At 48.2% G+C, this 96576-nt stretch carries 87 protein-coding genes, 2 tRNA genes and 1 pseudogene; 52 read left to right on the plus strand and 38 right to left on the minus strand.

What is annotated here, in order from left to right; all coding sequences use genetic code 11:
* Nucleotides 1-65: 65 nt before the first annotated feature.
* The 5 genes from ihfA to P0Y67_RS07525 all read left to right on the plus strand — a co-directional run bounded on the left by ihfA (nt 66) and on the right by P0Y67_RS07525 (nt 3790).
* Nucleotides 66-341, plus strand: a complete 276-nt coding sequence (ihfA, locus tag P0Y67_RS07505; RefSeq protein WP_342391391.1) for an integration host factor subunit alpha — start codon at nt 66-68, stop codon at nt 339-341.
* A 261-nt stretch (nt 342-602) separates the two neighbouring features.
* On the plus strand, nt 603-1649 hold the full coding sequence (locus P0Y67_RS07510) for a succinylglutamate desuccinylase (protein WP_342391392.1): 1047 nt from the start codon (nt 603-605) through the stop codon (nt 1647-1649).
* Between the two features lie 163 nt (nt 1650-1812).
* On the plus strand, nt 1813-2805 hold the full coding sequence (gene btuC, locus P0Y67_RS07515) for a vitamin B12 ABC transporter permease BtuC (protein ID WP_342391393.1): 993 nt from the start codon (nt 1813-1815) through the stop codon (nt 2803-2805).
* Nucleotides 2806-2809: 4 nt separating this feature from the next.
* On the plus strand, nt 2810-3592 hold the full coding sequence (gene btuD / locus P0Y67_RS07520) for a vitamin B12 ABC transporter ATP-binding protein BtuD (protein ID WP_342391394.1): 783 nt from the start codon (nt 2810-2812) through the stop codon (nt 3590-3592).
* 124 nt (nt 3593-3716) lie between these two features.
* Nucleotides 3717-3790, plus strand: a tRNA-Cys gene (locus P0Y67_RS07525).
* 88 nt (nt 3791-3878) lie between these two features.
* Here the strand turns inward: P0Y67_RS07525 and P0Y67_RS07530 are convergent.
* On the minus strand, nt 3879-4190 hold the full coding sequence (locus P0Y67_RS07530) for a high-potential iron-sulfur protein (protein ID WP_027252121.1): 312 nt from the start codon (nt 4188-4190) through the stop codon (nt 3879-3881).
* Between the two features lie 307 nt (nt 4191-4497).
* Between P0Y67_RS07530 and P0Y67_RS07535 the strand changes: the two genes are divergently transcribed.
* From P0Y67_RS07535 to P0Y67_RS07570, 8 genes are all read left to right on the plus strand, one after another.
* A complete protein-coding gene (locus P0Y67_RS07535; RefSeq protein WP_342391395.1) occupies nt 4498-5154 on the plus strand; it encodes a haloacid dehalogenase-like hydrolase in 657 nt (218 codons plus the stop codon).
* Nucleotides 5155-5313: 159 nt separating this feature from the next.
* Complete coding sequence (locus P0Y67_RS07540; protein ID WP_342391396.1) at nt 5314-5679, plus strand: hypothetical protein; 366 nt, start codon at nt 5314-5316, stop codon at nt 5677-5679.
* A 232-nt stretch (nt 5680-5911) separates the two neighbouring features.
* Nucleotides 5912-6322, plus strand: a complete 411-nt coding sequence (locus P0Y67_RS07545) for an ester cyclase (protein ID WP_342391397.1) — start codon at nt 5912-5914, stop codon at nt 6320-6322.
* A gap of 474 nt (nt 6323-6796) precedes the next feature.
* A complete protein-coding gene (locus P0Y67_RS07550; protein WP_337113620.1) occupies nt 6797-7507 on the plus strand; it encodes a helix-turn-helix transcriptional regulator in 711 nt (236 codons plus the stop codon).
* Nucleotides 7508-7786: 279 nt separating this feature from the next.
* A complete protein-coding gene (locus P0Y67_RS07555; protein WP_342391398.1) occupies nt 7787-8584 on the plus strand; it encodes a transporter substrate-binding domain-containing protein in 798 nt (265 codons plus the stop codon).
* An 88-nt stretch (nt 8585-8672) separates the two neighbouring features.
* Nucleotides 8673-9284 carry an HAD family hydrolase gene (locus P0Y67_RS07560; protein WP_342391455.1) on the plus strand — a complete coding sequence of 204 codons (612 nt, stop codon included), beginning with the start codon at nt 8673-8675 and terminating at the stop codon, nt 9282-9284.
* 127 nt (nt 9285-9411) lie between these two features.
* Nucleotides 9412-9747 carry a hypothetical protein gene (locus tag P0Y67_RS07565; protein WP_051288043.1) on the plus strand — a complete coding sequence of 112 codons (336 nt, stop codon included), beginning with the start codon at nt 9412-9414 and terminating at the stop codon, nt 9745-9747.
* A 169-nt stretch (nt 9748-9916) separates the two neighbouring features.
* Nucleotides 9917-11539, plus strand: coding sequence for a peptide ABC transporter substrate-binding protein (locus P0Y67_RS07570; protein WP_446728811.1), 1623 nt, complete (start codon nt 9917-9919; stop codon nt 11537-11539).
* Between the two features lie 237 nt (nt 11540-11776).
* Here the strand turns inward: P0Y67_RS07570 and P0Y67_RS07575 are convergent, their stop codons facing one another.
* From P0Y67_RS07575 to P0Y67_RS07585, 3 genes are all read right to left on the minus strand, one after another.
* Nucleotides 11777-14311: a glycosyl hydrolase family 18 protein gene (locus P0Y67_RS07575; RefSeq protein ID WP_446728812.1), complete on the minus strand. Its 2535-nt coding sequence runs from the start codon at nt 14309-14311 to the stop codon at nt 11777-11779.
* 521 nt (nt 14312-14832) lie between these two features.
* A complete protein-coding gene (locus P0Y67_RS07580; RefSeq protein ID WP_342391399.1) occupies nt 14833-16314 on the minus strand; it encodes an alanine/glycine:cation symporter family protein in 1482 nt (493 codons plus the stop codon).
* 742 nt (nt 16315-17056) lie between these two features.
* A tRNA-Pro gene (locus P0Y67_RS07585) sits at nt 17057-17133 on the minus strand.
* A gap of 568 nt (nt 17134-17701) precedes the next feature.
* On the opposite strand from P0Y67_RS07585, the gene P0Y67_RS07590 reads away from it, so the two are divergent.
* Nucleotides 17702-18007: a hypothetical protein gene (locus P0Y67_RS07590; protein ID WP_192016694.1), complete on the plus strand. Its 306-nt coding sequence runs from the start codon at nt 17702-17704 to the stop codon at nt 18005-18007.
* A gap of 60 nt (nt 18008-18067) precedes the next feature.
* On the opposite strand, the gene P0Y67_RS07595 is transcribed toward P0Y67_RS07590, so the two are convergent.
* The 5 genes from P0Y67_RS07595 to P0Y67_RS07615 all read right to left on the minus strand — a co-directional run bounded on the left by P0Y67_RS07595 (nt 18068) and on the right by P0Y67_RS07615 (nt 24475).
* Nucleotides 18068-18271 carry a helix-turn-helix domain-containing protein gene (locus P0Y67_RS07595; protein ID WP_027252139.1) on the minus strand — a complete coding sequence of 68 codons (204 nt, stop codon included), beginning with the start codon at nt 18269-18271 and terminating at the stop codon, nt 18068-18070.
* 116 nt (nt 18272-18387) lie between these two features.
* Entirely contained in the window at nt 18388-21210 is a 2823-nt protein-coding gene (locus P0Y67_RS07600) for an Hsp70 family protein (RefSeq protein WP_342391400.1), read from the minus strand.
* A gap of 123 nt (nt 21211-21333) precedes the next feature.
* On the minus strand, nt 21334-23169 hold the full coding sequence (locus P0Y67_RS07605) for an Hsp70 family protein (protein ID WP_342391401.1): 1836 nt from the start codon (nt 23167-23169) through the stop codon (nt 21334-21336).
* Nucleotides 23169-23783 (minus strand): DUF2760 domain-containing protein, encoded by a 615-nt coding sequence (locus P0Y67_RS07610; protein ID WP_027252142.1) that lies wholly within the window; start codon nt 23781-23783, stop codon nt 23169-23171. Before P0Y67_RS07610 ends, P0Y67_RS07605 begins: the two co-directional genes overlap by 1 nt.
* A 398-nt stretch (nt 23784-24181) precedes the next feature.
* Complete coding sequence (locus P0Y67_RS07615; protein WP_027252143.1) at nt 24182-24475, minus strand: winged helix-turn-helix domain-containing protein; 294 nt, start codon at nt 24473-24475, stop codon at nt 24182-24184.
* A 570-nt stretch (nt 24476-25045) separates the two neighbouring features.
* Between P0Y67_RS07615 and lpxL the strand changes: the two genes are divergently transcribed.
* A complete protein-coding gene (gene lpxL, locus P0Y67_RS07620) occupies nt 25046-25975 on the plus strand; it encodes an LpxL/LpxP family Kdo(2)-lipid IV(A) lauroyl/palmitoleoyl acyltransferase (protein WP_342391402.1) in 930 nt (309 codons plus the stop codon).
* Between the two features lie 63 nt (nt 25976-26038).
* Here lpxL and P0Y67_RS07625 read toward each other — a convergent pair whose 3' ends face one another.
* The 5 genes from P0Y67_RS07625 to P0Y67_RS07645 all read right to left on the minus strand — a co-directional run bounded on the left by P0Y67_RS07625 (nt 26039) and on the right by P0Y67_RS07645 (nt 31380).
* Nucleotides 26039-26881, minus strand: a complete 843-nt coding sequence (locus P0Y67_RS07625) for a pirin family protein (protein WP_342391403.1) — start codon at nt 26879-26881, stop codon at nt 26039-26041.
* A gap of 123 nt (nt 26882-27004) precedes the next feature.
* A complete protein-coding gene (locus P0Y67_RS07630) occupies nt 27005-27622 on the minus strand; it encodes a DNA-J related domain-containing protein (RefSeq protein WP_342391404.1) in 618 nt (205 codons plus the stop codon).
* 239 nt (nt 27623-27861) lie between these two features.
* A complete protein-coding gene (locus tag P0Y67_RS07635) occupies nt 27862-29484 on the minus strand; it encodes a glycoside hydrolase family 19 protein (protein ID WP_342391405.1) in 1623 nt (540 codons plus the stop codon).
* 272 nt (nt 29485-29756) lie between these two features.
* The gene (locus tag P0Y67_RS07640; RefSeq protein ID WP_027252148.1) at nt 29757-30242 is read right to left on the minus strand and encodes a YajQ family cyclic di-GMP-binding protein; all 486 of its coding nucleotides are present in this window, start codon (nt 30240-30242) and stop codon (nt 29757-29759) included.
* 85 nt (nt 30243-30327) lie between these two features.
* Nucleotides 30328-31380, minus strand: coding sequence for a 3-deoxy-7-phosphoheptulonate synthase (locus P0Y67_RS07645; RefSeq protein ID WP_027252149.1), 1053 nt, complete (start codon nt 31378-31380; stop codon nt 30328-30330).
* Nucleotides 31381-31650: 270 nt separating this feature from the next.
* On the opposite strand from P0Y67_RS07645, the gene P0Y67_RS07650 reads away from it, so the two are divergent.
* On the plus strand, nt 31651-32574 hold the full coding sequence (locus tag P0Y67_RS07650; protein ID WP_342391406.1) for a putative PEP-binding protein: 924 nt from the start codon (nt 31651-31653) through the stop codon (nt 32572-32574).
* Nucleotides 32575-32659: 85 nt separating this feature from the next.
* Here P0Y67_RS07650 and P0Y67_RS07655 read toward each other — a convergent pair whose 3' ends face one another.
* The gene (locus P0Y67_RS07655) at nt 32660-34129 is read right to left on the minus strand and encodes a protein adenylyltransferase SelO (RefSeq protein WP_342391407.1); all 1470 of its coding nucleotides are present in this window, start codon (nt 34127-34129) and stop codon (nt 32660-32662) included.
* A 153-nt stretch (nt 34130-34282) separates the two neighbouring features.
* Nucleotides 34283-35626 carry a hypothetical protein gene (locus tag P0Y67_RS07660; RefSeq protein ID WP_342391408.1) on the minus strand — a complete coding sequence of 448 codons (1344 nt, stop codon included), beginning with the start codon at nt 35624-35626 and terminating at the stop codon, nt 34283-34285.
* Between the two features lie 301 nt (nt 35627-35927).
* Between P0Y67_RS07660 and P0Y67_RS07665 the strand changes: the two genes are divergently transcribed.
* The gene (locus tag P0Y67_RS07665) at nt 35928-36767 is read left to right on the plus strand and encodes a CvfB family protein (protein WP_342391409.1); all 840 of its coding nucleotides are present in this window, start codon (nt 35928-35930) and stop codon (nt 36765-36767) included.
* A gap of 212 nt (nt 36768-36979) precedes the next feature.
* Nucleotides 36980-38596, plus strand: a complete 1617-nt coding sequence (locus P0Y67_RS07670) for a peptide ABC transporter substrate-binding protein (protein ID WP_342391410.1) — start codon at nt 36980-36982, stop codon at nt 38594-38596.
* Between the two features lie 85 nt (nt 38597-38681).
* Here the strand turns inward: P0Y67_RS07670 and P0Y67_RS07675 are convergent, their stop codons facing one another.
* Nucleotides 38682-39587 (minus strand): HARLDQ motif MBL-fold protein, encoded by a 906-nt coding sequence (locus P0Y67_RS07675; RefSeq protein WP_342391411.1) that lies wholly within the window; start codon nt 39585-39587, stop codon nt 38682-38684.
* An 81-nt stretch (nt 39588-39668) separates the two neighbouring features.
* Here P0Y67_RS07675 and P0Y67_RS07680 point away from each other — a divergent pair, with 81 nt between their 5' ends.
* Nucleotides 39669-40571 carry a LysR family transcriptional regulator gene (locus tag P0Y67_RS07680; protein ID WP_342391412.1) on the plus strand — a complete coding sequence of 301 codons (903 nt, stop codon included), beginning with the start codon at nt 39669-39671 and terminating at the stop codon, nt 40569-40571.
* Between the two features lie 68 nt (nt 40572-40639).
* Here the strand turns inward: P0Y67_RS07680 and moeB are convergent, their stop codons facing one another.
* Both moeB and moeA read right to left on the minus strand, forming a co-directional pair.
* Nucleotides 40640-41386, minus strand: coding sequence for a molybdopterin-synthase adenylyltransferase MoeB (moeB, locus tag P0Y67_RS07685; RefSeq protein WP_342391413.1), 747 nt, complete (start codon nt 41384-41386; stop codon nt 40640-40642).
* 24 nt (nt 41387-41410) lie between these two features.
* Nucleotides 41411-42646 (minus strand): molybdopterin molybdotransferase MoeA, encoded by a 1236-nt coding sequence (gene moeA / locus P0Y67_RS07690; RefSeq protein ID WP_337113600.1) that lies wholly within the window; start codon nt 42644-42646, stop codon nt 41411-41413.
* Nucleotides 42647-42827: 181 nt separating this feature from the next.
* On the opposite strand from moeA, the gene folE reads away from it, so the two are divergent.
* From folE to P0Y67_RS07735, 9 genes are all read left to right on the plus strand, one after another.
* A complete protein-coding gene (gene folE, locus P0Y67_RS07695) occupies nt 42828-43481 on the plus strand; it encodes a GTP cyclohydrolase I FolE (RefSeq protein ID WP_046221259.1) in 654 nt (217 codons plus the stop codon).
* Nucleotides 43482-43802: 321 nt separating this feature from the next.
* Entirely contained in the window at nt 43803-45569 is a 1767-nt protein-coding gene (locus tag P0Y67_RS07700; protein ID WP_342391414.1) for a L,D-transpeptidase family protein, read from the plus strand.
* 235 nt (nt 45570-45804) lie between these two features.
* Nucleotides 45805-47214, plus strand: a complete 1410-nt coding sequence (locus tag P0Y67_RS07705; protein WP_342391415.1) for an FAD-dependent oxidoreductase — start codon at nt 45805-45807, stop codon at nt 47212-47214.
* Nucleotides 47215-47631: 417 nt separating this feature from the next.
* Entirely contained in the window at nt 47632-49032 is a 1401-nt protein-coding gene (locus tag P0Y67_RS07710; protein ID WP_342391416.1) for a peptide MFS transporter, read from the plus strand.
* Nucleotides 49033-49256: 224 nt separating this feature from the next.
* Complete coding sequence (locus tag P0Y67_RS07715) at nt 49257-50627, plus strand: hypothetical protein (RefSeq protein WP_342391417.1); 1371 nt, start codon at nt 49257-49259, stop codon at nt 50625-50627.
* Between the two features lie 95 nt (nt 50628-50722).
* The gene (locus P0Y67_RS07720; RefSeq protein ID WP_342391418.1) at nt 50723-51166 is read left to right on the plus strand and encodes a GNAT family N-acetyltransferase; all 444 of its coding nucleotides are present in this window, start codon (nt 50723-50725) and stop codon (nt 51164-51166) included.
* 62 nt (nt 51167-51228) lie between these two features.
* Nucleotides 51229-51603: a GFA family protein gene (locus P0Y67_RS07725; RefSeq protein ID WP_337113594.1), complete on the plus strand. Its 375-nt coding sequence runs from the start codon at nt 51229-51231 to the stop codon at nt 51601-51603.
* Nucleotides 51604-52209: 606 nt separating this feature from the next.
* Nucleotides 52210-52479 carry a hypothetical protein gene (locus tag P0Y67_RS07730; RefSeq protein ID WP_342391419.1) on the plus strand — a complete coding sequence of 90 codons (270 nt, stop codon included), beginning with the start codon at nt 52210-52212 and terminating at the stop codon, nt 52477-52479.
* A gap of 94 nt (nt 52480-52573) precedes the next feature.
* On the plus strand, nt 52574-55330 hold the full coding sequence (locus P0Y67_RS07735) for an immune inhibitor A domain-containing protein (protein ID WP_342391420.1): 2757 nt from the start codon (nt 52574-52576) through the stop codon (nt 55328-55330).
* Nucleotides 55331-55401: 71 nt separating this feature from the next.
* Here P0Y67_RS07735 and P0Y67_RS07740 read toward each other — a convergent pair whose 3' ends face one another.
* Nucleotides 55402-56709: an oligosaccharide flippase family protein gene (locus P0Y67_RS07740; RefSeq protein ID WP_342391421.1), complete on the minus strand. Its 1308-nt coding sequence runs from the start codon at nt 56707-56709 to the stop codon at nt 55402-55404.
* Nucleotides 56710-57306: 597 nt separating this feature from the next.
* Here P0Y67_RS07740 and P0Y67_RS07745 point away from each other — a divergent pair.
* The 4 genes from P0Y67_RS07745 to P0Y67_RS07760 all read left to right on the plus strand — a co-directional run bounded on the left by P0Y67_RS07745 (nt 57307) and on the right by P0Y67_RS07760 (nt 61621).
* Nucleotides 57307-58356, plus strand: coding sequence for an amino acid ABC transporter substrate-binding protein (locus tag P0Y67_RS07745; RefSeq protein ID WP_342391422.1), 1050 nt, complete (start codon nt 57307-57309; stop codon nt 58354-58356).
* Between the two features lie 108 nt (nt 58357-58464).
* Nucleotides 58465-59724, plus strand: coding sequence for an amino acid ABC transporter permease (locus tag P0Y67_RS07750; RefSeq protein WP_342391423.1), 1260 nt, complete (start codon nt 58465-58467; stop codon nt 59722-59724).
* A gap of 14 nt (nt 59725-59738) precedes the next feature.
* Complete coding sequence (locus P0Y67_RS07755) at nt 59739-60830, plus strand: amino acid ABC transporter permease (protein WP_342391424.1); 1092 nt, start codon at nt 59739-59741, stop codon at nt 60828-60830.
* Between the two features lie 26 nt (nt 60831-60856).
* Entirely contained in the window at nt 60857-61621 is a 765-nt protein-coding gene (locus P0Y67_RS07760) for an amino acid ABC transporter ATP-binding protein (RefSeq protein WP_337114517.1), read from the plus strand.
* Between the two features lie 102 nt (nt 61622-61723).
* Here P0Y67_RS07760 and phnR read toward each other — a convergent pair whose 3' ends face one another.
* The 4 genes from phnR to P0Y67_RS07780 all read right to left on the minus strand — a co-directional run bounded on the left by phnR (nt 61724) and on the right by P0Y67_RS07780 (nt 66492).
* Complete coding sequence (gene phnR / locus P0Y67_RS07765; RefSeq protein ID WP_337113588.1) at nt 61724-62422, minus strand: phosphonate utilization transcriptional regulator PhnR; 699 nt, start codon at nt 62420-62422, stop codon at nt 61724-61726.
* 69 nt (nt 62423-62491) lie between these two features.
* Nucleotides 62492-64222: a putative 2-aminoethylphosphonate ABC transporter permease subunit gene (locus tag P0Y67_RS07770; protein WP_446728813.1), complete on the minus strand. Its 1731-nt coding sequence runs from the start codon at nt 64220-64222 to the stop codon at nt 62492-62494.
* Between the two features lie 13 nt (nt 64223-64235).
* On the minus strand, nt 64236-65312 hold the full coding sequence (locus tag P0Y67_RS07775; protein WP_161443599.1) for a putative 2-aminoethylphosphonate ABC transporter ATP-binding protein: 1077 nt from the start codon (nt 65310-65312) through the stop codon (nt 64236-64238).
* Nucleotides 65313-65478: 166 nt separating this feature from the next.
* A complete protein-coding gene (locus tag P0Y67_RS07780) occupies nt 65479-66492 on the minus strand; it encodes a putative 2-aminoethylphosphonate ABC transporter substrate-binding protein (RefSeq protein ID WP_342391425.1) in 1014 nt (337 codons plus the stop codon).
* Nucleotides 66493-66758: 266 nt separating this feature from the next.
* Between P0Y67_RS07780 and phnW the strand changes: the two genes are divergently transcribed.
* The 4 genes from phnW (at nt 66759) to P0Y67_RS07800 (ending at nt 71201) form a co-directional block, all read left to right on the plus strand.
* Nucleotides 66759-67895 (plus strand): 2-aminoethylphosphonate--pyruvate transaminase, encoded by a 1137-nt coding sequence (phnW, locus tag P0Y67_RS07785; protein ID WP_342391426.1) that lies wholly within the window; start codon nt 66759-66761, stop codon nt 67893-67895.
* Nucleotides 67892-69274, plus strand: coding sequence for an aspartate aminotransferase family protein (locus tag P0Y67_RS07790; RefSeq protein ID WP_342391427.1), 1383 nt, complete (start codon nt 67892-67894; stop codon nt 69272-69274). The genes phnW and P0Y67_RS07790 overlap by 4 nt, the downstream gene beginning before the upstream one ends.
* Nucleotides 69275-69326: 52 nt before the next feature.
* Entirely contained in the window at nt 69327-70139 is an 813-nt protein-coding gene (phnX, locus tag P0Y67_RS07795) for a phosphonoacetaldehyde hydrolase (RefSeq protein ID WP_342391428.1), read from the plus strand.
* 657 nt (nt 70140-70796) lie between these two features.
* Nucleotides 70797-71201 carry a hypothetical protein gene (locus tag P0Y67_RS07800; protein ID WP_027252171.1) on the plus strand — a complete coding sequence of 135 codons (405 nt, stop codon included), beginning with the start codon at nt 70797-70799 and terminating at the stop codon, nt 71199-71201.
* Nucleotides 71202-71340: 139 nt separating this feature from the next.
* On the opposite strand, the gene P0Y67_RS07805 is transcribed toward P0Y67_RS07800, so the two are convergent.
* Nucleotides 71341-71811, minus strand: a complete 471-nt coding sequence (locus tag P0Y67_RS07805) for a SulA-like leucine-rich domain-containing protein (protein WP_342391429.1) — start codon at nt 71809-71811, stop codon at nt 71341-71343.
* A 333-nt stretch (nt 71812-72144) separates the two neighbouring features.
* Between P0Y67_RS07805 and P0Y67_RS07810 the strand changes: the two genes are divergently transcribed.
* The 5 genes from P0Y67_RS07810 (at nt 72145) to P0Y67_RS07830 (ending at nt 77284) form a co-directional block, all read left to right on the plus strand.
* Nucleotides 72145-72531 carry a hypothetical protein gene (locus P0Y67_RS07810; RefSeq protein WP_051288055.1) on the plus strand — a complete coding sequence of 129 codons (387 nt, stop codon included), beginning with the start codon at nt 72145-72147 and terminating at the stop codon, nt 72529-72531.
* A 206-nt stretch (nt 72532-72737) separates the two neighbouring features.
* The gene (locus tag P0Y67_RS07815) at nt 72738-73031 is read left to right on the plus strand and encodes a hypothetical protein (protein WP_027252174.1); all 294 of its coding nucleotides are present in this window, start codon (nt 72738-72740) and stop codon (nt 73029-73031) included.
* Nucleotides 73032-73254: 223 nt separating this feature from the next.
* Entirely contained in the window at nt 73255-73902 is a 648-nt protein-coding gene (locus P0Y67_RS07820; protein ID WP_342391430.1) for a thiopurine S-methyltransferase, read from the plus strand.
* A 116-nt stretch (nt 73903-74018) separates the two neighbouring features.
* Nucleotides 74019-76706: an aconitate hydratase AcnA gene (gene acnA / locus P0Y67_RS07825; protein WP_342391431.1), complete on the plus strand. Its 2688-nt coding sequence runs from the start codon at nt 74019-74021 to the stop codon at nt 76704-76706.
* Between the two features lie 176 nt (nt 76707-76882).
* Nucleotides 76883-77284, plus strand: a complete 402-nt coding sequence (locus tag P0Y67_RS07830) for a hypothetical protein (RefSeq protein ID WP_342391432.1) — start codon at nt 76883-76885, stop codon at nt 77282-77284.
* A gap of 200 nt (nt 77285-77484) precedes the next feature.
* On the opposite strand, the gene P0Y67_RS07835 is transcribed toward P0Y67_RS07830, so the two are convergent.
* The 6 genes from P0Y67_RS07835 to sbcB form a co-directional block, all read right to left on the minus strand.
* On the minus strand, nt 77485-78393 hold the full coding sequence (locus P0Y67_RS07835; protein WP_342391433.1) for a DMT family transporter: 909 nt from the start codon (nt 78391-78393) through the stop codon (nt 77485-77487).
* A gap of 127 nt (nt 78394-78520) precedes the next feature.
* Nucleotides 78521-79408: a cytidine deaminase gene (gene cdd, locus P0Y67_RS07840; protein WP_342391434.1), complete on the minus strand. Its 888-nt coding sequence runs from the start codon at nt 79406-79408 to the stop codon at nt 78521-78523.
* Between the two features lie 238 nt (nt 79409-79646).
* Nucleotides 79647-80324 carry a CidB/LrgB family autolysis modulator gene (locus P0Y67_RS07845; RefSeq protein ID WP_342391435.1) on the minus strand — a complete coding sequence of 226 codons (678 nt, stop codon included), beginning with the start codon at nt 80322-80324 and terminating at the stop codon, nt 79647-79649.
* Nucleotides 80324-80665 carry a CidA/LrgA family protein gene (locus P0Y67_RS07850; protein ID WP_027252181.1) on the minus strand — a complete coding sequence of 114 codons (342 nt, stop codon included), beginning with the start codon at nt 80663-80665 and terminating at the stop codon, nt 80324-80326. The genes P0Y67_RS07845 and P0Y67_RS07850 overlap by 1 nt, the downstream gene beginning before the upstream one ends.
* 97 nt (nt 80666-80762) lie before the next feature.
* Entirely contained in the window at nt 80763-81305 is a 543-nt protein-coding gene (locus P0Y67_RS07855; protein ID WP_342391436.1) for a winged helix-turn-helix domain-containing protein, read from the minus strand.
* 286 nt (nt 81306-81591) lie between these two features.
* Nucleotides 81592-83013: an exodeoxyribonuclease I gene (sbcB, locus tag P0Y67_RS07860; protein ID WP_342391437.1), complete on the minus strand. Its 1422-nt coding sequence runs from the start codon at nt 83011-83013 to the stop codon at nt 81592-81594.
* Nucleotides 83014-83226: 213 nt separating this feature from the next.
* Here sbcB and P0Y67_RS07865 point away from each other — a divergent pair, with 213 nt between their 5' ends.
* From P0Y67_RS07865 to P0Y67_RS07875, 3 genes are all read left to right on the plus strand, one after another.
* Nucleotides 83227-84393, plus strand: coding sequence for a tyrosine-type recombinase/integrase (locus tag P0Y67_RS07865; protein WP_342391438.1), 1167 nt, complete (start codon nt 83227-83229; stop codon nt 84391-84393).
* 195 nt (nt 84394-84588) lie between these two features.
* A complete protein-coding gene (locus P0Y67_RS07870) occupies nt 84589-85575 on the plus strand; it encodes an AAA family ATPase (protein WP_342391439.1) in 987 nt (328 codons plus the stop codon).
* 8 nt (nt 85576-85583) lie between these two features.
* The gene (locus P0Y67_RS07875) at nt 85584-88028 is read left to right on the plus strand and encodes a S8 family peptidase (RefSeq protein WP_342391440.1); all 2445 of its coding nucleotides are present in this window, start codon (nt 85584-85586) and stop codon (nt 88026-88028) included.
* Nucleotides 88029-88070: 42 nt separating this feature from the next.
* Here the strand turns inward: P0Y67_RS07875 and P0Y67_RS07880 are convergent, their stop codons facing one another.
* The 6 genes from P0Y67_RS07880 to P0Y67_RS07905 all read right to left on the minus strand — a co-directional run bounded on the left by P0Y67_RS07880 (nt 88071) and on the right by P0Y67_RS07905 (nt 90098).
* Entirely contained in the window at nt 88071-88391 is a 321-nt protein-coding gene (locus tag P0Y67_RS07880) for a helix-turn-helix transcriptional regulator (RefSeq protein WP_342391441.1), read from the minus strand.
* Nucleotides 88384-88587 (minus strand): hypothetical protein, encoded by a 204-nt coding sequence (locus P0Y67_RS07885; protein ID WP_342391442.1) that lies wholly within the window; start codon nt 88585-88587, stop codon nt 88384-88386. The genes P0Y67_RS07880 and P0Y67_RS07885 overlap by 8 nt, the downstream gene beginning before the upstream one ends.
* 111 nt (nt 88588-88698) lie before the next feature.
* Complete coding sequence (locus P0Y67_RS07890) at nt 88699-89079, minus strand: hypothetical protein (RefSeq protein WP_342391443.1); 381 nt, start codon at nt 89077-89079, stop codon at nt 88699-88701.
* Nucleotides 89076-89318, minus strand: a complete 243-nt coding sequence (locus tag P0Y67_RS07895; RefSeq protein WP_342391444.1) for a hypothetical protein — start codon at nt 89316-89318, stop codon at nt 89076-89078. The genes P0Y67_RS07890 and P0Y67_RS07895 overlap by 4 nt, the downstream gene beginning before the upstream one ends.
* 147 nt (nt 89319-89465) lie before the next feature.
* Complete coding sequence (locus tag P0Y67_RS07900) at nt 89466-89738, minus strand: hypothetical protein (protein ID WP_342391445.1); 273 nt, start codon at nt 89736-89738, stop codon at nt 89466-89468.
* Between the two features lie 69 nt (nt 89739-89807).
* Nucleotides 89808-90098: a hypothetical protein gene (locus tag P0Y67_RS07905; RefSeq protein ID WP_342391446.1), complete on the minus strand. Its 291-nt coding sequence runs from the start codon at nt 90096-90098 to the stop codon at nt 89808-89810.
* A gap of 449 nt (nt 90099-90547) precedes the next feature.
* Here P0Y67_RS07905 and P0Y67_RS07910 point away from each other — a divergent pair, with 449 nt between their 5' ends.
* Entirely contained in the window at nt 90548-91138 is a 591-nt protein-coding gene (locus tag P0Y67_RS07910; protein WP_342391447.1) for a hypothetical protein, read from the plus strand.
* A 2-nt stretch (nt 91139-91140) separates the two neighbouring features.
* On the opposite strand, the gene P0Y67_RS07915 is transcribed toward P0Y67_RS07910, so the two are convergent.
* The gene (locus P0Y67_RS07915; RefSeq protein ID WP_342391448.1) at nt 91141-91800 is read right to left on the minus strand and encodes a LexA family protein; all 660 of its coding nucleotides are present in this window, start codon (nt 91798-91800) and stop codon (nt 91141-91143) included.
* Between the two features lie 375 nt (nt 91801-92175).
* Between P0Y67_RS07915 and P0Y67_RS07920 the strand changes: the two genes are divergently transcribed.
* The 7 genes and pseudogenes from P0Y67_RS07920 to P0Y67_RS07950 all read left to right on the plus strand — a co-directional run.
* Nucleotides 92176-92721 carry a toxin YdaT family protein gene (locus tag P0Y67_RS07920; RefSeq protein ID WP_342391449.1) on the plus strand — a complete coding sequence of 182 codons (546 nt, stop codon included), beginning with the start codon at nt 92176-92178 and terminating at the stop codon, nt 92719-92721.
* Between the two features lie 17 nt (nt 92722-92738).
* A complete protein-coding gene (locus P0Y67_RS07925; RefSeq protein WP_342391450.1) occupies nt 92739-92882 on the plus strand; it encodes a hypothetical protein in 144 nt (47 codons plus the stop codon).
* Nucleotides 92872-93639, plus strand: coding sequence for a helix-turn-helix domain-containing protein (locus P0Y67_RS07930; protein ID WP_342391451.1), 768 nt, complete (start codon nt 92872-92874; stop codon nt 93637-93639). The genes P0Y67_RS07925 and P0Y67_RS07930 overlap by 11 nt, the downstream gene beginning before the upstream one ends.
* Nucleotides 93636-94361, plus strand: coding sequence for an ATP-binding protein (locus P0Y67_RS07935; protein ID WP_342391452.1), 726 nt, complete (start codon nt 93636-93638; stop codon nt 94359-94361). Before P0Y67_RS07930 ends, P0Y67_RS07935 begins: the two co-directional genes overlap by 4 nt.
* A complete protein-coding gene (locus P0Y67_RS07940; RefSeq protein ID WP_342391453.1) occupies nt 94358-94675 on the plus strand; it encodes a hypothetical protein in 318 nt (105 codons plus the stop codon). Before P0Y67_RS07935 ends, P0Y67_RS07940 begins: the two co-directional genes overlap by 4 nt.
* The gene (locus P0Y67_RS07945) at nt 94675-96357 is read left to right on the plus strand and encodes a phosphoadenosine phosphosulfate reductase domain-containing protein (protein ID WP_342391454.1); all 1683 of its coding nucleotides are present in this window, start codon (nt 94675-94677) and stop codon (nt 96355-96357) included. The genes P0Y67_RS07940 and P0Y67_RS07945 overlap by 1 nt, the downstream gene beginning before the upstream one ends.
* A gap of 9 nt (nt 96358-96366) precedes the next feature.
* A pseudogene (locus tag P0Y67_RS07950) lies at nt 96367-96576 on the plus strand (hypothetical protein); the annotation flags it as partial.

A 96576-nucleotide genomic window follows, 5' to 3' on the forward strand; every position in this document is an offset into this window, starting at 1 on the left:
TAATCACACTGAGTCGTTTTGTAGTAAGAAAACGAATATTTCTGTGAGCTGACACAAAAGCCGAGTTGGCTGAGAACCTGTTTGAGAATGTCGGACTAAGCAAACGGGACGCCAAGGATACGGTGGAAGTCTTCTTCGAGGAGATCAGAAAGGCACTTGAGTGTGGTGAACAGGTTAAGTTATCCGGTTTTGGTAATTTTGATCTGCGCGACAAAAACGAGCGACCTGGACGAAATCCTAAAACCGGTGAAGATATTCCAATCTCGGCACGGCGAGTGGTGACCTTTCGCCCTGGTCAGAAGCTTAAAGCACGCGTTGAGAATATCAAAATCGAAAAATAAGTGGTTTGAGCCGACAAGAAACCCAAGTAAACGAATTGTTTACTTGGGTTTTTCTTTATCAGCAGTAAAAAGTGTATACCCTGGTCTCATTCTTGCCTGCAGTCATCAATATAGTGTTGAAACTATGTAGCCAGGATGTATAGTAAAAGCAGTTTATTTCACTGATTTTCTTTCATCTTTTAGTGTTCTTTATTGGTTGTTATTCGTGCAATCATGAAATCGCCTGTAAGAACATGCCTGTTACAAGGACGAGGAGGTATAATGGCTTTGTTAAAGGCAGTGCAAAACGGGGAATTTCTTTCTGCGACCCTGGATTTATCTTTTCCGTTTGAGGCGGGGGAGTGGCAGTTAGAAAATGGTGTATTGTGTCAGTTGACGGCGCGTGGTGTTTTAACCGTTATTCCACCTGGCTTGTCCGCTACCAGTAAAGACATCGTCATTTCATCCGGGGTACACGGTGATGAAACCGGCCCGATTGAACTGCTGCAGCAGTTAGTGAAAAAAATCCTGCTTGGCGATTTGATGCCTGAACATCGTTTACTGCTGATCATTGGTCACCCTGAAGCCATTAATGCTCATACCCGCTTTATTGATGAGAATATGAATCGGCTATTTGGCGGTATCAATGATGAAAAGAATGCTGATTGTATTCGCGCCAACTTACTTCAGCGCTCAGTGGATGCATTCTTCCAGAACTCACCATTAAAGAATACCGAACGCTGGCATTTGGATCTGCATAGTGCCATCCGTGATTCACAGCACTACACCTTTGCGGTCAGCCCTTTTAGTGAACATAAAACCCGGGGTTTAGCGCTGTTTAATTTTCTGCATCACGGTGAGATCGAGGCGATGATGCTCTCTGGTTCTGCGGCACCAACATTCAGCTGGTACAGTGCTCAGAACTATGGCGCGCAGGCACTGACGATGGAGCTGGGTAAGGTGGCACGGCTGGGTGAGAACGATTTAGAACGGCTAGAAGCCTTTAACCAGGCGATGCTCGCACTCGTTTCACAACAATCTCTGCCAGACTATCAGGGCGATAAGCAAGTGTGTGTGTATCGGGTGACCCGTACTTTGACTAAGCAAACAGATCAGTTCGCTTTCACCTTTCCGGCGAATCAGGCTAACTTTACCTACTTTGAAGAAGGTGCGGTGCTGGGGAGCGATAACGGTGAAGAATACGTGGCTGCCAAAGGGGGAGAGTCTGTCGTTTTCCCTAACCCCAATGTAGCGCTGGGACAACGGGCTTGTTTGCTGGTCAAGCAATCAGACGTTGATCTTACTGATCAGGTCGTTGCTAAATTCTAAGCGCAGAGTGCTTAGGCTCTGAAGGACTGAAAACAGCTAGATAATCAGCAGCCGCAGTATAAATACTTTTGAAAGCAAGCCAATTTAACTGGCTTGCTTTTCATTTTTTCAAAGACCCTGTATGTTTCCCCTTTAGTTCTCACTGACGAAAACACACGACATCATGCACTTAGACCGTATCCTTCATCAGCGTCGCCATAAATGGAAAGTGAGCTTTTGGCTTGTTGCGATTTTGCTTATCAGCTGCGGTCTGTTTTCATTGTCGGTGGGCGAGATCTGGCTGAAACCCTGGCAGCCATTTGGCGAGCTTGAGAAGCAATTGTTATGGCAGCTCAGAATGCCAAGGTTAGTGGCCGCCATGGCAATTGGGGCTGCGCTGGCAGCCTCTGGTGCTGTGTTGCAGGTGTTACTGGGCAATCCGCTGGCGGAGCCAGGTGTGCTGGGTATTTCGGGGGGAGCCAGCCTGGCGCTTGTTCTCTTACTTTTTTTGCTTCCCTCGGTGCCGAGTCCCTGGCTGACAATGCTGGTTGCCATGGCGGGCGCGCTGATCTTTACTTTACTGCTCGTTGGTCTTGCCCGTATCCGACGGGTGTCTACCGCGCGTTTGCTGCTCATAGGCGTTGCGCTGGGTATTTTGTCCGGGGCGGTTGTGACCTGGGCGTTTTATTTCAGTGACGATCTGAACCTCAGACAGCTGATGTACTGGCTGATGGGAAGTGTTGCCGGTGTTTCCTGGGCGCAGCTTAGCGTGCTGATCATTCTGCTTCCCGCATTGATCTGGCTATGCTCCCGTGGCCGGCAACTGGACATCCTGATGCTGGGTGAAACCCATGCACGACAGTTGGGGCTGGATGTGGCTGCACTGCGCTGGCGATTGATATTGATTATCGCCCTGTTAGTGGGAACATCAGTCGCTATGGCAGGTGTGATTGGCTTTATTGGTCTGGTGATTCCTCACTTGTTGCGTTTGGCGTTGGGGGCAGAAAACCGATACCTGCTACCGCTTTCAGCCTGCTTCGGGGCTTTACTGCTGGCAGTTGCGGATGTCTTGGCGCGGGTACTGCTGCCTGCTGCAGAATTGCCTGTGGGCGTTGTGACCACGACATTGGGCGCCCCTGTGTTTATCTGGATGCTGTTGCGTTCGCAAGTGGAGTAAGCTGATGGTAACCCGTTCAGATCTGGATTGTGTATTACAAGCTGAAAATATAGCGCTAGCCCGGCGATTGCTGCCGGTCAGTTTCTCGGTAAAGCGCGGTGAAGTGGTTCACCTGATTGGCCCTAACGGTAGCGGGAAAAGCACGGCTATTCAGTGCCTGTCCGGGCTGTTTCAAGGTGCCGGCAAGGTAACACTGGCAGGGCAGTGCTTGTCAGAGATGGATCTTCGCGACATGGCCCGGTACCGCAGTTATTTGTCGCAACAGGATAAACCGGGTTTTGCCGTTGGTGTTTATCATTACTTGCAGTTAGCGGTATCCGCGATTCCGGAAGCAAACGTCGAGAAGGTTAATCAGGCTATTCAGGATGTCAGTCAGTGGCTTTCGATTGATGACAAACTGGATCGCCATATTCAGCAATTGTCCGGAGGCGAGTGGCAGCGGGTCAGATTAGCGGCTGCCTGTTTGCAGGTCTGGCCGGGACTGAACCCGGATGGCTGCCTGCTATTGCTGGATGAACCGGCAACAGCGCTTGATATCGGACAGGAAGTCTCTTTATACCGACTGCTGAATTTTATGGCCGGACAAGGTATTGCTGTCGTGATGGCGAACCATGATCTGAACCGGACGCTGCAATTTGCAGACAGTGTCATCCTGCTGAAAGGGGGAAGCTGTGTTGCGAAGGGAAAACCTGAAGAGGTGATGTCGAATGAACGGCTTGAGCAGACGTTTGCCACTCAGGTTGAGCGCGTGAATCATAACGGAAGAATTGGGCTGTTTTTTAGCTGATTTCTCGCTGACAATTGCCGTTGGCCGGAAAAGTAATCAGTTAAGGGGTTTCAGTCAGAAAAGGCTTGTACTTCTCATCAGGATTTGGATAATGCGCTTCGTCTTCTGAGACAAGCTTCATTAAGGCGCGTTGGCAGAGTGGCTATGCAGCGGATTGCAAATCCGTGGACCTCGGTTCGACTCCGGGACGCGCCTCCATTCTTATCGAACTTCATCACCTGCAAGCAATGTTTCCGTGTTTTTCTGAGGGTAAAAAGCCCGCAGTGACTACGGGCTATGTCATCCATTAAGCCGGTTTGGCCGTCCAGGCAGAGCACCAGCCATTTACGTTCACCGCTTTACCGGGGAAGATTGAGCAGGGTCTCCATTCATCACCTTCATTACCTTGTATCAACATACAGTTACCGCAATGATTCTCTTCATGAGGCGACTTATGCGTGTATTGCAAGGCAGTTGCCTGAGCATCATCTTCTGCCAGATGTGGCAGTTCTTCACTGGCCAGCGCTTTACGCTGCAGGATCTGATCACCCAGTGTGATGCCTATGATGCCTGCCATAGTCAGGCGCAGAAAGCGCCGACGGTCAGTTGAGGTTTTCATCACATTTTCCTTTTATAGTCATTTATGCTCACATGCTGTTCACCGGATTTACTCAGCGAACTGAGTAATTGTGGGAAAGAATCGGCAAATCCGCTAAAAAATCACAGTGTTAAGTTTTTGAGGTCAGTTGCGCTTTGTTATCAATTTCTGAACAGCAAAAGATTTTGATGCATAGGAATGAGTGCTAAGAGTTTGAGATTACGCAAAAAATGATGATTTTTAACAAATCATGTATTGAAACATTTTGTTTACATCTCCATTCTGTACGGCATTATCACCGATGATAAAAATCAATGAAGGTATAGGGATGAATCTGTTGTTAGTGGATGTGGATGGTGCTTTGGTGAATGCCAGGGAAATGGATATGATGTGTTTTCAGCAAGCCGTCGAAGCCGTTCTCCACATCACTTTGGACAAATCGCGTTATCAAGAGCGAGCGGTGACGGATTCGGCAATGTTAGATGAGATCCTCCATCAGTATCCTGTGCTGTCAAGCCGCTCTATTGTTCACCGTCAGGTGGAACAAAAGTATCTGGAAAATCTCACTGCCAGGCTGCATGCGGTCCCTCAAGAGTTTGTGCTGAGCAAAGGCGCCAGAGAGTTTCTTGAGCAAATGGCTGTCCGGGATGATACGCATGTTGCGATCACCAGTGGCGGATGGGCGGCGGTAAGTCGTCTGAAATTGAAAGCGGCGGGAATAGATGCAAGTAAAATGACCTTTGCCTCGTCATCAGACGCTGCCAGCAGAACGGAAATTATGGCACTTGCTGCATTCAGAGCGAAGCAGGATACGGGGATAACGTTTAAGCGACGGATAGTGTTTGCGGAAGGTGAGTGGAATCAAAGAGCTTCTCAGGAGCTGGGTTATGAATTTGTCGCTGTCGGTAAAAAGTTAAGTCACCATACTTATATTCCCAGTCTGTCGTTTTATCAGGCTGTTCTTCCCAAGTTCGATATCAATTAATGACTGAAGAATGTTACCAGACAGACAAAATGTCTGGTAACACGGTGAAGCCATTACGCAATCATGAGAGTGTATTACCATGTTTGGACGTAAGTCTTCGTATGGCGTGAGAACACATGATAATGATGGCTCTGATTCAGCATAGGGAGCCAAGTGGTTATGATGTCTTTCATCCGTCAGTCTGTGTTTATTGTGGCTATGCTGTGTGGTTCCGGCACTGTGCTTGCAGCCAGCAGCAATACATTCTGCGCAACACCTCCACACACAATAAGGCCTGATTTATCCCAGATCATGGCGTCGAATACGCCAGAAACAAGCATAGTGATTTTTCAGTCTATGTTGCGGCAGGCCAGTAAATATCATGATAAAACAGCCCTGATTGAGTTGCTGGGCGCAATAGCGCATAACTATTATCTGGTTGGGAACAACGAGCAAGCACGCTTCTATCTCAAGCAGGCCGAACCATTTGTATCCGATGCTGCCGATACCACGAAAACAAACACCAGCCTGGTTAATACCATGTAGAACGCAAGAAATGACAGGCTTGATATTCATGATTATTCATATGATGCATGGCAATTAATAAATTTGACATTGAGCGAAGTTATTTGTTTGTTTTACATTCCGGTATAGGATTTGATGAGGGCCTGGGATAAATTGGCGTTAAGTGAATGTTGCTGCATCTTTGCAATGAAGATGGACCTGTTTTCTTGTGGCAGAGGGTGTTTGTGTCTGAAGTAGTAAGGTGGGATCTGTAATGGCAAGGGAGGATTGGATTGATGCCTGGTTCCTGGATATCTGGGCTAATGCGAGTAGATCCAGACTCGCTGAGTATGTCTCTGATCCTTTTGTTTTTCACTTGCCGGGCGGTCGTCGGCACCCACTTTCTCATGAAAGCTACCTTTCTTATCTGTTGTTATGGCGGCAAAAATTTAAGTCTGTCGCATTCTCGATCTCAGATGTCATTAGCCAGCCGCCACTGACAGTGGTCAGATATCGTTGTCAGGCTCAATATCATGGCGGGTGGTTCAATTTGCCGGGTAAAAAACAGACGATACAAATGACAGGTATGATCCAGTTCCGGCTGGAAGATGGCGTGATCGTTGAGTGCTGGCTGGAAGATAGCAGCTTTGAGCTCTATAAACAGTTATCGGGCGCCGTGAAGTAATTTATGTCACTCATACTATAAAAGTGAAGAACATACAGCTGAAATAACAGTATTTTAGATGTCAAAAGGCCATGTTTATACACCTTTGTGTCAGACATTTTTGTCATAGAGACTTTTTTTGCGACAAAGATGGAATGTCAAAAAGTTAGATTTCTTTGTGATAAAAAATGCACCTATATAATCCTAAGTAATAATAAACCGCACAAAATCGCCATTGGAACTTGTTCAACTTATTGAAGTCTTATAGGTAGCAGAGTTTTTATTCATTGTTGCTTATATTTGAAACAAACACGAGCGGCTGGATTTATTTAGTTTATTGATCGTTAATTATTATAAGTAAATACATTTTTGCCCTGATATTCATACGAATTCTTATCAGTACATTTTTATTCATCGACAAGGAGTGTCAACCGCCATCCATGCACTTGATCATAAGAGCATGGGAATATGACACTAGCAGTTTAAGGTGAATATGTGATTTGGGTTAGCAGTAGTCATCATGACAAGCAGGTTGAAGCGAAAGAAAATTTAAAGCTTTCGCACAAGGTCATTGAGATTTCTCCTTACGAGTTATTGTCATCAATGACGGGGCAAGAGCTGATTTTTCTTGAAGTGATTGATTCGACATCGGAAGGATTTGAGCTGCTGCGTGCAGTGAAAAATCGTTTCCCGGCCGCAAAGGTTGTTGTCGTATACCATAACCTGGATGGGAGTCTGGCACTTAATGTTTTAAGGGCCGGTGGTGAAGATGTGCTGGCGGCCAATGCCAGCAGGCAAGAGCTGGAGGAGTGTTTTAGCAGACTGCATACACATAATATTGAAAATGAAGCTGAGCCTGGTTTCGAAAACCGTGAGCTTTCAATCCGGCCTGCACTGAAAATTATTGATGAAAACCTGAGCTCACCACTGCGCGAGGAAGAGCTGGCGAGTGCTTGCCATTACTCACCGACCTACTTCTCTCGTTTATTCCATAGCATTATGGGCGTCACGCTGAAACAGTACATCATAAAGAAACGGCTGGATCTGGCGTGTGGATTATTAAGCTCTGATCGCGAGAAAATTTCTCAGATCGCTAATTCTTCAGGCTTCAAGGATGTTTCCTATTTCTCCCGTGTTTTTAAAAAGCACATGGGGTGCTCACCGGGTGAGTTCAGAATGAGGAAGCACAATTTAAATCATAATTAACCTATTATTGGCGTGTTTATTTTTGTGTATGGATATATAAACACTTCTGTATGAATTCCTTCATTGTGTTTACTGCATTGCGAAACAATGCAGTTTTTTTACGCACAATTTCTCATAAATAAGACAACATATTTCCAATAATGGAAATCACAAAAAAATACAGAAACTTTCAATTTTGACACACAATTATTCTGTCCTCAGATGAAAATGATCACACAGACACTGCTATCTTTATTTCAATGCTGAGTAAGCGTGTTCTGTTGTTTCCGGAGGTGTCCGATGCGATTCACCTTATCTTTTAGGTTGCTGCTGTCTTTAGCACTGTTTCTGGTGTGTGTCAGTCAGGTTCATGCGGCGTCGAGCCGATTACAGAAAGTCATGGACAGGGGAGTGCTCCGGGTGGGTACTACCGGCGACTGGGGGCCAATGACCATGAGAGATCCTGCGACAAATTTCTACAAAGGATACGACATTGATATAACGACTGAGCTGGCCAAGGATCTCGGTGTGACTGTTGAATACGTAGCCACGGACTGGAAAGCCTTGGTCAGCGGGATTGTCACGGAAAAATATGACCTGACCGGCAGTGCGGCGCTCAATATCAGCCGGGCTAAGATAGTCGGCTACAGCCAGCCTTATTATTACCTTGCTTTTGTGCCGGTGACGCAGAAAACGAACCAGAATCGCTTTCGCTATTGGGCCGATTTTAACTCTTCATCGGTAACGGTGGCTTCCCGCCGGGGAGCCGTTGAGGAAACTATGGTAAAAGAATTCTTTCCCAGAGCCAGGCAGCAGGTCATTGAGAGCGGAAAATCTTATCAGGAATTACTGGCAAACCGTGCCAATGTCATTGTGACGTCCAATATTGAGGCCGCAATGCTAATCAGCCGGTTTCCACAGTTGACCATTCCCAAGGTGCAGGGAATGCGACGGGCGACACCTTTGGCGATGTTGATGCCAAGAGATGATCAAGTCTGGATTAATTTCATTAACCAATGGATAGAATTAAAGAAAACGCAGGGATTTTTTGACCGGATAGCCGAAAAATGGGGACTGGCCGTCATGGATATTGAGTAACCAGTCTGTGCTGTGTCGGAATCTAAGTCATTCACTCTGGATCTGTACAGGCCACTACGTCATTATGGTGAAACGTACTGATTTGGAGGTGAATATGGATTTGTCACGGTATCAGGGATTAATTTTCGACATGGACGGCACACTGATTGACTCAATGCCAGCCCATATAGCAGCCTGGCGATATGCCTGCGAGCAATTCAACATTCCTTTTGATCCGCAGTGGCTGATGAGTCTGGGAGGCTCGCCCACGATCAAAACCGCGCAAATGATGAATGAAAAATATCAGACCGATCATGATATCCAGGAAGTCGCTGATACCAAATGGCGTTTTTTTGAAGCGCTGGAACAAAAGGGAGAGACCATTCCGGCCACTGTTAATCTTTTATTGCAGTATAAAGGCCAGAAGAAAGTGGCCGTCGGTACCGGATGCCGCAAGGTTAATGCAGAAAATTTGCTGACTATAACCGACATTTTGCCTTTACTTGATGCCTTAGTCACTGCCGACGATGTCCGGAACCATAAACCTCACCCTGATACTTTCCTTGAAGCGGCTAACCGTATTGGGCTGGCACCTCATCAGTGTGTGGTTTTTGAAGATACCGATTTAGGACGGCGGGCGGCATTGGCTGCAGGGATGGACTGCTTTCTTGTTGTCGATGGCGCAATCGCAGAATTCACCTCAGCAACGCCAGTGCAATAGCGCTACATTAGGATTGACTAAATTTATGATTCTATGTGATTTATTTTTTATTTAGTGGCAGGATTTTAATGCGTTTTTATGCTGGTCGCACTACAATCAAAATATAATATTAAGTAAGGAGGTGATTGTGAAAGCCTTAACAACAATAGTAGTGGGATTATCTGGTCTGGCTTTAGCAGGATGCAGTGCATCAATCGATGAGCGTGCCAATGATTTCGTCGATGTCAGCTATTCCTTATGCGGTGCAAAAGTGAAAGCCTTTTCTCAGAGTGATGACGGAAAAATCCGCGTGGTGTGTGAAAACGACAGCTATTTTTCTGTCAATAATCAGCAAACGCTGACAGTCATGAATGAGATTAACGGCGCATATTGCCATGGACGAGGATTCAGCCATTTTAATGAGCGCTCAGATTTTTATACATTTACCTGCATGAATGACAAAAACTTTAACATTCCCAAGTAACTGATTTTCTTTTATTTGCCCAGATCGTTAATTCGAGACCCGCATACACTGCGGGTCTTTCCATAAATTGTTACTGAGTTTGTCTTCTTGACGCTGCTCATAGCGTTTACTGATTTCCTTGTTAGTATAGATTTGGTTCCAGATAGTAATGCCACAAAAGGATTTCGCATTGAATCAGAAATTTATCACTGTCAGCATCGGGCTGGCCATCTCCGCATTTTCACTACATTCCGTTGCCGCCAATGTGCCTGAAGGAGTTGTTTTAGCCAAAGAGCAGCATCTGGTACGAGCCAACGGCGCAGAGCCGAGTACATTAGATCCTGGCTTTGTTGGTTCAGGCAGCCCGGGCGATGTCATCGTGAATGACTTGTTCGAAGGGTTGCTGATTGAAAATCTGCAGGGCGAAATCACGGCAGGGCAAGCTGAAAGCTGGGCTGTGTCAGACAACGGCAAAACCTACACTTTCAATCTGCGTAAGGGCCTGAAATGGTCTGATGGTCAGCCATTGACCGCCATGGATTTTGTGTTTGCGTGGCGTCGGGCGGTTGATAAATCGACAGGCAACAATTCCGGATTCAATTTGGTTACCGCCAACATTACCCATGCCCAGGAAATACTGAATGGTGAAAAACCGGCATCCGAACTGGGAGTGAAAGCGCTCAACCTGCATCAGTTGCAGGTGACATTAAGCCGCCCGACGCCGTATTTCCTTAGTCTGATGAGCATCAAAACCTTCTTTCCTGTACCGGCTCACGTGGTGAGTCAATACGGTGATTTATGGACTCGTGCCGATCATTTTGTCTCAAATGGTGCCTATGTACTGAAAGAATGGGTGCCGAACGAAAGGGTCGAAGTAACACGTAACCAGCATTACAGGGATGATGCATCCACGGTCATTAACAATGTGACCTATTTAGCGCTGTCGTCACAAAGCGCAGAGCTGATGCGTTATCAGGCTGGTGAAGTGCATATGACGAACCGTGTTCAGCTTGAGTATTATCAGAAATTACTGAAGGACAGCCCGGAAGAGATTAAATCTCTGCGCTTATTGGGCTCTTATGTGTATGCCTTTAATACCCAGCAGCCTCCATTTGATAATGCTGACGTACGCCGTGCGCTGAGTATGGCGATAGACCGCGATGTGTTGGTGCAAAAAGTCACGGGGCAGGGCGAGCCAGAGGCTTTCTCCATCGTGCCGGATATCATTCCAAACTATCAGAATTTCACCCCGGCATTTAAGTCTCAGGCTCATGACGAGCGCATTGGTGAAGCGAAAGTGCTGCTGGCAAAAGCGGGCTATAGCAAGAGCCATCCGTTGAATGTCACTCTGACCTACAACACCAGTGAAAATCATAAAAAGCTGGCACTGGCGATCGCCTCTATGTGGAAGTCTCTGGATGTGAGTGTAAAGCTGGAAAACATGGAATGGAATGCTTATCTGGCGGCAAAAGCGGCGGGTGATTATGCCGTTGCGCGCTCGTATGCATTTGGTGATTATGCAGAACCCTCCTCTGTTCTCAGCAGCTTCACTTGCGGGCATGTCAGTAACGAAACCGGGTTCTGTAACAAGGAATTCGACGCGTTGCTTAAGCAGGCCGCTGATATTTCGGATGAGCAAGAACGATATGGTATTTACCGCGAGGCAGAACATATTCTCGACCAATATTCGCCTGTCATGCCAATCTACCATTACAACCACACCAGGCTGGTCAAAAGTCATCTGAAAGGGTTTCCGGACAACAATCCGAAGGGCAACATTTATGCTAAGGATCTTTACTTCGTAGCTAAATAATCTCAAAGCCTGTTTTTACAGGCTTTTTCATATCGCAGATAGACACGTTCTCTTGTTAAGTAAGAATGGCAGCCAGACAGGTATGTTGTTCATATATTAGTGCGGTTGCTTATATTCAGAACCGGATGACGAAGCATTGTGAAAACACATGAAAAAGCCACTCGTTCTATCACGAGTGGCTTTACTTTAGATGAACCGTTTAATGATTAATGCGTGTTCAGGCGTGACAATGAATCATTAAAGTTGAGTCCATGCATCCTGCCAGTATACGCCCACTCCAGGTTCGTAGGCCCAGGCTGCACCTGAACACCAACCAGAATAAGGGTATGGTTTACATTCAAAGTTCACGCCGCCGTTGGAAACTTGATCACCGGCCTGGTACGCAGTGCCTTCCACATAGGCTGGGAAATCACCCTCACCACCGGTTCCGCTATCGTCTTTTGCAACGGTCACTGTCAGCGAGGCCGCATCGCTAGCCGTTCCGTCAGAGACACTCACACTGAAAGACAATGCGGTGTCAGTCGTATAGCTACCGGCCGTAAAGCTCAGGCTTGAACCATTAATAACGGCATTCACACCTGCAGGTACGGTCCAGTCGTACGTCAGGGTATCGCCATCGGCATCAGTGGACTGTGACGCATCCAGGGTGATGAGATCATCTGCATTGGCTGTACCTGGGCCCGTCAGTGATGCAACTGGTGCGGTGTTTTGTGCACCAGGCGCTTTCGCAGTCACTGTGATGCTGTCGGTGGCTGTCGCCCCTTCATTATCCGTAACCGTCAGAGTAAAGACATATTGAGTATCAGCCGTGACATCTGGCACTGAAATGGTTGCGGAAGCCGTATTCGCACCGTTCAGTGTCAATGCCGGTCCACTGGTCTGTACCCACTGATAGCCGGCAATCTGACCATCGCTGTCTGTTGATGAAGACCCGTTCAGAGTCACTGTGGCCGCAGTATTCACTTGCTGATCAGCGCCTGCACGTGCAACAGGTGCACGGTTTCCTGCAGGTGCGCCAGCCAGGGATTCTTGCATCGCATTCAGGATGTCACCATTGTCTGCATCAATTTCCCATGCGAACAGACCGGCAAGACCCAGGTCACGCACATACTGGCCTTTGGCCATAATAGAGCGTGGGCTATCGTAGGTCACCAAATCGCCGTTACTCGGGTCATAAGCCCAGGGTGCTTCCGCCTGTTCGTCATAACCCAGTACGACGCCGGCTTTATTTTCATAGCGGGTAGCGACATCTTTATAGTCGATCACACCTGCTTCCCAGGAACCGGCGACAGGGCCATTACCCACACCTGTCATCGGGTTGCTTGGATCTGTCATGCTGGCTTGGGTCACACCCGTCCAGCCGCGACCGTACATGGCTGCACCCACAACCAGTTTGTTGGCAGGCACACCCTGAGCAAGAAGACGCTCGACGCCATGTGCAGTGGTGTAAGCCGGGCCTTGGCGAGGCTCACCGTTTTCATCAACACCTGTACCGTTACATTGGTCAGCAGTCAGATGGCTGCCACAGTTCAGCGCCGTCTGGTGACCGACTACGTTGCTCCAACCGCCGTAGAAGTCGTAACTCATGTTGAAGATGTAATCCATGTACTGAGACGCCTCAGCGTAGTTAACGACATCAATTTTGTCGTAACCAACACCAATTGCAGATGTGAGTTCGAACTGACGACCTGTCTCGGCTTCCAGCCCATCCAGCATGGTGCGCAGCTCACGCATCAGCGCGACGTATGCTGGTCCGTCATTCACCGGATCGCCCAGCGTGGTATTGGCACCTTTTCCGCCCGGGAACTCCCAGTCAATATCGACACCATCAAAGAATTTCCAGGTTTGCAGGAACTTCTTCACACTGGCAACAAAGACATCACGTTTGGCTTTATCGGTAAACGAGAAGAAAGGATCAGACAGTGTCCAGCCACCAATCGAAGGGATAACCTTCAAATCCGGGTAGCGTTGTTTCAGCGCCATCAATTGACCGTAGTTACCTTTATAAGGGGTGCTATAGGTATGGCCAGCTTGTGGCTGTGGCATTTGAACCGCAGCCCAAGGGTCGTGAATCGCGACCTCAAAGTCTGGTGTGCCAACACAAGCGCGATTAAGTGCCGCTAAACTATTACCGCCCTCAATCTCACCCAGCGAGGCATTCGGACCACAAACAGGAATAAAGCCATAAAGGATGTGCGTCAGATTTTGGGCTGGGATCTTGTCGACGGTGAATTTACGGCCAAAGACGCCCCACTCAACAAAGTAGGCACCAACAACAGTATCTGCAGGGGTAGAATAGGTGCCGTTGTTCGGATCGACATTCATGGGGAGTGGATCGAAATGGCTGCCGTCTGTATCTGCCACCACTATGTTGGTTGCAGGACTGCTGCTACACGCTTCCTCCGCGCCCGAACCACTACATAATTCGACGGTTAAGGTATATTGGCCACCCTGAGTGATGGACAATGTCGTGGAGCCCTCACCACTGGATGCCGGATCAATACTTTCCTCAAATGCCACGTTGCCATTGAGCTTTACTTTCCAATGGTCAGCCGTTTCGCCTGAATAACGTTGCCAGGCGACTGGCACATCTGCTGCAGTTTTTACTGTGACAAGATCTTTGTAGGCTGTTGCAGCCTGATCGACTTCCACGATGGCATAGTCTGTTTCCATCCATGCGAGTTGAGGGGTACCCGGTGCGGCGAGCACGCTGCAGGACATAGTCGCAGCGGCAACAGAGAGTGCAACCAAGCTAAACTTGTTTAATAACATTGCTTTCTTCCTTGAGTCGAAATAATCAAAAAGAGCAAATGACAGGTCGTCATAGCTAATAAATAAATAGAACAGTTTCTTTTTTTCTCAAAGCAAGAAAGTTAAATAAATGATAAAAATGTTAATTAATGTGATCTTTTTTGCATTTGCGGTGTATTTTTAACCGAAATAAGTCTGTGGTAATGATGTTAAAACGAGAAATCCTTTGTTTTTAATTTAGTTTATAAAGAACTTAAAATAAGTTCACTGCAATATGATGGTTATGAATAGGGGGGGCCATAAAAGCAATACTTATTAATTATCAAAGAGATGTAATTGCTCTACTCCAGCAGGAGCAGGAGCAGGAGCAGGAGCAAACGGGTGGACTGGGTTTACGTGCTGACGAGAAAAGCACATCAGTGGATCAGGCGGGCTTGCAACCTTCTTATCAATTCGAAACGTCTGAACAAGAAGATAAGCGCCAGTTAAAAAACAAGCCAGCATTAATGCTGGCTTGTTTTCATTAAAATGACCTGTCTGATTTAGCGTGATTCTTTCGCCGTATCAGGTTTAGGATGCCAGGCACCGTCTAGCTTGCTAAGTTCCGGGAACTTACTGCGGTCAAACGTTGGCACTTGACCGTTTTTCACTTGCAGTTCGTAATCTTTGATCACCTTGATAGCCAGATTAGACAACAGCACCAGCGCGGCAATGTTAATCAGCGCCATCATACCCATGGAAGCATCAGCCATGTTCCATACGACAGGCAGTGAGGCAATTGAGCCAAACAACACCATAGCCAGCACGATGATTCTGAATGTGAACAGGCCTTTCTTCGTATTGCCGTTCAGGAACATGATATTTGTTTCTGCATAACTGTAATTAGCAATAATGGAAGTAAAGCAGAACAGAATGATAGCGGCTGCCATAAAATAGGTTGTCCAGCTACCTAACTCGTTCGTCAGTGCTTGTTGCAACAGACCGATACCAGAAGCAGCATCAGGCTGATCCATCACACCTGACAGCATGATCATCGCGGCTGAGGCAGTACAAATGACAATGGTGTCTGCAAACACGCCGAGCATCTGTACAAAGCCTTGCGATGCAGGGTGGTTAGGGTTGGGGGTTGCGCTGGCAGCAACATTGGCTGCTGAGCCCATACCGGCTTCATTGGAGAACAGACCACGAGCGATACCGCTTTGCATTGCCTGCGCAATGGTATAAGCCACGCCGCCGGCTGCAGCTTCCTGCCAGCCGAAAGCACTTTTAACAATCAGCGAGATTGCGGCAGGCAGTTCAGACATGTTCATGATGACAATCAGACAGGCGATAGCCAGATAGCCGACCGCCATAACCGGCACGATACGAGCAGAAGCTTGCGCGATGGATTTTAATCCGCCCATGATGAAGAAGGCAGAACACGCCACAATAACCAGCCCTACATACTTACGGTCGATCTCAAAAGAATGGTTGAGCGCAGCGGTAATGGTGTTTGCCTGAACGGCATTGAAGACTAATCCGAAAGCAATAATCAGACAGACAGAGAACAGGGTTCCCATCCAGCGGGCACCAAGTCCCTGCTCCATGTAATAGGCTGGACCGCCGCGGTATTGTCCGTCTACGTCTTTGACTTTATAGACTTGCGCAAGTGTGGATTCCACAAAAGCGGTCGCCATTCCCAGCAGGGCCATCACCCACATCCAGAAAATGGCACCCGGTCCGCCGACTGTCAGTGCGACAGCGACACCAGCCATATTACCGGTACCCACACGTGCCGCCATCGAAGTGCAAAATACCTGATAAGAGCTGATACCAGATTCTACATCTTTGCCTTTTTTCAAGACGCTGATGGCATGACGAAACTGTCGAACCTGAATGAAACCGAGGCGAAAAGTAAAATAGATACCTACAGCAACCAGCAGATATACAAGAAGGTGGCCCCATAGCAGTCCGTTAATGTCGCCAATGATGAGCATTAATTGTTCGTTGAGAATGGCGAGCCAATTGTTAATCGTTGCATCCATAGAATGATCCTGTGATGTCATATTGACTAAGAAGCAGGACAACAAGCATTGTCCTAAATGAAGGGAATGATTCAGCTCACTGGCTTATGCAGCGAGATGAAAAGATGTTCCCGAATGTGTAATAGTGACTTAATTTTCGTGCGAGAAGGTAGCACAAAATCCCGTAAATGGCTCAGGATATAGATCACGTTTTTAATGGATTTATACTGCTTTACATGAGGTTTACTACATTGAAATTATTTTTTTATACATTAAAAACAGTTGCTTATTGAGTTTTTGTTATCTGTGTTGTAGGCGAAAAACCAAAGTGGGATTAATTTGCTGTTAACGGAATTTTAAACTAAATTTAACGATATTTGTCAAATTATAACACTGTGATGTTGCGATTGAGATTGTGCTTTTACCTGGTTGAGGGCCATTGTTTTCACTGGTGGTGCCGTCTGTTTAATGGACTTGATAATCGAAAGGTGGAGAGGGGGAGGGAGACGTCATAGTGCTTTTCTTCACGCTAATTGAGATACAGCTGAATTGGTAGCCACATATGCAAACGAACAGATGTTCATCGATGACAATGAACTCTTCGTGTTGTCCGCATTCTTTGCAATATGGTGCCTGTTCCATATCATGCTCCTTGGGGAATCGAGCCAATGATAGACTGAAGCAGCAGTTGCTAAAAAAAGTTTTGAAAAAAATTCGAGGGGAAACAAATAAAGAAGAGAAGAATGAAACAAAAAAAGCCTTTTGGTCGGACATACTGGATTTGAACCAGCGACCCCTACTCCCCCAGAGTAGTGCGCTACCAAACTGCGCTAATGTCCGCCAAAAGGCTTGCTAACTGACGAGCATAGTACCAATACTGACTGCTTTTGGCAAAGCTAAATTGCTGAGAAACAGGCTATTATTTCATCGATTGATTAGCTGTTGGCGGATTTTGAGGATGATTTGAGGATGAAAGGGTAGTTTGTGGTAGCAGCAACCGCGCAGAGGGTATCCGGCAGATTCGCTAAAATAAACCTGCTGTAGCGGCAACAGAGAAACATAGCCCGATAATCGCTGAAATCATTTTTTGGTCAGAGAATTGTCAAGGACACAAAAATTATGTTCACAATAACGAAGACTGAGAGTATTATTTAATTACTGCTGCTACTCTTACATCCTCGTTAGAGTTCTCTATTATAATTAAGTGAGCGTACTACTCTTCTCACATACGCGCAGCAGAAGTCATAGCGTTAGTTTTTCGGCAGAATACGGATCTTATGAGATATCTAGGGATCTTGGTTTAATTTTATTAATTTTGCTCTATTTCAAATAGCACAACAAGTGTCATGAATCTGTTAGTCGATGGCAAGAAAGTGCTCTTTATAAGAATAGTGTTTAGAGGTAATTCATGGCTAACTTTTCGGATGCGGAAAAAGCACTCAGTGCGATGCTAAAGAATGTTGAAAACGGGAAACATCTGCAAGAGACCAGAGCTGACTACCGTCAGGCACTGATTGACTTTGCAGACGAAGTACCAGGCAGGCAGCGTGCCGTCATTAAGCGAATTCCGCTACAGAAAATAAATGATTTGATAGCTGTATTGAACGAATTTAAAGAAGAAGCTCGTCAGGTAAGAATGATTGAGATTCTGGCGTTGATGGAAAAAGACGGTGTTCACCCTGAAGAGTTGATGGACTCTCAGACTGAGGAATAACCGAACGTCTATCTGATTGCTACTTATAATAAAAAAGGAGAGTAATACTCTCCTTTTTTATTATGCTTCAGTGACTGTTGTGATGTAGTCGACTTCATTTTTATATTTGCGGACATTCCGTGAGAGAGTCCCTTTCGGTACGCCATATCGCTTCTCGGCTTCATAGCTTGATAACCCTTCGAAGACGACAGCCTCAACAGCAGTACGTTGATTTTGGGACTTGAAAATGCGCTCTGAGATTACTTTAAATTGTTCACGTGTCATAGCCAAAACTACTCGCTTGTTATTCCTTTATAGGCCTGCTGGGTATGACTGACCGGCAGTTCTGATTCCCGGTATAGTAGCAGTCATACCCTAACGTAAGCTTAATAAGCGAATATTTACTCCAGGAGTATAAGGCCGGTGGGAAGCGAATCGCCGTAAACACGCTGGTTTTCTTCCTGGGTCAACACTTTCTGCTCTGCGACCATGTCGATCCAGCGCTCTGGCACCTTGCTTGCCTGCAGTTTACTGATGACTTTTTGGCGTAACTCGTCATCAATATCAAGCGTTCGGTCGCCAGTTTTGCGGCACATCATTACAGCGGCAAGGGCGATATCAGGTTCCTCTTTCCAGTCTGAATCTAATAATTCTGGCAGACAGTAGCTGATATGCTGAGCCGTTAACAGATTATGCCGACTTCCATAGAGCGGGAAGCGACTGCCAATCCTGCCAATTGCCCACCAATGCGCCTGTGCAAATTGTGGTTTTTGCAATCGTGAGAATAACCACTCGATCAGTTGCAGTTTCTTTTCAAATGCGATGTGCTCAAGAGAAGCCGCTAAACACACCATTTGCTCATAGCCCCGCTCTTGCATCTCTTTCGCTAATTTAGGGCTGCGGGTCGCGCTCGGATTAATGTATTTGGCGATGTCTTTGTAAATGATTTCTTGCTGCGCCTGATTGAGACCACCTGCCACACGGCGCCAGAATATCCACCAGTCATTCCAGCTCTGAGCAGACTGGTGAAACTGCAGATTGTGCTGATACAGCGCCCAGACTTGATTCATGCGCCAGTCATCGACCGGATCACCAAAACCGGGTCTTAAGGTATAACCTGTCAGTTTCAGCCAGTTTCGCTCATGCACAGCGGAACGGCGTCGCCGCTTTTTGCTGTCAAGCAAGGTGTCGGCCAAGGATCGTAATGCTGGCATTTCCCAGTCTTCACGCTTACCGAGGTACTTTTCCAGATCGCTTCTGAGTGTTTTGACGGGTTTTTCATCGGCGTGTTTTTTGCTGCCGCCATACGCTTTCTGAATGGCAATTCGGGCTGATTGCAAAGCGCTTGGATGGGGCATGTCTTCACTTGCATCAGGGGCATTATCGACAGCGGCTGTTTTCCGTACTGAAAACTCGACCTGCCAACGTTTGCCTGGTCTGTCTGCGCTGACGCATTCCAATTGCAATGTGCCCACTTCAGTGAGCTGACAGGCTAGGGTAACATCAACTCTGTCCTTCTGGTTTGCTGCCAGTGATTCTCTGTCAGTCTCGCTGTCCAGGGTAATAACAAAAGGGGGCAGCGAGGTCATGTGGGGTTTATCCAGAGGAAGGATATCCCCGGCCGAGATCGGCGTATCATCTGAAGAGGCATACAGATCAAAACGAACCGGTTCGCCTAATGTCAGCGCGAATTTTCTGTCTGACAATGCCACTTCAACACCTTCTTCAGTGCCTCGCGGTAACAGGCAAATACCAGAATGAGCGGCTTGAGTGTGCAGGTCGAGGAAAAATGAGCGCGCCGATCCTCCTCCAATCTTCAGCTGCGCGCCGTGTCTGGCTTTTGCATACGCGACGGCGCCGTATGCGACAGCAAGGTCGGGGTGCGGATTGTCCAGGCAGGTGACGCTTGCTCCTTTCCAATGGGCAAAAATAGCCTGAATACGTTCGGACAAAACAGGGCTGTTGAAAACGCCACCATTGAGCAATATGGCTGGAGGAATTGCCTTAATGGATTCGTCGTTGTTGGCTTCGCCTAACCCTAAAGCCTCACGGCAGGCGGCATGATGTTCACTGATGAAATGTGCCAGATGTCTGGAGATGGCCGGATCTGAAGCGTAGGGTAAACCGAATTCCACAACGGCACTTTGACGTTGGCTGGGATGTTCATCAAACGCACTGACAGGGAAAAATCCGTCGAGTGCGATGTGGTTGACCTGCGCTTGAGTGAGTACCGCAGAGCGGCTGCCGCCAATCAGTTTCGAGCCACTGCCAAGCAGCGTCACGTTCACCTGATCAGGTGCATGTTCTGCCAGCAGTTGCTCCTTCGCACGACGTGTTTGCTGAATGAGCTTCGACAGGCCAGCAGCGCTTAGCCGTTTGCCGCCGGAGTGCAGGTTATTCTCGGCCTGATGGGCGAGCGCCAAATCCAGGTTATCCCCACCCAGCATCAGGTGGTCACCTACGCCGATGCGATCAAGCTTAAGCCTTTCATTCTGGTAGCTGACTTTAATCAGGCTGAGGTCTGTGGTACCGCCGCCAATGTCGCACACCATCAAAAGCGGTATATCTTTCAACAGGGTTTCCGCTTCATTGTGGTGACGGGAATACCAGTCGTAACACACAGCCTGTGGTTCTTCGAGCAACACCATATGACTCAGACCGGCCAGTCTGGCCGCTTCTATCGTTAGCGCTCTGGCGCTTTCATCGAAAGAAGCGGGTATGGTAATAACAACATCCTGGTGGGCAAGTTTGTCTTGCGGATGGTGGTAGTCCCAGCACTGACGGACATGGTTCAGGTAACTGGCACTGGCAATAACCGGCGATACTTTTTGCACACCGCTGCTGGCTGCCCATGGCAGAATCGGTTGATTGCGATCTACGCCCGTATGAGATAACCAGCTTTTTGCGCTCGTGACTTGCCGGCCTTCAACTTTGGCCCCTAATTCGCGGGCATATTCACCTATGAGCGCCTCTGGAAAGTCGCCATTGACGGGGTTGTTATCCCAGGGCAGAACACACAGCTCAGGTGCTATTTCACCGCTTGTCGGATGGTATCTGAACGAGGGTAAAAGGGGTTTGCGCGCCACTTCACCAGGGGCGATGAGCTGGTCGATGTCAAAAATCTTTACAGCTTCATGTTGAAGATCTGAAGTAATAGGGCAGTAGGCGACAACGGTATGTGTTGTACCTAAATCTATACCCACTAAATATCGGGGAGAAGACATGTAAGACTCCGTGCCTGTTTTTACTCAGAGGTTACCGCGTAACCAGCATGTGACTGAGACTGGGTAAGCTGGGTAAAATAACGGCGCAATGAATGCGCCGTCGAAATTTCATCTGAGAAAGCATTAACTTTCCCGAACGTCAAACTCTACTTGCCACTTCTGTCCGCCGTCGGTCGGAATGGCTTCCAGACATAGTGTACCCAGTTCTGTCACCCGTGCCGCCAGTGAAACAGGAACGACTTGCCCAGCAGTACGGCCATCGGATACCGGTAGGGTCACTTGAATCGCTGGCAGTTCTTCCAGCTCTTCCGGTTGCCACCAGTCAAGCAGGACACCCGGTGCATCTTCCCGGCGAACCGTTGAACCGAAGAATCGGAAAGTCACGGGCTGGCCAATGATCAAGCCGAATTCTCTGCCTGACACTTCTGCATGACTGCCTTCTTCCATACCAAAGGGCGCCACGCAAAGTGCTTCTACAGGCGGCTCCATACCTGGAATGGCCGGCATGGCACTTTCAATGCCAACATAGTAACTGCTGGCAATACCACCGCGAATGCGAACGCCTTTGCCCTGGCGCACGGAGCCGTAATAGGAAGCGCCGTGGGCAACAGCCAAATCCAGATCCAGTCCCTGCAGGCGTTTGGCTTCCGGGCTGCCAGCCTGAGTCAGCCATTGATTAATGGTGGAGGTCAGGCGTTGAGAAAGCAGATCGGATTTCAGTACGCCGCCGTTGAACAAAATTGCAGTCGGACGAATGAAGCCGTCATGAATTTGCTCAAAGCTATCAAAAAGTTCATCCACGGCGGAGGATTGACGACTCAGAAAACCGGCAATATGACGGGTAATAGCGGCATCTTGTGCGTAAGGCAGGCCCATTTGTGTCAGGGCACCGCGCTGCATTTCAACCGGATGCTCTTCAATACTTGTCTGCGGGAAGAAGCCTTCTACCAGTGTTTGCTGTACTTCCTCTTGGGTCAGTTCAGTCTGCAGTGTGCCACCGAGCAGTTTTGAACCCCGGCTTGGCACTACAATGGGAACAGCCTGCAGAGTATTGTCTGTCAGCAGGGCTTCTTTAGCATCACGGCAAGCGTGGGTAATGGCTTGGATTTGCCAGGGCTGTAGCGGCTTGCCTTCCTGCGCCAGTTTGGCTTTCAGGCGGTAAGCCAGCGCAAGGTCCATGTTATCGCCGCCCAGCAAAATATGATCACCGACAGCAACGCGATTGAGCGTCAGGTTGCCGTCTTCTTCTGTCACGGCGACCAGAGAAAGGTCGGTGGTGCCCCCACCGATATCGACAACCAGAACGACATCGCCCACACTGACCTGATCACGCCAGGTGTCATCGTTATTTTTGATCCAGCTGTATACCGCTGCCTGTGGCTCTTCTAACAGCGTCAGGTGTTTGAAGCCAACTTCACGCGCTGCTTCTGCCGTTAAATCGCGTGCCGCCGGGTCGAAAGAGGCCGGTACGGTAATGGTGACATCCTGATCGAACAGTGATGCATCAGGGTGTTTGTGACCCCAGGCTTTCGCCAGGTGGGACAAATAAGCGCGGGTCGCTTCCAGCGGTGAAACCTTTGTCACTTCTTCTGGCGCATTCAGCGGCAGAAAAGCATCACGACGGTTAATACCACCATGGCACAACCAGCTTTTGGCGCTGGCGATTAAACGGATAGGGGTTTTACTCCCTAAATGACGCGCCATTGCACCGACAATCGCATTCGGTTGGGCATCCCACGGCAGGGTGGTATCCCCGGGTGCCAGTTCAGATTCGTGTGCCTGATACATGAAAGAAGGCAATTGCGATTTTTCTTCTACATTGCCCGGGGTGGTTAGCTGGGCGATTGGCATCACAGTGACCGGTGCATCGTCCTGTTGTAAATCAACATAAGACAGAACGCAGTGGGTGGTGCCAAGGTCGATACCCACACTGTATTTATGTTCTTGATGTGCTTGCATTATAGCTCAACCTCAGCAGCCGACAGGATACGCGGGTCGTGTCCGTCCGACATTTTAGGTAAATGAATTTCTGTAACTTTCCAGCCGCGGTGAATGAGGGTGCCAGTGAAAGGCGCATTACCCACCACATTGCCTGTCAGGCGGACTTCAGAGGCATTAAAGCCTTCTGGTAAGGTAATGCGGGTTTCTTCTTCTTCACTGCGCACTGGCGCGAACCGGAAATATTCATCCAGTACTTTTTTACCGCCTTCGTGAATAACCCGGGCAGCCGCGCCAATTTCGGCATCGGCAAAGCCTTTCAGATCTTCTTGCATAAAGTCGATGAAACGCGCTTCTTTTTGCAGCAGAGACAAGAGCTGAAGTGCAGCGTCAGGCGTTGCGGTTTTGAGTTTAGATTCCACCTCAACAATTTTCTCTACTTCAACAATCTTTTCGACCGGTTTTTCGACTTCGACAATTTTTTCAACCTGGACTTCTTTCTCGACGACTTTCTCAACTTCTACCGGTTTGCCTTTCTTTGTCACGTATAGCAGTAAAAGAATAACAACCAGAGCGGCCAGTACGCCATGTGCCATATCAATAGTGGTTGGCATTGCGGATAAATCCACCGTCATTTTTGAAAAGTCTAAAGCCATATTTATCTTCTCTTTTGTCCGTGACAAGCTGAAAAATTTTGGCCCGAATATTAACACAACATATTGCTAATATAGCCAGTAAACACGCCATTTTTAGCGCTAGTTTCGCGAGAAACTGTCTCTTAGGTTACTTTGCAACCAAGTCAATATGACATTTTTCTGTCACAGGTTACAGACTCTTATGATAAGAGCGGCAGTGGTAAGGCTCAAAATCGCTGAATGAGGCTGGAGTTTACCGCCCTTCATTACTTTGTAGCCTATTTTTTGAGCCCGTGTGGAATTCGCGTTCACTTTACCGGGGTGTCTGAAAATCAGACAGGCAAAATGCAACGCAATATGAGTTGCAGGCTGCGATAATTTGCCCAGCCGATAGTTTATCAGGGGTAATCAAGCACCGCTTTTATGTCTGTGAGGTTGTCGGCAATCCATTGTTTGTTGATTGCGCCCCATTCCTGAATTTCATACCGTCCGCTTCGGTGGCGTTCTCCCTCTGCCTGTTTAAATTCACACACAATATCGAGGTCGGAGAGGCTTTTAATGGTGTCTTGTGCTGTGCGCCTCGGCATCCCCGTATACTCAAGCAAAGCGGGCACTGTCGCGATGCCCTGGTCGATCAGGTGGGCGACGTATAAGCGACGATAAAAGCTGGATTTGGTTTTACTGATGGACATAGCTGCCGTGTTAACTCCGTTTAAACATCTTAACTGACGATGCCAGAGTATCACCAATTTCAGCCAGGATGAACGGCGTTTTAGGTCGCCTGGCAGCCGTTGTTACTGTCAGAGAGTTTTACAGCTCTCTGAAGCCCTCAGCTTTGTAAAACCGTAACACACTGAAATTAATGTATGGATAAAGTTGGCCCGAATAGTGCAAACAAAGGATGAAACCAGACACAGCAGAAACAAAGCGCGTATAGCGACCAAGTTAATGTAGTGATGTGGAAGAAGAGGGAGTATCTGAGATCACTGCTTCAGGGCTTAGGGGAAGCGCTGATACTGTGCAGGGATTCAGAATTATAATAACAACAGACTAAAACTATAATTTTCAACTGGCCACCTGCGGGTGGCTTTTCTTTTTTTCTTTGTTTGGCACTGCAGGGATAGTTGCCAGGTGAACAGACCAGGTGCTGTGGTTCTTGCAAGCTTGCCATGCTGGTATACAATACATTGTTCTTTTCCTGTCTGCCCACGACGATGACAGTGCAGGCTTCGCTTCAAACAATAAGGAAAATCGTCTCTGTTATGAGCAAATTGACGGCACCGGAATTTAAGGCCGAACTTCTTCACCCCCGATACTGGCCGACCTTGTTGATGATTGGCACTATGAAACTCATCAGTTTACTCCCTTACCGTATTCAATTTCTGATGGGTAAAGGTGTCGGCAGGCTGGCAATCAAGCTGCTCAAAAAGCGCCGCTATACCATTGAGCGTAATCTGGAACTCTGCTTTCCAGACATGCCAAAGGATGAGCGCGATGCGTTGATTAAGAAAAATATCGACAATGCCGGACTGGCTTTGTTTGAAACCGGTATGGCCTGGTTCTGGCCTGAATGGCGGGTGAAACGACACATTCGGTTTGAAGGTGTTGAGTATCTGGATGAGCTGGATAAGCAAGGGAAAGGTGTACTGCTGGTGGCCGTTCATTCCATGAACCTGGAAGTCGGAGCCCGCGCATTCGGCCTTAGAGCGCCGGGTGTGGGTGTCTACCGCCCGAACAATAACCCTTGTTTTGACTATTTCCAGTTTAAAGGCCGGGTGCGTTCCAACCGTTATATGCTGGATCGCAAAGATGTCAAAGGGATGTTCCGTGCCTTGCGTGAAGGGGAGCGGGTCTGGTATGCCCCTGATCATGATTATGGTCGTCGCCGTTCAACCTTTGCCCCCCTGTTTGCCGTTGATAAGGCGTGTACGACGGTAGGAACCAGTTTATTGGTTGATGCCACTGATTGTGCCATTGTACCTATTGCCCTGGTCCGCGACACCGATGACGGTATGTATACACTCAGAGTGTTTAAACCGTTGGAAGACTTCCCGCATAATGATCCGGATGCGGCAGCAGCTTATATCAACAAACACGCGGTAGAACCTATGATCATGCAGGCACCAGAGCAGTATATGTGGCTGCACCGGCGGTTTAAGACCCGTCCCGAAGGCGAGGCCAGTTTATACTGATTGGTGAAAGATAAAAAAACAGCCCGCATTGCGGGCTGTTTTTTTAGAGCGAGTGGATATCCGTCAGTCGGTCAGCTGGCCGGTCTGATAATCACGAATCGCTTGCTCGATCTCTTCCATGGTATTCATGACGAAAGGGCCGTAATGTGCCACTGGCTCATTTATCGGGGTGCCCGATAGCAATAGCAGCCCGGTATCTTCTGTGGCTGTTATTGCCAGACCTTCACCGGCGGTTAACATCACCAGTTCACCGGCTTTGGCATGTCGTCCCTCGATGCTGACTGCTCCCTGGTAAACATACAACATGGCCTGGAAATCCGGGTTCAGGCAGCTGTTCAATTGCTCACCGGCTGCTGCACGCCAGTCTGCAATAGTGGTGGGTACACCTGTTTCTTGTAGCGGACCTGTCAGAGTGTCACCGTCAATGGTGAGATCGCCGGCAATAACACGAATCAGGTTCTGCTCACTTAGCTGTTTCTCAGTAATAACGTCAGACTGGAAGTCATGGTACTGAGCGGGCAGCATTTTTTTGCTGGCGGGCAGGTTTATCCAAATTTGAAAACCATGCAATTGCCCGTCGGACATGATGGGCATCTCACTGTGAATAACCCCTTTACCTGCTGACATCCACTGGGCGCCACTGTCTTTCAGCTCACCTTTGTTGCCCATGTGGTCTTGATGCTGAAAGTGACCGCGTAACATATAAGTCAGTGTTTCTATGCCTCGGTGCGGATGGGGTGGAAACCCGCCAATATAGTCAGCGGCCTGATCAGATTTGAGCTCATCAACCATCAGAAAAGGCGAGAATGCCGCATTGTCGAAACCATGCACGCGTTGAATTTTGACACCATCACCATCTGACGATGGGTGAGAGCGCAGGATATGTTGAATGTGTCTGATTGCCATGATTGCCTCCGAATATCAGCTTCCGGCGTATTTTGAAAAAGTGTACGCCGGGCAGAGGCAACAGAACAGTTCAGGCTGACGAACAGCTTATTAGAAAAATTTGAATGAGTTGGCGTTTGGGGGTTAGTTGTGGAGGCGGCTTTGAATGCGCTGCCAGGCTTCACAGGCCTGCCGGAATTTGTCTGTATTTCCTTCCGGGCGATCAGGGTGCCAGCGCAATGCCAGCCTTCGCCATTGTTTGCGTATCTGTGCCGGACTGGCATCAGCGGGAAGCTCAAGCACGGCCAGATCCTGCTGCCATGAGGCGTTTGTTGTGACACTCAGATTGCCAATGTGCTGCTGATACTTTTGCCAGAACGCCGACAGCAGATCGCGGATAGTATTGGTATCCGAGTGATAATTCTGCCAGTCCAGATAATACTCCCTGAGCGGGTCTTGTTCGTCGATTTGCTGATCACCCTGATTTTGCATCAGTTTGATGTTCATAGCCTGAGCCTGCAGCCACTGCCGGGGCAACAGCATTTGCTGCAGTTGGTATAACGCATTCATCAGCAGAAAATTTCGTTTGAAAAGATCTTGCTCAGCAACCTCGTCTAAGGTGTTCAGTAAACCTTGTTGCTTCAACGATTCTGCCAGGGTGTGCACCATCCATCCATCGGGTTGCTTTTCCAGCAGGCCGAGAATGGGCCAGATAAGCGGATTTTCAGGTTGTTCGTCAGATGGACGCTCTGGCAGGGTCATTCAGTGTTTCCGTCAGTTGTGAAAAAGGTGTCGCCTGATCACCGTCTGCGACGATAGGCAGTGGCACTCTAACAAACTCGGGTGTGAGACAAAAAGAAATCAGGGTACAGAAAGCGGATAGGGGAATCGGTGTCACAGCTTGCACATTTTCAGGCTATTGCATGAAAAAATCCGGGATAAGTGCATGACGCTGTTCATTATCCCGGAATCTTTATCTGCTGTTGCCGGAGTGAGTGGTGTTACTCAATCGTCACGCCGTAATATTTCTGGATACACTTGGCATAATCGCCTTTTTTCAGCGTGGTGTGCGCGGTTTGATAACCGGATTCAATCCGGCAGGCAAAGCTGCTGCCGCCCGGGTTATCCGGGTAATAGCTCCAGTCATTTTCCCAGTACAGGCCAAAGGTGCTTTCGCCTGTTTTCTTGAACGCTTTCATACCCGCACAGCCCAGCTGTTCGTCTGCGGGAATGGCAACACCCAGAGCGGCAGCGTGACCACGGTAGTATTTAATACGGTTGACTGACTGAGGTTTCTCAGTGTCAAGCGTACACTCAATACCGCCATTGATGATCATGGTGGTGACACCAAAACCGGGCACCCGCTTCTCAGCAATATCTGTTGCTGTTGGCTGCCATGTACCGTCAATGACATGAAGCATGGAAGGTTTCGGTGGCTGCGGATACACAAAGAAGAACACGGCAGACGCCAGGTTCAGCCAGCTGTCAGCAACACGATCCGGATCCTGCAGCAGCACGTTAACGTCGTTAAAGATAAAATCAGAGAAGGGTCCGTAGTTGTAGTGGTAAGACAACTGTTTGGCACCACGACCGAAATATTTCACATAACTGCCGTCGGGATTGGTCCCGCACGGCCACTGCTCAGTCTGCCAGTTACTGGCGGCACATTCACTGTTGTAGCCGCAGGAAGAGGCCTCTTCCGAACACCCGGCTTCACGTACAAAGAACAGGCCCTGCCGCCATTCTTCGTAAGGAGAGTGAGGGTTATGGGCGCCGGTTTCCTGAGTGAAATGCGCAAACATGACGGCCAGCGATTTGGCACAGATGGCATCTGATTGCGCTGCACGCTCATCGGTATAGGTGGCACAAAAACCTTTGAATTTCGCGACCGCTTTCAGAAAGTTAGAGTAGGTATAGGCGGCGTTGCGCTCCGGGAACAGTGCATCCCATTTTTGCTCGCTGATTAAAGCTTCAACCCGTTTGACGTTATCCGGATTGGTAGACAAGCCAGGAACAACGGCTTCTACAATGGCGTTGTCGCGTGTGCTGATTGAAGCCAGCACTGCAGCGAATTCCGGTGAGCTGGTCAGTTCGGCTTCACGGGCATCCAGATAGGTTTTGCTCATGATATAGCTGCCGTCCGGGTTCTGACCAATGATACCGTTGGCCGGTGTCGGTTCCGGCGTTGGATCAGGATCAGGACCGGGGCCGGGATCAGGGTTGTTGTCTGCACTGACCCATTCCCAAACGCCTGTGCCGGGTGTGGCGTCTGGTGCTTCTCCCTGTGTCCACCATTTTGCTTTATAAATCTGACTGTTGTAAGAAACGTGGTCGCCCCCTACATAGACAGCACTGCTTTGGTAGGCCGGGTAGGTTGTTGTGGTTGCTGAAGCTACGTTCAGCGTGTTGACCTGCTGCCAGGCATCCCCCAGATACGTATCGGGTGCCTCGTTTTCTGTGCTGCGCAGCGCCTGATAGGTGGCTCCCTGATAGATGACTTGTTCACCCGCGCTGTAAACGCCATCGGGGTTGTAATTCGCCGTGGCCATGACACTGGCAGAGAGTAGAGCACTGCTGATCAGGACTGTCTTCAGCGTCCTTTGCAGTAAGTGTCTGTTATTCATTGTTGGTTCCTTAAGTGCAGTAAAAGCCGGTCAGTTGACCGAAAAAATGTACTGCAAATTAAGGTATCGCTTATGGCGGTTTTGTCGTGAGGCGAAATGACAAACTGTGATAGCAAGCAATAGGAATCAGTGTAGGAGTCAGAGACTTGCGGAGAAGTTGTGATTACGCACTACAACTTAATTGGAGTGGTGTAAAAAGTGTTGATGCTGACATTGTGATTGATCAGGAAGGCATGCATCGCCTTCCTGAAATCAATGGATAAAGCGGTGAATCAGTCGCGGAAATTTTCGAACTGGAAAGGCTTATCCAGCTCTTCTGAGCTTCGTACCAGCGCCATTGCCGCTTGCAGGTCATCGCGCTTTTTACCAGTTACCCGGACTTTGTCGCCCTGAATGGAAGCTTGCACTTTGATCTTGGAATCTTTAAGCATTTTGACTATTTGCTTAGCAACAGGGGTATCAATCCCTTGTTTAAACATGGCTTCCTGTGAATAGGTTTTCCCAGTGTGAACCATGTCTTTGGTTTCCATTGCGCGGGCATCAACGCCGCGTTTGGCTAAGTTTCCGCGAAGGATATCGCGCATTTGCAGCAGCTGAAACTCAGCTTCAGCAGACATTTTCACGATTTCTTTATTCAGACTGAAAGTGGCTTCTACATTGCGGAAATCAAAGCGGGTGTCCAGCTCGCGGTTACTGTTATCTACCGCATTTTTCAGCTCAACGGTATCGACTTCAGAAATAATATCAAAAGAAGGCATGGTGTATTCCTGCTCATCATTGTTAATGGGCGCTTTTATATCATAAAACGCCAGATTATTGTAACTAGTGGCTTTAGGGCTTGGCTTATTGTTTTTGGACTGCAGCAGCGAGCATGGCAAGCATCTCTTCCGTATCTTCCCAGCTTATGCAAGGGTCTGTGATGGATTGCCCATAGGTCAGGCCTTTTTCCTGACCGCTTTCCAGTGACTGATTCCCTTCGACAATAAAGCTTTCTGCCATAATGCCGGCAATGTAACGGCTGCCATCTGTCAGTTGTTTGCAGATGTCGGCAGCCACATCAAGCTGGCGTTTATGCTGCTTCTGACAGTTTCCATGGCTGAAATCGACCACCAGCTTAGTCGGCAGCGCGAATTCTTCCAGCGCATCGCAGGCTGCCTGAATATCTTCTGCGTGATAATTTGGCATTTTTCCGCCACGCAAAATAATGTGACCATGCGGATTACCAGCCGTTTTGTAGATCGTCATCTCGCCATTTTTTGCCGGGGAGCAAAAAACGTGCGGTGCGCGGGTGGCACGAATCGCATCGATTGCAATTTTCACATTACCATCGGTGCCGTTTTTAAATCCTACCGGGCAGGAAAGTGCAGAGGCCATTTCACGGTGTATCTGAGATTCTGTGGTCCGTGCGCCAATCGCTCCCCAACTGATTAAATCCGCAATGTACTGACCTGTGATCATATCCAGGAATTCGGTCGCTGTTGGCATACCCAACTGGTTAATGTCGAGCAGCAGTTTTCTGGCTTTGTACAAGCCAGCAACGAGATCCAGACTACCATCAAGATGGGGATCGGAAACCAGGCCTTTCCAGCCGACAACAGTGCGCGGCTTTTCGAAATAGGTGCGCATGACAATGCACAGTTTTTCCTGGTATTTGTCTTTCAGTGTCAGCAGGCGACGCGCATAGTCCAGGGCAGCTTCTGTATCATGGACTGAACATGGACCCACGATAACCAGAAGGCGGTTATCTTTGCCGGTCAGAATGTTTTCGATCTCACGGCGGGAATGAGCGATGTGTTCGGCGATAGGATCTGTCATCGGGTGGGCGGCTTCCACCTCGTCTGGAGAAGGCATACGTCCGAGACTGACGGTACGAAGTTCATCGGTTTTTTGGGGCATTTGGGCGCCTGCTTTTCAGGTGTAACATTGATGACGGATAAAGATAGCCTAAAAGGCCGCAGGAATAAACCAAACGATTAATATCCATCACCTTTATGGCCTGATTTTACTGGGATCTGCAGAAAACCTGAATAATGGTTGCGTCGAACAAAAGTGAATTGTTATGTTTCCTTTGAGCATAAAAATGGTGCTTACCTTTGAGAGTAACTCGGATGCTGAGCTACTTTGGTTGAATAACAGATAATAAACAGCAGTGTAAGGGAGATGGCTATGATGTCCGCAGAGGAGTGGGCGACCAATGTTGTCGCGGGTAAAGCAATCGCATTGACGCGCTCGCAATTGGTATCAAGGTCAACAGATGAAGTCAGCAATACAGCCTTGATAGGGTTGGATGCGTTAATAGCTGAAACCGGGATTCATCTCAGCGCTGTGTGTCAGCCGGATGCGCTCAATGACGATGAGAAAGCGGCGTTGTCAGCGATAACAGGCGGCAAAGATACTGAGAGCTATCTGGTTGACAGGCTGGTCAGTGATTTGTCTGAATTTGCTCAGAAACGTATTGCGGCAGGACAGACCAAACCGGTACTTAAGCTGAGACTCAGCGGAGCGGAGATTGCCAGCGACAGTACTCAGATTGGCGGTCATTTAATGCCGAGAGAAGAAAATCCTGTGATGGGACTGCGCGGTGTGGCTCGCTACCTGCACCCGCAGTGGGCCAGGATGTTTGCACTGCAGTGTAAAATTATAAAGCAGCTGCGCCATGTGACCGGTGATCTGCCGATAGCCATAGTGATTCCTTTTGTCCGGACATACAGCGATGCGGCATCCGTTCATGACTTGCTGGCAGAACAAGGTTTGTTTCGCGGGAAGTCAGGTTTGCAGGTGCACCTGATGTGTGATTTACCGGCCAATGCTGTGATGGCGGATAAATTTCTGCATTACTTTGATGGCGTGGTGATCGATCTGGATCATCTGGCACAACTGACGCTGGCGATAGACCCGGCAAATGACGCGCTGGATTACGACGAACCTTATAATGACGCTGTGTTGTTTCTGGCGGAACGTACGCTGAAAAAGAGCCGGGAAGTGAATAAGCCCTGTGAGTTACTGTCACGCTCTGTCACCGTTCAGCCAAAACTTCAGCGCTGGCTATCGGAACACGCAGTGACGAGTCTTATCTGCAGCCCGCAATAACTACGAAGAGCCTGAGTATTCAGGCTCTTTTTTTACTTGCCGCTCTTTTCTATCGTGTCGGAATCGTGCCGGAAAAGCGTGCTTGCTAAGACGAGCAACTGATTTCCAGCTCTTTTCCCCATTGCGGTGGTTTCTCTGCCAGATGCCCATAGCCAGGGTGATCATCATAAGGGTTGGCCAGAACGTTTAGCAGGGTTTCAACCATGGCATAGTCGCCCCTTTCCGCCTGCTCAATGGCTTGCTGGGCTAAATAGTTCCGCAATATGTATTTAGGATTATGCAGCCGCATGAACGCGAGTCGTTCGGCATCATTGCTTTGCTCGCGTGCCAGGCGTTTTGCGTAAGTGTTCAGCCAGGCTTGCAGCGGAACAGGATCGTTCACCAGATCCGAAAACAGGTGACTGCTGTCCGTCAGTTTATCGGCTGGTATGCCCGTCAGTGTTCTGAAGAACAGGGTGTAATCTATCGCCTGATTGGCGAGCAGCTCAAACATCTCGCTGAACAGGTCGCTATCTTCTTCATGGCGTTCCACGATCCCCAGCTTATTGCGCATCCGGATACTGTATTCCTGTTGAAGGCGAGACTGATAGCTGTGTAATGCGGTATCAATCTCTTCTTTGTCGAGTAATGGGGTGAAGGCGTAGCCAAGCGCAGACAGATTCCAGAGCGCGATAGACGGTTGCTGGTTGAACGCGTAGCGGCCTGAATAGTCTGAATGGTTACAGATATAACCCGGCTGATAGTCGTCCAGGAATCCGTAAGGGCCGTAGTCGAAGGTCAGTCCGAGCACGGACATGTTGTCGGTATTCATCACACCATGAGCAAACCCCACGGCTTGCCAGTCGGCAATTAAGGTGGCGGTCAGATCGACGATACGCTGGAACATGGCAGCATACGGTGTGGCATGGGAAAGCAGATCGGAAAAATGATGCCTGATCAGGTAATCCGCCAGCAGCTTCAGCTCCGCGTGCTGCTGGGTATAGAACAGGTATTCAAAGTGGCCGAAACGCAGGTGGCTTTCGGCGACCCGGATCAGTGTGGCGCCAGGCTCCACTTTTTCCCGGTAAACGGGGGTGTCGCTGGCTAATACGGCCAGGGCATGCGTGGTTCGGATCCCCAGACCTTTCATGGCCGCACTGGCCAGATATTCACGAATGCTGGAGCGTAATACCGCACGGCCATCCCCCATGCGGGAATAAGGCGTCTGCCCGGAGCCTTTCAGGTGGATGTCCCATTTTTTGCCTTTTGTGGTGATCACTTCCCCCATCAGCAGGCCGCGTCCATCGCCTAAATCCGGATTGTACTGACCGAACTGATGGCCTGTGTATTTCATGGCCAGTGGGTCAAGTCCGTTCAGTGCTTCGTTGCCGGTAAACAGTTCGGCAAAGAAAGGGGTCTGCGCTTCGGCAGGATCCAGTTCCAGCATGTCACAGACGGCAGGATTGACACTGACCAGGTAAGGATTATCCAAAGGCTGAGGGATCACCCGCGTCCCGAACACACTGGGTAATTCACTGTAAGTATTATTGAAAATCAATTCGGTCAGTTTGCGCATAATAGCCGCCAGGCAGATGAAAGTGAGGGGTAGCGTATCAAGTTACGGCCTGTAAACAAGGCATAAAATGTAGGGTTAATGACATCGGAAAGCGGGCCTCCTCATCACATAAGCATAGAAGAGGCCAACAATTGTGTCAGTTAGCGGAGAAAATCAATCAATCGCTTCAATATCGACGATCTTTGAACGGTTCATGATGATCTTCCAGCGCTGGATTTTAGGTTCCTGATCTTCGTCACTCTCCCGGGTGATCAGGTTAATCAGATGCCGTTTTTCAACTGATTCTCTCGCCACCTGGCCGTCTCGCATGACATAAATTTTCTGCGAGCCTTTCTCCATCAGTGTGGACAGAAACCGCAGATCAAAAAGAATCGATTCTTTGGTTTGCTCATACCCGGTCAGAAACTTGGTCGTCGACATTCTGGTGGTACTTTTGTAATGCAAAATGGCTTCTTCTTTCGCCGACACCTTGTGCTTGCGCGCTTTCTTGATGTCGTCATCCAGGGTGTCGTACCGCATGTACTCCAGCCATTCCAGCTGGCGTCCAATCAGTTTATTGCTGTCGCTGTCAAAAAATTGTTTACGCCACTTGGGCTTGCCTTTTCGAACCCAGCGCCACAGTGCATGCTTAAGATCGTCTTTGAACACCTCGCGGGCGGCATAAATGACCGACAGCACCAGAATAAACGACGCGGTAATGTCGCCCAGCACCCCGCGGGCTTCAATCAACATGATGGTGACAAAGATCATCACAAAACCAGCTGCAAATCCGGTCACGACTTTTTTGGTGGTATTGCCCAACACGGTCGTGCTCTCTTTCATCGTGACCGGGTATTCGATCAAGCGCCGCAGCAGTCGCATTTTGTTCGACATACGGGTTGGATCAGCGGTTGCACGCTCAGAGTTATAGTGATTGGATAAACGGTGATCAGATTCGGCCTGACAGAAATCCAGATACAGTGTTTTAATTTCGCTGTAGTTTTCCGCTCTTGGCAGGTGAGCGACTAACGACAGGAAGCGCTGTTCCGTAAACCAGGATAAATAGTTATCTATGTTCTGGTAATACTTGAGCAGTTCTTCATCACTCGGCACATTCCGGCGCAAACGCTTGAGGATACCCGCCGAGACACTGGCGACTTCTTCGAGCTCCTCGGTTGTCCGTTCAACTTTTTCATCAAGCAGCTGGTGGACGGTTTCTTCCAGCGCGACCGCAAACTGGTAAGCAAACAAACTCAGGCTCAAGCGGTACTGGCCGGATGGCAAATTGCCTCGACTGGCGAGCCGGCTGTGGACCAGTGGCAGGTGATGTACATCACTGAAGTAAGTTCGCTTACCGTGAATCACATTATGATAGAACTCGTCTTCAGACATGATATTGGCGTTCAGGCCAAGTTCACCGGGAATGAAAAGAAATACATCAAGCTGACGGTTTTTTGCCTCATGAATGACATGCGACATTTTCAGGTTATGGCCATCTTTCTTTTCAACGGTGATCACTTAATTTTGTTCCTCTCTGAAGGTTCTGTAGTGTGGTTCGGCTGGATTCAGTTGCTGTTAGAATTTTAGTGTAAACTCATGTGAAATAGCACTACCAGACAACGAGTTATGGCTCGACAGCAGAAATTTTGGTCAGATACGCCTATTTTGGTCAGGCAGCCTGAATCAACATCACGTATAATGCGCGTTTCAAAATAGCGTGCTTTCTCCTGTACAACGTTAGTTTCGTGTCAGAAACCCTGTTGACCGGAGATTGAGGCGGATAACCGCTGGAATAGTTTACCCTGAGAGTGACATATTTATGATTAAAATTGGTCAGTACAACACGTTGGAAGTCGTAAAAATTGTAGATTTTGGCGTGTTTCTGGATGGTGGTGAGGATTTTGGCAATATTTTGCTGCCGAAATCGTCTGTGCCTGAAGGCACATCTCTGGGGGATCAGCTGGAGGTGTTCGTCTATTTTGATTCTGAAGATGACATTATCGCGACGACGAAACAACCGCTGGCGCAAGTCGGCGATTTTGCGCTGCTGAAGATAGTCGGCATTTCCGGTGTGGGTGCCTTTGTCGACTGGGGGCTGGATAAAGATCTGCTGGTCCCCTTCAGTGAGCAGCGACGCCGGCTGGAAGTCGGCCAGAATATTCTGGTGCGCATCTATACTGATAAAGCATCCGGGCGCATCGTTGGTTCGACCAAACTAAACCGCTTTCTGGACAAAACACCGGCCCCTTATCAGGTTGGTGATGAAGTGAAAGTCTTGATCGCAGAAACCACTGAGCTGGGTTATAAAGCGGTGATCGAAGATTTGCACTGGGGACTTTTCTTTAAAACAGAAGCCTTTGGCAAGCTGTTTGTCGGTAAGAAACTGAAGGCCTATATCAAAGAGATCCGTCCGGATGGCAAGATCAATTTGTCATTACAAAAAGCTGGCAAAGCGAAAGTGGACGATCTGGCGGATAAAATTCTGACCACGCTGGAGCGGCAGGGCGGCTTTCTGCCTTTGAGCGATAAGTCAGCACCCGATGATATCTTCAAAGCGTTCAGAACCAGTAAGGCAACCTTCAAGAAAACCATTGGCAGCTTATACAAGAAAGGCCTGATCATCATCGAAAATGATGGTATTCGTCTCAACGATAATTGAAAGTGCTGCATCTCTGACTTAAGCCGGTGAAACTCACCGGCTTTTTTGTGACCGCTGTTATTCTCTCTTGCTCAATATGAGCGTATGTTTATATTCCTGAATGGTTACCGTTTTGGACCATTTATCGTCATTGATTGTGAGTAAAAAACAGTCAGGTTCCATCCAAGGCTTATTCAACCCTGACAACACACTACAATTGACAAGGAAGAGACATGCAAGGAATGAAAGTGAAAGCGTTGGCAGCAGGTATTTCCCTGCTGATGTCTGGCGCGGCTTATGCGGCCGATGTGCCTGCGGGCGTGACGCTGGCAGAGAAACAGGAAATTGTCTGGAGTCTGGGCGGTGAGGTGCCAACCTTAGATCCCACCATGACCACAGATGACTCAAGCAGCAAAGTAATCAGTGATTTATTCGATGGTTTAGTGTCAGAAGATAAGGAAGGCAATATTATTCCTGCCCTGGCGACGCACTGGGATATCTCAGCCGATGGTAAAACCGTGACCTTCCATCTTCGTGACGGCCTGAAGTGGTCGAACGGTGAGCCATTAACGGCACACGATGTGGAATACAGCTTTAAGCGCAATGCCGATCCGGCCTCTGCAGCGCCTTATTCCTGGTATTTGGGCACCGCGAATATATTGAATGCTGTTGATATCACCGATGGCAAAAAAGACAAAGACACTTTGGGTGTCAAGGCGCTGGATGACAGCACTGTGCAATTCACGCTGACTCAGCCAACGCCTTATTTTGTCAAAATGCTCTCACATCCATCAACGTTTCCTGTCTACCGCAAAGCGGTTGAAAAGTATGGCGACAACTGGACCAATCCGGATCATATCGTCAGTTCAGGCGCATACACGCTGACCAACTGGGTGGTGAACGAGCGCATTGATCTGGTACGTAACCCGGCATACTGGAACGATGCGAAGACGGTGATTAACAAAGCTGCCTATCTGGCGATTGAAAACCAGACCGCAGAATACAACCGCTACCGTACCGGTGAAATTGACATCACAGCGACATTTCCGCTCGAACAATATAAGCAAATTAAGCAAGAACGCCCTGATGAGCTGCTGACCATGCCATCGCTGGCGACCTATTATTATCTGTTCAACTTAGATAAGAAGCCATTTGATGATGTCCGCGTCCGTAAAGCACTGGCTTACGCGATCGATCGTGATGTGGTGACTCAGCTTATTCTGGGGCAGGGGCAGATCCCAGCCTACGGTGTGACACCGCCTGCTGTGGCGGGTTTTGATGCGCCGGAATTGGCCTGGGCTTCGCTGTCTCAGAAGGAACGTAACCAAAAAGCGCGGGAATTGTTGAAAGAAGCGGGCTATTCGAAAGATAACCCGCTGAAATTTGAGCTGGTCTATAACACCAATGAATCGCACAAAAAACTGGCGCTGGCGATGCTGTCGATGTGGAAACAGAGCCTGCCGGTAGACGTGGATCTGGCGAATCAGGAATGGAAAACCTTCCTGCAGAAGCTGGCGCAGAAAGACTTTAGTCTGGCGCGATACGCCTGGGTAGGGGACTACAACGAAGCATCAACCTTTCTGTCGTACTTTGAAAGCAAGGGCATGAATTATTCGCGTTGGGCCAACCAAGCCTACGACAAAGCCATGGCAGACGCCTTAGCGGCGAAATCTGATCAAGAGCGGAACCACTTCTATCAGGAAGCGGAACGTATTTTTGCTGAAGATATGCCGGCTATCCCTGTGTATTTTTATACCAAGACCGTCATCAAGTCGCCCAAAGTTGGCGGGTATTCGACAACCAATGCCTCGGCAAACCGCTACACCCGTGATTTGTACATCATGAAGTGATGTGCTTGCGCACGCTGCTGGAGAGCTAAAGGCAGAATGCCGTTCTTGAAAATGAACGGCATTCTTTTATCTGTTTTTAACTCTGTTATTTGTTTATGGAATCTGTGCTTACGTTTTGCTGGCTGGCAAGCTGTTGCTCAAAACTTTTCCTTGATGCGTCGACGTAGTGTTTCAGCCCGGCTCTGTCAATGAAGGCCTCTTTATCACCGGAGTAGTAGCGACGTCGTTTGTCGGTTAATTTGAAACGGTTCCCTTTATTAGCAATGAAAATGTCTGGGCTCTGCGAAGCCAGCAGGTCAAAGCTGTACCGTAAATCAGCGACAAGATTGGGATAGTTTTTATTATTGATTAAATGGTATCCAGGGGTTGCCAGGCTGTCGGCATATAAAAGTTCTTGTCCATTGCTTAACTCTATTTTCCATGACGTTGCTCCAGGCAGATGTCCCGGTGTGAATAGGGCTGTTACCTGGATAGCACCCAGAGAAAAACTTTCTTTATCCTGAATAATTTTATCCACATGAACAGGGGGAAACGGAAGCGCATCCCCCAGGGCAAAATCAGATTTACCGCCGCGGGCCAATTGTGCCGCATTGTCGGGACTTGCGACTAATTGACCTCCGCTCCACATTTTTAACCGGGCAAGGCCACCGGCCTGATCCAGTCGTGCATGGCTATTCAAAAGATACTTGATGTCAGTGACATTAAACCCAAGCGATTCAATGTTGGTTCTGATTAATGCTGCATTGGTTTCCAGTGCGGCATCAATCAAAACATGACCTTCAGGAGAAGTGATTAAGACGGAAGATAAATTCTCTGTGCCGACATACCAGACATCTTGAGTGATCTGAAATGGATCTATGGGTTTTGCCCATGAATCGAAGAGTGACATCGGAGGAACCGCTGACAGAGGTTGCGTGGGATCAAGCGAAGCACAGGAAGAATCAGCAGATATGGCCATCATACATACAAACAAGAGTGAATAAGGGTTCATGAATGCTCTTTGTGTTGAAGTTTTAAGAGCGCGCAGTATAGTTGACGTGAATTTAATACAGCTCAATAAGAATATTGCATCATGAATTTGATTCAACTTGATTTGAATTTATTAAAGGTGCTGTACGTACTTTTACAGACGGGATCAACAGGACAAACAGCCCGAAGGCTGGCCATTACGCCATCTGCAGTCAGTCATGCTCTGGGTAGATTAAGAGAAGCACTGAATGACCCTCTGTTTCGGCGTGAAGGAAATCAACAGATTCCGACTCCTTTTGCATGTACGCTGAAAGAAAAACTAGTGCCGCTTTTTGTTTCATTGAATGAAGAGCTATTTGGCGAAGATGAAAATGAGAAAAGAACCTTTCGTGTTGTGATTCCACCGGCAATTAATACGTTACTCACCCCGGTATTGGCCGATAAGGGGGAGTATTATCAGGCCCAGGTGCAATGCATACCGTTTGAACGTCGGGCTTGGCGGGATGATTTGCTGGAAGATAAAGTCGACTTAGTTCTTGCTGTCGGTGATTATCAGAAAATGATTAGCGCGCTGCAGTATGAATTGGTTGGTAAAACGCGTTTGGTGGCACTCTTCGGCAATCCGTTGCGAAAAAAACTGCAAGAGAGAGACAGCCTCAGTATGTCTGAACTAAGCCAGTTCAGGCATTGCTATTGTCACCCTTGGCCACAGGAAATCAATGAGCTGGATCGTCAGATGATGCGTGATGGTGAGTCCCGTCATTTGGCGTTTATTTGTAATGATTATGGACAACTGGCGCCAGCAGTACGTGCTGCCCCTTTCATGGCTGTCGTGCCTGAACCCTGGTTTATTAACCTTGCTGATAAAGAGGGTTTATTCATTTTACCGTTGGAAGGAGACAAGGTCGAAGGTGGGGTGTTTATGCAGTACAGAAGGTCAACAGTTGCATGGAAAATGCGCTTTATTGATGCGATTCGACGAAAATTGCAGGAATATTACGTGTAACAACACGAATACTGTGATGTTCTTTGATCACAGTATTCGTGAGTATGGTACCTGCGCTGTTTGACGTATTAACCGCAAACCGGGCAGTTCGCCTGTTTCATCAGCTTCATTTCCTGCCAGTGCATGGTCATGGCGTCCAGCAGCAGAATTTTGCCTGTCAGCGGTTTACCCATCGCAGCAATCACTTTGATGGCTTCCATCGCCTGCACCGCACCGATAATCCCAACCAGCGGTGACATCACACCGGCTTCGACACAGCTCAGGTTTTGCTCGCCGAACAGGCTGCTCAGGCAGGCATAGCAAGGCTGTTCGTCCTGATAGGTGAAAACGCTGACCTGGCCTTCCATGCGTATTGCCGCGCCGGATACCAAGGGGGTGTTTGTCTGGTAACACAGGCGGTTCAGCTGGTTCCGGGTCGGCAGGTTATCGCTGCAGTCGACAACCAGCGTGTGCTGTTTGATCAGATCGAGCAGGGCGGCATCATCCAGTCGCTCGCCAATGGCGCGAACAGTACAGTGCGGATTCAGCCGCTCAAGTGCCTGTTTGGCGGAGTCGACTTTCAGCATGCCCACAGTCGCGTCGTGATGGAGTACCTGGCGTTGCAGATTGGACAGCTCAACCTTGTCGTCATCAATCAGGGTCAGTACGCCAGCGCCGGCCGCAGCCAGATACTGGCTCGCGGCGCAACCTAAACCCCCGGCACCCAGAATCAGGATGCTTGCTGCTTTTAAGGCTTCCTGACCCTCAAAGTCGAACTGACGTAAAATGATCTGCCGGTTGTAACGCAGCATCTCTTGATCAGATAACTCTTCCATGACTGGCTCCTGCGCTATCGTCATTTAATACATACTGGCGTTAAAAGGTTCAATCGTGACGGTTTCACCCGGCTGCACTTTACCGCGTTCTTGTTCCAGAATGACCAGGCAGTTGGCCTGATGCATGGAACTGAATGCGCCTGAACCCTGATTGCCTGTGGTGGCCACTTCAATTTGTCCTTTGCTGTTTACCTGGTAAATACCGCGCTGGAAGTCAGTGCGTCCAGGGCGCTTTTTAAACACGGTACTGGCAATGGCCGGTAAGCGCTGAGGTGCCTGATACTGGCTCTGGCCAGAAAGCTGCGCCAATACAGGCTGAACAATCTGATACAAAGTCAGCATGGCTGAAACCGGATTGCCCGGCAGGCCACAGAACCAGCAGTCGCTGACTTTTCCGAAGGCAAATGGCTTACCGGGTTTCATGGCAATTTTCCAAAAACCAACTTCGCCTTGCTGGGTCAGGATATCTTTTGTGTAATCTGCTTCCCCGACACTGACGCCACCTGAGGTGATTAACACATCTGCGGTGCTGGTGGCTTTTGCAAATGCCGCTTCCAGCTGGGCAGGATCGTCAGGAATAATCCCCAGATCCAGTACGTCACAGCCGAATTTATCCAGCAGCGCCCGAATCCCGTAACGGTTGCTGTCGTAAATCTGACCGGCGGCCAGTGGCTCACCGAGCGGGCGCAGTTCATCACCGGTCGAGAAGAAAGCGACTTTAGGACGTTCAAACACAGGTAAGCTGGCAATGCCCAGTGAAGCGATCAGCGGGAGTTCTCGCGCTGAAAGTCTGTGGCCTTTGGCAACGACCACCTCGCCGAGTTGAATGTCATCGCCGATCGGGCGAACATTATCTCCGGCCTGAGGTTTCACCTGAAAGCGGATTTGATCGCCGAGAACTTCTGTCTCTTCCTGCATGATCACGGTGTCTGTTCCCGCCGGCAGCTCAGCGCCTGTCATAATACGGATGCACTGGCCAGATTGGCATGAACCGTTGAAAGGGGTACCGGCAAACGACTGGCCGGCCAGAGTCAGGGTATCTGTTTTGTCTAAATCAGCACGCTGAAGGGCGTAACCATCCATGGCGGAATTGGCGAAGGGCGGGACGTTAATCGGGGAGGTCACATCCTCTGCCAGTACCAGTCCCAGTGTTTCTGCCAAAGGTAATCTATTGGTTTTGCTGATGGGTTTGACCACTGACAGCATTTTCTCAATGGCTGTTTCTACCGGCATCAGGCCCGGCGCATCACACGAGTCCATTTGTTAATCCTTCATTCGTTATGCTTAATTGCTGACTATTATGACAAAAAAAACTCACCGGAACTAATTCCCCCAGCAAATACGAGGTGTAATTGTTGCCAAATGGGGGTATCCTTCGGGCTCAGTTTTACTGGCAAGGCAGTGTTGTTCGATCATCAGCCTCAGTCAGTTGGAGGAGAAAATGACAACATTAAGCGAATCAGCATTGAAAGTCCGTCAGGCGTTAGAAACGCGCGGACTGGAAACCCCGATGACAACCGAATTGGTTGGCAATGCCGAGAAGAAAGAACGTATTGAATTCCACATGCGTGAAATTCTGGGATTATTATCTCTGGATCTCACGGATGATAGCTTGATGGATACCCCAAAACGTATCGCGAAGATGTATGTAGACGAAATTTTCTCCGGTCTGGATTACGCTAACTTTCCGAAAATTACGGTCATTGATAACAAAATGAACTGTGATGAAATGGTGCGGGTGAAAGACATCACTCTGACAAGCACCTGTGAGCATCACCTTGTAACGATTGATGGTAAAGCGACGGTGGCTTATATTCCGCGCGGAAAAATTATCGGCTTGTCGAAGATCAATCGTATTGTTCGTTTCTTTGCTCAGCGCCCGCAAGTGCAGGAACGCATGACGCAGCAAATCTTAGTGGCATTACAAACATTGCTGGAAAGTGATGATGTTGCAGTGAGAATTGATGCGACGCACTACTGTGTGAAAGCTCGCGGTGTGATGGATCAAACCAGCGAGACAACAACGACTGCACTTGGCGGCATTTTTAAACGCATACCTGCGACCCGGGCAGAGTTCCTTCACGGACTGCGTTAACCGCTTTTCGTTAACCAGTCTGCGGTCGTAAAAAAGCCAATACAGCTAACTGTCTGTATTGGCTTTTTTTATGGCAACTATTTCATATCTGCAAGACAAAATTACGTAATCAATATTAAAAATAGCGAATATAGCGTCAATCATTACTGCACAGATACATTAATGTTTATCTAACCTGAATATTAGCGATTATTAAATATTGAACACTTTACGGCAGGCGGCTTGGATAAACTTAGGCTAAGAAAAGCCGGATAAAAGTGAGTTCACCACGACTGACTTTTAGTGCGAATAATGAAGAACGTAAGGTGGGGATGTCAGGCTATGCTCAATTTCAAAAGCGGCAAAGTGACACGACAGGCAATGGATGTTGCTGTCTCTGGTTTCGTGAAAGGAACAGCCGGACTGGCTGTAGCAGTGCTGATGTCTGCGTATTCGCTGGCAGCAGATGAGGGCGTGATCAGGCTGGTTCCTGCTCAGAGTTCGATTGTTTCTGCCACGCTGACTGTCCCTCAACTCGGCAGGCATGGATTGGAATCGGTTTCGGTGCTGAGCACTCGCCAGCTTTGTCCGAGCCAGACAGATCAGCTGTGTTTTCCGACCGCATTGCAACATCTCTACGCCAGCAATGATTTTATGCCTCTTTGGCGTGATTCCGCGCTGCTTGATGAATTACTGCTGCAGATAACAGCACTGGCAGAAACCCGTCGGGTGCCGGGCTTATTGCAGCGAGTTCAGGAGCTGCAACAACTCTCGCAGCAGGATGATCAACGTGGTCTGGATTTGCTGGCGACGGATACTCTGATGGTCTATCAATCTGCCGTTAACCAGATGCTCAGTGACCCGAGCTCGCTCTATCGCCCGGCCAGTTTTACTCTGGATGCACAACATCTTGCTTCAGCCCCGATGATCACTGTGCCACTGACCATCACCTCACTGCAACGACTGCGTCCGACAGAGAAGCACTTTGACGCGCTGGTTGCCGAAATGCAGACGCTTGAACAGGCTCAGCCGCATGGTGTGTATCTGTCGGGACGCCCGGCCATTAAATTTGGCGCTGAGATACCGAACGGTGACAAGCTTGCGCGTATGCTCAAAACCTATGGTGACTTGTCGGATCAGGATTTTGCCAATGTCATGAAGACGGAGCAGGCAACCGGTGAATCAGCAGCAAACCGCTTCAACAATACCGGTGTACTTCATCAGGCCATCCGGCAGTTCCAGCAGCGCCATGGCCTGACTGATGATGGCGTCATTGGCCCTGAAACCGCGCAGAATATGGCGCGTTCTTACGAACAGGTTGCCCAGCTTCTGGCCCTGAATGTTCAGCGCAACCGCGTTCTGCAACGGCATGGGCAGGGCGAGGTGCTTCAGGTGAATATTCCGGAATTCATGTTGCGGATTATGGATGATGAAAATGTGATATTTCAGTCCAAAGTCATTGTAGGCAGAAGCAGCCGGCCAACGTATTTATTCTCTTCAGCCATCAATCATATGGTGGTCAATCCAACCTGGAATGTCCCTGAAACCATCAAGGAAGAAGATGTCATACCCAGCATGAAACGATCGCCTGACTACCTGACGCGGCATAACATGCGGATGGTGTCGGGGTGGAGTGATGTCCAGACGATTGACCCCGCACAGATTGACTGGAGTACGGTATCGGCCCGTAATTTTCCTTACGAATTTCAGCAAAGACCGGGCCCTGATAATGCACTTGGGCAGGTGAAATTCATGATGCCGAATGACTTTTCGATTTATTTACACGATACGCCGGCTAAACGTCTGTTTAACAAAAGTAAAAGGAATTTCAGCTCGGGCTGCGTCAGGGTGGAAAAAGCGCATGATCTGGCCTACTTCCTGCTGGAAAGACAGCGGGCAGGGCAAAGTGCAACCTATGATAATTTATTAAGAAAGCGCAATCCGGCGACGATCAATCTGCGAAAAACACTGGCAGTGGATTTCATTTACCGCACCGCCTGGCTTGATGAGCAAGGTAAATTGCAAGTCCGTGATGATATCTATGGTTACGATGATGATTCCACCGTGCCGCAAGAACACGACTATATCGCCATGATGAACTATCGCTGACAACAACTGCACTAACCCGTCTCACCACAAAACCTGAGCTACGCTCTCTGGTGATGATGTTTTCGCAGTAATATCTGCACAGCGCGGGGAAGACATGAGATCTTTGTGTTTTCCCCGACAACGAACTTCCCGCCTTAGATGAATTTTCTGTGTCAATGCGCTGCTTGCTATTGAGCCTGGGCAGGCAGGTTACGTAGAGTATACGCAATTTTGGTCTATACCACCTGGTGATGCAATGCAATCGACACAGTACAGCTCATTTTGGTTTCAAGAAGCTCTGGAAAGCGAACCTGAAATTCAACCCAGGCAATTAGAGACAGACACAACAACCGATGTCTGCATCGTCGGTGGCGGGTTCACCGGACTGTGGACGGCCATCCAGCTGAAAATGAAACAGCCGTCTCTGGATATCCTGGTGATTGAAAAAGATCTCTGCGGCAGCGGGGCATCGGGTCGCAATGGCGGCTGCATGCTGACCTGGTCAACCAAGTACCTGAGCTTGAAAAAACTCTACGGTGAAGCAGAAGCCATTCGATTGGTGAAAGCCTCTGAAGCGGCGGTCTATGACATCGCGGCCTTTTGTCATGCGCATGGCATTGAGGCGCAGATCCGGTTAGACGGCACCTTGTATACTGCCTCAAACCAGGCGCAATTAGGTGCCATGGCGCCGGTTCTGGCAGCGTTGGACAAGCAGTCGATCAATGCCTGGCAGTCATGGACCAAGGAAAAGGTGCAATCAGAATCGGGATCCGAGGTGCATCTTGAGGGCCATTTTTCATCAGCGGCAGGAACCGTTCAACCCGGATTGCTTGTCAGAGGTCTCAAGCGTGTCGCAGAAAAAATGGGCGTGACCATTTTCGAACACACGCCAATGACGGCGATCCATCGGCAGCACACTCCGGTTCGGATCGTCACGCCCGGCGCGACGATTCAGGCAGGTAAAGTGGTGCTGGCATTAAATGCCTGGACGCCCTCTTTATTCCCTGAATTGAAACACAGTGTGGTGTTGGTCTCGTCTGATATGTTGATCACTGAACCTGCCCCAGAACGCCTGAGCACACTGGGATTAAGTGACGGAAAGTCCGTGATCGATGGCCGAACCTTTGTTCATTATTACCGTACAACGCCGGATGGCCGGTTGATGCTCGGCAAAGGCGGCAACTATTTTTCCTTTGGTAACAAAGTGAGCGCCGTGTTTGATCAGCCAAGCCGTTATCAATCCATACTTGGCGCTGCTTTCCGGCGATTTTTCCCTGCACTGCAATCTGTTCCAGTCGCGACGACCTGGACTGGTGCCTCCGACCGCTCTGCCACAGGCATGCCGTTTTTTGGCCGTTTAGCGGACAACCCTTCTGTTGTGTATGGTTTGGGCTATTCCGGTAATGGGGTCGTGCAGAGCTGGATCGGAGGCCATATTCTCTCTTCTATGGTGCTTGAAGAAGACAATGACTGGACACGGTCTGGCTTAGCGTCAGGACCCAGAGGCTCATTTCCACCTGAGCCGATTCGCTGGCTGGGGGCCATGCTGGTCAGAAACGCGATACGGCGAAAAGAAAGCGCAGAAGATGGGAACAAGACGCCGGGATGGCTGGATAAACAGCTCTCAAAACTGGCTCAATCCGCGGGTAAATCGGATAAGGGCTAACGCGTGTCATCCATTCAGAATGAAACACGAAGCAGGTGAATACGCCTGCTTTTTTTATTCATCCTGTTGCAAAATTGTTTCCACACCGACTGGATTAACGTGACTGGTTTTTGACCATTCGGTCAGGCACAAATGTAATAATCATGAATAACCCTTAAATTCAAACATAAAGTCTAATTGATATTTATTTTTTGGAATTTAAGTCTGAATATTAATCATTTATTGGTGTATAAATCTTGCATGTCAGTAAAAAGTAAATTTCCATTTTTGGTTGGATTTTTTGTTGTTATAAAAATCAATAACTTGCGTTGTTCGTATTTTGTTCTGATCTTGTTAAAGTTTGCAGTGTTTTAGTTTGTAATTTATAAATTGAGCCGCATTTATGGATACATAACTACCTCAACGAAGAGAATAATTATGAGCAACAAAGGAAATGGGACCCTGATGGGACACCCTAAAGGCTTGTTCCTGCTGTTTGGTACCGAGCTTTGGGAACGTTTTTCGTACTATGCAATGCGCGCTATTCTGGTGCTGTATCTTACCGATAAAACAGTGAACGGTGGTCTTGGTTGGTCAACGGAAGACGCGCTCAGTCTCTATGGTATCTATACCGGTCTGGTTTATATCACGCCCTTGATCGGTGGTTGGGTCGCCGACAATTTCTTAGGACAGCGCCGCTCGATTATCATCGGTGGTGTTCTGATGGCTTTAGGTCAGTTCACGCTTGCACTGCCACATTCTCTGGTTGACCCGAATGCCACAACAGCCTTTTATCTCGGCCTGGCATTGTTGATTGTTGGTAATGGTCTGTTTAAGCCAAACATTTCAACCATGGTGGGTGATCTGTACTCCGAAGGCGATCACCGTCGTGACGGTGCTTTCACCATTTTCTACATGGGCATTAACCTCGGGGCACTGCTGGCCGGTATTATCGCGGGTTCCGCGTCCACAGCTTATGGCTGGAAAGCCGGCTTTCTGGCTGCAGGGATAGGTATGGTATTCAGCCTTGTGATCCAAATGCTGTTTGCTGAAAAGCTGCTGGGAAATATTGGTAAAGTGCCTGCTGCCAAACGTGCGGCTGCTATGTCGGATAACGGTAAGAAACAGCCACTGACTAAAAAAGAAATCGATCGCCTGAAAGTGGTGATGATCATGGGACTGTTTGTGGTTGTCTTCTGGGCCGGTTTCGAGCAGGCTGGCGGACTGATGAGTATTTATACTCAGGAATACGCAGATCGCATGATTGGCAGCTTTGAAGTTCCTACTGCCTGGTTCCAGTCTCTGAATCCATTCTTTATCATCACAATGGCACCCTTGCTGGCTGCACTGTGGGTGAAGATGGGGCCGAAAGAACCAAGTTCTCCAATCAAGTTTGCCATTGCACTTTTCTTGCTGGCGATGGGTTTTGTATGCATGGTTGGTGCTGTGATGGAGCAGGGGGGCGATATGACCGCCAAGACCTCGATGCTGTGGATTGTCGCGGCGTACTTCTTCCATACGATGGGTGAGCTGTGCCTGTCGCCCATTGGCCTGTCTATGATGACGAAGCTGGCGCCGTTACGACTGGCGTCTCTGATGATGGGCGTATGGTTTGGTTTCAATGCAGTTGCGAACTATGTCGCCGGTATGATTGGTGCCCATGTGGGTGAAGCCGGTCCAATGGCTATCTTTGGTGGTATTGCGATTACCGCAGCCGTCTCGGGTCTGATTCTGGTTGTTTTCTCAAATCAGCTGATTCGCTGGATGCATGGTGCTGAAGGGAAAACAGTGGTAGACACTACCGACGTGCCAGCCAACGCAAAACCGGCACAAGCTTAATGTAAAGATCCAAAGTGGATAAGATTGCGGGAGCCAACAGGCTCCCGTTTTTTATATCTGAATTTTCCCTCTTATTTTCCTGATCTTGCGATTCAAGTCACAAGTTGTGTATGCGATTACACGCACGTTGTCATTATGCGCAAGTGGACATATCGCACCGAAAACTCATAACCTATGTGAATATTGTTTGATATTTATTCAGTTTTTATTTTTGAGGGGCGCGCATGAGGAAGTCGCTTTTATCGGTTGTGGTGGCAGCAACCATTTTATCGGGGTGCGGTGGTTCGGACTCAGATAATGACGATGGGAAGAATCTCGACGGCAAGGTTACTGTTCAGGTGATCGACGGTTATTTGTCGAATGCTGAAGTGTGTGTAGATAAAAACAGTAATTTTGTGTGTGACACCGGTGAAGCTTTATCAGACAGAACAAATGACACAGGGAAGGTCACCCTGTCGGCTAGTGACAGCCAGTATCCTTTGATTGCCCGAATCATTGCCGGTGAGACGTCTGACACTGATCACCCTGGTTTTGTCTGGCAGGATGCTGAACTCTATGCGCCAGCCGGCCAGACAATCCTGACCCCTTTTTCGACCCTGGCTTATTTAAATGCTCAAAGCCTTGCCGATTATGCGGCCAGTCTGAATCTGGATGCCAGTCTGCTCAGTCAGGATTATGTGGCGTTAAAATCGTCAAATCCCGATGCGAAGAAAGTCCATTTGTATGCGCGAACGATGCACGCGATGCTCGGTGAAACCTTGTCTGATAACAATCTGGAAGAGCAGAAAATCTGGATTCAGAACCTGAAAAACAAAATTCAGGAACTGGATAACAATCAGGTTGATTTTGATGCCGTCACGTTATCGCTGAATAAGGATAACGGGCAGTTCACTCAGTCCGACCGTGTCAAAGGTATCCAGCCATTTCTGGAAGGAAACGGAGGCATGAAATTCCTGGAGTGGCTCAATGCTTCAATCGATATCCCACACAATCTCACATTTACGGATGGAAAAATTACCGACAGCAGTATTGGATATATTCAGGTTGGTACGGATTATCAGGTTTCAGGTACATCCGTGACATTGGCTTCTCAGCCAGAAACGAAGATCGATTTTGTGTATGTTTCCCCGGATATCGCCTTGGGTTATGTCTATAGTGATCCTTCGAAGAAGTTTCTGACGTTCTGGCAATCCAAGGATGATTATCTGAACGGGCGCACTGATCTGGTCCAAGAGGATTTCACGGGGCAAATCTGGTACCTCCTGAGAGATGCTGCCGGACCAGAAGCAAAAGAAGAAGAGCCCCCGGTTCCTGAACTCAATGAACTCGTCTTTCTTTCTGACACACACGTGTCGATCAATCCAATGGGGTCGGATGCCGATGAAGCGGAGTGGAGTTTTACATCTGATCCAAATGAGACTTTCCAGACCCTCACAATTCAGTTCAGCAATAACAACTCAATGATTCTGGATACGGATGTATCAAAGGCTGGGGTAACGTTGTTGAAGCAGCAGATTGTTGATGACAATCCTCAGAATATCCTTATGACACAAAACAAAGCTTTAGCGAAAGCGTTACACAAGCATTGGCAATAAACCTTTCATCTTGAACGGCATGACGATGATGTGGGAACTGGGGTAAGGTATGGAAAACCGAGTCCGAGTTCCCACTTCATTGAAAGGATTTCTTCATGTATTCACCTCAGCTTTACATCCGTCCTGCAACGCCTGCCGATACACCTGCGCTCACACGTTTGTTGGCCCAATTGGGTTATGACACTGAGCCGGCATGCATCGAGCAGATGATTTATCTTGCAGATTCTGATTCTGAACAGATCACGGTCGCTGAAATCAATAATCAGTTAGTGGCGGTGATGTCGCTGATCTTTTTTGATTATTTTCCTGCGGCTGCGCGGTATGCCCGTATCACCGCTTTGGTGGTTGATGCTCAACACCGAAGTAAAGGGATAGGCTCAGAGCTGCTTGAATATGCCAGAATCAACGCGGCGGAACGTGACTGTGCCTGCATTGAAGTCACCAGTTCAGTGACACGAGAGGACACCCATGCTTTTTACGCACATGCCGGCTTTCACCATGAATCGTTAAAGTTTGTCCTGCCGATCGGCTCACACTGACATTTTTTATTGTGTCCTGTGAGTGATCGATACGTGCTCAGGACATCACCAGGGAGAATTTCATGGTTATTCAACCTGTACACAGAGCGAGCTGCCACTGCGGCAGTGTGGTACTGGAACTGTCATTACCGAAAGGGTTAGTTGATCCCAGACGTTGCGACTGCTCCATGTGCCGCCGACGAGGAGCGATTGTCGCTTCTGTGCCGCTTGATGGTATCACTATTATAAAAGGTGAAGACAAACTCAGTCTTTATCAGTTTAATACCCACACCGCGAAACATTATTTTTGTTCGGTCTGCGGTATTTACACGCACCATCAACGTCGATCTCATCCGGAACAATATGGTTTTAATGTTGCCTGTCTTGAAGGCGTGAATCCCTTTGAATTGGATCATGTCCCCGTGAATGACGGTGTGAACCATCCCGCCGATCGCTAATCTCTTCTTTTTATCAGGCCTTATCTGTTCAGGGTGAGGCTGATTCCTTTCTGTTTAAAAAACAAACTTTTCTGATTTTTTCTCTTACGGCGATACAGATGTGATTGCCGCCGATTTTTTATTCATGTTGAGTCGCGGCGTATTGCATCGCTTAAATATTCTTATTGGCCAATCACTCAATGAAAATGACAGCGTAATTCACTGGTATTCATTCATTTTTCGTTGATTGATAGTGATAGAAGCATTTATTCGACGCGCGTCAAATAAACCAATCAAAATAGTTACACAATGTTTCGGAATATAAATTCAAACTGATCCGACCTGTATTGGTGGTTTTTATTATAACGATATAAGAATGAAGGTGATTATTGCTCGAACGAAAGGAACTATTGCTCAAAGTGAGCTTTCATTAATGATAGATATGTTGACTATCTATGCTGTTGTTTTGACTAAATAGTTGATATTTAAGTGATTGACTTATTATAGATAGTTTACTGTTTATGTTTAAGTTGTGATGCTCAGCCAAACAGCCCGTTTTGGCATATTGATGGGCAATATCGTTGCATATAGTTTGTTACACATTGTTTACATGTGTTGAGGTAAGCCGTGAAACGTGCATGCTTATTCACCCTCTTGTTGGTTTGTCCGCTGCTATCTTTCGCTCAGGTTCAGCCGGACGATGAGCGGTTACTTCGTGCATTGGAGGAGCAGGGCATTATATGCAAAGGACTCTCATACGAAGAAAAACAGGAAGCGTTGCGAATTTACTTACATCGTAAAGCCACGATGAAAGATAAAAAACAAAAAGACAATGACACAACCGGGCAACCGTCCAATTTGGACGACACTAAAAAAACGTGTATTTCACCAGAATAATAACGCATTAAAAAATGTTGTTAACCGCTGAGCACTATGTGCAAAGTCGGGGTTTTGACAGCTTCACGATGGAAATAATAAATAAGGACAGTAAATGAAACATATGAAGAAAACATTGCTGGCTTCAGCAATGTTCACTTTATTTAGTGGTAGTGGCTATGCGCATACACCCGTTGATATGGGCGTTGTTAATGAAGACAAACTCATTGAAATGCTGGTCAGAAATGGCGTTGTTGATGCGGATGCTTCAGAGGAGCAGAAACGTCACGCGCTGGATAAATATCTGGATAATAAAATACGTTCAGGTTTTAAAGGGGATGCGCAGTTTGGTAAACAGGCCTTAGAAAAAAGAGCCAAAGTGCTGAAAGCGATTCAGAAAAATAAAGGGAACCAGCGTGCCAATATTTTTGCACTGGATGTTGGCCAGAAGCGAACAGATAAAGTGCTGGCACTGTTAATTGATTTTCCTGATCTGCCATGGAATGACAACCGCCTGACGAAAGACCACACCGAAATGCTGTATGACAGCTATGGACCGGGTCATTATCAGGATTTGCTGTTTTCAGGTGCCGGCTATACCGGGCCAAACGGTGAAAACCTGATTTCAATGCGTCAGTTTTACGAGGCGGAATCCGGGGATTCCTACTCCGTCATGGGACAGGCCGCCGGTTGGTATCGCGCATCGAAAAATGCGGCTTTTTATGGTGGAAATTCACCCACCACGGATAACGATCTGAATGCACAGGAACTGGTGCGTGAAGCGCTGAACCAACTGGCAGAGGATCCTTCGATTAATCTGGCTGATTACGATGTAGAAGACCGCTACGACTACGATGGTGACGGGAACTATCGCGAACCTGATGGTGTGATCGATCACCTGATGATATTCCACTCTTCCGTCGGTGAAGAAGCGGGCGGTGGTGTACTGGGCGCAGATGCTATCTGGTCGCACCGTTTCAACCTGGGCCAGTATCACGTGCTGGCTGGAACGAAGAGTACGGTGCCGGGACGCTTTAACGGCCAGTATGCCGCTTTCGATTACACGGTTCAGCCAATTGATGCCGCAGCAGGTGTGTGCGCCCACGAATACGGTCACGATCTTGGACTGCCGGATGAGTACGACACCCAATATACCGGCCAGGGCGAACCTGTTTCTTATTGGTCCATCATGTCCTCGGGCAGCTGGGCCGGCAAGATTGGCGGCACGCAGCCTACTGCGTTCAGCTCCTGGGCGAAGCAATTCTTGCAGCAGTCTATTGGCGGACAATGGGTTAATGATCAGCAGCTGGCTATCGGCGAGCTGGAGAATGCCCCGCGTGAATTTACCCTGTTCCAGACGACAGACACCAAAAAACCGAACATGGTGAAAGTCTCACTGCCAAATAAACGCATAGAGACACTGAAACCGTTCGAAGGCCAGTATTCGTTCCATTCGGGTAAAGGCGATGATCTGCGTAACAGCATGACTCGCAAACTGACTGTTCCTGCGGGCGCAAAAGCGACACTGAAATTCAAAGCCTGGTATCAGATAGAGAAAGACTACGATTTTGCCCGTGTCCTGGTCAATGGCAAGCCAATCAGCGGCAATATCACATCCATGGATGATCCGTATAACACAGGTCTGGCACCGGCGATTGGCGGTGATTCAAATGGCTGGATTGATGCTGAATTTGATTTGACGGCCTATGCCGGTCAGGAAATTTCGCTGAGCTTTGATTATGTGACAGACGGTGGCCTGGCGATGGATGGTCTGTATCTGGACACTATGGTTCTGGATGTCGACGGCGCTGTTACCGCGATTGATAATGGCGAGTCCGAATCCAGCTTTGCCTTTGCAGGCTACAAGTTGTCTGATGGCTACCACGATGCGGCGCATTACTACCTGCTGCAATGGCGCAGCCATACAGGTGTCGATGAAGGCCTGGCAAATATCAAGCGCATGGGCCAGATCATGACCTTCGAGCCTGGTTTGATTGTTTGGTATGTCGATGAGTCGATGACGGACAACTGGGTGGGCAAACATCCCGGTGAAGGCTGGTTAGGTGTTGTTGATGCGGATCAGAATGCGCTGGTTTGGACTGGCTCTGGCCAGGCGGCACAGACGCGGTTCCAGGTACGCGACGCAGCATTCTCATTGCAGGATCAGGCGCCGTTGCGTCTGGTAAACAGCAGCGGGGAAGTGTTGGAAGACAGCAGTCTGATCGGTAATGCATATTTCTCTGATGCGGAAGATTACAGCTCTCCGATGGCCCCGGATTCAGGTCGCAAGCTGACTGAGTTTGGCTTGATGATTGATGTTGTCGAGCAAGGCCCGAACAACGAGTTTGGCGTGGTGCGCTTATCTAAAGCGGCATCGCAAAATGAGCGGCCAACCGCGAGTTTCGAGCTGAATGTTGATGGCCTGACAGTATCGGCGAACAACCTGAGTGTTGATCCTGATGGTCAGATTACGGCCTACCAATGGGATTTCGGCAATGGCCAAACCAGCAGTGAAGAAGCGCCAGTCTGGCAATATCAGCAAGCAGGCAGTTATCCGGTGAGCTTAACGGTAACCGATGACAAAGGTGCCACAGACACCTTTAGTTACACTGTCACTGTTGAAGCGCCGAATGCCTTGCCTGAAGCAAGCGCGGAATATATTCACCTGGGTCGCTGGGTCACTATGTGGTCAACCAGCACTGACAGTGATGGCCGCATTGTGGATACCGAGTGGACATTGCCAAATGGCAAGGTGAAGCGAGGTCGGGTGTTTACTTCGATTTTCCCGAGCTACGGCCAGCATGAAGTCAGCATCAAGATTATCGATAATGACGGTGGTATCACCAAAAAAGCCATAACGGTTAACCTGTAACGACAGTCCCATTTAGCTCCTGCAGCTTTGAGCGCAGCCAGTCTGGTTGCGCTCTTTTTTTTGATCCTGATTTAACGCGGGATCTGAAGCGGAGATTTTCCGGTATTCATTATGAGCAGTTGATACCAGGTCAGAGCCGAGGCAACAAACATTGCCAGACACGTTGCCATAGCCGCTCCCGTCATGCCCAATTCAGGAATGAGCCACAGATTCGCCAGCGTGTCTGTCAGCAGGGTGATCACCCCAATAACCATGATCTGCCGGCCCTTACCATTATATTGCAGCCAGGTTGAGGCGAAGGCACTCATGGCCCAGACACTGTATGCGGCTGTCAGCACATTGAGCGAGAGCGCCGCCTGCGTGAAATCATCGCCAAAGAAGGCTAATAACCATGGCCCTCCAGTCAGCACAGCGGCGGTCAGTATCACAGTCACGATAACAATGAGGCGTTGTGCCTGCCGGAACAGAGCTTTGGCGCTGTCAGGGCAGTCATCAAGTGCCGGGCCAATAAGAGGAAGAAATAAACCAGCAATAGTAACTTGGGCCACAGGCAATAAGTGGGCTGTGGTGGCCGCAGCCGCAAAGTGTCCGACATCTTGTTCATCGGCCAGAAGTTCCAGCATGAAAAGGTCAATTTGATTTAAAGCCATGGTCACCATCATGGCGAGCATCATAGGAACGGACAGACTTAACAGTCTGCGTTTTTCAAGGGCATTTGCGCGAGAGTGGTCAGCACTGATCAAGTCTAATTGACGGATTTTATGCCATTGCCAGACCACGATGGCGGCAACGGTTAAGCCTCCGGTCATAATCACATGCCAATACTCCACCTCGCTGATCGCCGACATTAACAGTAATAAGAGGCAGGTTTTAACTGCAGGCAGTGCAATCCGCCAGGGCAGGTTAGAAGCTGCCAGCAATTTTGCAGATTGCAGTACACGGCTAAACAAAGCGCCAATGGCAATCAGAGGGATGACAAATGTGATGATCATCAGCGGGTGATGGCCCAGCACATCCGTTTTCCCCAGATGCAATACCCCACCTAAGTAAGTGGCCAGTATGACCAAGGCAGAAAGCAGCATGGCGATACCGCCATAAAAAAGCAGAAAAGAGACGATATAGTGGCGGTCTTTGTTCTCAATAGCACCGGACAGCACCCGTGGGGCAACCCGATCACCGCCTAATAAGATGATCACACTGGTTAAAGTCGCGAAGGCATAAGCGACTTTGTAATCGCCGTATTCATGACTGGAAAGCGCCTGACTGAGCGTCAGGTTAAACAGATAGTCTGCGATGAAGCCCAGACCCAGGCTAAAGAGTAAAATTAAGCTGCCTGATTTTAAATAATCTGAGTGAGAATTAACCGGCGATGAATGCATTGATCAGGTATCCGTCAAAATAAAAACACAATGAATTATGCCTGTGTTTGACTATGCAAAGAACCCGACCAGTTCAGTTTCACCTGTTACATCATGCTTAATGATCGCTGTAATGAAAAAAATGAAAAAGGGAATGATGTTAATGTATGAGCATATTTGGTGAAATATCAATAGTGGATGCCCCGTTATTGTGCAAGTCAAAATCCTTGTTTATACGCAAAATGTGCAGTCCATGCACAATTAAAGTGCACTTTGAAAATATCAAATTTATTAATATTTTTATCATCTTTGCTTTTGTTACTTTTACGGTTTTTTATCCTGCCTTTTAAATAAATGTTCAGATAATAACCCCAAATAAAGTTGAATGAGATCTTGTCGGTGTTTTGGCATGTCAAATGCTATAAGAATGTTAAATAAGGATGCGATGGATTACCTATCGCATGAAAATGCTGAGTTAGTGCGGTTATTTATGCATAACACAGCATAAAGAATGGGATCGTCATCATATGCAACTGTAACACATGAAGGCGATTTACAAATATTAAAACAGCACAAATAACCATTCAGGTTAGTCAACACAACAGACAGGAAGTCTTTATGAAAAACAAAAGAAACCTTTTTTCAGCTTCTTTAATTGCTTCATCTCTGATGCTGGCAGGTATTTCTGCAAGCGCTCATGCCGACATGGCTTCAGGCTCTGAAACATTAGATAAAGTCAAACAAGCCGGTGTGCTTAAGTGCGGTGTCAGCACTGGGCTGCCAGGTTTTTCAAATACCGACGCCAAAGGGAACTGGGAAGGTATTGATGTTGAATTCTGTCGTGCCGTCGCATCTGCTGTTCTGAAAGATGCCAGCAAAGTGCAATATATTCCGTTGACGGCCAAAGAGCGTTTTACCGCGCTGCAATCTGGCGAAGTGGATGTGCTGTCCCGTAATACGACCTGGACACTGCAACGTGACACGGCTCTGGGTCTGAATTTTGTCGGCGTGAACTATTACGACGGTCAAGGCTTTATGGTCAGTAAAGAATTAGGAGTGAAGTCTGCGAAAGAACTGGATGGTGCGTCAGTTTGTATCCAGTCCGGTACCACAACAGAGCTGAACCTGGCCGATTACTTCCGCACTAACGACATGAGCTTTAAGCCCGTTGTTTTTGATACTTCAGATCAGACCGTAAAAGGGTTCGAAGCAGGGCGCTGTGATGTGCTGACCTCAGATCAGTCTCAGCTGTATTCACTGCGTATCAAACTGGCCAACCCATCATCAGCGGTTGTGTTGCCTGAAGTGATTTCAAAAGAACCTTTAGGTCCGGTTGTGCGTCAGGGTGATGATAAGTGGTTCAACATCGTGAAGTGGACACTGAGCGTGATGGTGAATGCCGAAGAGTACGGTATTAATCAGGGCAATGTTGATGCCAAACTGAAATCGACCGATCCAAACGTACGCCGTATTTTAGGTCTGGATGGTCCTAAAGGTGCCGGTCTGAGCCTTGCTGACGATTGGTCTTATCAGGTTATCAAGCAAGTGGGTAACTATGGCGACAGCTTTGAGCGAAATGTGGGTGCAGGCTCGCCACTGAAAATTGCCCGTGGTCTTAATGCCCTCTGGAAAGACGGCGGGATCATGTACGCGCCACCAGTGCGTTAATTACCGGTTAACATTCAATACGTGGCGGGGATATTTCCCCGCCTGATTGGAACAGCTTTTCATTAACGATGAAAAGATGAGAATCCATTTGCTTAACAGGGTAGTTGTATGGCACTGAGTGAAGTTGAATTCGATGCTGTCACCGAAAAAGACAAAGAGAATGGAACGACGGGCGAAAAAAACGCCGCCGTTTCTGAAACACCTTCCTTGAACCTCCGATCTTTAATTTATCATCCGGGCGCTCGCGCCGTTTTTTTCCAGTCGCTGCTTATTCTGGCCATCGGCGTGTTTTTATATACCGTTGTCAGCAATGCACTGGATAATTTAGCGCAAAGGGGAATCGCAACCGGTTTTGATTTTTTGGATCAAACCGCTGGCTTTGGCATTGGCATGTCGCTCATTGAATATGATGAGACCTATAGCTATGGCCGGACTTTTATTGTTGGATTATTGAATACGGCTTTGGTCGGTATGCTTGGCATCCTGCTGGCAACAACGCTGGGTTTTGTGATTGGCATCGCTCGCTTATCAAAAAACTGGTTGTTAAGCCGCCTGGCTGCTGTGTATATCGAAGTATTCCGAAATGTGCCGCTATTGCTGCAAATTCTTTTCTGGTATTTCGTTGTTTTGCGCGCTTTACCTTCGCCAAGACAATCATTGTCATTGGGTGAAGCCGTGTTCCTGAATGTGCGTGGCCTGTATGTGCCTGCACCCGTTTATGAGCAAGGCGCCTGGATGGTACTTGCTGCTGTTGTGATCAGTGTGATCGCTGGGGTGGCAGTGCATATCCGGGCCAGCCGGCATCAACAGGCCACAGGGGAGCAGCGTCCGACCTGGCGCTATTCGCTTGGCATGCTGCTGATCTTGCCTGTGCTGACGTATTTTGTGTCGGGTCAGCCGGTGTCACTGGCATATCCCGAGCTGAAAGGATTCAACTTTCGTGGCGGTATTTCCGTCATGCCTGAGCTGTTTGCTTTATTGGTGGCACTGAGCATTTATACCGCTTCTTTTATCGCTGAAATTGTTCGTTCAGGGATCATGGCTGTCAGTCATGGTCAGACGGAAGCCGCGCACTCTCTGGGGCTGAAAAATTCGCACACGCTCAGATTGATTGTGATTCCGCAGGCATTGCGTGTCATCGTGCCGCCTTTGACCAGCCAGTACCTGAATCTGGTCAAAAACTCTTCGCTGGCCATGGCGATCGGCTATCCGGATCTGGTGTCTGTGTTTGCCGGCACGACGCTAAACCAGACAGGGCAGGCCATTGAGATTATTGCGATGACAATGGCAGTGTATCTGGCGCTGAGTTTGCTGACGTCACTGATGATGAATATGTATAACCGCAAAATTGCGCTGGTGGAAAGGTAGTCAGAGGTAGCATGATGAAAACATTTGATTTTACGCCCTCAGAAGCACCGCCGGCCAAGTTAACGGGTGTGAGCGGCTGGTTACGCAAAAACCTGTTTGCCGGTCCGGTCAATACAGTGGTCACACTGGTGTTGCTCTGGCTGGTGGTAACCTGGGCTGAACAGATTCTCCAGTGGGCCGTACTGGATGCGGATTTCATTGGCTCAACCCGCGATGCCTGTACCCGGGAAGGCGCGTGCTGGGTCTTTATTCAGGCGCGGTTCGAACAGTTTATGTTTGGCTTTTACCCGGAATCGGAGATCTGGCGTCCCATGGTGTTTTTTGCAGTCACAGCAGGGTTAATCCTGTGGTTGCTGGTGGATCGTATTCCCTATAAAAAATGGGCGTTGCTGATCACCCTGATCCCATTTCCAGTGTTGTCAGCCATGTTGCTGCACGGCGGTACAGTTGGTTTGGAAACGGTGGAAACACACCAGTGGGGCGGGCTGATGGTCACTTTGATCATCGCGCTGACAGGCATCCTCGCTTCTCTGCCTTTCGGTGTTCTGCTGGCGCTCGGGCGTCGCTCAAACATGCCGGTTATCCGCAGCATCAGTACTGTGTATATCGAGTTCTGGCGCGGCGTCCCCTTAATTACTGTGCTTTTCATGGCATCTGTCATGCTGCCTCTGTTTCTCTCTGGCGGAACGGAAATCGACAAATTACTGCGTGCCCTGATTGGTGTGGTGCTCTTTAACTCGGCCTACATGGCAGAAGCGATCAGGGGCGGTTTACAGTCGATATCGAAAGGGCAGTACGAAGCGGCAGAGGCGCTGGGTTTGGGCTACTGGAAAATGATGCGTTTAGTCATTTTACCTCAGGCGCTGAAAGTCAGTATTCCGTCTATCGTTAATACCTTTATTGCCTTGCTCAAAGATACCAGCCTGGTGCTGATTATCGGTATGTTCGATGTGCTGGGGATTGCTCAGTCGGCCAACAGTGATCCGGCCTGGCTCGGATTCTCAACAGAAAGTTATTTATTTGCGGCCTTCATTTTCTGGGTGATGTGCTTTGGCATGTCGCGCTACAGCCTTTATCTGGAAAACAAACTCCATACCGGGCATTGATCAATTACAAGGAAGTTAGGATGTCTATGATTGAAAAAGTGAACCAGTGTTCAGACAAAGAACCTGTCATCCGTCTGAAAGATGTCAACAAATGGTATGGCGAATTCCATGTGTTGAAAAACATTAACCTGGAAGTGAAAAAGGGCGAAAAAATTGTGATCTGCGGGCCTTCCGGCTCGGGTAAATCAACCATGATTCGCTGTATTAACCATTTGGAAGAACATCAGCGTGGTGACATCGTTGTCGCCGGGACAGAGCTGAAAGACGATCTGAAAAATATCGAACTGGTGCGCCGCGAAGTCGGGATGTGTTTTCAGCACTTCAACTTGTTTCCCCATCTGAGCGTACTGGAAAACTGCACCCTGGCGCAGATGTGGGTGAAGAAAAAATCGCAGAAAGAAGCCGAAGCCCTGGCCATGAAGTACCTGGAGCGGGTACGGATTGCAGAACAGGCACATAAGTTTCCGGGCCAGTTGTCCGGTGGTCAGCAGCAGCGTGTCGCGATTGCCCGTTCCCTGTGCATGGAGCCGCAAATCATGTTGTTCGATGAGCCGACCTCTGCGCTTGATCCGGAAATGGTGCGCGAGGTATTGGATGTCATGGTTGAGTTAGCACAAGATGGTATGACCATGCTGTGCGTGACGCATGAGATGGGCTTTGCCCGCGAAGTGGCGGACAGGGTGATCTTTATGGATGCCGGTGAAATTATTGAGCAGAATGAACCGGAGGCGTTTTTCAGCAATCCGCAGTTTGACCGGACACAAAATTTCCTGCAGCAGATCATTCACTGATTTATTGTTCTCGCGATTGTCTGCAAAATCAAAACGGCGCCTTTGCAGGCGCCGTTTTTTCAGTGAAGAACTCTGCCCTGTAGCGGGCAGCCGGGCAGGGTGTTAAATCGTCGCCGTTGATTCAATTAAAATCGCATCGTGGCGCCAGTATTCTAAATCGCAGTCAATCAGGTTGCCGCTCTGGTCGTAGTTTACCCGTTCGACAAACATGGCGGGTGTGCCGGACGTTGCTCTGAGGTGATGGGCGGTTTCTGCCATCAGTGAGGTTGAGCGAACCCGGAACCGGGTTTTGGAATATAACACGCCGTATTGCTCACGGTATGTCGTCGTGAGCGAGTCGATAATATTGTGATCGAACAAATCAGGGAAATGCGCAGGCGAGATAAAGTTGGTGACCACCACGACCGGACGATTGTCGAGAAATCGCAGCCGGTCGATACGGTACACTTCGGTCAGGGGTTTGACTTTCAGCAAAGAAGCGGCCCGACGGCCGGCAGGAACCCGCTTGGCCGACAGCAGTTCAGAGCGTGCTTCGCGGCCCTGTGCTTTGGCCATGGCCGGAAAGTCCGTGGTGTAGGTCGGATCGTACAAGAGGGGGACCGGTGAAACAAACCAGCCGCGGCGATCTTCCCGATACAGCTTACCTTCGGCTTCGAGCAAGGCCAGCGACTCACGCAGCGTGACCCGCGTGGTGTTGAAAGACTCCGCCAGCTTACGTTCCGCTGGCAGTTTATGTCCGCCCGCCAGAAGCCCGGCATCAATTTGTTCATTGATGGCTTCCATGATTCTTAAATATTGCACGTTTATCCTTCCCGTTGCCGACCAGGGTTCAATTGGTTAGCTATTATAAAGTCTGTTTTCACAGAGTCATCAGCGGTTACGCCAGGCTTGGGTGTATTGATCACTCAAACGGTTGGCACCCAGATGCATGAGTTTCACTGCAGCTGCTGTCAGCAGGATCATGACCGCCATTGCGGCAGCAGGTCCGGTCTGACCGGCATCATCCATATTCAGGACAGACACGGAAGCTGGCATGGTGTCTGAGGCATACAGAAAAACGATCGCCGAAGTGGTGGTCATCGCATTCACAAACAAGTAGGTCGCAATGTCTAAAATGGCTGGGGTGCACACAGGGACAGTGACTTTAAAGAATGTCTTGAACTGAGGAATGTTGAGCGAGGCAGAGATCGCTTCGATTTCGCCCGGCAACTGCTTCAGCGCGGTCACTGCCGTCATATGGCCGACTGTGTAGTAGTGAGTCACCGTATTGACCACCAGTATGGTCAGTGTGCCGTACATCCAGGACAGCGGATTGTCGCTGTGGTTGAAGAAAAAGATATACCCCAGCCCTAATACCATGCCCGGCACCGCCATCGGCAAAATCGCCAGCATTTGCAGCAGGTGACGCAAAGGAGCGAAACTTTGTCCTTTTTCAATGCAGTAGGCGCAGGTAAAAATCACCAGGGTTCCTGCCAGTGCGACCATGGCAGCCAGTTTGAGAGAACTGAAATACGGAGCCCAGCCATAGGTGCTGACTTCGGCAAAGTTGTAGTTGTTCAGGCTCAGTGCTGTGTTCCATGGCCAGAATGTGACCAGAGAGCCGTACACCGCCATGGCAATGACACTCAGAATCGCCAGTGAGATCACTGTGCAGAACAGCAAACACAGGCCGTCACGAAGGCGGTTGGGTTCTGGCTGGTAAGCTACTGAACGGGCATCGAACAGGTTCTGCTGTTTTTTCTGTACCCAGCGATCGCCGGCAAAGGCCAGCAGAGCGGGCAATAACAGCATGACGGATGTGACTGCACCCATGGCGAAGTTTTGCTGCCCGACCACTTGTTTGAAAATGTCTGTTGCCAACACATTGTATTGACCGCCAATGACTTTAGGAACACCAAAGTCGCAGACAACCAGAGTAAATACCACGATCAAGGCGCTGATCAGGCCGTATTTGGCCCCCGGCAAAGTGACCAGAAAGAAGGTGCGCACGCTGGATGTATTGAGGGCTTTCGCGGCTTCGTAGAGCCTGGCATCGGATGTTTTCAGCGAGGTGCTGATGATCATCAAAGCATGAGGGAAGGTCCATAACACCAGGCCAATTGCGATGCCGATCGGGCCGTAAATACTGTGGCCGAACAGCATCTCTTTGGCGATGCCCTGATTACCGAACAGGTAGATCAGACTGATGGCCGGTAACAGCGATGGCGCCAGAATAGGGGCAGAGCCGATGACGGTAAAGACACCTTTGAACGGCATACAGCTGCGGGTTAAGGCAAAGGCAAAGCCAAAAGCCAGCAGGCCGACAATGACAGTGACAACCACACCTATTACCACGGTATTTTGCAATGACAGCCACAGGGCTGGCGATGCAAAGTAGGTGGCAAAATTGGCCAGGCCAACAAAGTCGCCCTCAGCGTTATGCACACTTTTTTGCAGCATGGCAAGCAGCGGCGCGACGATAAAAGCCGCCATCAGTGCGCTACATATCACTAAGAGTGCGGCCAGAGTGACGTTGTCACGACAAAAGTGATGACGCAAACGTGTGATGGATTGTAAAAGACCAGGCTTTGACGTAGGAAGCGGTCGGGTCAGTTGGGTCATGGTTGCGTCCTGCTTATCGGCTTTGGCGGTAGATATGGGTATGCTTATCGGCAATGTGCAGCTGCAGATAATTGCCACGGCTCAGGCCAAGGTTGCGTGTCTCCCGGATAGGGACATCCACCTTGATCGTCGGCAGTTGATGCGCGCCCTGGAGCTGGCAGTCGGCACGCATGAAAGTGCCCTGAAACTCCAGATCGTCTATCCGTACCAGCACGCTGCTGTCACTCTTCTCACCGGCGGGCAGAAAATGCAGATCTTCCGGTCTGAGGCCCAGCTCTACCTGCTCGCCGCGCTGGAATTGAGCGGCCGGAAGCGGCAGCAGGCTTTCACCGATTCGCATTTGCTGCTCACTCACCACAGAGGCCGGTAAGAAATTCATCTGACCGACAAACTCAGCGACAAAACGGGAACTCGGGTTCTGATAGATTTCCTGTGGCGTGCCGACCTGTTCGATACAGCCGTGATTCATGACCACGATACGGTCGGCCATCGCGAGCGCTTCTTCCTGATCGTGCGTCACCATAATGGTGGTAATACCCAGCTTGCGTTGTAAGCGGCGGATCTCTTCGCGCAGGTGAGATCGCACTTTTGCATCCAGGGCTGAAAGCGGTTCATCAAGCAGTAACAATCCTGGTGATAATGATAAGGCACGAGCCAGTGCTACCCGCTGCTGCTGCCCGCCGGATAGCTGGCTCGGGTATTTGTTACCTGCGGTCGGCAGGGCAATGGTTTCCAGCCACTGGCTGACGATACTGTCTGTTTCTGCCACAGATTTCCCCTGATTGCGCAATCCAAGGCTCAGGTTTTCATACACAGTCAGATTCGGAAACAGGGCGTAGGACTGAAAAACAATACCAAAGTCCCGTTTTTCAGGCGGCAGATAGGTGATGTCACGTCCCGCCTGTTCAATTGTGCCTGAGCTGGCCAGATCCAGTCCGGCTATGGCACGCAGCAAGGTGGTTTTTCCGCAGCCGGAAGGGCCAAGAAAACAGACAAATTCGCCTTTGTTGATATCCAGTGAAATGTTGTTCAGGGCAGTAAACTGACCAAACTGTTTACCGACTTGTGAGATTTTCAGGTAAGTTTCCATAGCAAAGTCATTTCTCTATTTGGTATATACCAAATTTAGACCTAATGAGTGACACTTCGATGACAGAAGCTTGACGATAAGAAGACAGCCGGTTCTGCCCGATCAATGAAAAAGGCAACCTGAGCGGTTGCCTTGAGATTGGCTTGGAAATATCTGTGGGTTGCGGTTAAGAGCGCGGTTCAGATTTCGCGTCGAATTTATCCGACCAGGTTTTCAGCACATCTTCACGGCTGACCGCCATTTTAGAGAAGTCCATTTTCACCATCGCCTGCTGAACATTCGGGTAGTTCTTCACGGGTTTGTTCACGTCTTTATGACCGACAACCGGGTAGAACTCGTTATACAGCTGGTTGGCATCTTTAGACAAAGACCAGTCAACCAGACGCTTTGCGGCATCAGACTGGGTGTTGACCAGGCCAACGGCTTCCGCTTCCCAGCCTACGCCACCTTCAGGCAGGATAATGTCGATAGGGGCACCCTGAGATTTCAGCTTGGCACCACGAATTGCCATCGAGATACCAATAGCGACTTCACCCATACCGGCCTGAACGCAAGGCTTGGAACCTGAGTGAGTGTAATGGGCAATGTTCTGATCCAGGCTGGTCATATAATCCCAGCCTTTTTGCTCACCCATGGTTTGCAGCCAGGCAGAGACCTGCATGTAACCTGTGCCGGATGAGGCTGGGTTTGGCATGGCGATATGGCCTTTGTATTCTGGTTTGAGCAGGTCATCCCAGGTGGCCGGCTTGCTCAGACCCAGTTGCTCGGCCACTTTTTCATTGAAACAGACCGCATTAAAGAAGGCATCGTTACCAAACCAGGCCGGGTTGGCTTGCGGGTCGATAAGATTGCTGTGGATTTTGCTCAGCTCCTTTGGCTGATAAGGTTTGAGTACACCTTCTTCTTTCAGCAGTGCCATAGAAGAACCGGCCAGACCCCATACAACATCCGCACGTGGGTTACCTTTTTCGGCCAGCAGCTTGGCCGTCATGATGCCGGTGGAATCCCGCACCCATTTGATCTTGATATCCGGGTTTGCTTGTTCAAATCCGGTTTTGAATTTCGCCAGCATGTCCGTTTCGAACGCTGTGTATACCGTCAGTTCCTGTGAAGCGAAAGCCTGGGTGCTGCTCAGTGCCATCAATGCCGTCAGTGGTGCAACAAGCCATGTCTTTTTCATAAGTCCTTCCTAAAAAAGTAAATGTGGTATGTACCAGATTGGTTCGACACGGAAGATGCTAGGTGCCATTTATGACAGTTCGATGATTGCCAGATGTCAGTTTCATGAGGACTGTGTGATCGTGATTCAGCGCAAGTTTGTGCTGAAAATCGGCGAACCTTGTCATTATTAAACTTTTGTGAAGACTGGTTCAGGCGCATTTACAGCATTGGTTCGCCATCGCTATAGTGATTTCGTAATCTGGTATAGTCCAAAGAGATCAACAAATGGCAAACTCCGACAATCAATATCTACTGCTTACTCCTGGTCCGCTGACGACAACACAGACTGTGCGAGAAGCCATGCTGAAAGACTGGTGCACCTGGGATGATGACTACAATGTGGGCGTGGTTCAGCACATTCGCCAGCAGCTGGTCGCTCTGGCCACCTCGCACGACGGCTACACCAGCGTGCTTATGCAGGGCAGCGGTACCGCCTCTGTGGAAGCCACTTTAGGCTCTGTGATTCCCCCAGAGGGTAAGTTGCTGGTGATTAACAATGGTGCTTACGGTGCCCGTATTGCACAGATTGCTAATTGCCTGAATATCCCGCACCTGAACTGGTCTTTAGGGGAAATGACCCAGCCTGACGTCAACGAACTGGAGCGTTTGCTGGCCGCCGATCCCGCCATCACCCATGTGGCTATGGTGCACTGTGAAACAACCACAGGCATGCTGAATCCGTTGCCAGCGGTGTGCGAAACAGTAAAAGCAGCCGGCAAAGTGATGATCCTGGATGCCATGTCGAGTTTCGGCGGCATCCCTATGGATATCGGTGAACTGGGCATCGATTTTCTGATCAGCTCAGCGAACAAGTGCATTCAGGGCGTACCTGGATTTGGTTTTGTGATTGCGCGCCGTTCATTACTGGAAGCCTGCCACGGACGTGCGCGTTCAGTGTCGCTGGACCTGTATGATCAGTGGCTGTGTATGGAAAACAACCATGGCAAATGGCGCTTCACATCGCCGACTCACACAGTGCGGGCGTTTGCTCAGGCGTTGACGGAACTGGAGCAGGAAGGGGGCATTGAAGCGCGCTTTCAGCGTTACCGCACCAATCAGCAGACCCTGGTGGCTGGTATGTCACGGTTGGGTTTTGAAAGCCTGCTCGATACAGCGCTTCATTCACCCATTATTACGTCTTTCCATTCTCCGCACTCACCGTTATATGACTTTAAGCGTTTCTATGAATGCCTGAAAAGCAAAGGGTTTGTGATTTATCCGGGCAAAGTCTCTGATGCAGACTGTTTCCGTATTGGCAACATAGGTGATGTGCATCCGGGTGACATTCAGCGCCTGCTGGAGGCCATTAACGCGTCTGTGTTCTGGGCCAGTGAAACGGAAACGGCCGGAGAGCAGGCATGACGTCCCGCCAGACTGACCTCAGCCAGCGTGCGCTGGCTTGTGAGGGAGATACCAATACATCGTCGGCGCGTGTCCGGTGGATAGAGAGTCTCTCAGACAGGCAAACCCAGACCCTGCTGGAGGAAGACAGTCAGTATTTTTTACATCAGGCCATGTCGACACCTTGTCTGGATGCCCTTGAAAGTGCTGAGGGGATCTACCTGACCGATGTGGCCGGCAAACGGTATATGGACTTTCATGGCAATAATGTTCATCAGCTGGGTTACGGCCACCCGGAGATATTGGCTGCCATCCAGACCCAGTTAGCCAAACTGCCATTCGCCCCCCGGCGTTTCACGCATCAGACAGCCGTCGACTGCGCCCGCGAACTGACCCGCATTGCCGGCGGTGAGCTGAGCCGTGTGTTGTTCGCACCGGGAGGCACATCTGTGGTGGGCATGGCACTGAAGCTGGCTCGCTATATCACAGGCAATTCCAAAGTGGTTTCACTCTGGGATGCGTTTCACGGCGCATCGCTGGATGCGATCTCTGTGGGGGGTGAAGCCTGTTTCCGCGAAGGTATGGGGCCGCTCATGGCCGGTGTCGAACGTATCCCGCCGCCCGTTCGCTATCGGGGCGCTTTCCCGCGTGACGATGGCTCAGATGTGCATTACGCCGATTATCTGGAATACGTGATTGAAAAAGAGGGCGGGATCGGAGCATTCATCGCAGAAGGGGTGCGTAATACCGATGTTCAGGTGCCCAGCCGGGCCTATTGGCAGCGCGTCCGGGAGATTTGTGATCGCCACAATGTACTGCTGATCATCGATGACATCCCCAACGGTATGGGCCGTAGCGGCCACTGGTTCACCCATCAGGCATTCGGCATTGAGCCGGATATTCTCTGCATCGGCAAAGGGCTGGGCGGCGGTGTGGTGCCAATGGCAGCCATGCTGACCCAAGACAAGTACAACTCGGCGACCCGGATTTCGCTGGGCCATTATACCCACGAGAAGAGCCCGATAGGCTGCGCGGCAGCGTTAGCCACCATCCGGGTAATCGAACAACAGCAGTTACTGCAGAAAGTTCGCCGCGATGCAAGCTACATGGCAGAGAGGCTGGAGGCCATGAAGGCGCGGTTGCCGATCATAGGCGATATTCGCGGTATCGGTCTGCTGTGGGGCATTGAGCTGGTTGAAGACAGGGAAACAAAAGTACGCGCCTATGATGCGGCAGAGCAGGTGATGTACCGCTGTCTGGAACGCGGGCTGAGCTTTAAAGTTTCACAGGGAAATGTATTACAACTCAGCCCGCCTTTGATTATTGCCAGAGAAGAGCTGGCGCTGGCCTTGGACTGGCTGGAAGACGCCATTGAATCTGTGTGCAAGCGTGTTAATTAACCATTGAGTCAGAGCCTGAACGACGGGCCACGAAATGAACGAGAAACTGAAGATGAATACACAAGTAGAAGCGGTAATTTTTGACTGGGCGGGAACGGTTGTAGACTTCGGATCCTTCGCGCCAACCACCATTTTTGTTGAAGCGTTCAAACGTGAATACGATTTTGACATTTCACTGGCAGAAGCCCGCGTCCCTATGGGGTTAGGGAAGTGGGATCATATTAAGGCAGTGGGTGAATTACCGGATGTTGCCGCCCGCTGGGAAAGCCGGTTTGGGCGAGCAATGACCAGAGAAGACATTGACACTATCTACCAGACCTTTATGCCGTTGCAGGTGGCAAAAGTTGCAGAGCATGCCGACTTGATTCCGGGTACCACAGAGGTCGTTGCCCGGCTTCGTGCGCAGGGTATCAAGCTGGGCTCATGTTCGGGCTACCCCAGAGTCGTGATGAACGAATTGCTGCCAGCGGCGGCTGAAAAAGGGTTCGCGCCGGATTATGTGGTCGCCACCGATGATCTTGCTGCGGGCGGTCGTCCTGGTCCGTTCATGGCGCTGCAAAATGTGATCGCCCTTGGTGTCGGTAACGTGGCCGCTTGCGTCAAAATTGATGACTCAGTGCCGGGTATTGAAGAAGGTCACAATGCAGGTATGTGGACTGTCGCGCTTTTACTGTCGGGTAATGAAGCTGGATTGACTGAAAAAGAATACTTGTCCGCGTCTGAGCATCAACTGGCCGTTGCGAGAGAAAAAGCACGGAAAGCCTTTAATGGTTGTAATGCACATTATCAGATAGATACGGTTGCTGACTTGCCCGATGTCATTGCTGATATTAATCGCAGATTGGCAGCAGGTGAGCGTCCTTAAATCTGTTTCTCATCGTTAATTAGCCAATAAGCCAGGTTCTTTTGCCATTATTTTTATAATACTGAGCAGAACAGCCTGGCTTTATTCATGTCGTTGCACTTAATTCGTTTGTTGAATTTATGCCTTAATATGGGGCGGATTGGTGCAAGTGCCCGATTTTATTACACATCTCAACTTTTCTCTTATTGCCTCTCATCAGTACATCATTTCCGATTTGATCTTAAGTTACTGTATTTATTATTTTATTTTTCGTTTTGATAAAGGGTTGATTCACGTTTTGCTAGTGTTGGCTTAGTAATTGCTTTATTTCAATCATGAGCCAATATGGATTAAGTGAGGTATTAACCCGGCAGAAGGTTTAAATAAAGTGTTTAATTTGTTGCTTTTGGGTTAACAAATGCAGTGAATTAGCAAAAACTGAAAAATTACAAAGCATGAAGAGTTGTATAAAATGCGTTCAAATGATGTTAATTAAATGTTTTTCCGATATTTTTTAATTGATGCGAAGCAAGAAAAAACACGATCATGCGCAAAAAAATGAAGAGATAAAAAAGTAAGTGATTGGCGAAGCCTTTATAGTGTCTCGCTAAATAAAGCATTCGTCCAATTTACTTTAGCTTGCACATTAATGCTGTTGAATTCTTGTGAAGGAAAGTTATGAAATCTTCAGTTGAAGCCCAACAAGCGAAAGAGATTGTGTTTGATTACACCTCATTTCTGTCTGTGTTGTGTCACCACAGACCAACCTTGTGGGATGCGTTTAAAGTGGTGCTGCCAGCCTTGGAGTTTTCCTGGGGCAGAGCGCCTGGTTCTGATGCCAGTAAGACCGAGCGCTTACGTAACCAAGCGCTGAAAGTATTGTCTACCCATACCAGCGATGTGAATAACCTGGTGAGATTGCTGCGCCTGGCTCGTATGGAACAGATTTCTGAACTGGACATCCGCCTGCCATATTCATTGGATCAGGATCAGCTGGATCTGATTACAGAAAAAGCAGAATGTGAGATTCAGGAAATTGGCAATAATGGCGAACAGTTGCACATTCGTTTAATGGTGCCCTGAACCTGAGCTGCGCTTGTGTCTGTCTGCGCCAGGATGACGACACAGATAATGGATAAACAAGCATAGAAAAATGCCAGTTGGATGTATTCGATTCCTGGCATTTTTCATTTCAGTCGAAAGCAATCGTTTCCGCGGCTTTTCAATGCAGCAGAGTATTGGCCTGCTGGGTTCGATTGATGATAAACGCCATTGAGTTGCCATGAATAGCCGCATCATGGATGGTTTTGTTGCAATACTCCTGCACATTCCCGCTGGCAATTACCGCACTACAATTTCCCATGTGTAACGCTTTTGCCATCAGCGCCTGAGTGGATTGTTTGTTCTTCTCTTTTAACACCAGCACTTTATTGATATCGACTCCGGCATTGCTGAGCAGTTGGCGATCCAGCAGCGCATCTGCACCGATAAACATAATCCAGCGGTTTTGCTCACTGGCCTGTTTTAGCAGTCTGAGCAAATAGGCGAGCTGGGCTTGCTCATGATCGCAGAAGCTGACTTCGATAGGATACTGAACCTGGTTGGAACTCAGGGAAGAAGAATGAGACAGAAAAGTGGATTTGTACACCTGAGAAGCGGTCACTGATTGGATGCTGTCTAATTGTGCTGTCATGAGAGTTCCATCCTCTGCTAGAGTCGATGTTATTGTTTATTTATACATGCTGTATGTCTATACAGTAGTTTTGAACGTAAAGGGATGCAAGTGTTTTTTGAGTCTGATTCACAATAATCTGAGGTGTCTAGCTTTCTCAGATATCAGGGCGTGAACATAAAAAGTTGATTTAAAATGATTTTTTAGTTTTTGTAATCATATCTCTTTGGGGGGATGTTAAGCAGATTATTGATGCCAGGATTGTTATCTGTGTATTTATACAGTATGTATAGACAGTGTCTTATACAGTACTCTTTCCTCTACACAGATCAGAAAATGTCGCTGGAGTGAACGATGGAAAAGAGAATCTGCCTGAGTGGCTGGGCAAAATGCTTGATAGTGCTGATACCGGGCTGGTTGTTTTTGACGGGCTGTAGTGAAGCTCTGTCTGTCTCAGCGACACCGGTAAAAGGTGTTGACCACATCGAGCAACAAGAACAATCGCTGGATGTGTACTGTTCGTCAGGAATATGCAGCTTCGGGCTCGAAAGCAACCAGAAAGTGACTCTGTCGGTGAATATGTTTTATGGCACAGAGCAACCTTTTACGAAAATTGAAGGAGTGAGTGTGACGGGGGAGTCCGGTGGGACGCTTAAAATGGTGGGACAGCATCAGTTCACGCTTGAGATAGCACCGCAAAATATGCCTGTTTCTGTGCAAGTGGTGGATTATTATCGATAACCATCGGCTGGTAAATGAAATCACATAAAAGTAAAGCAATGGTTATAGAAACTTAGGTAATTACTCGCTTCTATTAACTGAAATTTTGTTAACGTGCTTTGATCGCGTTGATTTGTGTTAGCAATAGCCAAAATCATGGTCTGATGGCTTGATTTAAACACTATTCATCAGTAGTATCCGCACCTCTTTTTTATGTGGTGGTGTATATGAGCAGATTTGATTGCCTTGAGAGAATTGTCGAAGAATACCGCAAGAAGGTTCGTGACGCAGAATTCAATAAACACAACGACAGCGAAGTTGCGAAAGTCCTGGTTTTACTTGTAGGAAACTCAATGTTCAACCTGGCAGATGAATTTGCAGATTGGGTAAACCGTGGTGGCGATCGTAGCTACGGCGGTAAGTTTTTTGTGTCTAAGCAACTGATGACGTTACTGGAACCTGTGACCTTCCGTGGGGTTACCGTGCGTCGTGATTCAATCAAGTTATTCCGCATAGGTTGATGCTGGTGCTTGATACCGGTGCGTTACCTTGTCACTAAGCTCGCATAAAGAAATTGAGAATTGACCGCAGGCCTTTGTTTTGTCGAAGGTAAGAAAAAGGATGCTCAGGCATCCTTTTTTCGTTTCTGCCGATGCTGAAGCGCTGGCAGGGCTGGCTGGATCTCAATACAGAAATGTGGTCTGATACCGCCCTGAAGTCAGTCAAGTACAGAGAGAGCAGTCGATGGATGCAGAATTTTGGCATAGCCGCTGGGCAGAGAACCGAATCGGATTTCATTTAAACGACACTAACCCGGTATTACCTTATTACTGGCCGAAATTAGGGCTGCAACGCGAAGATACTGTGTTTGTGCCTATGTGCGGTAAATCTCTGGATTTGACCTGGCTGGCAGAAAAGCACCATCAGGTGACGGGTGTTGAGTTAAGTGAAATCGCTGTCCGTGCCTATTTTGCCGAGCATTTGTACTTACCGACTGTGACATCATTAGGTAACGGGCATACTCTGTATGAGTTTGATGAGGTCCGTATTTATTGCGGTGATTATTTTACTGCACCGGTTCAGCCCGTAGATGCTGTGTACGACCGCGCGGCGCTGATTGCGATGCCGGAGAACATGCGGCAAAGCTATGTGCAGCGTCTGTTATCTCTGGTGAAGCCTGGCGGAAAGATCATGCTGGTGACGCTGGATTACATTCAGGAAGAAATGGCCGGGCCGCCGTTCAGCGTCCGTGCTGAAGAAGTGCGATCACTTTTCGCGGGCTGCGAAGTGACTCATATCGGGCGTCAGGACGCCGATGAATCACATCCGCGTCGTCAGCAGGGCTTAAGCCGTTTTGCCGAAGAAGTCTGGTTCATCCAAACCCCAGCCTGAATATAGTTTGCAGTGTGGCTGTGTAGTCAGTCACACTTGTCTGTTCTGATTATTGTCTATTTTTATCATTAGCTTGATCCCGTCTATAGTCAAAATGACCAAGACGGAGGTGAGTAATGAAGGCACAGATCTCAAAGGACAGTTTTCACAGTAAAAAAACCTTGGATACAGGCGGTCAGCGCTTTGATTATTTTGACCTGACCACACTACGTCATTTGGGGGAGGTTGATCGCTTACCCTTTTCCCTGAAAGTGCTTTTGGAGAACCTGCTCAGGTTTGAGGATGGTGACACTGTCACTAAGTCCGACATCCAATCTGTGATTGACTGGCTTGATACACGCCGTTCAGATAAAGAGATCCAATACCGTCCAGCCCGTGTGCTGATGCAGGATTTTACCGGTGTGCCGGCCGTGGTGGATCTGGCTGCGATGCGGGATGCCATGACCCGGGCCGGTAAAAACCCCGACAGCATCAATCCTCAGTCGGCCGTTGATCTGGTGATTGATCATTCCGTGATGGTGGATGTTTACGCCTCTGAACAGGCTTTTGCCCGAAACGTTGAACTTGAAATGCAGCGTAATATCGAACGCTATCAGTTTTTGCGCTGGGGCCAGCAAGCTTTTACCAATTTTCGTGTCGTCCCGCCGGGAACGGGAATATGCCATCAGGTTAATCTTGAATACCTTGGACAATCGGTGTGGCAGCACAGCGGCGTCTTGTATCCGGATACTCTGGTCGGGACTGATTCGCATACCACTATGATCAATGCCTTGGGTGTACTTGGCTGGGGGGTTGGCGGCATTGAGGCTGAAGCCGCTATGCTTGGTCAGCCTATCTCTATGTTAATCCCGGAAGTGATTGGTTTTCATCTCAGCGGTAAATTGCTTCCGGGCGTGACGGCAACAGATCTTGTCTTAACTGTCACTGAGATGCTGCGAAAAAAAGGGGTAGTCGGTAAATTCGTGGAATTCTACGGCCCCGGTTTAGATGCCTTGCCTTTGGCTGATCGGGCGACAATTGCCAATATGGCACCAGAATACGGTGCTACCTGCGGATTCTTTCCGATTGATCAGGAAACGCTGCGCTATATGCGCCTTTCCGGGCGCAGTGAGTCTCTGATTGCCCGCGTTGAAGCCTATGCCAAAGCTAACGCCATGTGGCGGGATTCCAGCCAGCCTGAGCCATTTTATACAGATACCCTGGCATTGGCACTGGACGAGGTTGTCCCGAGCCTGGCCGGCCCTAAGCGCCCGCAGGACAGAGTCTCGTTGCCTGATATCAAAACCGCGACGGAAGATTTGCTGGCATTGAGCGGTTTGCAACCGGAACAGCAAATCCAGGTCGATTTAGGCGATTCTGGCGAGGATACCAAAGGCAAGAGCTTCTCACTGACTCACGGTGATGTCGTGATTGCCGCCATCACATCCTGCACCAATACCTCTAACCCCAGCGTCATGTTAGCCGCGGGTTTACTGGCTAAAAATGCGGTGGAAAAAGGTCTGCAGACTAAGCCCTGGGTTAAAAGCTCCCTTGCGCCAGGTTCGAAAGTGGTGACCCGGTATTTTGAGGCATCGGGTCTGCAAGACTATCTGAACAAGCTTGGGTTTAATCTGGTGGGGTATGGCTGTACGACCTGTATCGGAAATTCCGGACCCTTACTTGCGCCAATCGAAAAAGCCATCAATGACGCCAACCTTACTGTTTCCTCGGTGCTGTCTGGCAACCGAAACTTTGAAGGTCGCGTGCATCCGCTGGTGAAAGCTAACTGGCTGGCGTCTCCGCCTCTGGTGGTTGCCTTTGCATTAGCCGGCACGACAAGCATTGACCTGACCAAAGAGCCGCTGGGTCAGGACAGCAATGGTCAGCCGGTGTATCTGAAAGATGTCTGGCCTTCCCAGGAAGACATCACGCAGGCGATGAAGGAAGTGAAGAACAGCCTGTTTGAGCAGGAATATGCGGACATTTTTGCCGGCGATGATATCTGGCAGCAGATCACTATCAATAAAGGGAATACGTACCAGTGGCGGCCAGATTCTACTTACGTTCGCCTTCCACCCTATTTTGACGAGATAACGCAGCCGCTAAAACCACTGAAAGATATTGAAAATGCAGCCATTCTGGCATTATTTGGTGACTCAATAACGACCGACCATATCTCACCTGCGGGTAACATAAAAGCAGACAGCCCGGCTGGACACTATTTGCAGGAGCAGGGTATTGAACCGGCAGATTTTAATTCCTATGGTTCACGGCGCGGCAATCATGAAGTCATGATGCGCGGCACCTTTGCCAACATTCGCATTAAGAACCTGATGCTCAAGGGGAAAGAAGGCGGGTACACCATTTACCAGCCGACAGGTGAAGAAGTATCAATTTATGATGCTGCGATGAGGTATCAGGACCAGAGCATACCTCTGGTGATTTTTGCCGGGAAAGAATACGGCACAGGATCCAGCCGCGACTGGGCCGCAAAAGGGACCAGCTTACTGGGCGTAAAAGCGGTACTGGCTGAAAGTTTTGAGCGAATTCACCGTTCAAATCTGGTGGGTATGGGGGTGATTCCTGTTGAGCTCCCTGACGGTTTACTGGCTTCATTGTCGTTAACCGGCAAGGAAAAAATACAGCTGAAAGGTGTTGATACCTTGTCGCCGGGGGCAGCGCTGACGCTGGAAATCACCAACGAACAGGGACAAGAGTCACAATATAGCGTAAAAGCCCGGGTTGATACCCGAACAGAAATGGCGTACCTCAAGGCTGGAGGCATTTTGCATTATGTTTTGAGAACAATGATTTCTGCCGAATGACGATGCGTTTATCTGTAATTATTTGACAGTTGGTATGTCAAATATTTGTCATTTGTATGGTTATAGGTTCGTATTGCCGCGATATTGCAGTTACAGTAGAGTGACATGCTTAAAGAGAGCTCTATCAGTATAATCTAAGGTCGTTAGAGCGCAATTCAGGGAAAACGGACAGTAACATGAAGAAGTCGTTGATTGGTATTTTGTTGTGCGGTTTGTCTACGTCGGCTTTGGCGTCGCAATCGGCAGGTATTTTTCTTGGTTCGCCAATGAGTGGTGTGCAGTACAAACACAATGATCTGCGCTTTTCGCTGGGTGTAGACGAATTTGGTTTTGCGGTCGATAAAACCTTTAATCTGGGTACTTTGACCAGAAATCCGCAGCTTAACATGGGGTATACCTTTGTCGGCGCGCAGTATGTTGATAACCATTATGACAAATTGGGTATCCGTTCCGGTATTGGCCTGGAAGTGCCGGTTAATCAGTTTGAGCTGTATGGTGAAGTTGGGCCGACGCTGTATATGGTGGAAGATGTTGATGTCGAACTGGAAGCGGCTATGGGTGTAAGAGTGCGTTTCTGATTCAGAGTGAATCCAAAAATCAGAATGAATCAAAAAAGCTGGCGAGTTGCCAGCTTTTTTGTATCTGTATACCCGTCCTGCTTGATGCCGCAGTGGTGTTGGCTGCGTTTCCTCACCCCAATCACATAGTTATCTATGCTCATGGGGCTTCACTGACTTGCCGCCTACCTGCAACGTCAAGTCGTTTGGGTATCTTTTAGTTACGCTGCTTCATTGATTGTTGCTGCTTGCAGCATCGGTTTTCTTCGCTCCCACTGTGTGATGAAAGCGACTGAGGCGATAATAATGGCGGCACCCAGCCAAAGCCGTCCGGGTGGCACCCATCCGAAGACGATAAATCCGGCCAGCACGTTCAAAGGCAGTTTGGCATGATCGAAAGGCTGCACAAAAGAGGCGTCAGCAATGGCATAGGCTTTAGCAATGGCCCAGTTAGCCAGTGCGGTAAATAATCCGGCGCCTATCAGAAGAACCCAGGTGTGCTGGCCAACAGGCAGGGTGAAATCAGGCGCAGCAAGAAAAAGGTTGAAGGGGGTGATCAGCACCAGCAGGTAGACAACCATAGTCGTCGGAGAATCGTGGTGCGACATCTTTTTCACCATCAGTGAATAACTCGCCCAGAAGAAAGCGGCGCCGATGGGCAGTAATGAGGCCAGATTGAAATTGTCGGCCCACGGCTCAAGAATGATCATTGCACCAGCAAAGCCGGCCAGGGTTGCCATCCAGCGCACAAAGCCGACCTTTTCTTTCAGCAGCAAACCCGAGCCTACGGTGGCAAACAAAGGTGATGTCATCAGCAGCGCAATGCCTTGCCAGATAGGAACTGGGTACGCCAGAGCCCACAGCCATAACTGAATACCGATAACCGACAGAAACACACGGAAGCAATGCATACCAAAGTGTTGTGTTTTCAGAGCCTGACGAAGACCGACATTGCGCAGCCAGGGAAGCATGACAAGGAGAGCAATAAAGTATTGAATCAAACCGACTGTGGTAGATGGCAAATGGAAGGTCACACTCAGATATTGCGCCATGCTGTTAACCACGGCAAACGCCATTCCGGCTGTCAGCATCCAGCAAGCGCCCTGAATAGGGTTGTGTCGATGAGTCATAAGGTGTCTTTCAGAAAAAATAATCTGGAATCATACTCTGATGAGTGCATAGAAGAAATTGTTAATTGATAAAAAAAGCCGACAAAACAGGGGGCTTTGTCGGCTGCAAGGAACTTTTAGTTTGTTATCAGATGGCGGCGTAGGAGAGCGGCATATCAGGATCGAAGGTTTCCAGCGTATTTTGAGTATCAGCCAGCAAGCTGATCGCTGAGTCTTTCTGTTCAACCAAAGCGGCTTCAACAATATCTGACAGCGGATAGCTCGCCATATTCATGTTAATCAGTGCCACCTGGAGTGGTGGCAGGCTCGGGTTAAATGCTGCGTTCTCGGCATACATGCCTGAGAACAGCCGGCCATCTTTTGCTTTCAGCGCAACTCCCGCATAGTTTTTACTGTATGGCGCATGTGATTTATCTGCCGCTTTACAGGCTGCTTGCAGCAGCACATCATCGGTTTCGAGCTTCAGCTTATGTGAGCTGTCTGATAATAAGAGCTCGGTGATACCCAGATCAGACGGGCCAAAGGACTCCGGCAGGTATTCCTGCAGTGCTTTGGGTGAACGCTCTGGCAATTGCACCATGATGCTTTGTGCCGTTGTCAGTTCATTCATGAACTGCCGGCAATGTCCGCAGGGGGAGTAGTTGACGGTAATGTCGGTAATACCCGTTTCGCCTTTCAACCAGGCATGGCTGATTGCAGACTGCTCTGCGTGAACCGTTTGTGACATAGAGGTGGCGCTGAATTCCATATTCGCACCGAAATACAGGCGACCTGAGTTTCCGCGGGCAATGGCACCCACATGGAAGTTGGAAAGAGAGGCAATCGAGTAAGCCGCAGCCACTTTCAGTAACTGAATACGCAGATCTGCATCCGTCAGTTGACTGTCTTCCATTAACTGTTCGAATTCTTCTTTGCTCAGTGTGGCATCAAAACTCGGAGCGGTAATGATAGGCTTAAGCGCCTGTGACAATGTGTGTGGCAGGTGCTCTAAAGCGTCCATTACTTCGGTGCGCATACTGATTCTCCTTAATGTATTCACTTACGCATTGTAGTGCGTAAAAGAATAGATATAGTGATCTCTGTCACCATTAAGGGTTGTTTATTTCATCTCATTTGCAAATTAGTGAGTGGTTTCACACGATCGATGAGATAAGTGTATGTATTTAAGTACTCAGTAAAGCGGTCTGGCTGTGCTGGTGTTGTAAGGGCGTTACACAGCAAGACCGCTAAAGAAGCAATGAGTGGCTTTGTTGTCAGTGGAAGACAGACAATAGCAGCGGATAGATTATCGGGGCGAGTATGGCGGTAATGACACCACAAAGCACTAAGGCCAGTGAGCTGAACGCACCATCTTTGTAATTTTCCTCAGCAGCTTTGGCTGTGCCTAATGCGTGTGCCACTGTTCCCATGCTTAATCCTTTGGCCATAGGATGGGTGATGTTGACGAGCTTAAACAACGGATAACCCAATACGGCGCCAAAGACGCCGGCGATCAGAACCATGACGGCGGCCAGCGACGGCACACCGCCAATTTGTTCAGCAACCGCCATAGCGATGGGGGTGGTCACGGATTTAGGCAGAATGCTGGCAGTAAGCTGTAAATCAGCGCCAAGAGCAAGGGCAATTGCTGTGCCGGTAATCATTGAGAGTATGCTGCCAAACAGGCTGGCCGTGACTATGACTTTCCAGCGGCTGCGAATTTGCGGCAATTGCTCATAAAGAGGGAAAGCAAGGGCAACGACAGCGGGTTCCAGCAGGTAATGAATCCATTTGTTATCATCGAAATAGACGTCATAAGGCACATTAAGCGCCAAAAGCAGCGGAATGATCACCACCAGACAGAGAAGTAACGGATTAAGAATGGGGTGCTGGAAGCGCTTGGATAATTGACGGGCAAGAATAAAAACAATCAGCGTAACGGCTAACCACATCAGTCAGACTCCTTGCGCTGTACATACCAGCCAACAAATAACAGAACCACCAAACTGCTGCCTATGGTGCTTACCAGAACAGGCAAGGCATTGGCTCTGAGCAGATCCAGATAATTGACCAGCCCGACACCCACAGGCACAAACAAAATAGCCATATGGCGAATAAACAGATGACAGCCGGGTTTAGCCCAGTTGGGCGGCAACAGGCCCGCAGACAGAGCTGTGAAGAGAAATAACATGCCGAGAATGCTGCCGGGGATGGGGATCTGAGTAAGAGACTGAAATCCTTTCCCTACCATCAGAAAAATGGCAATGATTGCAAATGAACGCAGATAGCTCATATACGTCAGGATGATGATGAATGGTGCCGCAATGATACAAAATGGATGAGATCTACACCACATTTCTTTGTGGCTGTGTTGATCCTGGTCAGCTTGTTCACAGGTTTGAAACGATGACGATTGCAATGCCGGCGGCAGCAAGCAACAACACAGACAGTTTATGCATCAGGCTGTGTTTTACTATGTGCTCTGTTGCGGAACTATGCGGTCGGCTGGTTTTAACCGTTGTGATTGCCGGCTGTGGCGACGGTTTGGACGGCAGCGTCTCGGGTTGTCTGAAGCGATGGATATGGCGACAGGTCTCTTTCGGCAGAGGGACGCGAAAGCCAAAATGGGGGAGCACCTCGATTGGAATAGCCATCACACCGTTAACTGTCAGCTTGCGGCGAAGCGAATTGAATATCGAAGCCAGGTCGATTTTTTGTATGTGCGACATGGAATCCTGCGGAAGAAATGTTTTATCAGACAATGATTTATGGCTGATCACCTCTCCGGCAAAGTAGCACAGAGCTTCAAGCAGGCGTGACTCATGCAGCGTCAGGGCGGTCTCTGATTTATCAGGCCAGACGAGCAGCCGCAGATCGGGTTCAAAATCCACCCTGGCAAATCGATAACACCGGGTGAGAGACTCAGTTGCCATAATAATCACTTTTCCAATTTACTGTCGGCATGCTGTCCCTGTGGCATCTGGCAGTAAAACATCATTGGCTTGATGGTGGCTTATGTCGCCAAGCGCCTCCATGACGCATGACACAAAGCGGGTACTTATTAATTGTTATTGGCCTTGCGTTGAAGTTCAAACTACCGGGGCAGGAAAAGTGTCTGAAAAAAGAAACCCTGACCATTCTGAAGGTCAGGGTTGCGAAATTACTGAGCAAGATCAGCGCTCTGTAACGATTTGCCTTTCTGGCATCCTGGCTGTGTAATTACACCAGCTTGCCTACGTAATCGTACACGGCCTTCAGGATTTTCATTTTTCTCTCATCGCTTTGGTGTTCCATCGCGATAGATTCGAGATTTTGCATGTAAGCCGGCAGTTTGGTTTCGAAGTAATCCTGACAATGATACTTCCACTGCTGCTGTTCCTGATGACTTAGCGTTAACGGGAAATTACGGGCGCGGTAACGGAACAGCAATGGCTTGATGCGTTTGTCGTCCACATTCAGCTCGAGTTTGCCCAACTCTTCAGGGGCGGACTCACGAATGATATCCATCGCCGATTTGTCCGCAGCAGAAAAGAAGCCGTTATACAGTTGTGTATCAACATCATCGTTTGGCTCAAACTCTCTGTCCTGGCCGAACACGGCCAGCAGTTTTTCACGGATCTGCGGCTTATCTTTCAGCGCGCTCAGATTGGCCAGACATTGAGCCCGGTCAATCCCCAGTCGCTCAGCATCTTCGGCCGTCAGTGTTTTCGCCGGTGCCAGTACCGGGCACTTATTAATATGAACCAGCTTGAGCGGGACAGGCAGCTCGCCGGGGTTGAGATCAGCACGCTTGGTGTACAGACGCTCACGCAGACTGTCAGCATCCAGATCGAACAGCGGGGCAGGATCCATCGCCAGATTGACGCAAATGACCGCATTCTTGTTATCCGGATGCCAGGCCATGGGGACGATCCAGCTGGTATTGCCGCACTCAGAACCAAACATACCTGAAACATGCACCAAGGGCGTCATCTCAGCGATGTCGATCAACGCCTGCAATTTACGTTTATGACGCAAGTTAAACAGGTAGTTAAAGAGTTTGGGTTGGCTGGCTTTGACTTTTCTGGCCAGTTCAATCGTGGCGTACACATCGGCCATTGCATCGTGTGCGTTGCTGTGTTCGATCCCGTTTTCAACAGATAAATGCTCAAGCTTAAAGCTCGGAAATCCGTCTTCGTTTGTTGGCCAGTTCAGACCATCTGGGCGTAACGCATAGCAAGTACGCATGATATCAAGCATATCCCAGCGCGAATTGCCGCTTTGCCAGCTCCAGGCATAGGGATCGTAAAAATTGCGATACAGAGTATACCGAGTGACTTCGTCATCGAAGCGCACATTGTTATAGCCGATGACGCAGGTATTGGGTTTTGAGAGCTCGGCATGAATGCGCGCAATAAATTCATGCTCCGGTAAGCCTTTTTCCATCGCTTCTTGCGGTGTAATACCTGTGATCAGGCAGGCTTCGGGTGACGGCAGGTAATCGCTGGGCGGCTGGCAGTAAATCACCAATGGCTCACCAATCACATTGAAATCCATGTCGGTTCTCACCCCGGCAAACTGGCAAGGTCGATCAACCGAAGGGTTTGCACCAAATGTCTCATAGTCCAGCCAAAACAAGGTTGGCTTATTTGTATCGTTCATAGTTGTATCCTAAAGCCACCGGATTAGTATTAAGTGTTTGTTCTAAAAATGGCTTTTCAATGCTATACTGTTCTTTTATACAGTTGTTAATTCCAGAGTAATTACGTTTGGGATTTGCATTTGTGTCCAATGCTGCGTCCAAATTTTTACTCTGTGTGTCCAAATCGAACTCCATCATTTTGGTTGAATGAGGGGGAATTTTAAGGATTTAGTATGACTATCTTAGACCGCCAATTAAAACTGATCGCGAAGCAAGAAAGCTATGATGGTCCTGCAGAGCTTAACGATGGGGAAGGGCTGGTGGCCCGGATATCTCCCACTGCAAAAATCACCTTTCAGTATCGCTGTCGTTTTAACGGTAAAAGTCTAAGGATCAAGATAGGTAAGTATCCCGCAACTACCCTGAAGGAGGCAAGGCGGATACATAAAATCATGATGGAATTGAGGGAATCAGGAAGAAATCCTGAAATTGCCATCACCGGTGAGCAAGATTTCGTCACTTTGGATGACTGCGTCAATTACTGGCTACAGCACTATGTACCTACGCTAAAGAAAGGGACACAAGAACTAAATCGCTCTTTTGCAAAAAACTACATGCTGGGCACCTTTCCAAACCAGAACGTAGAAACCATTTCAGCCAGAGAGTGGATGAAATGGCTTGACTCGATCAGTGCCGAAAAGCCCAAAACCGCGCAATCGGTATTTGCCAAGCTTCGTGCTTGCCTGAACTACTGCAAAAGCAAATTTATCATTGAGCGGACAGATATAGACCGAATAAAGAAGCAGAATGTTGGTGCTCGGCCAGAAAATGGCTCTCGTGTCCCTACCTGGTCTGAACTCGCGATCATCTGGCAGGCCATTGAACGCAGTCGCGCTAGCACCGCCAATAAAACCCTTCATCAATTGACAATGCTATGGGGCAATCGTCTATCTGAACTCCGCCTTGCACGGCGTTCTCACTTCGATATGAAAGCCGGTATTTGGACAGTACCCAAAGAACTTAGCAAAACCAACAAACCAATCCGCCGGCCAATCCCCTCCAAAGCCCGGGCCATTTTAGAGCGCGTCATGGAAACCTACGATGATGTACTGTTCCCAGGGCATGATCTCAATACCCCAATCTCAATCTCAGCTGCTAACCGTTACATTCGCCGTATACGTGCCAGCCTGCCTCTTGAAGAATGGCGTACCCATGATTTCAGACGTTCTCTATCAACTGGAGCCTCAGAGCTTGGGGTGATGCCACATGTGGTGGAGAAAATGCTGGGGCATGAGCTGGGGGGGGTGTTGTCTGTGTACAACAAACATGATTGGTTGGAAGAGCAGTTTGAAGGGTATGAGTTGTATGGCATACGGCTGTTTGGACAAATAACAGATTAGTTTTCATTTATACGTTTTTTTATTGATTACTTTAACTATAATCGGCAGCTGTACTTAAGAAGTACGAATAAGAGTGTTATATGTCCAGGTGCATTTGAGAACTATGTGTATTGATGTCAAAAAAAATGAAACTTTTTGACTATGAATCATAGAATGAACATATAATGAGGTTGTTACACATTGAGAGAAAGTAAGATGGCTAGTGCAAATCAAATCAAAATGCTGGTAAAGCACTTTACAAAAAAGGATGATAATAGGTTTTTATCTGTTGTCCTTCAGATTGCTGCACATGAAGCAAAAATTGGCCATACTAAGTTTGCTGACGAATTAAGATTTTTAGTTGACAAAGCTAAAATTTCCATGAACTCAGAAAGTGGTATGCCGAAGGTCTTATCTGCAAGCTCAGCACAAATGGTTCAACCTTCATCTGATTTATTTTCTGTAGCTCACCCAGTAGTTAACTTTAATAATATAGTTTTATCTGATGAAATTAAAAATAAATTAACTAGGTTCTTAGACGAGAATCGGAACTCAAAAAAAATTAGACAGTTTGGTCTGGTTCCTAAAAGACACTTAATGCTATATGGACCACCGGGAACAGGAAAAACAATGTCTGCTAGTGTTGTTGCTTGTGAGCTTCACCTACCATTATTTATAGTTAGAATGGATTCTCTAATGACTAAATATATGGGTGAAACTTCAGCAAAGTTAAGAAGTATATTTGATTATATTTCTCAGCATCGTGGAGTATATCTTTTTGATGAATTCGATACAATTGGTTCAAAAAGAAGTATTACTAATGATGTGGGAGAAGTAAGGCGTGTTCTAAATACATTCTTACAACTTCTTGATGAGCACCATTCAGATAGTTTGATTATTGCGGCAACTAACCATAAAGAAATTCTGGATAATGCTCTTTATAGAAGATTTGATGATGTTATAGAATATCAAAATCCAGAAAGCTCAGATATTTCTGTGTTAATTGAGTCTAAGTTTATCTCATTTGAATTGGATATTGAAAATAAAGAAAAACTAATTGTCGCAGCTGACGGGTTAAGTTATGCGGAAATTAGTAAAAGCTGCGATGATGCAATGAAAACTGCAATTATAAAAGATACTAAAAATATAAGCCAAGAGACCCTAGAACGCATATTTAGGGAAAGAAAATCTTACCATATTTAAGGTTGACAATGAAAAAGCATTTAAAAATAAAGCCGAAAAATAATATATATGGTTTTAAAGCAATTGGTACACCCATGAATTCTACGCCCTACCATGTAAATAAGGTAGGGCACTATAATGCTATAAAATCTTCTTTTTCAACTGCTTTTTCAAAATCGTCACAGAAAATCACCCAAATTCAGACTTCACTTGGCATTCAAGAAAAACCTAGTAAAACTGTTCTAACATTTGTTGAAAACAAAGATAATCCAAAGCCATTGAAGATAGATAGCCTTGATAAAAATGGCATGGAAATTTTATCGGTAAAAAAAGATAATGGAACTTTAATTGCAAATGTTGCTATTCCGACTGATAAACTTCTAAAATTAGAAAAAGCAATTGATTCTTATGGGTATGAAGAGACAAAGTTAGGAAAACCTAAGCAACAGGAGTTCATTGAGTCTATTTCTGCTATAAAGGAATCAAAGCTAGAAGATTTGTGGTTTAGTTCGAATCCCTTTCCAGAGGAACGAACGACAGTTTATAGTTTTGAAGTATGGTTTAATACCACGAAAGATTCAGTTCGAGAAATAGAAAATAATATTGATAAGCTTTCTTATGCACTTGATATAAGGTTTTCAAATAAAAGTATTAAGTTTAAAGAAAGATATGTAAAAATAGCTTTTTCTTCTGTTGAAAATTTAGAAAAACTACATTTTTTAACAGGAACAATTGCTGAAATTCGTCCTGCTGGCATAATTTCAACTGACTTTATTGAATTGACACCATGTGATCAGTATGAGTGGGTAAGCGATCTCGAAATTACCCATTCGGATTCTCGCGTACCTATCTGTATCATGGATACAGGCGTTAATACTGAGCATCCATTACTTGCGTCGTCTAGTGATCCAACCGCTCAAATAACATACCATCCAAGTTGGTCTGCTGGAGACCAAAGAGGCCATGGGACAAGTATGGCTGGTTTAGCTGTGCTTGGAGATTTGAAATACACTTTACAAGAACCCTCTGTTGAGGTGACATCAGTAATAGAGTCCGCGAAAATTTTACCTGATAACGGATATAATGAGCCTGATTTGTATGGTGTTATAACTGAATCACTTGTTTATAGCATTGACGCTATTAGACCATCTAACAATAGAATTTTCACATTAGCAGTTACATCTGATTATACTCTTTCTGGTGCACCATCAAGCTGGTCTGCGACAATTGACTCTCTCGCAGCAGAAACACCAGATGACGATACTAGGCGTTTATTTATTATTTCAGCAGGTAATGTTGAACCAAGTATGTCTGCACAATTTCCTTATTCTTGTGAAATATCTTCGGTTCAAGATCCTGCAAACTCATATAACGCCATTACTGTCGGTTATTGGGCAAGTGAAGACGCAATTTCAACTCCGGGGCATACATTATTATCTGATCTGACTGATATTGGCCCAACAACAACATCTAGCCTTACATGGGGAACTCAGTCTCCTTTCAAACCAGATGTCATTTTTGAAGGTGGAAATTATGGATTTGACAGTAGCTGTAATTTTGCAGCTGATCTAGAAGAGTTAAGTCTAGTTTCTACGTACCATAATTTTTCTTCAGGTGTTTATCTAACCCCGTTTCGAGAGACTAGTGCTGCAACGGCTCTTGCAGCCAACTTTGTTTCGAAGTTATGGAGTGAATACCCTGACTATTGGCCAGAAACTATTAGAGCATTAACTGTTCATAGTGCTGAATGGCCACAGAAGTTATATGAACGATATGCACCATATAACAATAAACGGAAAGTAGAAAATCTTATAAGAATTGCTGGTTTTGGATATCCAAACTTAAGGAAAGCAATTTCTAGTGGTGATCGTTCTGTAAACTTGGTCATTGAAGATCAAATCCAACCGTATACACCGAACGGTACATTAAATTCAATGATACTGTATACTCTTCCATGGCCTGAAAATGAGCTACAAAAAATTGCGGAACAAGAGGTTAAGCTTAGAGTTACATTATCATATTTTGTTGAGCCAAATCCTGGGGAAAGGGGTTGGAAAAACAAATACAAATACAGTTCTTTTGGATTGAGATTTGATATAAATAGCGCTTCAGAAGATAGCAATGAGTTTGTCTATCGAATTAATAAACAATTTCGTGATGATAATCCAGACATCGATAAAGGCGATAGCGATTCTTCTCAATGGTTACTTGGCCCGAAGTTAAGAGATAGAGGCTCTATTCACTGTGATGTTTGGACGGGAACTGCTCAAGAGTTGGCTGAAAAAAAATATATTGCAGTGTATCCAGTTGGTGGCTGGTGGAAAGAGTTGAAAAAGGAAAACCGTCAATCAAGTATCGGTAAGTTTAGTTTGATTGTTTCTATTGAAACGAAAGAGAATAACTTAACAGTTCACAATGAAATTGAAAATATAATTGCAATAGAGAATCTAGTAACAAACACTATTTCTATTTAATACTTCATTTGTTGAAAGCGGCCTCCCAGCCGCTTCCTTCCATCATCGCCCAAAGCCTCCCACATTATACTTCCATTCTTCTACCGCAGATCGTAGCCAGCGTAAGGGCATGTGCGTCACCGGATCAGGAAAGCCGCGGTTCTGGCGCCATTTGTAGATGGTGGCTTTGCTGCTGATTTGGAACATAGCCAGCACTTCTTTATGGCTGATTAACTGCGTTGTCGACTGGTCGGTTGCTTCTGTTAAAGTCTTGGGTGATTGCTCATGATCTTTGTCAGATTTAAACTGTGACGGTGTCACGGTTATTGGTTCTTTGCCTTTATAGGAAACTTCGATAGTAGGGTAACAACTGTAGTTAAACATTGTGATTCTCCTCATTAGCTTCGAACCATGCACTTTCACCATCAGCTTCAATCGAACCTACTGCTGAGCAATTCAGACATTTTGCAAAGTCACCTGAATATAGCCACTCTTCATTGCCTTTCTCTGTTATCACCTCTAGCTTGTCACTGCCACAGTTTTCACAAGTCAGCCAGGTTGGATGTAAAGTTTTTTTCATAACCGTTGTCCTTTCGATTCTTTGTTGTCGTGGCTCACTGCTTGTTGGAAGTAGTGATTGTGTAACAGATATAAAAAGCCAAACAGGCCAGGGCATACAGTGCAATGCTCATTAGCTAGCCCTCTGCGTAATATCGTGGATGCGGATTCGGTTTAGGGTGTGCCAGCAGCGGGCGTCACCTTTGAACAGGCCGCCTTCGCGCAGTTTGCCGCAGCCTTCGGGCAGGCATTCGCCGCAGTATTGGCAGTTGCCCAGCTTTTCGCGAATGCCCGATATCTCATTGTGAACACGGTGGATCAGCATTTGTAACCCTTCGGCGTGGCCGCAGGGTGGGTTAGGGTGTGAGAAGAACTGGCAGATCTCATCCAGCCGTTCGAGTTCCACTTTCTCTAACGGCAACGGGAATGTGGTGATGCCGCTGGCTTTGCGATTCTCGCGTAACTTCTGGGCGCGTTTTCTTCCCTGCTCGCGTTTTTTATTGTCGGCAGTCATGCGGCCACCTTTTTACTGTTCGACTTAGATTTCTTGGCCGGAGACACCATGGCCTTGGCTTTCGCCAGGCAGCTTTCGAAGACTTTGCCCTTTTTGAAAGTGCAGGTGGTGCGGTAAAAGCGAAGGGCTTCGTTTACACCTAAATCTACTTCGCTTGAACCGTAGCCTTCTTTATCTAAAGCTGCGGCAACGTTGTTACAAATAAATGCTTCAATGCTGTTTCTTACTGGTTCTCTCATTGCACGATTCCTTACTGGTTGAATACTGGCACTCAAGGGAGTGCCTTGCGGTGTGGTCAGCACTGCTGTATTCTTTGTCTTGAGCCTGAGGGTTCATTGCACGAATGGAAACCCCGCTTGGTTTGGTCACTGAGTGGGGTTTTCTGCTTAATGAAGCGCCATTTCCCGCTTAAAGGCTTCGTCAATACGGGCGGCCATGTGGCCAATCTTTTCAAACTGACGAATGTAAGATTCATCGACGCTTACGCAGAAGCCATAAAAGAAGCTCTCTAACTGCTTATCCATTTCTTGAATCCTGACTTTTAGTTCGTCATTGGCTGGTAGCCGGGATTCAATGATCTGCATTTCTGCCCGAGCTTGAGCAAGTTTGTTTATCCCGCTGGCAAGCTGAATAAACTTGGCGGTATTTAGTGTTTTCATCTGGTGGTCCTTTATGTTTGGGCGGGTGGTCAGCCCGCGGGCTCATTGCACGAATGGGTGTTTGTTGTTTCAAATCGAACTTGGTGATATCTCAACAATGGATTCACAGATACAACGGTCTTTTGCTTCAGACGCTTCGTGAATCTTAAATGCCTGATCAATATCCAGAATATAGCGCCAGATACCCGATTCTTTGATGTCGCGCTCCCTATAGATCACCGTGTTATCGGGTTGTTCACGTACTACAGTAATGAGTTCTGATAAAGCCAGGTGCATGCCATGAAGACTTAAGCGAACGGTATGGCCGTTCGTTGGGCTAGGGGATTGCTGTGCTGCTTCGCATTCATTCCGTGCGTTCATTTCGGTCTCCTAATTTGAAGCGGGTGGTCAGCCCGCGAGTTCATTACACGATTGCAAAATTATGCTGCGAGACGCCTCGCAAATGTCTTTCTAATCAGTAACTTCTGTTTGTGTCCGATAAATCAATCGTTTAACTTTCATTCCGCACATAATTCCTAAATGTGTATTCTTCGCTATCAATGTCCTTGCTGTTTGGCAAGGCACGACACTTCGGTGTCGTACTTAAGCCGCTGGGAGAGTAATCGCTCTCGGCGGCTGTTTTATAAGTGATGATTAATGTACCTGAATGGTTCACCTTGTCTTTGAGTACCTAAAAGGTACATCTTGAGTATTGACCTGTAAAGTCAATTTTTGAGTTTTTTACAATTCATTAGAGTTGGTCGCATATTGATAGATCAGACTATTGGATTTTCAGCATGGTAAATGTTCAGAAAGCGGAGTAATGGAATATGAAAATTTTCACTTGGTTTTTTTGGCTTGGGATTGCGATTTGTGCTGGTGGGGCCTTAGCTGCGAATGCATCTGAGCCAAGTTCAAACTTGCTAGAGGATATAGTTGAAAATACCAGAAGTAAGGTTACTGGCTTCACTGCTCAAGATTTTCAACTGCGATTCAATCAAGCTTTTCATGAGAATTTTAAGGAGTCTGAATTCAAGTTAGATGCTAAGTATAAGATCGCGTCATTAGAGCGCTGGGATGGAAAAACAAATGATGCGATGTTTTTTGCTATGACAAGCGAACAGATGGCTTTTCTTGCAGCATTAAAGAAAGGTACTGATGAAGTAAAAGGCATTACCCTCATAAGTGTGCTCGATGATTCAATAGCATCGTCTGGTGATACATTACTAGTGATGGGTATTGTAGTTGAACTGTTTGAGCCAGAAGCAAAGCAGTTAGGGCTAGGGCAGATGCTTATCGAACTTGTCAATGGAGCATCAAGCACACCAAACAAATTTACTACCAAGCAACTTGGTAACACGAAGTTTTCTATGATGTTTTCAAAAGATTATGGGATTCTATTTTCAGTAGAAGCAGCCTAAATTTAAGTAATAAACCCACCAAATACAACAACCCCTACAATTGTACAGTTTCCATTGATTGGTACATATTGCTCTGGCCACTCTTTGTTTAGTGGCTTGAGCATTTTCAATCCATCTTCAATGATCAGTTGTTTGAATGTAGCTTGGTTCCGATCGTCTAGTCGGGCTACGACAAGTTTCTTATTGATAGGTTCTACGTCGGGATCTACCCAAATCAAATTTCCGTCTTTGAAATTCGGCTCCATGCTAATCCCTTCAACTTGAAGAACAAATGTTCTTGGTCCGCATGGGACTGGGCATGGGAAACGAGGTGCGTCAGCAATTTCTCGCTCGTTGATTTCGCTCCAATTTCCTGCCTGAACGCTGCTGATTAGTGGGAAAGATTGAACCTGCGCGACACTATAAATAGGACTCACCTCTGCTACTCCATGAGTAGTGGGAATTGAGTCATGTTCACTATCTAGCCAACCTTCTTCTAAGCCTAATCTTTGCTCAATGTGCCTGGCAATGCGTGACCCAATGACTTTGGTAGGGTTTTTACCAATCACTCGACTCATTTGCGTGGGAGAACGCTCAATCGCATCGGCGAAATCAGCCAATGTATTGAAATTCTTTAGTAGCGTACGGGCGTTTTCCAGCCGCAAATCTTCGATCTTCTTCATAGCATAATCATAAATCTAAGTACCCAAAAGGTACACGGCCTTGCAGGTCAATAAACTTTAGTGTTAAATGTACCCAGGAGGTAAATTTATGTATGTCGAATATTGGAAAAGTCTGAATGTAACAGAGAAACGAAGCTTAGCATTGTCAGTAAATACAAGCCCTAATTACCTACGTCATGTGATGTACGGTAGAAAAATGGCGGGCTTCAAATTGGCTCAAGACCTTCATTTAGTAACTGATGGTCGTGTTAATAAAAGTGTTTTACGGCCTGATATCTACCCTGTAGGTCAAGTCGCATGACAGATCATAGTTGAAAAATGTACTTGAAAGTTGAATGTCAATTTTCTGTATATATAACCAGTAAGGAGAACAACATGCAGAGCTTAAAAAGCGTTACACGTAACGCTGTGGAAGGGTGGCGTACCGAAGTTTCGAAAAACTTCATCGCCTCGAAGATCGCACACTTCTATCACAAATTCGATTTGGCTTCGGAATCCGACGCACAGCGAAAAGTGCTGCTGAAAGTGCCGGGAGCCGACGACAAAAACAATGAGCAAAATTTCTGGCGTTACCTGGAAAAGCCAAGCGATGAAGCCAAGGCGACCATCATGGATTTGCTGCCCGCCATTCTGGCTGCACTACCCAAAGCTCGCGGCTGCCAAATGCTGAACACCTTTCTGAACCCATTAGGGTTTTCTGTCGCGGTGATCGGCGCCAATGAACATACCGTTAACCGGGATAATCTGCTGGCCGCGCTGAGCAAAGAAAGCTCCGAGGCGCTGGTATCTGTGTTGAAACTGCCTGAGAACGCATCGCTTGACCAACTCCGCACCGCTTACAAAGAAGTGCAGGAGAGCGCCGGTTCTCATGAGCCACTGCTTCAGTACCTTGAGTCGGAAATGACCCGTAAAGCAGCCTGATAACAGGATTTCGTGCAATGAATCTTTTATTCAAAACCATTAATGGACAGTCGTGCTGGGTGCTGACCACACCGCGTGCCGCTGTCATTATCAGCCGGGCCGAGGCTGAGCATATTTACCGTACCAAAGTGCAGCAGGCGAGGTTAGTCCATGTCCATTAAAGTGATGACCATGGTGTGGGACTCGCCGGCGTTTTCTGGCAACACCAAGTTGATCATGTTGTGCCTGGCAGACTACGCGAACGATGAAGGGCTGTGCTGGCCCAGCATCGATTCCGTGGCCCGCAAATGTTCTCTTTCCCGTTCAACGGTAAAAGCCCAGCTGAAGAAGCTGGGCGAACAGGGCGTGCTATCTGCGCAACGCAGGAAGAAAACCACTGAAGAGGGTACGAAAACCAACGACACCAACCTGTATCAAATTCACATTTCGGTACTGAAAAACACCTTGGAAGAGGGGGTCGAATTTAACCCTAGGTCGAAATCTGACCTAGGTCAGAATAGCGCAGGGGGTAGGTCGAAATCTGACCCCAAACCGTCATTAGATCCATCAGATATTAAAGATCCCCCTAAAGCCCCCCTTAGCGAAAATTCTGAATCGAATTCAGAGCAAATCGCTGAAGGCAAAAAACGAAAGCGATTGGCAACGAGCCTGCCGGATGACTTCGCTGTGACCGATGTCATGCAGCAGTGGTATGCCGAGCAGGGTTTCACTCTGAGCATTCAGGCTGCCACACAGCAATGGCGTGACGCCATGCTGGCAAGGGGCCAGAAGTACACCGACTGGGTGGCCGCCTGGCGGAACGGTATGCGCAATGCCAACAAATGGGCCAGTGAACGCGGAGGCAGCCAGCGGCAGGGCATGTTCAGCCGTATGGGCCGCAGCAGTGGAAACTATGGACCACCGGAGGGTTACCGATGAACGCATTTCAACGCCTGCAGGCCCGGGTGCCTGCGCACATCAAACCGTACACCGCTGAGCAAATGGCTGCCATTCGTCAGCAGGAGGCCGAGAAAACGGCCAGTAAAATTCGTAACGAACACCTTGCCGCAATGGCAGCGAAAGCCGTTGGCCGTAGTGGTATTCGTAAAAAACACATTCACTGCCGGTTTGAAAATTATTACACCCACACGCCGCAGCAGCGGCAGATATTTGCTGAGGTTCGGCGCTGGTTTGATGGTTTTCTGAGTGGCAAATCGGGCGGGTTTATTTTCGCGGGTACCAGTGGCACCGGGAAAAACCATCTGGCCTGTGCCATGGGTAACGAGCTGCTGAGCCAGAAGCGTTCGGTGTTGGTGATCACCGTGGCAGAGCTGATGAGTAAATTCCACGAATCCTACAGCACCAAGAACACTACCGAAGCCGCGATTATTCGTTACCTTTCGGGCGTGCATTACCTGGTGATTGACGAAGTGGGCCGCCAGCGCATGAGCGTGAACGAACAGGTATTGCTGGGCCGCATCATCGATGGCCGTTACCAGAACGAACTGCCAACCGGCATTCTGACCAACCTGGAACAAGACGACCTGATCGCTGTGCTGGGTGACGCATCGGTTGATCGCATTATGGAAGACGGCGGCGCGTGGCTGAGTTTCAACTGGGCCAGCTTCCGTCGTAACAAATACATGGAGAAAGCAGCATGAACGAGCAGCAAGAAGCAATGTTACTGGCACTTCGCGGGCTGGCCGTTCGTGCCGCCATTCGGCATGTGGCTATGTTTGAAGGCATTGAATACCGCCCGGCCATTAAGCTGATAGCCGATCACTGCAATGTGCTGGCATTGGATGTGGTGAAGTGGCGGGAATTCGGTGTGCCATCGGATAAGGTTGATCTGCTGTTGGAGTTGTTGAACCGGTATTCACCATGGGCACGCCATCAGCTGCGGCCGCGGGTACGCGAAGCGGATATCTGGCTACGTGTGGAAACGGCACAGGAAGAACAGGCGAGGGCGGCGTAATGGCGACAGCAAACACAAAACGAAATGACAATGCTCTGGCATCAGATTTGTATACAACACCTCAATGGGCTGTCGCTGCTTTGTTGAAGCGCGAAACGTTCGAAGGCTCTATTCTGGATCCGGGGTGCGGTAAGGGAGATATCAGTAAAGTTCTTCAGGCAACAGGACATCAAGATGTTACGAGTGTTGATATTTATGATTGGGGATATGGAACACCAAACATTGACTATCTAAATTTCAGTCAGGAGTTTGATAACACGATCATGAATCCTCCTTTTTCCATTCTTGGGGAGTTCATTGTCCAGGCCTTAAGCAATAGCAAGAAAAAAGTCGCTGTATTTAGCCGTGTGGCATCACTAGAGACAAAAGGTCGCTTTAGTAATATTTACAAAGATAAAGCTCCAAACCGGGTTTATCTCTTTGTGAATCGAGTTAAGTGTAATAAAGGCGGCCATGATGACGGCCAGTCAAGTGCAGTATTTTACTGCTGGCAAGTGTGGGATCTTACGACTGATTCGAACGTATCTGAATTGCACTGGATTGATGATGAGTGTCCAAAAGAGCAAAAACCAAAGTTTGATGTTTATGCTCCAGCGATTCACATCTCTGATGTTCGCACCTTGCTTGATGAAACTGTTGCTGCATTTAAAAGTTGCTTTGTGTCTGATGGCGCAGATAGGCAGCATGTTGTAAGTGTATCTGGAGGGAAAGATTCAACAGCGGCGAAAGCCATTTGCAATATTGCGACGGAGGGCAATTATCGCGCGATATGCTGTGACACAGATAACGAGCATCCTGAAACATACGACTACATTCAATCTCTGCATGAAAACATTGGCGGCAGCGCGCAGCCAGTTGAAATCTACAAACTGCAAATTCCTGAGTCACGCTTTGCAGCTCGACGTAAACGCATCGCAGAAAAGTGGAGGAAACCACATGTGATTCGCCAGGGAGCTTATGCTGGTGAAGTCATTCCACCTATGACGGATGAGCAGATTGAGCTAGCGATTGCACTTACCAAGCCAACAGGGAATGCATTTTTTGATCTCTGCATTGTTCATGGATCGATGCCAACCCGGCAAGCAAGGTTTTGCACTCAGGAACTGAAGATTGATATTGCTTCGGAATTTGCGCTTGAGCCCCTGCTTTCTGAATTTGATGGTGAAGTTATAAACTGGTCTGGCGTTCGCGCAGAGGAGTCTGAAAAGAGGGCACAGTACAACTGGCTTAGCGAAGATCCCCGCGGAGATGGATTCTTATTTACTTTCTTACCCATCCATAAATGGAAAGTGCAAGATGTTTTTGCTTTGCACAAGTACCTTGGTATTAAGCCAAACCCCTTGTATATGAAGGGCGCAGATCGTGTGGGCTGTTGGCCTTGCATTATGTCTAACAAAGCAGAGATCAGACAGTTTGCTCAAAATGCAGATCACGTCGCTCGTATTGCTGAGATGGAAAGAACGATTACGCGATTGAATCGTTATTCGTATTGGCGCGCTGAACGTGAAGGTAAATCTATTGATGATTTCTATACGCCTTTTTTTGTTCCAAGGAGCGGTATGGCTGGCGCAGGAATTCATGATGTCATCAAATGGGCAATGACGGACAGAAAAGGTGAGCCAGTTGAATACGATAGTTCGATGATGAACTGCAAACTTGGCGAACATGTTTTCTGCGAGTGAGGTGTGAAAATGAGAATTGAAAAACTCTTAGGGAAGTTTGGCCTGAAAGGCATTAACTATGCACCCAGTACCGGAGGCAGGGCGCTGCTGACGGTAGAAGAACAACTGGGGATTGTTGGGTTGCAGTGGCGGGTTTCTCCAGCAGGCTGGTTGCTGCTGTTTGAAGAAGTACAGCGCGATGAAGCTTCACGCAAGCAGCTGATTCAGATCTTGATGGGT

Origin of the sequence: Photobacterium sp. SP02 (assembly GCF_038519165.1) — a bacterium.
GTDB classification, from domain to species: Bacteria; Pseudomonadota; Gammaproteobacteria; order Enterobacterales; family Vibrionaceae; genus Photobacterium; species Photobacterium halotolerans.

Excerpts from the sequence above, each read along its gene's own strand:
- P0Y67_RS07655 (WP_342391407.1), bottom strand. The coding sequence starts at position 34,129 with ATGCGCAAACTGACCGAATTGATTTTCAATAATACTTACAGTGAATTA.
- P0Y67_RS07595 (WP_027252139.1), bottom strand. The coding sequence starts at position 18,271 with ATGACACGTGAACAATTTAAAGTAATCTCAGAGCGCATTTTCAAGTCC.
- P0Y67_RS07905 (WP_342391446.1), bottom strand. The coding sequence starts at position 90,098 with ATGAACGCACGGAATGAATGCGAAGCAGCACAGCAATCCCCTAGCCCA.
- P0Y67_RS07715 (WP_342391417.1), top strand. The coding sequence starts at position 49,257 with ATGAGGAAGTCGCTTTTATCGGTTGTGGTGGCAGCAACCATTTTATCG.
- P0Y67_RS07810 (WP_051288055.1), top strand. The coding sequence starts at position 72,145 with ATGGAAAAGAGAATCTGCCTGAGTGGCTGGGCAAAATGCTTGATAGTG.
- P0Y67_RS07940 (WP_342391453.1), top strand. The coding sequence starts at position 94,358 with ATGAACGAGCAGCAAGAAGCAATGTTACTGGCACTTCGCGGGCTGGCC.
- P0Y67_RS07675 (WP_342391411.1), bottom strand. The coding sequence starts at position 39,587 with ATGAACCCTTATTCACTCTTGTTTGTATGTATGATGGCCATATCTGCT.
- P0Y67_RS07755 (WP_342391424.1), top strand. The coding sequence starts at position 59,739 with ATGAAAACATTTGATTTTACGCCCTCAGAAGCACCGCCGGCCAAGTTA.
- P0Y67_RS07535 (WP_342391395.1), top strand. The coding sequence starts at position 4,498 with ATGAATCTGTTGTTAGTGGATGTGGATGGTGCTTTGGTGAATGCCAGG.
- P0Y67_RS07630 (WP_342391404.1), bottom strand. The coding sequence starts at position 27,622 with ATGACCCTGCCAGAGCGTCCATCTGACGAACAACCTGAAAATCCGCTT.
- btuC (WP_342391393.1), top strand. The coding sequence starts at position 1,813 with ATGCACTTAGACCGTATCCTTCATCAGCGTCGCCATAAATGGAAAGTG.
- P0Y67_RS07580 (WP_342391399.1), bottom strand. The coding sequence starts at position 16,314 with ATGGATGCAACGATTAACAATTGGCTCGCCATTCTCAACGAACAATTA.
- folE (WP_046221259.1), top strand. The coding sequence starts at position 42,828 with ATGACAACATTAAGCGAATCAGCATTGAAAGTCCGTCAGGCGTTAGAA.
- P0Y67_RS07610 (WP_027252142.1), bottom strand. The coding sequence starts at position 23,783 with ATGACGGTGGATTTATCCGCAATGCCAACCACTATTGATATGGCACAT.
- P0Y67_RS07670 (WP_342391410.1), top strand. The coding sequence starts at position 36,980 with ATGCAAGGAATGAAAGTGAAAGCGTTGGCAGCAGGTATTTCCCTGCTG.
- P0Y67_RS07625 (WP_342391403.1), bottom strand. The coding sequence starts at position 26,881 with ATGGCAATCAGACACATTCAACATATCCTGCGCTCTCACCCATCGTCA.
- P0Y67_RS07555 (WP_342391398.1), top strand. The coding sequence starts at position 7,787 with ATGCGATTCACCTTATCTTTTAGGTTGCTGCTGTCTTTAGCACTGTTT.
- P0Y67_RS07645 (WP_027252149.1), bottom strand. The coding sequence starts at position 31,380 with ATGCCCCAAAAAACCGATGAACTTCGTACCGTCAGTCTCGGACGTATG.
- P0Y67_RS07735 (WP_342391420.1), top strand. The coding sequence starts at position 52,574 with ATGAAACATATGAAGAAAACATTGCTGGCTTCAGCAATGTTCACTTTA.
- P0Y67_RS07830 (WP_342391432.1), top strand. The coding sequence starts at position 76,883 with ATGAAGAAGTCGTTGATTGGTATTTTGTTGTGCGGTTTGTCTACGTCG.
- P0Y67_RS07780 (WP_342391425.1), bottom strand. The coding sequence starts at position 66,492 with ATGAAAAAGACATGGCTTGTTGCACCACTGACGGCATTGATGGCACTG.
- P0Y67_RS07820 (WP_342391430.1), top strand. The coding sequence starts at position 73,255 with ATGGATGCAGAATTTTGGCATAGCCGCTGGGCAGAGAACCGAATCGGA.
- P0Y67_RS07640 (WP_027252148.1), bottom strand. The coding sequence starts at position 30,242 with ATGCCTTCTTTTGATATTATTTCTGAAGTCGATACCGTTGAGCTGAAA.
- P0Y67_RS07910 (WP_342391447.1), top strand. The coding sequence starts at position 90,548 with ATGAAAATTTTCACTTGGTTTTTTTGGCTTGGGATTGCGATTTGTGCT.
- P0Y67_RS07775 (WP_161443599.1), bottom strand. The coding sequence starts at position 65,312 with ATGGAAACTTACCTGAAAATCTCACAAGTCGGTAAACAGTTTGGTCAG.
- P0Y67_RS07925 (WP_342391450.1), top strand. The coding sequence starts at position 92,739 with ATGAATCTTTTATTCAAAACCATTAATGGACAGTCGTGCTGGGTGCTG.
- P0Y67_RS07770 (WP_446728813.1), bottom strand. The coding sequence starts at position 64,222 with ATGACCCAACTGACCCGACCGCTTCCTACGTCAAAGCCTGGTCTTTTA.
- P0Y67_RS07945 (WP_342391454.1), top strand. The coding sequence starts at position 94,675 with ATGGCGACAGCAAACACAAAACGAAATGACAATGCTCTGGCATCAGAT.
- P0Y67_RS07845 (WP_342391435.1), bottom strand. The coding sequence starts at position 80,324 with ATGTGGTTAGCCGTTACGCTGATTGTTTTTATTCTTGCCCGTCAATTA.
- moeB (WP_342391413.1), bottom strand. The coding sequence starts at position 41,386 with ATGGAAGAGTTATCTGATCAAGAGATGCTGCGTTACAACCGGCAGATC.
- P0Y67_RS07915 (WP_342391448.1), bottom strand. The coding sequence starts at position 91,800 with ATGAAGAAGATCGAAGATTTGCGGCTGGAAAACGCCCGTACGCTACTA.
- P0Y67_RS07725 (WP_337113594.1), top strand. The coding sequence starts at position 51,229 with ATGGTTATTCAACCTGTACACAGAGCGAGCTGCCACTGCGGCAGTGTG.
- P0Y67_RS07530 (WP_027252121.1), bottom strand. The coding sequence starts at position 4,190 with ATGAAAACCTCAACTGACCGTCGGCGCTTTCTGCGCCTGACTATGGCA.
- P0Y67_RS07635 (WP_342391405.1), bottom strand. The coding sequence starts at position 29,484 with ATGAATAACAGACACTTACTGCAAAGGACGCTGAAGACAGTCCTGATC.
- P0Y67_RS07575 (WP_446728812.1), bottom strand. The coding sequence starts at position 14,311 with ATGTTATTAAACAAGTTTAGCTTGGTTGCACTCTCTGTTGCCGCTGCG.
- P0Y67_RS07805 (WP_342391429.1), bottom strand. The coding sequence starts at position 71,811 with ATGACAGCACAATTAGACAGCATCCAATCAGTGACCGCTTCTCAGGTG.
- P0Y67_RS07895 (WP_342391444.1), bottom strand. The coding sequence starts at position 89,318 with ATGAGAGAACCAGTAAGAAACAGCATTGAAGCATTTATTTGTAACAAC.
- P0Y67_RS07705 (WP_342391415.1), top strand. The coding sequence starts at position 45,805 with ATGCAATCGACACAGTACAGCTCATTTTGGTTTCAAGAAGCTCTGGAA.
- P0Y67_RS07790 (WP_342391427.1), top strand. The coding sequence starts at position 67,892 with ATGACGTCCCGCCAGACTGACCTCAGCCAGCGTGCGCTGGCTTGTGAG.
- P0Y67_RS07665 (WP_342391409.1), top strand. The coding sequence starts at position 35,928 with ATGATTAAAATTGGTCAGTACAACACGTTGGAAGTCGTAAAAATTGTA.
- sbcB (WP_342391437.1), bottom strand. The coding sequence starts at position 83,013 with ATGAACGATACAAATAAGCCAACCTTGTTTTGGCTGGACTATGAGACA.
- P0Y67_RS07650 (WP_342391406.1), top strand. The coding sequence starts at position 31,651 with ATGATGTCCGCAGAGGAGTGGGCGACCAATGTTGTCGCGGGTAAAGCA.
- P0Y67_RS07615 (WP_027252143.1), bottom strand. The coding sequence starts at position 24,475 with ATGTCCATCAGTAAAACCAAATCCAGCTTTTATCGTCGCTTATACGTC.
- P0Y67_RS07865 (WP_342391438.1), top strand. The coding sequence starts at position 83,227 with ATGACTATCTTAGACCGCCAATTAAAACTGATCGCGAAGCAAGAAAGC.
- P0Y67_RS07900 (WP_342391445.1), bottom strand. The coding sequence starts at position 89,738 with ATGAAAACACTAAATACCGCCAAGTTTATTCAGCTTGCCAGCGGGATA.
- P0Y67_RS07850 (WP_027252181.1), bottom strand. The coding sequence starts at position 80,665 with ATGAGCTATCTGCGTTCATTTGCAATCATTGCCATTTTTCTGATGGTA.
- P0Y67_RS07710 (WP_342391416.1), top strand. The coding sequence starts at position 47,632 with ATGAGCAACAAAGGAAATGGGACCCTGATGGGACACCCTAAAGGCTTG.
- P0Y67_RS07800 (WP_027252171.1), top strand. The coding sequence starts at position 70,797 with ATGAAATCTTCAGTTGAAGCCCAACAAGCGAAAGAGATTGTGTTTGAT.
- cdd (WP_342391434.1), bottom strand. The coding sequence starts at position 79,408 with ATGCGCACCGAAGTAATGGACGCTTTAGAGCACCTGCCACACACATTG.
- P0Y67_RS07760 (WP_337114517.1), top strand. The coding sequence starts at position 60,857 with ATGATTGAAAAAGTGAACCAGTGTTCAGACAAAGAACCTGTCATCCGT.
- P0Y67_RS07875 (WP_342391440.1), top strand. The coding sequence starts at position 85,584 with ATGAAAAAGCATTTAAAAATAAAGCCGAAAAATAATATATATGGTTTT.
- P0Y67_RS07605 (WP_342391401.1), bottom strand. The coding sequence starts at position 23,169 with ATGCAAGCACATCAAGAACATAAATACAGTGTGGGTATCGACCTTGGC.
- phnW (WP_342391426.1), top strand. The coding sequence starts at position 66,759 with ATGGCAAACTCCGACAATCAATATCTACTGCTTACTCCTGGTCCGCTG.
- lpxL (WP_342391402.1), top strand. The coding sequence starts at position 25,046 with ATGAGCAAATTGACGGCACCGGAATTTAAGGCCGAACTTCTTCACCCC.
- P0Y67_RS07590 (WP_192016694.1), top strand. The coding sequence starts at position 17,702 with ATGGCTAACTTTTCGGATGCGGAAAAAGCACTCAGTGCGATGCTAAAG.
- P0Y67_RS07700 (WP_342391414.1), top strand. The coding sequence starts at position 43,803 with ATGCTCAATTTCAAAAGCGGCAAAGTGACACGACAGGCAATGGATGTT.
- P0Y67_RS07930 (WP_342391451.1), top strand. The coding sequence starts at position 92,872 with ATGTCCATTAAAGTGATGACCATGGTGTGGGACTCGCCGGCGTTTTCT.
- P0Y67_RS07870 (WP_342391439.1), top strand. The coding sequence starts at position 84,589 with ATGGCTAGTGCAAATCAAATCAAAATGCTGGTAAAGCACTTTACAAAA.
- P0Y67_RS07855 (WP_342391436.1), bottom strand. The coding sequence starts at position 81,305 with ATGGCAACTGAGTCTCTCACCCGGTGTTATCGATTTGCCAGGGTGGAT.
- P0Y67_RS07890 (WP_342391443.1), bottom strand. The coding sequence starts at position 89,079 with ATGACTGCCGACAATAAAAAACGCGAGCAGGGAAGAAAACGCGCCCAG.
- P0Y67_RS07680 (WP_342391412.1), top strand. The coding sequence starts at position 39,669 with ATGAATTTGATTCAACTTGATTTGAATTTATTAAAGGTGCTGTACGTA.
- P0Y67_RS07545 (WP_342391397.1), top strand. The coding sequence starts at position 5,912 with ATGGCAAGGGAGGATTGGATTGATGCCTGGTTCCTGGATATCTGGGCT.
- btuD (WP_342391394.1), top strand. The coding sequence starts at position 2,810 with ATGGTAACCCGTTCAGATCTGGATTGTGTATTACAAGCTGAAAATATA.
- phnX (WP_342391428.1), top strand. The coding sequence starts at position 69,327 with ATGAATACACAAGTAGAAGCGGTAATTTTTGACTGGGCGGGAACGGTT.
- P0Y67_RS07935 (WP_342391452.1), top strand. The coding sequence starts at position 93,636 with ATGAACGCATTTCAACGCCTGCAGGCCCGGGTGCCTGCGCACATCAAA.
- P0Y67_RS07750 (WP_342391423.1), top strand. The coding sequence starts at position 58,465 with ATGGCACTGAGTGAAGTTGAATTCGATGCTGTCACCGAAAAAGACAAA.
- P0Y67_RS07880 (WP_342391441.1), bottom strand. The coding sequence starts at position 88,391 with ATGTTTAACTACAGTTGTTACCCTACTATCGAAGTTTCCTATAAAGGC.
- P0Y67_RS07600 (WP_342391400.1), bottom strand. The coding sequence starts at position 21,210 with ATGTCTTCTCCCCGATATTTAGTGGGTATAGATTTAGGTACAACACAT.
- P0Y67_RS07815 (WP_027252174.1), top strand. The coding sequence starts at position 72,738 with ATGAGCAGATTTGATTGCCTTGAGAGAATTGTCGAAGAATACCGCAAG.
- P0Y67_RS07920 (WP_342391449.1), top strand. The coding sequence starts at position 92,176 with ATGCAGAGCTTAAAAAGCGTTACACGTAACGCTGTGGAAGGGTGGCGT.
- P0Y67_RS07720 (WP_342391418.1), top strand. The coding sequence starts at position 50,723 with ATGTATTCACCTCAGCTTTACATCCGTCCTGCAACGCCTGCCGATACA.
- acnA (WP_342391431.1), top strand. The coding sequence starts at position 74,019 with ATGAAGGCACAGATCTCAAAGGACAGTTTTCACAGTAAAAAAACCTTG.
- P0Y67_RS07885 (WP_342391442.1), bottom strand. The coding sequence starts at position 88,587 with ATGAAAAAAACTTTACATCCAACCTGGCTGACTTGTGAAAACTGTGGC.
- P0Y67_RS07745 (WP_342391422.1), top strand. The coding sequence starts at position 57,307 with ATGAAAAACAAAAGAAACCTTTTTTCAGCTTCTTTAATTGCTTCATCT.
- moeA (WP_337113600.1), bottom strand. The coding sequence starts at position 42,646 with ATGGACTCGTGTGATGCGCCGGGCCTGATGCCGGTAGAAACAGCCATT.
- P0Y67_RS07510 (WP_342391392.1), top strand. The coding sequence starts at position 603 with ATGGCTTTGTTAAAGGCAGTGCAAAACGGGGAATTTCTTTCTGCGACC.
- P0Y67_RS07835 (WP_342391433.1), bottom strand. The coding sequence starts at position 78,393 with ATGACTCATCGACACAACCCTATTCAGGGCGCTTGCTGGATGCTGACA.
- P0Y67_RS07540 (WP_342391396.1), top strand. The coding sequence starts at position 5,314 with ATGATGTCTTTCATCCGTCAGTCTGTGTTTATTGTGGCTATGCTGTGT.
- P0Y67_RS07740 (WP_342391421.1), bottom strand. The coding sequence starts at position 56,709 with ATGCATTCATCGCCGGTTAATTCTCACTCAGATTATTTAAAATCAGGC.